Source organism: Ruegeria sp. H6 (assembly GCF_056532975.1).
Map to the genome: position 1 here is coordinate 1 of NZ_JBQFOA010000014.1, position 111,096 is coordinate 111,096.

At 57.5% G+C, this 111,096-nt stretch carries 117 protein-coding genes and 4 tRNA genes (1 of these 121 only partly in view); 59 read left to right on the forward strand and 62 right to left on the reverse strand.

Annotated features, from left to right (window positions below; translation table 11 throughout):
- Positions 1 to 129: 129 nt before the first annotated feature.
- On the reverse strand, positions 130 to 1,287 hold the full coding sequence (locus ACR0AG_RS18595) for an acyl-CoA dehydrogenase family protein (protein WP_480841701.1): 1,158 nt from the start codon (positions 1,285 to 1,287) through the stop codon (positions 130 to 132).
- Between the two features lie 218 nt (positions 1,288 to 1,505).
- Between ACR0AG_RS18595 and ACR0AG_RS18600 the strand changes: the two genes are divergently transcribed.
- The 5 genes from ACR0AG_RS18600 (at position 1,506) to ACR0AG_RS18620 (ending at position 9,126) form a co-directional block, all read left to right on the forward strand.
- Positions 1,506 to 2,138 carry a pyridoxamine 5'-phosphate oxidase family protein gene (locus ACR0AG_RS18600; protein ID WP_480841703.1) on the forward strand — a complete coding sequence of 211 codons (633 nt, stop codon included), beginning with the start codon at positions 1,506 to 1,508 and terminating at the stop codon, positions 2,136 to 2,138.
- Between the two features lie 78 nt (positions 2,139 to 2,216).
- Entirely contained in the window at positions 2,217 to 4,694 is a 2,478-nt protein-coding gene (locus tag ACR0AG_RS18605; RefSeq protein WP_480841705.1) for a heavy metal translocating P-type ATPase, read from the forward strand.
- Complete coding sequence (cueR, locus tag ACR0AG_RS18610) at positions 4,691 to 5,080, forward strand: Cu(I)-responsive transcriptional regulator (protein WP_480841707.1); 390 nt, start codon at positions 4,691 to 4,693, stop codon at positions 5,078 to 5,080. The genes ACR0AG_RS18605 and cueR overlap by 4 nt, the downstream gene beginning before the upstream one ends.
- A gap of 101 nt (positions 5,081 to 5,181) precedes the next feature.
- The gene (locus tag ACR0AG_RS18615) at positions 5,182 to 6,054 is read left to right on the forward strand and encodes an NAD(P)-dependent oxidoreductase (protein ID WP_480841710.1); all 873 of its coding nucleotides are present in this window, start codon (positions 5,182 to 5,184) and stop codon (positions 6,052 to 6,054) included.
- Positions 6,055 to 6,060: 6 nt separating this feature from the next.
- Positions 6,061 to 9,126, forward strand: coding sequence for an aminotransferase class III-fold pyridoxal phosphate-dependent enzyme (locus ACR0AG_RS18620; protein ID WP_480841712.1), 3,066 nt, complete (start codon positions 6,061 to 6,063; stop codon positions 9,124 to 9,126).
- Between the two features lie 52 nt (positions 9,127 to 9,178).
- Here the strand turns inward: ACR0AG_RS18620 and ACR0AG_RS18625 are convergent, their stop codons facing one another.
- Positions 9,179 to 9,643 carry a hypothetical protein gene (locus ACR0AG_RS18625; RefSeq protein ID WP_480841714.1) on the reverse strand — a complete coding sequence of 155 codons (465 nt, stop codon included), beginning with the start codon at positions 9,641 to 9,643 and terminating at the stop codon, positions 9,179 to 9,181.
- Between the two features lie 8 nt (positions 9,644 to 9,651).
- On the reverse strand, positions 9,652 to 9,819 hold the full coding sequence (gene hemP / locus ACR0AG_RS18630; protein ID WP_480841716.1) for a hemin uptake protein HemP: 168 nt from the start codon (positions 9,817 to 9,819) through the stop codon (positions 9,652 to 9,654).
- Positions 9,820 to 10,041: 222 nt separating this feature from the next.
- Here hemP and gph point away from each other — a divergent pair, with 222 nt between their 5' ends.
- Positions 10,042 to 10,701, forward strand: a complete 660-nt coding sequence (gph, locus tag ACR0AG_RS18635) for a phosphoglycolate phosphatase (protein WP_480841718.1) — start codon at positions 10,042 to 10,044, stop codon at positions 10,699 to 10,701.
- 157 nt (positions 10,702 to 10,858) lie between these two features.
- On the opposite strand, the gene ACR0AG_RS18640 is transcribed toward gph, so the two are convergent.
- From ACR0AG_RS18640 to ACR0AG_RS18650, 3 genes are all read right to left on the reverse strand, one after another.
- The gene (locus ACR0AG_RS18640; RefSeq protein ID WP_480841720.1) at positions 10,859 to 12,082 is read right to left on the reverse strand and encodes an acetate/propionate family kinase; all 1,224 of its coding nucleotides are present in this window, start codon (positions 12,080 to 12,082) and stop codon (positions 10,859 to 10,861) included.
- Between the two features lie 331 nt (positions 12,083 to 12,413).
- Positions 12,414 to 13,586 carry a diaminopropionate ammonia-lyase gene (locus tag ACR0AG_RS18645; RefSeq protein ID WP_480841722.1) on the reverse strand — a complete coding sequence of 391 codons (1,173 nt, stop codon included), beginning with the start codon at positions 13,584 to 13,586 and terminating at the stop codon, positions 12,414 to 12,416.
- Between the two features lie 5 nt (positions 13,587 to 13,591).
- On the reverse strand, positions 13,592 to 14,737 hold the full coding sequence (locus tag ACR0AG_RS18650) for an amidohydrolase (protein WP_480841724.1): 1,146 nt from the start codon (positions 14,735 to 14,737) through the stop codon (positions 13,592 to 13,594).
- 117 nt (positions 14,738 to 14,854) lie between these two features.
- On the opposite strand from ACR0AG_RS18650, the gene ACR0AG_RS18655 reads away from it, so the two are divergent.
- Positions 14,855 to 15,316, forward strand: a complete 462-nt coding sequence (locus ACR0AG_RS18655) for an Lrp/AsnC family transcriptional regulator (protein WP_480841726.1) — start codon at positions 14,855 to 14,857, stop codon at positions 15,314 to 15,316.
- 114 nt (positions 15,317 to 15,430) lie between these two features.
- On the opposite strand, the gene ACR0AG_RS18660 is transcribed toward ACR0AG_RS18655, so the two are convergent.
- Positions 15,431 to 15,751, reverse strand: a complete 321-nt coding sequence (locus ACR0AG_RS18660; RefSeq protein WP_480841728.1) for a hypothetical protein — start codon at positions 15,749 to 15,751, stop codon at positions 15,431 to 15,433.
- A 150-nt stretch (positions 15,752 to 15,901) separates the two neighbouring features.
- Between ACR0AG_RS18660 and pyrF the strand changes: the two genes are divergently transcribed.
- Positions 15,902 to 16,606, forward strand: a complete 705-nt coding sequence (pyrF, locus tag ACR0AG_RS18665; RefSeq protein ID WP_480841730.1) for an orotidine-5'-phosphate decarboxylase — start codon at positions 15,902 to 15,904, stop codon at positions 16,604 to 16,606.
- A gap of 352 nt (positions 16,607 to 16,958) precedes the next feature.
- Complete coding sequence (locus ACR0AG_RS18670; RefSeq protein WP_480841732.1) at positions 16,959 to 18,212, forward strand: DNA polymerase IV; 1,254 nt, start codon at positions 16,959 to 16,961, stop codon at positions 18,210 to 18,212.
- 5 nt (positions 18,213 to 18,217) lie between these two features.
- On the opposite strand, the gene ACR0AG_RS18675 is transcribed toward ACR0AG_RS18670, so the two are convergent.
- Positions 18,218 to 19,078, reverse strand: a complete 861-nt coding sequence (locus tag ACR0AG_RS18675; RefSeq protein WP_480841734.1) for an N-formylglutamate amidohydrolase — start codon at positions 19,076 to 19,078, stop codon at positions 18,218 to 18,220.
- Between the two features lie 148 nt (positions 19,079 to 19,226).
- Between ACR0AG_RS18675 and ACR0AG_RS18680 the strand changes: the two genes are divergently transcribed.
- The 5 genes from ACR0AG_RS18680 to ACR0AG_RS18700 all read left to right on the forward strand — a co-directional run bounded on the left by ACR0AG_RS18680 (position 19,227) and on the right by ACR0AG_RS18700 (position 21,948).
- A tRNA-Val gene (locus ACR0AG_RS18680) sits at positions 19,227 to 19,301 on the forward strand.
- Positions 19,302 to 19,393: 92 nt separating this feature from the next.
- Complete coding sequence (ykgO, locus tag ACR0AG_RS18685; RefSeq protein WP_005648635.1) at positions 19,394 to 19,519, forward strand: type B 50S ribosomal protein L36; 126 nt, start codon at positions 19,394 to 19,396, stop codon at positions 19,517 to 19,519.
- A gap of 202 nt (positions 19,520 to 19,721) precedes the next feature.
- Entirely contained in the window at positions 19,722 to 20,738 is a 1,017-nt protein-coding gene (locus ACR0AG_RS18690; protein WP_480841737.1) for a Fe(3+) ABC transporter substrate-binding protein, read from the forward strand.
- A 110-nt stretch (positions 20,739 to 20,848) separates the two neighbouring features.
- Positions 20,849 to 21,400, forward strand: a complete 552-nt coding sequence (locus ACR0AG_RS18695; RefSeq protein WP_480841739.1) for a helix-turn-helix domain-containing protein — start codon at positions 20,849 to 20,851, stop codon at positions 21,398 to 21,400.
- On the forward strand, positions 21,397 to 21,948 hold the full coding sequence (locus tag ACR0AG_RS18700) for an N-acetyltransferase family protein (protein ID WP_480841741.1): 552 nt from the start codon (positions 21,397 to 21,399) through the stop codon (positions 21,946 to 21,948). The genes ACR0AG_RS18695 and ACR0AG_RS18700 overlap by 4 nt, the downstream gene beginning before the upstream one ends.
- Here the strand turns inward: ACR0AG_RS18700 and ACR0AG_RS18705 are convergent.
- Complete coding sequence (locus ACR0AG_RS18705) at positions 21,918 to 22,172, reverse strand: BolA family protein (protein WP_480841743.1); 255 nt, start codon at positions 22,170 to 22,172, stop codon at positions 21,918 to 21,920. The genes ACR0AG_RS18700 and ACR0AG_RS18705 overlap by 31 nt on opposite strands.
- Before the next feature lie 107 nt (positions 22,173 to 22,279).
- On the opposite strand from ACR0AG_RS18705, the gene ACR0AG_RS18710 reads away from it, so the two are divergent.
- Positions 22,280 to 22,906, forward strand: coding sequence for a J domain-containing protein (locus tag ACR0AG_RS18710; protein WP_480841745.1), 627 nt, complete (start codon positions 22,280 to 22,282; stop codon positions 22,904 to 22,906).
- 214 nt (positions 22,907 to 23,120) lie between these two features.
- Here ACR0AG_RS18710 and ACR0AG_RS18715 read toward each other — a convergent pair whose 3' ends face one another.
- Positions 23,121 to 23,396 carry a hypothetical protein gene (locus ACR0AG_RS18715; protein WP_480841747.1) on the reverse strand — a complete coding sequence of 92 codons (276 nt, stop codon included), beginning with the start codon at positions 23,394 to 23,396 and terminating at the stop codon, positions 23,121 to 23,123.
- Between the two features lie 107 nt (positions 23,397 to 23,503).
- On the opposite strand from ACR0AG_RS18715, the gene ACR0AG_RS18720 reads away from it, so the two are divergent.
- The 7 genes from ACR0AG_RS18720 to ACR0AG_RS18750 all read left to right on the forward strand — a co-directional run bounded on the left by ACR0AG_RS18720 (position 23,504) and on the right by ACR0AG_RS18750 (position 31,663).
- Positions 23,504 to 24,427 carry a LysR substrate-binding domain-containing protein gene (locus ACR0AG_RS18720; RefSeq protein ID WP_480841750.1) on the forward strand — a complete coding sequence of 308 codons (924 nt, stop codon included), beginning with the start codon at positions 23,504 to 23,506 and terminating at the stop codon, positions 24,425 to 24,427.
- 265 nt (positions 24,428 to 24,692) lie between these two features.
- Positions 24,693 to 25,679 carry a cobaltochelatase subunit CobS gene (gene cobS, locus ACR0AG_RS18725; RefSeq protein ID WP_170575904.1) on the forward strand — a complete coding sequence of 329 codons (987 nt, stop codon included), beginning with the start codon at positions 24,693 to 24,695 and terminating at the stop codon, positions 25,677 to 25,679.
- Positions 25,679 to 26,065, forward strand: coding sequence for a hypothetical protein (locus tag ACR0AG_RS18730; protein ID WP_480841752.1), 387 nt, complete (start codon positions 25,679 to 25,681; stop codon positions 26,063 to 26,065). The genes cobS and ACR0AG_RS18730 overlap by 1 nt, the downstream gene beginning before the upstream one ends.
- Positions 26,062 to 27,939, forward strand: coding sequence for a cobaltochelatase subunit CobT (cobT, locus tag ACR0AG_RS18735; RefSeq protein WP_480841754.1), 1,878 nt, complete (start codon positions 26,062 to 26,064; stop codon positions 27,937 to 27,939). Before ACR0AG_RS18730 ends, cobT begins: the two co-directional genes overlap by 4 nt.
- A 295-nt stretch (positions 27,940 to 28,234) precedes the next feature.
- A complete protein-coding gene (locus ACR0AG_RS18740; RefSeq protein ID WP_480841756.1) occupies positions 28,235 to 29,401 on the forward strand; it encodes an alpha/beta hydrolase in 1,167 nt (388 codons plus the stop codon).
- 63 nt (positions 29,402 to 29,464) lie between these two features.
- Positions 29,465 to 31,255 (forward strand): aminopeptidase P family protein, encoded by a 1,791-nt coding sequence (locus ACR0AG_RS18745; protein WP_480841758.1) that lies wholly within the window; start codon positions 29,465 to 29,467, stop codon positions 31,253 to 31,255.
- A 63-nt stretch (positions 31,256 to 31,318) separates the two neighbouring features.
- Complete coding sequence (locus ACR0AG_RS18750; protein WP_480841760.1) at positions 31,319 to 31,663, forward strand: DUF427 domain-containing protein; 345 nt, start codon at positions 31,319 to 31,321, stop codon at positions 31,661 to 31,663.
- A gap of 57 nt (positions 31,664 to 31,720) precedes the next feature.
- On the opposite strand, the gene ACR0AG_RS18755 is transcribed toward ACR0AG_RS18750, so the two are convergent.
- From ACR0AG_RS18755 to pyk, 7 genes are all read right to left on the reverse strand, one after another.
- Entirely contained in the window at positions 31,721 to 32,374 is a 654-nt protein-coding gene (locus ACR0AG_RS18755; protein WP_480841762.1) for a DUF1826 domain-containing protein, read from the reverse strand.
- Entirely contained in the window at positions 32,371 to 33,582 is a 1,212-nt protein-coding gene (locus tag ACR0AG_RS18760) for a GTP-binding protein (RefSeq protein WP_480841763.1), read from the reverse strand. Before ACR0AG_RS18760 ends, ACR0AG_RS18755 begins: the two co-directional genes overlap by 4 nt.
- 193 nt (positions 33,583 to 33,775) lie before the next feature.
- Entirely contained in the window at positions 33,776 to 34,141 is a 366-nt protein-coding gene (gene rplT, locus ACR0AG_RS18765; protein WP_152457001.1) for a 50S ribosomal protein L20, read from the reverse strand.
- Positions 34,142 to 34,155: 14 nt separating this feature from the next.
- Entirely contained in the window at positions 34,156 to 34,356 is a 201-nt protein-coding gene (gene rpmI / locus ACR0AG_RS18770; RefSeq protein ID WP_010443552.1) for a 50S ribosomal protein L35, read from the reverse strand.
- Positions 34,357 to 34,540: 184 nt separating this feature from the next.
- Positions 34,541 to 36,094, reverse strand: coding sequence for an alanine/glycine:cation symporter family protein (locus tag ACR0AG_RS18775; RefSeq protein WP_480841766.1), 1,554 nt, complete (start codon positions 36,092 to 36,094; stop codon positions 34,541 to 34,543).
- Positions 36,095 to 36,106: 12 nt separating this feature from the next.
- The gene (locus ACR0AG_RS18780) at positions 36,107 to 36,544 is read right to left on the reverse strand and encodes a universal stress protein (RefSeq protein WP_480841768.1); all 438 of its coding nucleotides are present in this window, start codon (positions 36,542 to 36,544) and stop codon (positions 36,107 to 36,109) included.
- 242 nt (positions 36,545 to 36,786) lie between these two features.
- On the reverse strand, positions 36,787 to 38,232 hold the full coding sequence (gene pyk, locus ACR0AG_RS18785; protein ID WP_480841770.1) for a pyruvate kinase: 1,446 nt from the start codon (positions 38,230 to 38,232) through the stop codon (positions 36,787 to 36,789).
- A 117-nt stretch (positions 38,233 to 38,349) separates the two neighbouring features.
- Between pyk and ACR0AG_RS18790 the strand changes: the two genes are divergently transcribed.
- Both ACR0AG_RS18790 and ACR0AG_RS18795 read left to right on the forward strand, forming a co-directional pair.
- Positions 38,350 to 39,087 (forward strand): N-formylglutamate amidohydrolase, encoded by a 738-nt coding sequence (locus ACR0AG_RS18790; RefSeq protein WP_480841772.1) that lies wholly within the window; start codon positions 38,350 to 38,352, stop codon positions 39,085 to 39,087.
- A gap of 67 nt (positions 39,088 to 39,154) precedes the next feature.
- The gene (locus ACR0AG_RS18795; protein ID WP_480841774.1) at positions 39,155 to 39,469 is read left to right on the forward strand and encodes a DUF1244 domain-containing protein; all 315 of its coding nucleotides are present in this window, start codon (positions 39,155 to 39,157) and stop codon (positions 39,467 to 39,469) included.
- Between the two features lie 36 nt (positions 39,470 to 39,505).
- Here ACR0AG_RS18795 and ACR0AG_RS18800 read toward each other — a convergent pair whose 3' ends face one another.
- From ACR0AG_RS18800 to dgcN, 3 genes are all read right to left on the reverse strand, one after another.
- The gene (locus ACR0AG_RS18800) at positions 39,506 to 40,366 is read right to left on the reverse strand and encodes a D-amino-acid transaminase (RefSeq protein ID WP_480841776.1); all 861 of its coding nucleotides are present in this window, start codon (positions 40,364 to 40,366) and stop codon (positions 39,506 to 39,508) included.
- A gap of 11 nt (positions 40,367 to 40,377) precedes the next feature.
- On the reverse strand, positions 40,378 to 41,343 hold the full coding sequence (gene dgcA / locus ACR0AG_RS18805; RefSeq protein ID WP_480841778.1) for an N-acetyl-D-Glu racemase DgcA: 966 nt from the start codon (positions 41,341 to 41,343) through the stop codon (positions 40,378 to 40,380).
- Positions 41,344 to 41,407: 64 nt separating this feature from the next.
- On the reverse strand, positions 41,408 to 42,409 hold the full coding sequence (gene dgcN / locus ACR0AG_RS18810; RefSeq protein WP_480841780.1) for an N-acetyltransferase DgcN: 1,002 nt from the start codon (positions 42,407 to 42,409) through the stop codon (positions 41,408 to 41,410).
- A 295-nt stretch (positions 42,410 to 42,704) separates the two neighbouring features.
- Here dgcN and ACR0AG_RS18815 point away from each other — a divergent pair, with 295 nt between their 5' ends.
- A complete protein-coding gene (locus tag ACR0AG_RS18815) occupies positions 42,705 to 43,667 on the forward strand; it encodes an L-malyl-CoA/beta-methylmalyl-CoA lyase (protein ID WP_480841783.1) in 963 nt (320 codons plus the stop codon).
- Positions 43,668 to 43,704: 37 nt separating this feature from the next.
- On the opposite strand, the gene ACR0AG_RS18820 is transcribed toward ACR0AG_RS18815, so the two are convergent.
- Together ACR0AG_RS18820 and ACR0AG_RS18825 are read right to left on the reverse strand one after the other, a co-directional pair.
- Positions 43,705 to 44,283: a PA14 domain-containing protein gene (locus ACR0AG_RS18820; protein WP_480841785.1), complete on the reverse strand. Its 579-nt coding sequence runs from the start codon at positions 44,281 to 44,283 to the stop codon at positions 43,705 to 43,707.
- Positions 44,284 to 44,403: 120 nt separating this feature from the next.
- Positions 44,404 to 44,856: an Lrp/AsnC family transcriptional regulator gene (locus ACR0AG_RS18825; protein WP_480841787.1), complete on the reverse strand. Its 453-nt coding sequence runs from the start codon at positions 44,854 to 44,856 to the stop codon at positions 44,404 to 44,406.
- Positions 44,857 to 44,928: 72 nt separating this feature from the next.
- On the opposite strand from ACR0AG_RS18825, the gene ACR0AG_RS18830 reads away from it, so the two are divergent.
- Positions 44,929 to 45,525, forward strand: coding sequence for a LysE family translocator (locus tag ACR0AG_RS18830; protein WP_480841789.1), 597 nt, complete (start codon positions 44,929 to 44,931; stop codon positions 45,523 to 45,525).
- Position 45,526: 1 nt separating this feature from the next.
- On the opposite strand, the gene ACR0AG_RS18835 is transcribed toward ACR0AG_RS18830, so the two are convergent.
- The gene (locus ACR0AG_RS18835) at positions 45,527 to 46,360 is read right to left on the reverse strand and encodes an AraC family transcriptional regulator (protein WP_480841791.1); all 834 of its coding nucleotides are present in this window, start codon (positions 46,358 to 46,360) and stop codon (positions 45,527 to 45,529) included.
- A gap of 122 nt (positions 46,361 to 46,482) precedes the next feature.
- On the opposite strand from ACR0AG_RS18835, the gene ACR0AG_RS18840 reads away from it, so the two are divergent.
- The gene (locus ACR0AG_RS18840) at positions 46,483 to 47,445 is read left to right on the forward strand and encodes an acetyl-CoA carboxylase carboxyltransferase subunit alpha (protein WP_480841794.1); all 963 of its coding nucleotides are present in this window, start codon (positions 46,483 to 46,485) and stop codon (positions 47,443 to 47,445) included.
- Between the two features lie 4 nt (positions 47,446 to 47,449).
- Here the strand turns inward: ACR0AG_RS18840 and ACR0AG_RS18845 are convergent, their stop codons facing one another.
- From ACR0AG_RS18845 to ACR0AG_RS18855, 3 genes are all read right to left on the reverse strand, one after another.
- Positions 47,450 to 48,580, reverse strand: coding sequence for a lytic murein transglycosylase (locus tag ACR0AG_RS18845; protein WP_480841796.1), 1,131 nt, complete (start codon positions 48,578 to 48,580; stop codon positions 47,450 to 47,452).
- A 112-nt stretch (positions 48,581 to 48,692) separates the two neighbouring features.
- A complete protein-coding gene (locus ACR0AG_RS18850; protein ID WP_480841798.1) occupies positions 48,693 to 49,340 on the reverse strand; it encodes a GntR family transcriptional regulator in 648 nt (215 codons plus the stop codon).
- A 30-nt stretch (positions 49,341 to 49,370) separates the two neighbouring features.
- Positions 49,371 to 50,066, reverse strand: coding sequence for a M48 family metallopeptidase (locus tag ACR0AG_RS18855; protein ID WP_480841800.1), 696 nt, complete (start codon positions 50,064 to 50,066; stop codon positions 49,371 to 49,373).
- A 100-nt stretch (positions 50,067 to 50,166) separates the two neighbouring features.
- Between ACR0AG_RS18855 and ACR0AG_RS18860 the strand changes: the two genes are divergently transcribed.
- The 3 genes from ACR0AG_RS18860 to ACR0AG_RS18870 all read left to right on the forward strand — a co-directional run bounded on the left by ACR0AG_RS18860 (position 50,167) and on the right by ACR0AG_RS18870 (position 51,509).
- Positions 50,167 to 50,493, forward strand: a complete 327-nt coding sequence (locus ACR0AG_RS18860) for a TIGR02300 family protein (RefSeq protein ID WP_480841802.1) — start codon at positions 50,167 to 50,169, stop codon at positions 50,491 to 50,493.
- Positions 50,494 to 50,631: 138 nt separating this feature from the next.
- Positions 50,632 to 50,707, forward strand: a tRNA-Ala gene (locus tag ACR0AG_RS18865).
- Positions 50,708 to 50,741: 34 nt separating this feature from the next.
- On the forward strand, positions 50,742 to 51,509 hold the full coding sequence (locus ACR0AG_RS18870) for a DUF6538 domain-containing protein (protein WP_480841804.1): 768 nt from the start codon (positions 50,742 to 50,744) through the stop codon (positions 51,507 to 51,509).
- A gap of 209 nt (positions 51,510 to 51,718) precedes the next feature.
- On the opposite strand, the gene ACR0AG_RS18875 is transcribed toward ACR0AG_RS18870, so the two are convergent.
- Positions 51,719 to 52,222 (reverse strand): hypothetical protein, encoded by a 504-nt coding sequence (locus tag ACR0AG_RS18875; RefSeq protein WP_480841806.1) that lies wholly within the window; start codon positions 52,220 to 52,222, stop codon positions 51,719 to 51,721.
- A gap of 484 nt (positions 52,223 to 52,706) precedes the next feature.
- On the opposite strand from ACR0AG_RS18875, the gene ACR0AG_RS18880 reads away from it, so the two are divergent.
- Both ACR0AG_RS18880 and ACR0AG_RS18885 read left to right on the forward strand, forming a co-directional pair.
- Positions 52,707 to 53,462, forward strand: a complete 756-nt coding sequence (locus ACR0AG_RS18880) for a hypothetical protein (RefSeq protein ID WP_480841808.1) — start codon at positions 52,707 to 52,709, stop codon at positions 53,460 to 53,462.
- A gap of 61 nt (positions 53,463 to 53,523) precedes the next feature.
- Positions 53,524 to 54,201 carry a DUF2971 domain-containing protein gene (locus ACR0AG_RS18885; RefSeq protein ID WP_480841810.1) on the forward strand — a complete coding sequence of 226 codons (678 nt, stop codon included), beginning with the start codon at positions 53,524 to 53,526 and terminating at the stop codon, positions 54,199 to 54,201.
- Positions 54,202 to 55,064: 863 nt separating this feature from the next.
- On the opposite strand, the gene ACR0AG_RS18890 is transcribed toward ACR0AG_RS18885, so the two are convergent.
- The 4 genes from ACR0AG_RS18890 to ACR0AG_RS18905 form a co-directional block, all read right to left on the reverse strand.
- Positions 55,065 to 56,117 carry a TRAP transporter substrate-binding protein gene (locus ACR0AG_RS18890; protein ID WP_480841812.1) on the reverse strand — a complete coding sequence of 351 codons (1,053 nt, stop codon included), beginning with the start codon at positions 56,115 to 56,117 and terminating at the stop codon, positions 55,065 to 55,067.
- A gap of 377 nt (positions 56,118 to 56,494) precedes the next feature.
- Entirely contained in the window at positions 56,495 to 57,829 is a 1,335-nt protein-coding gene (locus ACR0AG_RS18895) for a sensor histidine kinase (protein ID WP_480841814.1), read from the reverse strand.
- The gene (locus ACR0AG_RS18900) at positions 57,829 to 58,488 is read right to left on the reverse strand and encodes a response regulator transcription factor (RefSeq protein ID WP_480841816.1); all 660 of its coding nucleotides are present in this window, start codon (positions 58,486 to 58,488) and stop codon (positions 57,829 to 57,831) included. Before ACR0AG_RS18900 ends, ACR0AG_RS18895 begins: the two co-directional genes overlap by 1 nt.
- Before the next feature lie 38 nt (positions 58,489 to 58,526).
- Positions 58,527 to 59,267, reverse strand: coding sequence for a PepSY domain-containing protein (locus ACR0AG_RS18905; protein WP_480841819.1), 741 nt, complete (start codon positions 59,265 to 59,267; stop codon positions 58,527 to 58,529).
- A gap of 114 nt (positions 59,268 to 59,381) precedes the next feature.
- Between ACR0AG_RS18905 and ACR0AG_RS18910 the strand changes: the two genes are divergently transcribed.
- Complete coding sequence (locus ACR0AG_RS18910; RefSeq protein ID WP_480841821.1) at positions 59,382 to 60,467, forward strand: hypothetical protein; 1,086 nt, start codon at positions 59,382 to 59,384, stop codon at positions 60,465 to 60,467.
- Between the two features lie 252 nt (positions 60,468 to 60,719).
- Here the strand turns inward: ACR0AG_RS18910 and ACR0AG_RS18915 are convergent, their stop codons facing one another.
- Entirely contained in the window at positions 60,720 to 60,908 is a 189-nt protein-coding gene (locus ACR0AG_RS18915; RefSeq protein ID WP_480841823.1) for a hypothetical protein, read from the reverse strand.
- A 303-nt stretch (positions 60,909 to 61,211) separates the two neighbouring features.
- On the opposite strand from ACR0AG_RS18915, the gene ACR0AG_RS18920 reads away from it, so the two are divergent.
- Positions 61,212 to 61,592, forward strand: a complete 381-nt coding sequence (locus ACR0AG_RS18920) for a hypothetical protein (RefSeq protein WP_480841825.1) — start codon at positions 61,212 to 61,214, stop codon at positions 61,590 to 61,592.
- A gap of 292 nt (positions 61,593 to 61,884) precedes the next feature.
- Here ACR0AG_RS18920 and ACR0AG_RS18925 read toward each other — a convergent pair whose 3' ends face one another.
- Entirely contained in the window at positions 61,885 to 62,541 is a 657-nt protein-coding gene (locus ACR0AG_RS18925) for an Arm DNA-binding domain-containing protein (RefSeq protein WP_480841827.1), read from the reverse strand.
- Entirely contained in the window at positions 62,517 to 62,813 is a 297-nt protein-coding gene (locus ACR0AG_RS18930) for a hypothetical protein (RefSeq protein WP_480841828.1), read from the reverse strand. The genes ACR0AG_RS18925 and ACR0AG_RS18930 overlap by 25 nt, the downstream gene beginning before the upstream one ends.
- A gap of 321 nt (positions 62,814 to 63,134) precedes the next feature.
- On the opposite strand from ACR0AG_RS18930, the gene ACR0AG_RS18935 reads away from it, so the two are divergent.
- Positions 63,135 to 64,013, forward strand: a complete 879-nt coding sequence (locus tag ACR0AG_RS18935) for a LysR substrate-binding domain-containing protein (RefSeq protein ID WP_480841831.1) — start codon at positions 63,135 to 63,137, stop codon at positions 64,011 to 64,013.
- A gap of 62 nt (positions 64,014 to 64,075) precedes the next feature.
- Here the strand turns inward: ACR0AG_RS18935 and ACR0AG_RS18940 are convergent, their stop codons facing one another.
- Positions 64,076 to 64,975 (reverse strand): LysR family transcriptional regulator, encoded by a 900-nt coding sequence (locus ACR0AG_RS18940; protein ID WP_480841833.1) that lies wholly within the window; start codon positions 64,973 to 64,975, stop codon positions 64,076 to 64,078.
- A gap of 111 nt (positions 64,976 to 65,086) precedes the next feature.
- Between ACR0AG_RS18940 and ACR0AG_RS18945 the strand changes: the two genes are divergently transcribed.
- From ACR0AG_RS18945 to ACR0AG_RS18970, 6 genes are all read left to right on the forward strand, one after another.
- Positions 65,087 to 65,710: a glutathione S-transferase family protein gene (locus ACR0AG_RS18945; protein ID WP_480841835.1), complete on the forward strand. Its 624-nt coding sequence runs from the start codon at positions 65,087 to 65,089 to the stop codon at positions 65,708 to 65,710.
- 14 nt (positions 65,711 to 65,724) lie between these two features.
- Positions 65,725 to 66,201: a nuclear transport factor 2 family protein gene (locus ACR0AG_RS18950; RefSeq protein ID WP_480841837.1), complete on the forward strand. Its 477-nt coding sequence runs from the start codon at positions 65,725 to 65,727 to the stop codon at positions 66,199 to 66,201.
- A gap of 73 nt (positions 66,202 to 66,274) precedes the next feature.
- Positions 66,275 to 68,245, forward strand: coding sequence for a pyridoxamine 5'-phosphate oxidase family protein (locus tag ACR0AG_RS18955; protein ID WP_480841839.1), 1,971 nt, complete (start codon positions 66,275 to 66,277; stop codon positions 68,243 to 68,245).
- Positions 68,246 to 68,401: 156 nt separating this feature from the next.
- Positions 68,402 to 69,976 (forward strand): lysine--tRNA ligase, encoded by a 1,575-nt coding sequence (locus tag ACR0AG_RS18960; protein ID WP_480841842.1) that lies wholly within the window; start codon positions 68,402 to 68,404, stop codon positions 69,974 to 69,976.
- 48 nt (positions 69,977 to 70,024) lie between these two features.
- Positions 70,025 to 70,426, forward strand: a complete 402-nt coding sequence (locus ACR0AG_RS18965) for a DUF4864 domain-containing protein (RefSeq protein WP_480841845.1) — start codon at positions 70,025 to 70,027, stop codon at positions 70,424 to 70,426.
- A gap of 136 nt (positions 70,427 to 70,562) precedes the next feature.
- Positions 70,563 to 72,848, forward strand: coding sequence for a glycosyl hydrolase family 28-related protein (locus tag ACR0AG_RS18970; RefSeq protein WP_480841847.1), 2,286 nt, complete (start codon positions 70,563 to 70,565; stop codon positions 72,846 to 72,848).
- Positions 72,849 to 72,890: 42 nt separating this feature from the next.
- On the opposite strand, the gene ACR0AG_RS18975 is transcribed toward ACR0AG_RS18970, so the two are convergent.
- Complete coding sequence (locus ACR0AG_RS18975) at positions 72,891 to 73,553, reverse strand: hypothetical protein (protein ID WP_480841849.1); 663 nt, start codon at positions 73,551 to 73,553, stop codon at positions 72,891 to 72,893.
- Positions 73,554 to 73,700: 147 nt separating this feature from the next.
- On the opposite strand from ACR0AG_RS18975, the gene ACR0AG_RS18980 reads away from it, so the two are divergent.
- Positions 73,701 to 74,018, forward strand: a complete 318-nt coding sequence (locus ACR0AG_RS18980) for an antibiotic biosynthesis monooxygenase family protein (protein WP_480841851.1) — start codon at positions 73,701 to 73,703, stop codon at positions 74,016 to 74,018.
- A gap of 71 nt (positions 74,019 to 74,089) precedes the next feature.
- A complete protein-coding gene (locus tag ACR0AG_RS18985) occupies positions 74,090 to 74,497 on the forward strand; it encodes a universal stress protein (RefSeq protein WP_480841853.1) in 408 nt (135 codons plus the stop codon).
- Positions 74,498 to 74,500: 3 nt separating this feature from the next.
- Here ACR0AG_RS18985 and ACR0AG_RS18990 read toward each other — a convergent pair whose 3' ends face one another.
- Positions 74,501 to 74,986: a HugZ family pyridoxamine 5'-phosphate oxidase gene (locus ACR0AG_RS18990; RefSeq protein WP_480841855.1), complete on the reverse strand. Its 486-nt coding sequence runs from the start codon at positions 74,984 to 74,986 to the stop codon at positions 74,501 to 74,503.
- Between the two features lie 126 nt (positions 74,987 to 75,112).
- Here ACR0AG_RS18990 and ACR0AG_RS18995 point away from each other — a divergent pair, with 126 nt between their 5' ends.
- Positions 75,113 to 75,550, forward strand: a complete 438-nt coding sequence (locus tag ACR0AG_RS18995) for an excalibur calcium-binding domain-containing protein (protein WP_480841857.1) — start codon at positions 75,113 to 75,115, stop codon at positions 75,548 to 75,550.
- A gap of 6 nt (positions 75,551 to 75,556) precedes the next feature.
- Here ACR0AG_RS18995 and ACR0AG_RS19000 read toward each other — a convergent pair whose 3' ends face one another.
- The 6 genes from ACR0AG_RS19000 to ACR0AG_RS19025 form a co-directional block, all read right to left on the reverse strand.
- Complete coding sequence (locus ACR0AG_RS19000; protein WP_480841859.1) at positions 75,557 to 76,258, reverse strand: ORF6N domain-containing protein; 702 nt, start codon at positions 76,256 to 76,258, stop codon at positions 75,557 to 75,559.
- Positions 76,259 to 76,496: 238 nt separating this feature from the next.
- Positions 76,497 to 76,832 (reverse strand): hypothetical protein, encoded by a 336-nt coding sequence (locus tag ACR0AG_RS19005; protein ID WP_480841861.1) that lies wholly within the window; start codon positions 76,830 to 76,832, stop codon positions 76,497 to 76,499.
- A gap of 211 nt (positions 76,833 to 77,043) precedes the next feature.
- Positions 77,044 to 77,562 carry a hypothetical protein gene (locus tag ACR0AG_RS19010; RefSeq protein WP_480841863.1) on the reverse strand — a complete coding sequence of 173 codons (519 nt, stop codon included), beginning with the start codon at positions 77,560 to 77,562 and terminating at the stop codon, positions 77,044 to 77,046.
- Positions 77,563 to 77,733: 171 nt separating this feature from the next.
- Entirely contained in the window at positions 77,734 to 78,396 is a 663-nt protein-coding gene (locus ACR0AG_RS19015; protein ID WP_480841865.1) for a hypothetical protein, read from the reverse strand.
- 4 nt (positions 78,397 to 78,400) lie between these two features.
- The gene (uvrB, locus tag ACR0AG_RS19020; protein ID WP_480841867.1) at positions 78,401 to 80,587 is read right to left on the reverse strand and encodes an excinuclease ABC subunit UvrB; all 2,187 of its coding nucleotides are present in this window, start codon (positions 80,585 to 80,587) and stop codon (positions 78,401 to 78,403) included.
- A gap of 81 nt (positions 80,588 to 80,668) precedes the next feature.
- Entirely contained in the window at positions 80,669 to 81,148 is a 480-nt protein-coding gene (locus tag ACR0AG_RS19025; protein ID WP_480841869.1) for an SRPBCC family protein, read from the reverse strand.
- Between the two features lie 157 nt (positions 81,149 to 81,305).
- Between ACR0AG_RS19025 and ACR0AG_RS19030 the strand changes: the two genes are divergently transcribed.
- The 4 genes from ACR0AG_RS19030 to ACR0AG_RS19045 all read left to right on the forward strand — a co-directional run bounded on the left by ACR0AG_RS19030 (position 81,306) and on the right by ACR0AG_RS19045 (position 83,520).
- Entirely contained in the window at positions 81,306 to 81,617 is a 312-nt protein-coding gene (locus tag ACR0AG_RS19030; RefSeq protein ID WP_480841871.1) for an ETC complex I subunit, read from the forward strand.
- Positions 81,618 to 82,094 carry a GNAT family N-acetyltransferase gene (locus tag ACR0AG_RS19035; RefSeq protein ID WP_480841873.1) on the forward strand — a complete coding sequence of 159 codons (477 nt, stop codon included), beginning with the start codon at positions 81,618 to 81,620 and terminating at the stop codon, positions 82,092 to 82,094.
- A 21-nt stretch (positions 82,095 to 82,115) separates the two neighbouring features.
- Positions 82,116 to 82,192: transfer RNA gene (locus ACR0AG_RS19040), tRNA-Arg, on the forward strand.
- A gap of 794 nt (positions 82,193 to 82,986) precedes the next feature.
- Entirely contained in the window at positions 82,987 to 83,520 is a 534-nt protein-coding gene (locus ACR0AG_RS19045; protein WP_480841875.1) for a hypothetical protein, read from the forward strand.
- A gap of 340 nt (positions 83,521 to 83,860) precedes the next feature.
- Here ACR0AG_RS19045 and ACR0AG_RS19050 read toward each other — a convergent pair.
- From ACR0AG_RS19050 to ACR0AG_RS19065, 4 genes are all read right to left on the reverse strand, one after another.
- Positions 83,861 to 83,937, reverse strand: a tRNA-Arg gene (locus ACR0AG_RS19050).
- A gap of 65 nt (positions 83,938 to 84,002) precedes the next feature.
- Positions 84,003 to 85,385 (reverse strand): ATP-binding protein, encoded by a 1,383-nt coding sequence (locus tag ACR0AG_RS19055; RefSeq protein ID WP_480841877.1) that lies wholly within the window; start codon positions 85,383 to 85,385, stop codon positions 84,003 to 84,005.
- Between the two features lie 19 nt (positions 85,386 to 85,404).
- Entirely contained in the window at positions 85,405 to 86,823 is a 1,419-nt protein-coding gene (locus ACR0AG_RS19060; protein ID WP_480841879.1) for a dihydrolipoyl dehydrogenase family protein, read from the reverse strand.
- A 3-nt stretch (positions 86,824 to 86,826) separates the two neighbouring features.
- Complete coding sequence (locus ACR0AG_RS19065) at positions 86,827 to 87,558, reverse strand: TVP38/TMEM64 family protein (RefSeq protein ID WP_480841881.1); 732 nt, start codon at positions 87,556 to 87,558, stop codon at positions 86,827 to 86,829.
- Positions 87,559 to 87,854: 296 nt separating this feature from the next.
- On the opposite strand from ACR0AG_RS19065, the gene rpmH reads away from it, so the two are divergent.
- The 11 genes from rpmH to ACR0AG_RS19120 all read left to right on the forward strand — a co-directional run bounded on the left by rpmH (position 87,855) and on the right by ACR0AG_RS19120 (position 96,681).
- Complete coding sequence (gene rpmH / locus ACR0AG_RS19070) at positions 87,855 to 87,989, forward strand: 50S ribosomal protein L34 (RefSeq protein ID WP_005980833.1); 135 nt, start codon at positions 87,855 to 87,857, stop codon at positions 87,987 to 87,989.
- Positions 87,990 to 88,016: 27 nt separating this feature from the next.
- The gene (gene rnpA / locus ACR0AG_RS19075) at positions 88,017 to 88,442 is read left to right on the forward strand and encodes a ribonuclease P protein component (protein ID WP_480841883.1); all 426 of its coding nucleotides are present in this window, start codon (positions 88,017 to 88,019) and stop codon (positions 88,440 to 88,442) included.
- The gene (gene yidD / locus ACR0AG_RS19080) at positions 88,439 to 88,663 is read left to right on the forward strand and encodes a membrane protein insertion efficiency factor YidD (protein WP_480841885.1); all 225 of its coding nucleotides are present in this window, start codon (positions 88,439 to 88,441) and stop codon (positions 88,661 to 88,663) included. Before rnpA ends, yidD begins: the two co-directional genes overlap by 4 nt.
- A 42-nt stretch (positions 88,664 to 88,705) precedes the next feature.
- On the forward strand, positions 88,706 to 89,599 hold the full coding sequence (ttcA, locus tag ACR0AG_RS19085) for a tRNA 2-thiocytidine(32) synthetase TtcA (RefSeq protein WP_480841887.1): 894 nt from the start codon (positions 88,706 to 88,708) through the stop codon (positions 89,597 to 89,599).
- A gap of 71 nt (positions 89,600 to 89,670) precedes the next feature.
- Positions 89,671 to 91,212 (forward strand): putative bifunctional diguanylate cyclase/phosphodiesterase, encoded by a 1,542-nt coding sequence (locus tag ACR0AG_RS19090; protein WP_480841889.1) that lies wholly within the window; start codon positions 89,671 to 89,673, stop codon positions 91,210 to 91,212.
- Positions 91,213 to 91,337: 125 nt separating this feature from the next.
- Complete coding sequence (gene yidC, locus ACR0AG_RS19095) at positions 91,338 to 93,167, forward strand: membrane protein insertase YidC (protein WP_480841891.1); 1,830 nt, start codon at positions 91,338 to 91,340, stop codon at positions 93,165 to 93,167.
- Positions 93,164 to 93,901: an MOSC domain-containing protein gene (locus ACR0AG_RS19100; RefSeq protein ID WP_480841893.1), complete on the forward strand. Its 738-nt coding sequence runs from the start codon at positions 93,164 to 93,166 to the stop codon at positions 93,899 to 93,901. Before yidC ends, ACR0AG_RS19100 begins: the two co-directional genes overlap by 4 nt.
- Positions 93,898 to 94,551, forward strand: coding sequence for a ribosome biogenesis GTP-binding protein YihA/YsxC (gene yihA / locus ACR0AG_RS19105; RefSeq protein WP_480841895.1), 654 nt, complete (start codon positions 93,898 to 93,900; stop codon positions 94,549 to 94,551). The genes ACR0AG_RS19100 and yihA overlap by 4 nt, the downstream gene beginning before the upstream one ends.
- Before the next feature lie 60 nt (positions 94,552 to 94,611).
- A complete protein-coding gene (gene argB, locus ACR0AG_RS19110; RefSeq protein ID WP_480841897.1) occupies positions 94,612 to 95,475 on the forward strand; it encodes an acetylglutamate kinase in 864 nt (287 codons plus the stop codon).
- Positions 95,476 to 95,500: 25 nt separating this feature from the next.
- Positions 95,501 to 96,187, forward strand: coding sequence for a ferredoxin (locus ACR0AG_RS19115; protein WP_480841899.1), 687 nt, complete (start codon positions 95,501 to 95,503; stop codon positions 96,185 to 96,187).
- Positions 96,184 to 96,681 (forward strand): SixA phosphatase family protein, encoded by a 498-nt coding sequence (locus ACR0AG_RS19120; protein ID WP_480841901.1) that lies wholly within the window; start codon positions 96,184 to 96,186, stop codon positions 96,679 to 96,681. The genes ACR0AG_RS19115 and ACR0AG_RS19120 overlap by 4 nt, the downstream gene beginning before the upstream one ends.
- 63 nt (positions 96,682 to 96,744) lie before the next feature.
- Here ACR0AG_RS19120 and ACR0AG_RS19125 read toward each other — a convergent pair whose 3' ends face one another.
- The 15 genes from ACR0AG_RS19125 to secY all read right to left on the reverse strand — a co-directional run.
- A complete protein-coding gene (locus tag ACR0AG_RS19125; RefSeq protein ID WP_480841903.1) occupies positions 96,745 to 97,536 on the reverse strand; it encodes an amino acid ABC transporter ATP-binding protein in 792 nt (263 codons plus the stop codon).
- A 12-nt stretch (positions 97,537 to 97,548) separates the two neighbouring features.
- A complete protein-coding gene (locus ACR0AG_RS19130; protein WP_480841905.1) occupies positions 97,549 to 98,847 on the reverse strand; it encodes an amino acid ABC transporter permease in 1,299 nt (432 codons plus the stop codon).
- Positions 98,848 to 98,850: 3 nt separating this feature from the next.
- A complete protein-coding gene (locus ACR0AG_RS19135; RefSeq protein ID WP_480841907.1) occupies positions 98,851 to 100,083 on the reverse strand; it encodes an amino acid ABC transporter permease in 1,233 nt (410 codons plus the stop codon).
- Between the two features lie 126 nt (positions 100,084 to 100,209).
- Positions 100,210 to 101,226: an amino acid ABC transporter substrate-binding protein gene (locus ACR0AG_RS19140; protein WP_480841909.1), complete on the reverse strand. Its 1,017-nt coding sequence runs from the start codon at positions 101,224 to 101,226 to the stop codon at positions 100,210 to 100,212.
- Between the two features lie 204 nt (positions 101,227 to 101,430).
- Positions 101,431 to 102,138, reverse strand: a complete 708-nt coding sequence (locus tag ACR0AG_RS19145; RefSeq protein ID WP_480841911.1) for an ATP12 family chaperone protein — start codon at positions 102,136 to 102,138, stop codon at positions 101,431 to 101,433.
- A gap of 4 nt (positions 102,139 to 102,142) precedes the next feature.
- Entirely contained in the window at positions 102,143 to 102,814 is a 672-nt protein-coding gene (locus ACR0AG_RS19150; RefSeq protein ID WP_480841913.1) for an HAD-IA family hydrolase, read from the reverse strand.
- Positions 102,811 to 103,854, reverse strand: coding sequence for an RluA family pseudouridine synthase (locus ACR0AG_RS19155; RefSeq protein ID WP_480841915.1), 1,044 nt, complete (start codon positions 103,852 to 103,854; stop codon positions 102,811 to 102,813). The genes ACR0AG_RS19150 and ACR0AG_RS19155 overlap by 4 nt, the downstream gene beginning before the upstream one ends.
- A 109-nt stretch (positions 103,855 to 103,963) precedes the next feature.
- Positions 103,964 to 105,277, reverse strand: coding sequence for a replication-associated recombination protein A (locus tag ACR0AG_RS19160; RefSeq protein ID WP_480841917.1), 1,314 nt, complete (start codon positions 105,275 to 105,277; stop codon positions 103,964 to 103,966).
- A 4-nt stretch (positions 105,278 to 105,281) separates the two neighbouring features.
- A complete protein-coding gene (locus ACR0AG_RS19165; protein WP_480841919.1) occupies positions 105,282 to 106,667 on the reverse strand; it encodes a trypsin-like peptidase domain-containing protein in 1,386 nt (461 codons plus the stop codon).
- 136 nt (positions 106,668 to 106,803) lie between these two features.
- Positions 106,804 to 107,226, reverse strand: coding sequence for a 50S ribosomal protein L17 (gene rplQ, locus ACR0AG_RS19170; protein WP_480841921.1), 423 nt, complete (start codon positions 107,224 to 107,226; stop codon positions 106,804 to 106,806).
- Positions 107,227 to 107,406: 180 nt separating this feature from the next.
- Positions 107,407 to 108,423, reverse strand: a complete 1,017-nt coding sequence (locus ACR0AG_RS19175) for a DNA-directed RNA polymerase subunit alpha (protein WP_480841923.1) — start codon at positions 108,421 to 108,423, stop codon at positions 107,407 to 107,409.
- 114 nt (positions 108,424 to 108,537) lie between these two features.
- Positions 108,538 to 108,927: a 30S ribosomal protein S11 gene (gene rpsK / locus ACR0AG_RS19180; protein ID WP_008757289.1), complete on the reverse strand. Its 390-nt coding sequence runs from the start codon at positions 108,925 to 108,927 to the stop codon at positions 108,538 to 108,540.
- Positions 108,928 to 108,943: 16 nt separating this feature from the next.
- Entirely contained in the window at positions 108,944 to 109,312 is a 369-nt protein-coding gene (rpsM, locus tag ACR0AG_RS19185) for a 30S ribosomal protein S13 (RefSeq protein ID WP_170613752.1), read from the reverse strand.
- A gap of 413 nt (positions 109,313 to 109,725) precedes the next feature.
- On the reverse strand, positions 109,726 to 110,370 hold the full coding sequence (locus tag ACR0AG_RS19190) for an adenylate kinase (protein ID WP_480841925.1): 645 nt from the start codon (positions 110,368 to 110,370) through the stop codon (positions 109,726 to 109,728).
- On the reverse strand, positions 110,367 to 111,096 hold the 3' portion of the coding sequence (secY, locus tag ACR0AG_RS19195) for a preprotein translocase subunit SecY (RefSeq protein WP_480841927.1). It continues 635 nt past the right edge of the window; only the last 730 of its 1,365 coding nucleotides appear in the window; the start codon falls outside the window, past its right edge; its stop codon occupies positions 110,367 to 110,369. The genes ACR0AG_RS19190 and secY overlap by 4 nt, the downstream gene beginning before the upstream one ends.

Consider the following 111,096-nt stretch of genomic DNA (forward strand, 5'->3'; position numbering starts at 1 on the left):
AGACGTGTGCCCTAGCGACCAGGGCAGGGGGGCCAGCCCGGCGCTGGCTTTGCCTGCCCCGGCCTGGCCCAACGGGAGGATACCTTCCGACAGGAAAGTTAACGACGGGCGGGAGCACATCTTTGCCGGTCAGACGTCCAGCGAGCGGGCGATAAGCTCTTTCATCACTTCGTTGGTGCCGCCGTAAATCATCTGAACGCGCGAATCCGCATAGAGCCGTGCGATCGGGTATTCCATCATGAACCCATAGCCGCCAAACAATTGCAGACACTCGTGCACGATTTCGTTCTGAACTTCCGAGCCCCAATACTTGACCATCGAAGCCGTTGCCGCATCCAGTTTCCCATCCGCCAGTTTTGCAATGCAATCGTTGACGAAGCTGCGCAGAACCTCGGCTTTGGTTTTGCATTCGGCCAGTTTGAACCGCGTGTTCTGAAAATCCATGACGCGCTGGCCAAAGGCCTTGCGCTCCTGCGTGTAGTTCACGGTCTCGGCGATGGCAAAATCGATGCAGCCCAGCGCCATGATGCCGATGGTCAGACGCTCCCACGGAAGTTGTTTCATCAATTGATAAAACCCCTGCCCCTCCTCGGGGCCCAGCAGGTTCGTCATCGGCACTTTGACATCTTCAAAGAACAGCTCGGCCGTATCGTTGCCCTTCATCCCCAGCTTCTTCAGGTTGCGCCCGCGCCGAAACCCCTCTGCCCCCTCCGTCTCAACCGCGATCAGCGAGACGCCTTTGGCCCCCTGCGAGGCATCGGTTTTGGCGGCCACGATGATCAGATCCGCAGATTGACCGTTGGTGATGAATATCTTTGATCCGTTCAGCTTGTAGGAATTGCCGTCCTTTTGCGCCGAAGTGCGCACCGCCTGCACGTCTGACCCGGTGCCGGGTTCGGTCATGGCCAACGCACCGATCATTTCTCCGCTGGCAAGCTTGGGCAACCATTTGTGCTTCTGATCTTCGCTGCCATAGGCCGTGATGTAGTGGGTGACGATGGACTGAATGCCATAGCCCCAGCCCGCATCCGCGCGCGCCGCCTGCTCGTACAGGGTGATGGCATCAAAGCCCATGTCACCCCCAACGCCGCCATATTCTTCGTCGATGGACCCGGCCATCAGGCCCGTCTGACCGGCCTTGAGCCAGAATTCCCGATCCACCACGCCGTTGTCGATCCACCGGTCCACGTTGGGAACCAGCTCATCATCCAGAAATCGTCCGGCCATGTCTGCAAACATCTTGTGTTCATCAGTGACCCAAGCGGCGGAACCGGAAAAAAGAGACATCGCGACCTCATTCAGTAAGACTGAGGCGATGCTATCTGCGCGCTTGATTCCTTCCAATCCGTGTGACGCAGCGTTTCGGGGCCTCACACGCAGTTTTTGGCCTTGGCCGGGTATCGGACACGTTGTGTTGAGCTTGCTCAGATCACTCTGGCCGAATGGCACAGGCGCGGGTCATAAAGACTGGCCGATTGCCCAAGGCCTTTGCGAAAGGACAGATCATGCCACGCGCCTTTTCCCAACTGATGTTCACCCCGGATGTTCTGGCCCATCAACGACGCTTGGGGTCCGAAGAAACATACAGGCCGTTCCTTGAAAGTGGGGACCAACAGGGGCACGAGATCGGTTCAGCTGAAAAGGCGTTTATCGAGGCGCGCGATGGCTTATACCAGTCGACGGTTTCGGCAACCGGCTGGCCTTATGTGCAATATCGCGGTGGACCTGTCGGGTTCTTGAAAGTGATCGATCCCAAAACCATCGGGTATGCGGATTATTCCGGGAACCGGCAGTATATTTCGCGCGGCAATCTGGACGGAAACGATCGCGTTGCCTTGATTTTGATGGATTATGCCAATCAAAGACGCCTGAAGGTTCTGGGCCGCGTGTCCTTCACCGAAGGGCCGGAGGCCGCCGCCCAATTGCGCGCGGACACCGATGCGACACCTGCGGAACGTGCAGCAATCATTACGGTCGAGGCATTGGACTGGAATTGCCCGCAACATATCACCCCACGCTTCACCGAGGCGGAATTGCGCCCGCATCTGAACAAGCTGGGGAAGGATCTGGCCCTGCTTCAGGCCGAAAACACGCGTCTGAAAGCTGAAATTGACGCGTTGAAAGACAATTCCGGCTAGAAAACGCCCGATCAGCCCTTGACCTTCCTGTAACTGGAAGCCCCATGTGAAGCGTGAACACTTATTCAGGCGACTCGGATGGCGGCGCGCAATCACATTCAGTTCAAGATCAGCGGACTTAGCTGCGCCTCCTGCGTCAGCAGGGCGGAAACAGCCATGCGCCAAGTACATGACGCGTCCGAAATCTCGGTGAACTTTGCGACCGAAACGGCCCGGTTGGACTATGGCGGCGCGTTCAGGGAAATCGTCGATGCGCTTGATGCAGCCGGGTATCCAGCAGTGCTGACCACGACGAACCTGGAGGTCGCAAACATGAGCTGCGCCTCGTGCGTGGCGAAGATTGAGCGCGCCTTGACCTCATCCCCGGGCGTGACGCAGGCAAGCGTCAACCTTGCCACCAAAATTGCAACGATCACTTATGCCGAAGGCAGCACCACCCCGTCAGAATTGGCCGGGCGTTTGACTGAACTGGGATATCCGGCACACCCCGCAGACGCACCGAGCGCCATGCAAGAGAGTGCAGACAATGCGGAATATACAGCACTTGCAAGACGCACATCGATGGCAGCCGCGCTGGCTCTGCCGGTCTTTGTTCTTGAGATGGGCGGCCACATTGTGCCCGCCTTTCATCACTGGCTGCACGCCACCATTGGGCTGCAAACCAGCTACCTGATCCAGTTTGCGCTGGCTACCGCGCTGCTGCTCGGGCCCGGGCGGGTGTTTTATGCCAAAGGCGTGCCGTCCCTGTTGCGCGGCGCACCTGATATGAACGCCTTGGTGGCGCTGGGAACCGGGGCGGCCTATCTGTTTTCCGTCGTCGCAACCTTTGCACCGCGCTGGCTGCCGCAGGGCACCGCGAATGTCTATTTTGAGGCCGCAGCCGTCATCGTCGTTCTGATCCTTCTGGGCCGCCTGATGGAAGCGCGCGCGAAAGGTCGAACCGGGGCGGCCATTCGCAAACTTGTGGGCCTGCAGCCCAGCACGGCACGTGTTTGGCGGGACGGTATCTGGCAGGAACGCCCGCTGACCGAGATCACCGCCGGTGACAAGCTGCACATTCGTCCGGGTGAGCGTATCCCGGTGGATGCCATGGTTCAGGACGGCATTACCTATGTCGATGAAAGCATGATCACCGGAGAGCCGATCCCTGTGGCCAAAACCAAAGGCGACCCGGTCATCGGTGGGACGGTAAACGGGACCGGCGCGCTCTACGCCACGGCTACACATGTCGGATCAGACACCGTGCTGGCGCAGGTGATCCGAATGGTCGAACAAGCACAAGGCGCCAAACTGCCGATCCAGAGCCTTGTCGATCAGATCACGCATCGCTTTGTGCCAGCGGTCATCGCGGTTGCTGTGGTGACTGTGCTGGCATGGCTGGTGTTCGGACCAGCCCCCGCCCTTCCGCTTGCTTTGGTTGCGGGCGTTTCGGTTCTGATCATCGCCTGCCCCTGCGCGATGGGGCTGGCAACGCCGACCTCAATCATGGTGGGCACGGGCCGCGCCGCAGAGCTGGGCGTTCTGTTCCGCAAAGGGGACGCCTTGCAACAGTTGCAGCAGGCGCGCGTCATTGCCTTGGACAAGACTGGGACCCTGACGCTTGGCCGCCCCGAGCTGTCGGATGTGATTCTGGCCGAGGGGTTTGACCGATCCACCGTCCTGCGCCTTGCAGCCGCCGTCGAAGCGCATTCGGAACATCCCATCGCACATGCGGTCTTGCGCGCCGCACCTTCTGCCCTGCCGGATGTGGCCGAATTCCAATCCGTCACCGGTCAAGGCGTTTGTGCGCGGGTCGAAGGGCAATTGGTTCGCGTCGGCTCGGACCGTTTTTTGACCGGCGAGGGCATCGACATCTCGGCCTTGTTGCCCAAAGCACGTGCGCAAGCGGATCGCGGCGCCACTCCGCTTTATGTGGCGATTGATGATCAGGCCGCCGCTGCCCTGACGGTCTCGGACCCCATCAAACCAGGTACGCGCGCGGCCCTGCAACAGCTGCGCGCCAATGGGTTGCGCCTTGCAATGGTGACGGGTGACAACGCCCGCACTGCACAAGCGCTGGCTGACACGCTGGGGATTGATCACGTCGCCGCCGAGCTTTTGCCCGATGGCAAACTGGCCGCAATCACGGCCTTGCAGCAGGAATACGGCACGCTCGCTTTTGTCGGCGATGGCATCAACGACGCGCCAGCGCTTGCGGCGGCGGATATCGGCATCGCCATCGGCACGGGCACGGACGTGGCCATCGAATCCGCTGATGTTGTTCTGATGTCCGGCGACTTGTGCGGCGTCGTAAACGCGCTGGAAATCAGCCGCCAGACCCTGCGCAACATTCGCCAGAACCTGGGCTGGGCCTTTGGCTATAACACCTTGCTGATCCCAGTTGCAGCCGGGGTGTTCTATCCCTTTGGCGGCCCTCTTCTTTCGCCTATTCTGGCGGCGGGCGCGATGGCCTTGTCCAGCGTCTTTGTCGTCTCGAACGCCCTGCGTCTGCGCCGTGTGCGGGCCAGCCTGTCGGAGGCAACCAAGAACACGCCCCAGCAGGAGGCACTTGCATGAATATCGGCGATGTATCCGATCGAACCGGCCTGCCCGCCAAGACCATCCGGTATTATGAGCAGATCAACCTGATCAAACCGCAACGCGACGCCAACGGCTATCGCAGGTTCCGAGATCAGGACATTCACAAGCTGAATTTTCTGGGCCGCGCGCGTGCCCTTGGGTTCACGATCGAAGACTGCCGCACCTTGCTGGCGCTTTATGAGGACGAAACCCGCGCGAGCGCCGATGTCAAACGCGTTGCGCGTCAGCATCTGGCCCAGATCGAGACCAAGATTACCGATCTCAACGCGATGCGCGACACGCTTGGTCACCTGATTGAAGCCTGCGCTGGTGACGACCGACCGGACTGTCCGATCCTGAAGGATTTGGGCGGTAAATCCTAAGCCGGGGTTGCCCTTTGCCCTAAGCTTTGCTTTGTCAGGCCCGATCATTCCGGCCAGCCACGACATCTGGGGTGAATTCGGACAGCAGAGAGGATTTCCAAATGGCAAAAATCGCATTTCTTGGGCTCGGGGTCATGGGGTATCCGATGGCCGGACATCTGCAAGCGGCAGGTCACGAGGTCACGGTGTACAACCGGACGTTCTCCAAAGCCGAAGCCTGGGTCGCACAACATGGTGGCGCCGCAGCGGCCACCCCGCGCGAGGCAGCCCAGGGTGCTGCCTTTGTGATGGCCTGCGTCGGCAATGACGATGATCTGCGCATGGTCTGCACCGGAGAGGATGGCGCGTTTCATGGCATGTCCGATGGCGCGATCTTTGTAGATCACACCACCGTATCCGCAAAGGTCACCACCGAGCTGTATGGCGCCGCCAACTCGCAAGGTATCTCTTTTGTGGATGCGCCGATTTCGGGGGGGCAGGCCGGGGCCGAGAACGGTGTCCTTTCGATCATGTGTGGCGGCGATCAAGCAGCCTTTGATGCGGCAGAGCCCGTCATGCAGAACTATTCCAAGATCTGCCGCCGGATCGGCGAAAGCGGCGCAGGTCAGATGACCAAGATGTGCAATCAGATTGCCATTGCCGGACTGGTTCAGGGCCTCAGCGAAGCGCTTCATTTTGCCGAAAAGGCCGGGCTGGACGGGCGTTCGGTGGTTGAGGTGATCAGCCAGGGGGCCGCTGGCAGCTGGCAGATGGCCAATCGTTATGAAACCATGCTGGATGATCATTTCGAGCACGGGTTTGCCGTCGACTGGATGCGCAAGGATCTGGGTATCTGTCTGGATACGGCCAACGACACCGGCGCCTCTCTGCCGGTGACTGCGCTGGTGGACCAGTTTTATAAGGACGTTCAGAAACTGGGCGGCGGGCGCTGGGATACGTCCTCGCTGATCAAACGTCTGCGCGCATTGGATTAAAGCGCCATGACAACCCTGGCGGATTTCTGGACAGGCGCGCTTCGCACCCGATGGGGGCTGGACGCGAAATTGACGCGGTTGGACGGCGAGTATGACCTGAACTTTCTGGTGCAAGCCAGGAATGGGCAGGATTATGTCCTGAAGGTCATGCGCGCAGGGTGCGAAACCGCGCTTGTCGATCTGCAGATCAAGGCTCTGGATCATATCGCCTCGGCCGCGCCCGGGCTGCCATTTCCCAAGGTCATCCCCGCCCTTGATGGCGCGTTGTTGCCGGAGATAGCGGATGAAAGTGGCGCGCAGCGACTGGCATGGCTGCTGGAATGCCTTCCTGGCCGCAGCTATGCCAAGGCCGCGCCCAAAACCGAAGACCTGATCATGAAACTGGGCCGCGTACTGGGCGCGACGGATCGCGCGCTGGAAGGGTTCAATCATGACAACCTGCACCGACCCGGTTTCAAATGGGATCTGACGCAGGCGGCCTGGATCAAGGACAACTTGAACGCGGTAGTCGACCCTTCCCGGCGAGAAAACCTGTTGGGTATCACGAACGACTTTGGTGCGATCACCGACAAGCTGGCCGCCCTGCCCCGTCAGGCCATCCACAACGATGCCAATGATTACAACATTCTGGTTGAAGGCGAGCTGAGCGAACGACGCAGTATCTCGGGGCTGATCGACCTGGGCGACATGTGTTCAGCCCCGCGCGCTTGCGAGTTGGCCATCGCCGGGGCTTATGTGGTTCTGGACCACCCAAAACCGGAACACGCGCTATCGGCGCTGGTGCGCGGATATCATGCCGCCAATCGCCTGCGCGCCGAGGAAGTCGATCTGATCTGGCCGCTGCTGCGGATGCGGCTGGCGGTGTCGGTGGTGAATTCGACGCTCATGGCCGCCGACAATCCGGACGATCCCTATGTGACCATCAGCCAGGCCCCGGCCTGGCGGTTTCTTGAAAATGCGTCGATCAATGGCGGCCTGATGCCCGCGCGGCTACGTGCGGCTTGCGGACTGCCCGTGACCGACGGTGCCGCACGCATTCACCGCTATCTGGACGAACATCGGGGTCATTTCGCGCAGATGTTCGGGCAGGACCTGAGCGATGCACCCATGGGCTCGCTCTCGGTCGAAAACGCGACCTGGCCGCAAAACCCGTTCCACATGCCACTGGATGAGGCCGCGCGTGTCGGTGAAGAATTCGGCAAAGGTCTGTGGCTGGGCTATTACAACGAACCACGGCTGATCTATGCCGAACCCGGGTTCCGCAAGGGGCCCTGGAAGGCCTCGGACCGGCGCACGGTGCATCTGGCGGTCGATGTCTTTGCGCCTGCAGGCACGGTCCTTCACGCCCCGATGAGCGGACGCGTCGAAGCGGTGGAAAACCGTGACCATCATCTCGACTATGGCGGCGTCGTGATCTTGCATCACGAGACGCCCGAGGGTGATCCCTTTTATACTCTTTATGGCCATCTGGACCCCGAGGTCTGCGACCGGCTGAAGCCCGGTGACCCGGTGGCGCAGGGGGCCGCATTTGTCCGGCTGGGCGATGCGTCACAAAACGGCGGCTGGTCCCCGCATGTTCATTTCCAATTGGCGATGACGACCCAGGGAATGCAGGCTGATTGGCCCGGTGTCGCCGACCCGGACGAGATGGAGCTGTGGCACGCCGTTTGTCCAAACCCGGCAGCCCTGTTGAACCTGCCCGACGAAAAGGTTTGCTATCAGCCAACCGATAAATTCGAAATCCTCCAAGGGCGGCAGGCGCATTTTGGCGGCAATCTAAGCCTGACCTACGACGATCCCGTCATGTTGGTTCGGGGGTGGAAACATCACCTGTTTGACGAATCGGGGCGGCCTTATCTGGACGCCTATAACAATGTCCCGCATGTAGGCCACGCCCATCCCCGCATTCAGGCCGTGGCCGCAGATCAATTGAAGCGGATGAACTCAAACACCCGCTACCTCCATCCTGCGCAAACCGCCTTTGCCGAGAAGGTGCTGTCAAAGCTGCCGGATCAGCTTGAGGTCTGTTTCTTTGTCAATTCCGGCACCGAGGCCAATGAACTGGCCCTTAGGCTGGCGCGCGCGCATACCGGCGCGAAGGGCATCGTCACGCCTGATCATGGCTATCACGGCAATACCAACGCCGCCGTTGCGATATCGGCCTACAAGTTCAACAAACCCGGCGGTGTGGGCCAGGCGGACTGGGTGGAGTTGGTCGAGGTCGCCGATGATTATCGCGGCAGTTTCCGCCGTGACGATCCAGAACGCGCCGGGAAATTCGCCGATCTTGTTGATCCTGCAATTGCGGCACTTGATGCACGAGGGCAGGGTCTGGCGGGCTTCATTGCCGAGACATTCCCTTCGGTTGGTGGACAGATCATTCCACCCAAGGGCTATTTGTCAGCGGTCTATGAAAAGATCCGTGCCGCTGGCGGCGTCTGCATTGCCGACGAAGTGCAGACCGGCCTGGGCCGGCTGGGCGCGCATTATTTCGGGTTCGAACATCAAGATGCGCTGCCCGATATCGTGGTGTTGGGCAAACCCATCGGCAACGGCCATCCGTTGGGCGTTGTCGTCACGACCAAGACCATCGCTGACAGCTTTGACAACGGGATCGAGTTCTTCTCGACCTTTGGCGGCTCGACCCTGTCTTGTCGGATTGGCAAAGAGGTTCTGGACATCGTTGATGATGAAGGCCTGCAGGAAAACGCCCGCATCATGGGGGACCGGTTGATGCAGGGTCTGCAACGCCTGCAAAGCGATTTCCACCACGTAGGCGACGTGCGCGGCATGGGGCTGTTTCTGGGGGTCGAGCTGATCAATCCTGACGGCTCGGAAGGGACAGAGATTTGCAGCTATGTCAAAAACAGGATGCGCGATCACCGGATTCTGATCGGCAGCGAAGGCCCCAAGGACAATATCCTCAAGATCCGGCCACCCCTGACGATTGAGGCCGAAGATGTCGACATGATCCTATGGGCGCTGCGTGATGTGCTGGCCGAAATCGGAGATTATGTCCCCGCCCCATCCTGCGGGCATGACCATCATCACGCCGGGTGCGGCTGCTGTTAAACCACCGCAAAAACAAAACCCCGGCGTAATTGCCGGGGTTTCGCCTGACCGATCAGTGGAACACAGCTGGGGGAGCATGGTGTCCGGTCGTCGGCATTGGGGGTCTTGTGGTCATGCGGCGCAGGGCCAGACCAAGCTCTTCTGACAAAGCGGCCAAAGCCGGGGCAAAATCTGGCCGCACCATCAGCGAGGCCATCATCATCGCATCTTCCCGCGCCCCTTCGGCTGCTGCGCCGACCATCTGGGCAAAGCAGTTTTCATCCGCGCCCAGACAACGACATTTCAAACCGTGCCGGATCAATGGTCTGCGACCGTGATCCACGCACAGCGCGCACAGCCGATCCAGTGTCAGCATTGCGGCTTGCCCGTGATCCGCGCCCAAGGCAAAGTCGAAATCACTGGCCGCATCTGCCCGGCCGCCTGCGCCCTCACCCCAAAGGCGAAAATACAGCACGGCTCCGGCTTCGACCGGTGACAGATCATCCAGTCGACCAACTGTGGCGCCGCCACGCGACATGGGTGCGCTCATTTCGTCAGGATCAGTTTTCCGGCGCGGGTGATGCGCAATGTGTATAGCTGCTCACCCAGTTCGATATGGGCCAGGTTTCCGCCATTCGTCAGCTCTTCTGCCTTATGGGACGGGAGCATCGAAACAGCGTAGCTTTGGGTGGGGGTCGGGTTTTGCGCGTTCATCGGGTATCTCCAGAGCGTGTCAGGCAATGTGCCGTTTCTGTTGAGCAATTCTTTGGACTGGCTCACCCCGACAGGGCTGGCTTTCTGATATTGATCCTTAATCTGATTATTTTAGTCAGAATTGTCAAGCGCAGTTTTTCCTCCAAAAAATACAGTCAGCGTTGCAGGTGCAATCGCTCTCACGTAGGGGTTCGAAACGGGTAGAAAAAGGCGAGCTTGCATATGACCGCGGTGGTAGTTTTTGATCTGGACGGGACGCTTATCGACAGCATTGCCGACATTGCATCGGCGGCCAACCGGATGCTGGCGGACGAGGGGCAAGACCCTCTGCCCCTGCCGACCGTTCTGCAATTCGTCGGGAATGGCCTACCCAAACTTGTGGAACGGGTTATTGACCATCGCGGCCTTGATCCCGCACGCCACGCCGAGTTGACGCAAAAGACACTTGGCATCTACGAAAGCGCCGCCAGCGCAAACACAACCGCCTTTCCCGGCGTTCCCGAGGCATTGACCGCGCTGCGCGAAATGGGATGCGTGATGGGGATATGCACCAACAAACCCGAAGGACCGGCCAGAAAAATCCTGAAAGACCTGGATCTGCTGCACTTTTTTGATTCGGTCATCGGAGGGGACACTCTGCCAACGCGCAAGCCGGATCCGGAACATCTGTTGGCCAGCTTTGACGATCTGCCACAGGTCGGGCCCCGTATCTTTGTCGGGGACAGCGAAGTGGACGCCGAAACCGCCCAGCGCGCCGAGATACCGTTTCTATTGTTTTCAGAAGGTTACAGCAAGACGCCCGTCGCCGATCTGCCGCACACAGCGCTTTATGACAACAGCTTGCTGCTACCCGATCTGGTGCGTCAAATTCAGAATATGTAGGGCCCAAAAAGTAAGAAGGGCCGGCCAAGGGGGTTTGAGCCAGCCCCTCTTCGGGGGAATTGGTGAAAGTGGTTGGGCCGTTTCAGCCCTGAGATTAATAAAAACTTAACCCAACCGTGCTTACGGCGTAATTGGGGGATTCCCGTAGTCCGCAATTTTATGCTCGCCCGAACGGCGGATTCTTGCCTGCCGTCGGGTCATTTTCGGCTTGAATCAGCTGTTTGGACGCAGCACGCGCGATCATCAGCTCTTCGTTTGTCGGAATAACAAGGACCCGCACCCTCGACTGCCTGGTCGAGATATGCTTGGCCCCTTGTGTGTTGGCTTGTTCATCCATCGCGACACCCAACCACTCCAACCCCAGACAAATCTGCCTACGGACCAAAGCCGAGTTCTCGCCGATGCCGCCGGTGAAAACCAAAGCATCGATCCCTTCAAGCACCGCCACCAGCGAAGCGATTTCGCGTCGGGCCCTGGAAGTAAAATAGTCGATCGCCTTGCGCGCATCCTCGGTGCCCGCCTGTTCAAGAACCCGCATGTCGTTGGACAAACCCGACAGCCCCAGCAAGCCGGATTCCTTATACAGCAAATCCGATATCTCGGCCGAATTCATGCCCCTCTGCTCCATCAGGTAAAGGATGACCCCCGGATCGATCTGTCCGCATCGCGTGCCCATGGCCAGGCCATCCAACGCAGAAAAGCCCATCGTCGTACCGACGGACTGTCCGGCATCAATGGCGCACAAGGATGCCCCATTGCCCAGATGGGCAACGACAACGCGCCCCTCGTGCAGGTCCGGGTATTTGTCCGCCAAGTGGCGCGAAATGTAATCGTAGCTCAACCCATGAAACCCATAGCGGCGCACCCCGGCCCGGTAATATTCGGTCGGCAACGCATAACTGTCGTTCACCCAGGCGTGGTGGCGATGAAAAGCGGTGTCAAAACACGCCACCTGCAGTGCCTTGGGAAACCGGCGCATGGCCACCTGCGCGCCCGCCAGACTGTAAGGCTGATGAAGCGGCGCGAAGGGCATCAGACTTTCCAGCATACGCAAACTGTCGAGTGTCAGGGGGATAGGTTGATCGTTGTCGGGGCCGCCATGCACGATCCGATGCCCGACGGCGGCAATCCGGGCGTCGGGGAACCGTTGTTCCAATGCCATCAAGGCCGTGTCCAATGCAGTCACATGATCCCGGATCGTGCTTGTCGTCTCATTCACAAGCTCAACCCCATCGGGCGTCGAAGCCGTAATTTGCGCAGTCTCTGTTCCGATCCGATCCACCAATCCCGTGCAGATGGCCAACGGATCGCCATCCCCCGCTTGGAACAGGCCGAATTTCAACGACGAGGACCCGACGTTCAAAGTAACGACATGCCGCATCACCGTCTCACCACCATCTGAGCGGCTTGCGTCGGGTGGTGCGAATTCTTGCCCTTCTGCATCGTTGTCCCCGGTCGGCTAGGAAACCTGCGTGGTGCAGGCATTCGTTTGAGGGTCGGTTTCTACCGTGACTATTCCAATACCTCCAACCGGTTCCAGTATTGTTTTGCACGCCACAGCACTCAGGGTCCTGGACCACGGTTATGCGGGCCAAAGACTACACATCGCAAACGGAGGCACGGGATGACGCGGTGCCCGTTACCCGGGCACCATATCATTCGGGTTTATGTCGGATGGCCGAATAGGATCAGACGTGGAGCGCGTCGCCTTTTCAGGCCTCGGCCATGATCTGCGCATAGATGTCAGGGTCCGTGACGCCTTCGGACCCGATCAGAAGAACGCGTGACTGCGCATCCAAACCCAAGGTTTTGCGCATCTCAGGCGACGCGCAGGCTTCGATCAGGGCCGCCAGACCTGCAACCCCGCTTTCGCCCGCTTCGATAACCGGGTCGGTCCCGTGTGGCCGCGCGAGACGGCGCACGGTTGGCGGGATCAGGCTGTCGGGAATGATGAGAAAATCCGCTGCCTCGTTGGACAGAATCTCCCACGCCATCGGCGAAGGCACCCCGCAGGAAAGGCCCGCCATGATCGTCTCATCGGCGATCTCAACCGAAGTGGCATGACCGCTCTTGGCGCTTTCGTACAAGCAGGCCGCCAGATCGGGCTCAACCACGCAGACGCGCGGGGCCTCTGCACCATAGATCTGGCGCAGACAGGCCGCGACCGAGGCCGCCATGCCACCAACACCGCCTTGCAGAATCACATGGGTCGGGGGCTGATCCAGTTCTTCGGCGACTTCATGCACCAACGTGCCATAGCCCGCCATCACGTTGCGCGGTGGTTCGGAATAGCCCGGCCAGGATGTGTCTGACACAACAAACCAGCCGTTTTCTTCGGCCTCAACACGACAGAGCTCTACCGAATCGTCATAGTCACCGTCTATTCGGATCACCTCGGCCCCGAAATCGCGCATGATCTGGGCCCGGCCCTCGCTGACCTCGGCATGGATATATATGCGGCAGGGTGCGCCAAACATCTGAGCCCCCCAGGCCAGCGAGCGGCCATGGTTCCCGTCCGTCGCCGAAACCAACGTGATCTGAGCAACCTCATCGTGGTATTTGCCACCTCGAATATCAGCCAAGGGCACGTCATGACCGCGGCGTTTGGCAATCTCGCTCTGCAGCACACGCAGACCGGCATACGCCCCACCCAGCGCCTTGAAACTGCCCAGCCCGAAACGCGGCCCTTCGTGTTTATAGAGCACTTCGCCCAACGACAGCTCGGATGCCATCGTGCTGAGGTGGCATAGGGGCGTCGGTGCATAGCCCTGCCAGTTGCTGATTTCGTCAATGGCCTGAGCGTACTGCGCACGCGACAGAACCGTTTGGCCCGCCGCTGCGGCTGGGTCGGGATTGCCGGGACAATGCTGGATGAGGTCACTCATGTCTTTTACCTTTGCTGGGTCTGGGGCAGACGTTGACGAACCAGCTCTGCCCAGAGGTTTGCACCGATGGGCAAAAGCGCATCGTTGAAGTCATAATCTGCGGAATGCAGTGGTCGCCCGTTCGCGCCTTCTGTTCCGTTGCCGATCAGGAAGAAACAGCCCGGCACCTCAGAGGCGAAATTGGCAAAATCCTCGGAAAAGGTCATGGGCTGCCGCGCCCCGTCCGTTTTCAATCCATTCGCCTGCGCGGCTGAGATGAGCGCCGTACTGGCATCGGCGTCGTTGATTGCTTCGATAAACTCGGTCCGATAGTCGACCGCGATCTCGACATCATGCGCCGCCGCAATGCCGGCTGCGATCTGTCGCATGAGCCGTTCGATGTTTTGACGGTCCTCGGGGCTTGCGGCCCGTGCATCCCCTTTGAGCACGGTATGCCCCGGCAGAACATTACGTTGCCCGTCGGTTTGAAATTCGGTGACCGAGACAACCGCCCCGGAAGAGGCGGGCAGTTTTCGCGCCACCAATGTTTGCAGCGCCAAAACCAATTCAGCCCCGGGCACCAGGGTCTCACGCCCGACATGGGGCATCGAGGCGTGACCGCCCTGCCCGCGGATATCGATCTGAAACAGGCTTTCGCTGGAACATATCAGCCCGGGTCTGGTCGAAACACGGCCAACAGGTTCGCCCGGCAGATTATGGGCGCCATAGACCTCATCAATGGGAAATTGCCGCAGGACGCCTTCGTCGATCATGGCACGCGCGCCCAGCCCATGCTCTTCATTGGGCTGAAACAGGAAAACAACCGTGCCGTCAAAGCCGGGATCTTTCGCCAGCAATTCCGCCGCACCCAACAACATGGCGGTGTGCCCGTCATGGCCGCAAGCGTGCATCACACCCGGATTTTGCGAAACATGGTCAAATGTATTTTGCTCGGCAATCGGCAGCGCATCAAAATCGGCCCGCAATCCGATCGCCCGATTGCCCGATCCTGCGCGCAACACACCGACCACACCGACCCCCGCATGGGTTTCGATACCGAGCCCCTGCAGATGGTCGGCAATGCGCGCTTTGGTCCGGTCCTCGCGAAACCCCAGTTCCGGATGCATATGAAAGTCGTGGCGCAAAGCCGTCAGCTTTGATGCGAACGTCAATTTTTTCTCCGCCCCTGAATTCGGTCATGCCGTGATAACCCGTCTGCTTGCAGGTTTATTACGCCATCAGCGAAATGTGTGCTTAAATTTATCGAAGTTTGTGCAATAATTTTTCACATGACACCGCTTGATGAATATGATCGCGCCATTTTACGCCTCCTGCAAAAGGACAACCGTCTGCCGCAACAAAAGATCGGCGAGGCGGTCAACCTGTCGGCCCCTTCTGTTCAAAGACGTATCCGCCGGATGGAGAAAGAGGGCGTTATCGCCGCCAACGTCGCCATGGTTTCACCCGCAGCAGTTGATCTGCAACTCACGATTTTTGTCGAGATCGAACTGGTCAGCGAACAACCGCATGAGATTGACGCGGTAAAGCGCATGATGTTGGACGCACCCGAAGTTCAGCAGTGCTTTTATGTGACCGGCGAGGTCGATTTTGTTCTGATCGTCGTGGTCGAAAACATGGCCATGTACGAAAGCTTCACGCGGCGCATGTTCTTTGAGAACAACAACATCCGAAAATTCCGCACCCTGGTTTCGATGGATGCCATCAAAACGGGCAGTGCCATCAAGATCTAACCTCAGCCCTTGGACACACCACGGGAGTACCCACAATGGCCCGGTGGCAGAAGATTGGATCGGCTAACAGGCGCAGATCATCCAAGTTCGGTATCGCTGACGTGACCTTGGCGGTTACCTCTGCGGAACGGTGAACACTGTATAGCCGCCTGTTTCAGCGACCTGGATGGCGCCATACATATCAACCAGCGACTGCGCCGCGCTGCTGCCCGTGGGGCAAGAAACCAAATCCGCCGCGTCATCCAGAAAGTTTCCGGTGAATGCCGTCTCTCCGGTCAATTGGCACCAGTCATCGTCCGAACGGTATCCGCGGACCAAAAACAGATCGTCATTTGTCGGTGCCGGTGCCGCTCCGGTATCTGAGCCCGCGCTCGGAGGCGCCTCGTCACATGCGGCCAGCGCTGCGATTATGCCAAAAACTATCCGTTTCTTCATTTTCACGCCCTCACAGTTGATTAAGTTACTGGCATCAGCATAGCACATTCGGTTTTGACCCCCGTCGCCCTATTCACGCGGTGGTTCGGATAGACAGAGCCGCCCGAACCCGTTAGGACGCAGACGTTTGCCAGAAAAATGGAGCACCCAATGTCCGATGACCGCCTGATCGTAGCCCTCGATGTCCCCAACGCCTTGCAGGGCCTCGCCATGGCAGACCGTCTGGGGGACAGTGTGTCGTTCTACAAAATCGGATTGGGCATGCTGACGGGCGGCGGTCTCGCCCTGGCCAACGAGTTGAAACAGGATCACGGCAAACGCATCTTTCTGGACATGAAGCTGTTCGACATCGGCAACACAGTGGAAAATGCCGTGCGCGGGCTGGCACAGTTTGATTTGGACTTTCTGACGGTGCATGGCGACCCGCATGTTGTGCGCGCGGCCAAGGAAGGCGCTGCAGGCAAAGACATGAAAATACTCGCGGTGACGATCCTGACCTCGCTGAACCGCGACGACCTGGATGCCAGCCTGCTGAAAGCCGGGGATGTGCAGGACCTGGTGGTCGAACGCGCTGCACGCGCGCTTGAGGCCGGGGCAGACGGTGTCATCGCCAGCCCGCAAGAGGCCGCGCTGATCCGCGCCCTGCCTCAGGCGCAGGGGCGTCTGATCGTCACCCCGGGGGTGCGCCCGACCGGGGCAGCATTGGGGGATCAAAAACGCGTCGCGACCCCTTCAAGTGCGATCGGGGACGGGGCGGATCATATCGTCGTCGGGCGCCCGATTTATCAGGCGGACAATCCGAAAGCCGCTGCAGAAGCCGTTCTTGATGAGTTAAAAAATTTGACACGGCACTAAATCTGCGCGCCGGAATCGAAGGATTTGATGCAGAAACGCGGCTCAAGCAGTTGACCTAACGTCAATTTTTGCCGCTCGTGCGCCAAATCGCCCCTGTGCCCGAAAACACACAGGGCAAATGCAAGTTATCCCCATTGCCGGCAGGTCCTAGGCGGAACGCTCAAATTGAGCGATTCTGAGGGTGAAATACTCCCCAACGAACCGTTTCTTCCTGCGGTTCGTTACTTCCCCCCGCCTGATTGCGGGGGGTCTTCTTTCAGAATGATCAGGCGACCCGGACGCTCTCTTTTCGCTGGAGGCTCAGGTGGTATAGTAAGCGCGCAGAACACGTGCCAACAGCAGGACATGCCGGATGCCCGGTCTTTGCCGAGATTGCCTGACAACTCTGAATGATGATAAACGCTGCCCATCCTGCGGCAGCCCGCGCGTCAAATCGCATCCTGAACTCTTTGACCTGACCATCGCGCATATGGACTGTGACGCGTTCTATGCCTCGGTCGAAAAGCGCGACAACCCGGATCTGGCGGACAAACCGGTGATCATCGGAGGGGGCAAACGGGGTGTGGTGTCCACCGCCTGCTATGTTGCGCGCATCCGTGGCGTGCGATCCGCGATGCCGATGTTCAAGGCGTTGCAATTGTGCCCCGAAGCCGTGGTGATCAAGCCCCGTATGTCAGCTTATGTCGAGGTGTCCCGCGAAATCCGTGCGATGATGGACGAGCTGACCCCAACTGTCGAACCCCTGTCACTGGACGAGGCGTTCATGGATCTGTCGGGCACGCAGCGGCTGCATGGGGCACCGCCAGCGGTCATGCTGGCGCGTCTTGTCAAACGAATGAAGGATGAGTTGGGGCTGACCGGATCGATCGGGCTGAGCCACAACAAATTTTTAGCCAAGGTGGCCTCGGATCTGGACAAGCCGCGCGGGTTTTCCGTGATCGGCCGCGCCGAAACAGCGGATTTTCTGCACAATCAACCCGTGCGCCTGATCTGGGGCATCGGACCCGCCGCGCAGGAATCGCTGGAGCGCGCCGGGATCCGCACATTCTCTGACCTGCTGCGGTGGGAGCAGGAGGCCCTGACCGCGCGGTTCGGATCGATGGGGTACCGCCTGTGGCATCTGGCCCGTGGTCAGGACAAACGCCGCGTATCGGCCCATGAGCCGATGAAATCGATCAGCAATGAAACCACGTTCTTTGAGGACACTGCCAGCACCGACATTCTGGACGGGCATATCTGGCGCATGTCCGAAAAAGTGGCGGACCGCGCAAAGGCAAAAGGTCTGGCGGGGCGCGTTGTGACGCTCAAACTGAAAAGAGCCAATCACAAGATCATCACACGGCGGGTTGCGTTGCGCGACGCCACCCAGATCGCCGACCGCATCTATCGAACCGCACGCGGGCTGTTTGATCAGGTTGGTGATCAGGGCCCTTATCGCTTGCTTGGATGTGGCCTCTCTGACCTGTGCCCCGAGGATCAGGCCGACACGTCAGGTGATCTGCTGGACCCCGGCGGCCAGCAAAGGTCGCAGGCAGAGCGTGCAACGGATGAGATAAGGCGCAGGTTCGGAACGGATGCCATCGTGAAAGGCCGGTCGCTGCGCTAGGCGTTCTATTCCGCCGCCAACCGCGAGGTTTCGGACCCGATAGCAGCGATGCGGGCTGTGACGCCACGCAGCAAATCCCGGAACGCCAGAAAGTTTGCATTTGGCTGCACAGTCGCTTCGTCCATGTAAAGCGCGCGGTCGATCTCGATCTGAACGGCGTGCTGATGGCGGGCCGGGCGGCCATAGGACTGGGTGACATAGGCACCGGCAAACGGGGTGTTGCGGGCCACGTTCAGACCGGCATTGACGAACGCCTCTTCGATCTGGTCCACGATCACGCCCGAGGCCGACGCGCCGAAGCGATCTCCCAGTACGATGTCGGGCTTATTGTCCCGTGCCGTGTTCGCCATGCTGACCGCTTCATGCGGCATCGAGTGGCAATCGATCAGTATCGCCTGCCCAAACAATTCATAAGATTCGCGCAGCAGTGACTTGAGACGCGCATGGTAGGGCCGCCAATAGGTGTCGATGCGCAACCGCGCCTCATCCATCGTCAGCTTGCCATTGTAGATCGCGCGCCCGTTGGCCACGACACGGGGAATGACGCCAAGCCCCGAGGCGACCCGGGGATTGTGCCCAACACGCCGGGCACCGGCCACCAAAGCCGGATCAAGCTCGTCCGCGCTGCGATTGAGGTCCAGATAAGCGCGTGGCATGGCCGCCGCGATCAAAGGCGCCCCATATGCCGAGGCCCCATCGAACAGCTGATCTACATACGCATCTTCCGAAGATCGAATCACGTTGCGGTTCAAAACCGACCGTTTCAACATGCTTGCAGGGTATTCCCGACCGCTATGCGGCGAGGAAAATATGACACACGAGTTGCGCTCGGTCGGCATATCCAGAATATACGCTGCGTTGGGCATGGGCTCTCCTTGTTCGCATTGAACATAGACTGGAAATTTGTTCTTCCAAACCCCTTGATCCCCCTAACGACTCCTTTTATAGAGCCCGCTACCGGCGCGGGGTTCCGCGCCCCATTTCGTTATGGGGCAGAACACGCAAAGGGAAAGTGGGCGGTTAGCTCAGCGGTAGAGCACTTCGTTGACATCGAAGGGGTCACAAGTTCGATCCTTGTACCGCCCACCATCGTTTCACTGTTTCGGGTCTGACCCGGGACACCCGCTAACCCAGGCGCTGGCCACGTCCTTGATGAAGGCGCCGCAAATAGGAGACAGACCATGAAGGTCAAGAACTCGCTCCGCTCGCTCAAGAATCGGCACCGTGATTGCCGGGTTGTGCGTCGCAAAGGCCGCGTCTACGTGATCAACAAGACGCAGCGCAAGTTCAAAGCTCGTCAGGGCTAAGAACAGCACTCAAGTTATTCAAAAAGCCGCGCCTCAGAGCGCGGCTTTTTTGATTCTTGGACCTTTTGATCCTGCGACAAACGCCTCTGCGATTATTTGACCAACTAAATTCATCAGATTTACTTGATTCCCTCTGAGAATCGTTTAATTGACTGTTTCAGTCGGGTTATAACCCGCCACATTTCCACAGTTGGGACATACCATGCTGAAAACTTCTACCGCCATCGCTGCCGCTTTGACCGCGATTGTTGCCACTTCGGCTGTCGCCGAAGGTGAGCTGAACCTCTATTCGTCGCGCCACTACGACACGGATGAGCGTTTGTACTCGGATTTCGAAGACGCCACCGGGATCAAGATCAACCGGATCGAAGGCAAGGCGGATGAATTGATTGCCCGCATGGAAGCCGAAGGTGCGAACTCACCCGCTGATATCCTGCTGACAGTTGATACCTCGCGCCTGGCACGGGCCAAGAACGCAGGCATCCTGCAATCCGTCGACAGCGCAGTTCTGGAAGAGCGTATTCCGTCGAACCTGCAGGACGCAGACAACGAATGGTTCGGCTTCTCGCAACGGGGCCGCATCATCTTTTACAACAAAGAAACAGTCGACACCCCGCCCGCGACCTACGCGGATCTGGCCAAGCCCGAATACGAAGGCAAGGTTTGCATCCGCTCGTCCAGCAACACGTATAACCAAACGCTGCTGGCTTCGATCATCACGCATGAAGGTGCCGACGCAGCCAAGGGCTGGGCACAAGGCATCGTCAACAACATGGCGCGCGACCCGCAGGGCGGCGACACCGACCAGCTGCGCGGCATCGTTTCGGGTGAATGCGATATCGCCGTATCCAACACCTATTACTTTGCCCGCGCGATCCGTAAGGACGTCAAAGGCGTATCCGCCGAGCGGGACGTTATCGGCTGGGTTTTCCCCAACCAGGACGGCTATGGCGCACATATGAACCTGTCTGGGGCCGGTGTGGCCGCCAACGCGCCGAACAAGGACAACGCGGTTCTGTTCCTCGAATATCTGGCAAGCGACAGCGCGCAAAAGTACTTCTCAGCCGGGAATGACGAATTTCCTGCGGTTCCCAGCGTTGAAGTAGCGGCTTCGGTCCAGGAACTGGGTGAGTTCAAGGCGGACGACATCAACCTGTCTGAGGTGGCCAAAAACCTGCCCGAAGCACAGAAGATCTTTAACGAAGTCGGCTGGAAATAATTCAAATCCAAACCCGAGCAGTTCAGGGCGCAGATTAATCTGCGCCCTTTTTTATTTTCAATTATTGTATATTATCTCAAATATGATGTTTCCTCTCATATTTGATCTTCATGGATAGCTTTTCGATCCGCCTTGCAACACACCTGAACGAGTTGCGCCTAACCGCAGGCTGGTCGCTGGATCAGCTGTCCGAACACTGCGGCATCAGCCGTGCCACCCTGTCCCGCATGGAAAAAGCCGAGGTCAGCCCATCAGCTGAAAACCTTGGGCGCTTGTGCGCCGCTTACGGCTTGCCGGTATCGCGCCTTTTGATGATGGCAGAAGACAGCTTTGACCCGCGCGTGCCCTTTGAACGCCAACCGGAATGGCGCGACCCCGATACTGGGTTCACGCGCCGGTCGGTCTCGCCCGCCGCGCCGGGGTTGAATGGTGAAGTGCTGGAATGTCATTTGCCACCCGATTCAACGATCTCGTATCAGACGCCACCCAAACCGGGACAGGAACATCACCTGATCCTGTTGGATGGAACTCTGACGCTGACCGTCGACGCAACCGCCCACCACCTGAACGGAGGGGATTGCCTGCGCTACCACCTCTCGGGTCCCACCCAATTCGAAACCGGTCCCAGGCGAGGGGCCCGCTATTTGCTGGTGTTGATATGATCCGACAGCTTACAACCGCAGAATTTGACGCAAGTTTGGATGATCTGAGCGATGTTTTGCACAATTGTGTGCATGGCGGGGCCAGCATCGGGTTTGTCCTGCCGTTCTCCATAGATCAAGCCCGCGCCTATTGGCAGACTCAGATCCGCCCCGGCGTGCAATCGGGCGCGATCCATTTGTTTGCGTCCTATCGCGCGGGGCGGATTGTCGGCACCGGGCAGCTTGTTCCCGCCCACATGCCCAACCAAAAACATCGGGCAGACGTATCCAAACTGCTGGTGCACCGGGACGCGCGACGACAGGGCATAGGGCAACAATTGATGGACGCGTTGCAGACCCGCGCTGCCGAGTTGAACAGAACCCTGTTGGTTCTGGATACGCGCAGCACTGAGCCGTCGTTGTTGCTCTACCAGAAAATGGGGTTCCAAATTGCCGGAGAAATACCGAATTACTGCCGCAACCCGTTCGACGAAGGGTTGGAGCCTACGACTTTCATGTACAAGGACCTGACAGCGACCTATACGTCGATATCCAGCGCAAGCGCATGAATGCGCGGCACAATATCGCCCAGCGCGGCGTGCACCGCACGATGACGTGCAACGCGGGACTGGCCCTCAAACGCCTGTGACCGGATGCGCACGTTGAAATGGCTCTCACCGCCCTCCTGAAACCCGGCATGGCCTCTGTGGCTTTCGCTGTCATCAACCACGTCCAGCTCGCGTGGGCTGAATGCCGCCTGCAGTCGGGTGTGAATGTCTTCGGTTACCGACATTTTATCGCTCGACGGCAAAATTTTTGCCGCTCCCCTCTTCTACTCTGTCGTCCTTACGTTAAACTGCTGCCTCCGAGTCGAAAAGACGTGTTCGCAGGAGCAGGCCCATGGAAAAATCAGACCCATTCGGATTCGATATGTCCGTTTCCAGCGCAAAGAAAAAGAAACCGCGCGGACGTCGGGGCATGTCGGGCGCGTCCGAGACCTCAACCCGCATTTGCGATCATCCCGGATGTGAAGAAGCCGGCAAGTTCCGCGCACCCAAAGCGCCGGACGTGCTGGATGATTTCTATTGGTTCTGCCAGCAGCACGTCCGCGAATATAACCAAAAGTGGAATTTCTTCGACGGCACGACCGAGGCCGAGCTGAACGCACAGCGCTCCAAGGACAAGGTTTGGGAACGTGAGACCAAACCCATGGGCGACCCCGAAGCCCGCGCCTGGGCACGGTTGGGCATCGAAGACCCGCATCAGGTGCTTGGCGCGAATGGCACTCAGAACAAAGGCCGCACCGCAGGCACTGGCGGCCGCCGCCTGCCCCCGACCGAACGGCGCGCGATCGAGATCCTCGAAGCCAATGACAGCTGGACCAAGGCCGAGATCCGCAAGGCTTACAAGAAGCTGATTAAGGTCCTGCACCCCGACATGAATGGCGGCGACCGGTCACAGGAAGAACAGCTGCAAGAAGTCGTCTGGGCCTGGGATCAGATCAAGGACAGCCGGAGTTTCAAATAGGGCTTCTGGCTCAACATCTAGTCACAGACAGCTGGAGCCATTGGTGCGATCCGTGTATCGCGGTCCCCATAAGAGACAAAGTGCGCCACGAGTGCAAACGACTGCTCTGAGCCCAACTTACCAATGTTGTACTCGGTCCGAACGTCTGGTTCTTGATGCCAGCCTAGAGACGGTATTGGCGCGATACGTTCCGTTCGTTTGCTGGAGCTAGATTTCAAACGAAGGCGGCGGCGTGTTTGGAGTTGAAGATGATCACGCAGTGTGTGCCCCGACGCCAAACGGTCTTTTCGCTGGAACACGCCTTAAGGTCGCGCTCAAACCCTATGTCCGCCAGCATGTGCGGGGCGCACAGGGCAAGACGCTCCAGTTCCTTTTTTAGCTGCGCATCAGGCGCTATATCCTCTGTGATTAGGATAAGTTTTTTGCACGCGGTCAATCCATTCGCGACTTTCCGGATCGACGGACCATTTTCCATCAGACCTGCCAACATAGAAATTTCCTCATGTTTTCTGACTTGACTGAAAGATACCGCGAGTGGAGGCTTTCAAGCAAACCAAGCTTTTGCATCCAAAGGATTAGAAAAAATGAGCCTGTCACATGACAAGACTACCACCACTTAACGCCCTCAGGGCCTTTGAAGCCGCAGCGCGTTACCGTGGTTTCGTGGGTGCAAGCGAAGAGCTCAATGTGACGCGAGGCGCGATCAGTCGGCACGTCAAGCTGTTGGAAGACCATTTGGGCGTCCAGCTTTTCGAGCGGCTGGCTCAGGGCGTTCGGTTGACGCCAGCGGGCACAGCGTTTCTACCCACTATTTCGGAAGCTTTTGGCATGATCGGGCGCGCAGCGGAAGAAGTTTCCGCGGATGCCAACGAGTTGCGCATCGTTTGCCCGCCGGGGACGTCAATCAGGTGGTTGCTGCCAAAGTTGGAAGGCTTCAGAGAAGCTCATCCAGAGTTCAATGTGAGTCTGACAACGGATTTTTACCCAGATGGCGGCTTCGACCCAATCAATGCAGATATAGGTTTCTCTATATCCAACTTGTCGAACCGCTCGCATGATCTTGAGGTGCAGACACTTTTTCCGATCATTCTCACCCCGGCCTGTACGCCGGACTATCGTCGCAATAAGTCGCTGAAATCTCCTGAGGCGCTTGCCGACTGTGAATTGCTGCACGAAACAAGAAGTCACTCCGACTGGAGGACATGGGTCGGTGCTTTCCCGGACGTAGGCGTAGACCCGGCTAAAGGTCAGGATTTTCCCAACATTGACATCGCAACCAAAGCGGCGGTCATGGGTGTTGGAGTTGTGATGGCCGACCTTGTGCTGTGTCGCGAAGAATTGCAATCGGGAACGTTGGTTGCCCCGTTTCCGGACATGGTGTGCAAATCGCCTGACGGCGGCGTCTGTCTTCTCGCCGGGCGTCACAAATGGCACTCCCCCAAGGTCGAGGCCTTTCGGTCATGGGCCTGGGAGATTGCGGAGGCGGACCGGTCTGCCGCTGAACAGATCCTGCATGGATAATATCCGTACAAATAGAAAGCAGTCGTTCAACCGATGGTCGACAATGTCGGTTATGTAAGCGGAGTCGCCGCAAGCCTGGCCACTGCGTCGACTGCGCCAAACGGCACTTGCGCCGATACCCAGCCCACCCGAATAAGGCCAGTTACAAAGAATCCTTCTTCCACCTGGCAGCACAAGTCTCTTCCCCTTGCTCTTGCCCGCAATATGTTGCACCACACACGAGGTTCAAACCCGGTGAGCGGGCCACAGGATAAGGACAAGGCATATGGCTGACGGATCGATCGACATAAACGCAAAACCAACCGAAGAGATTTCGGTTCGTGAAGTGTTTGGCATTGATAGTGACATGGCCGTGAAAGGCTTTGCCGAGCGCAGCGATCGCGTGCCGGTGATTGATCCGACCTACAAGTTCGACCCCGAAACCACGCTGGCCATCCTGGCAGGATTTAGCCATAACCGGCGTGTCATGATCCAGGGTTATCACGGCACCGGGAAATCGACCCATATCGAGCAGGTCGCCGCCCGCCTGAACTGGCCCGCAGTGCGCGTGAACCTCGACAGCCATATCAGCCGGATCGACCTGATCGGGAAGGACGCGATCAAGCTGCGTGACGGCAAACAGGTGACCGAATTCCACGAAGGCATTCTGCCCTGGGCCCTGCGCAACCCGGTTGCCATCGTTTTTGACGAATACGACGCGGGCCGCGCGGATGTGATGTTTGTGATCCAGCGCGTTTTGGAACATGACGGCAAGCTGACCCTGCTGGACCAGAACGAGATCATCACACCGAACCCGAACTTCCGCCTGTTTGCGACCGCGAATACGGTTGGTCTGGGCGACACCACCGGGCTGTATCACGGCACGCAGCAGATCAACCAGGCTCAGATGGACCGGTGGTCTCTGGTCTCGACGCTGAACTACCTCAGCCACGATGCCGAAACGATGATCGTTCTGTCCAAGGCGCCTCTGTACAATACGGCCGAGGGCCGCAAGACCGTCAGCCAGATGGTCACCGTCGCCGACCTGACCCGGACCGCATTCATGAACGGCGACCTCAGCACCGTGATGAGCCCGCGCACTGTGATCAACTGGGCCCAAAACGCCGAGATTTTCCGCGACGTCGGCTATGCCTTCCGCCTGTCCTTCCTGAACAAATGTGACGAGCTGGAACGCCAGACCGTCGCCGAGTTCTATCAGCGCTGCTTTGACGAAGAACTGCCGGAAAGCGCAGCGAGCGTGAGCTTGGGCTGATGCGCTTCGGCGCTTGCATCGCAATTTTCACCCTCATCTTGAGCGGAGCACAAACCGCTTTTGCGGATGTGAAATGGCCTTGCGTGAAACCTGGGCACATCGGGTTCATTGATACAACAAGTACCCTCGAGGCTGGTATATTCGCGGTTTGCAACGCCGGCCCTCCCGCCAGAATCGAATATCGAACGCTTGACGGTGATCGAAACCGGAATATGCATTATGAGATCTCTGTTATTATCTTTGCAGACAGCCTAGTCATGCTCGAGGGCGATCCTTGGCTGAAGATACGACCGCCATTGGATCAAACTTGCGATGGCAGCCATGTCTTGGGTCTGGTTAAAATGACGAATATGAACTGCGTGTTTGGGGATCAGAACCAGAAATGAGCAAACCCAACGACAACCCCGCCGATCCGTTCAAGAAAGCTTTGGCCGAGGCCACCAAGGTCATGGCGGATGATCCCGAGTTGAACGTCACCTATACGGTTGATCCCTCGGGCATGTCGGGCGAGTCGATGCGGTTACCGCAGGTTTCGCGTCGGATGACCCGCGAAGAGGTTCTGCTGGCGCGGGGGACGGCGGATGCTCTGGCCTTGCAGCGCAAGTATCATGACGATGCGACCCATGCGCGCTATGCGCCTCCGGGCGATATGGCGCGTGATCTCTATGAAGCGATGGAAACCGCGCGATGCGAGGCGATGGGCGCACGGGATATGCCGGGCACCGCGTCGAACATTGACGTCAAGATCGGGAACGAGGCAATCCGGCGTGGCTATGACCAGTGCAAGCAGCCTGCGGATGCGCCTTTGTCCGTTGCCGCAGGCTATCTGATCCGGCATCTGGCAACCGGGCGCGATCTGCCGCCTGCGGCGGAAAACGTCATGAATCTGTGGCGCGGATTTATCGAAGAGCAATCTGGCGGAACGCTGGAGAATCTAGATGAAATCCTGTCGGATCAGGCCGAATTTGCCCGGTTCGCCCGTCAGATGATCAAGGATCTAGGATACGGCGATCAGTTGGGTGATGACCCGGACGAGCTGGACGATGAGCAGGAAGATCAGGCCGAGGAAGACGCCGAAGAGCAGCCCGATCCCGACAGCACCGGACAGGATGATCAGGACGAACAGGACGCTGACGCCAATCCCGAACAGACGCAGGAAGAACAGCAGGATCAATCTCAGGCGCAGGTCTCGATGGACGAGATGGCCGAGGAAGAGATGGGCGAAGAGGCTGAGATGCCCGAGGGCGAGGCACCGCTGGAACCGCCCGCCCCGCAGCCCGCATCCGAGGCTGATCCAGATTACAAGGTCTATCTGAACACCCATGATGAAGAGATCGCCGCCGAAGATCTGGCAGAGCCGGCGGAGTTAGAACGGCTGCGTGCCTATCTGGATCAGCAGTTGGAGCCACTGAAAGGCGCGGTGAGCCGTCTGGCCAACAAGTTGCAGCGTCGCCTGCAGGCACAACAGAACCGGTCCTGGGAGTTCGACCGCGAGGAAGGCATTCTGGATGCCGGTCGTCTGGCGCGTGTTGTGGCGAACCCGACCACACCGCTGAGCTTTAAGGTCGAAAAGGATACCGAGTTTCGCGACACTGTCGTCACGCTGCTTTTGGACAATTCCGGTTCGATGCGCGGTCGTCCGATCTCGATCGCCGCGATTTGTGCCGATGTTCTGGCGCGAACGCTGGAACGGTGCAATGTGAAGGTCGAGATTCTGGGCTTTACCACCCGCGCCTGGAAAGGCGGCCAAGCGCGTGAGGCATGGCTGAATGATGGCCGCCCGCAACAGCCTGGTCGTCTGAACGATTTGCGCCACATCATCTACAAGGGTGCCGACGCGCCATGGCGGCGTGCGCGGCCCAACCTGGGCTTGATGATGAAAGAGGGTCTGCTGAAGGAAAACATCGACGGTGAGGCGTTGGAATGGGCGCATCGCCGCATGCTGGCGCGGCGCGAGGCCCGCAAGATCCTGATGGTGATCTCGGACGGTGCGCCGGTTGATGATTCAACGCTGAGCGTGAACCCGGCAAACTACCTTGAAAAACATCTACGCGACGTGATCGCGATGGTCGAAAAGCGCAAGATGGTCGAATTGCTGGCCATCGGGATCGGCCACGATGTGACCCGGTATTATGATCGCGCCGTGACAATCACGGATGTCGAACAATTGGCGGGCGCAATGACCGAGCAACTGGCGGCCCTGTTTGACAGCGATCCCCGGGCCCGTGCGCGCGTGATGGGGATGAAACGGGCCAGCTAGGCCCGTTGACGTCGCACCACCGGGCGGGATAGCATTCCTGACAACCAGCCCCATCTTGCTGATCCTGACCTTGTTTCGGTGTGGGGCTGACGTGGTCTGCACCGATGCCGAATGGCTGTGTGGTGCAGCAAGGCGATGTCGAAAGGTGGCAACATAGGGAACTCCGGTGTTGTTTCCTTTAATTTGGCGGCCCCACGGCCAATTCGCTTGAAGACAATCCTGAGAAACCCCCGAGAAACCTTTGGGAACGCTATTGAACCTTGTGGCCCCCATCGAAACGGAGTGTATTCGGCCCATGCGCTATGAGTTTGCAGATTGCATACTGGACATTGACCGCCACGAGCTGTTGCGCGAGGGGCAGGCAGTGCCTGTGGAGCCGCAGGTCTTTGATCTGCTTGAACTGCTGGCAGAAAGCCCAGGTCGACTGGTGACCCGGGACGAGATTATCGAGCGGGTGTGGAATGGCCGTTTTGTCTCGGACTCGACCATAAGCGCCCGGGTTGCGGCGGCCCGCAAGGCAGTGGGCGATGATGGCAAGGCGCAGCGGATTATTCGCACCATCGTGCGGCGCGGGTTGCAGATGGCCGCAGAGGTTCACCACGATGCCGTCACGACCCACTGCGAGAACACCCAAACCCAGCAATTGCGATATGCCCGGGGCCAAAGCGGGCGCATTATTCCCTACACATTGTCCGGCGAGGGTCTGCCCGTTCTGCGCATCGGTTCAGTCATTCACGATCTGGAGGCCGAATGGCGATTGGCATCCGAACGTAAGCGGCTTTCGGATATGTCAGAACGTTTTCGACTGCTGCGATACAACAAAGATCACGATGCCACTTCGAACGATAATCATCAGGCGGTCTACGATCTGAGGGTTTCCGAAATCCTGACCGTCACCGACGCGGCAAATTTTGATCGTTTTGCAATAATCAGCGAGTTTGGCGGAACCTTCCCTGCCCTGCATTTTGCGGCCGAACATCCTGATCGGGTGAGCAAACTGGTCATCGTCGGCGGATGGGCCGAAGGGCGTGATCATCGGGCCGATGCCACCCAACCCGATTCCATACGCAATTTGATCGCCGAAGGATGGCAGGTACCGGGCAGCGGATACGCTATGAGTTCGACCCTCAGTTACTTTCCGGATGGTCCCTTGGAAGATGTCCGCCAAATGGTCAACGAGATGCAATCGCTCTATTCTCAGGAACAAAAGCTGAAATACCGCGATATCGGCAATTGCACTTCGGCGTTGCATCTGTTGCCCAAGATCATGTGTCCAACTCTGGTTATGCATGGGCGAAACACAGCGGTTCACCCTTTGTCAGAGGCTCGCAAACTTGCCGCAGGTATTCCTAATGCGTCGCTGATGGTACTTGAAACGGCCAATCAAATCCCGTTGCCGGGAAACGATGCATATGCTGTCTATCTTCAAGCGATACAGACCTTTTTGGAAGCCGGAACCTGATCGCTGGACATTTGCCTCTTCAGGCCTCAGGTTTCAGCGCGTTACGCATATTAAGAGGCCGCTATGTTCCAGTCTTTTGAAGTTACCGCACGACCAGAGCAAGGCCCACCTCGGTTGGCCGCGTTACGGGCGGAACTGACGCGTGAAGGGCTGGATGGGTACCTCATCCCGCGCGCCGACGCGCATCAGGGGGAATATGTGGCGCCTCGGGATGAGCGGTTGGCTTGGCTGACCGGTTTTACCGGGTCCGCCGGGTTTTGTGCGGCGCTTGCGGATATTGCGGGCGTGTTTATTGACGGGCGGTATCGCACGCAGGTCAAGGATCAGGTGGCAGAGGATTTCACGCCGGTACCGTGGCCCGATGTCGATCTTGCGTCATGGTTGAAAGAACAACTGCCCGAAGGGGGGAAAGTTGGCTTTGACCCCTGGCTGCATTCGGTCGGCCAGATCGCCACGACGCAGAACGCATTGGCAGGCAGTGGCGTTGAACTGGTGCAATGCGATAACCTTGTGGATCGCATTTGGCTGGATCAACCTGCACCGCCGATGAGCCCTGTAAAAGAGCACCCCGTTGAATTCGCGGGTGAAACATCCGAAAGCAAAATAGAACGTCTGGCGCGCGATTTGCGTCAGGCAGGTCATTCGGCAGCGGTGATCACCTTGCCGGATTCAATTATGTGGCTGTTGAACATTCGCGGTTCGGACGTTGCCTATAACCCCGTCGCCCATGGGTTCGCCATCTTGCACGCCGAAGGGCGCGTGGACCTTTTCATGGCATCCGAGAAACTGAAAGATGTGGCAGAGCATCTAGGGGCGCAGGTGTCTCGGCACGAGCCCGAAGCGTTTCTGGATGCCGTTGCCGGTTTGACCGGCGATGTTCAGGGCGACGCAGGAACTCTGCCGCAGATCGTTGCAGACGCCTTGGGTGAGCGGTTGATTCAGGGTGAGGATCCCTGTGCGCTGCCCAAAGCCTGTAAGAACGCAGCCGAGATTGCCGGGTCAGCCGAGGCGCATCTGCGTGATGGTGCCGCTGTGGTCGAGCTGCTGTATTGGTTGGACAACCAGGCACCCGGCACGCTCACGGAAACGCAGGTCGTCACGCGGCTTGAGCAAAGCCGCCGCAAGGACAATGCGTTGCAGGACATCTCGTTCGACACGATTGCCGGAACAGGGCCGAACGGCGCCATCATGCATTACCGCGTCACCAACGAAACCGACAGCACGCTAGAAAACGGGCATCTGCTGGTTCTGGACAGCGGCGGGCAATATCTGGACGGTACGACCGATATCACCCGAACCATCGCCATTGGTGAAGTGGGCGACGAAGAAAAAGCCTGTTTCACCCGCGTACTCAAGGGCATGATCGCGCTGTCGATGCTGCGCTGGCCCGTGGGCCTTGCCGGGCGTGACATCGAATGCGTCGCGCGGACCCCACTTTGGTTGGCCGGTCAGGATTTCAATCACGGGGTGGGACATGGCGTGGGCGCTTATCTCAGCGTGCATGAGGGCCCTCAGCGCTTGTCCAGGGTCAGCCATGTCCCGCTGCATCCGGGCATGATCCTGTCAAACGAGCCCGGCTATTACCGCGAAGGTGCGTTTGGTATCCGGATCGAAAACCTGGTTGTGGTTCAGGACGCACCGGCGCTGGACGGCGGCGATGCGGAACGGGCGATGCTGTGCTGGCGCACTTTGACCTATGTGCCAATCGATCGTCGTTTGATCCTTGTCGATATGCTGAGCGGTGACGAGCGCAATTGGCTGAACGCCTATCACCGTGATGTTTCCGAAAAAATCCGCCCAAGGGTGGGCGAACAGGCGCAACTGTGGTTGGATGCCGCAACGGCGCCGATCTGACACCCGATTGTTACAAACACCGGGCAGAGGAAAGGCCCCCGATTGACGAAAGAAGAGATGGTAATGACTGATAAAATCACGATCCGCCCGGCGCCGGGCAAGTGGAGCGTCCGTTCGGGCGGTGCAATTCTGGGCGAAACCATGAATGCGCTGGAAGTTTCTGACGGCGATCATGACCCGGTGATCTATTTTCCCCGTGCCGATATCGCGATGGCGTTTCTGGATCAGACCGACAAGATTACCACATGCTCTTCCAAGGGGGATGCCACGCATTTCTCGATCGTCAACAAATCCTCGGTGACGGAAAATGCAGCCTGGAGCTATGAAGCCCCAAGCGCGGAATACGCGCAAATCCAGGGGTATCTGGCGTTTTACCCGCTGGAATCGGTCAAAGTCGAACAGCTATAAAGGCGCGTTGCGGGTGATCCGAAGACTACGCTTCGGATCAATCGACTGAGTTCGGTTTCAGTGCCCGAGCACCGGATCAAATTCGCTTTCCGGGTCAGCCACCGGATCAATGACCAGAACCAGCCGCGTTTCGCCAGTACCTTCGATCGGCGGAGAACGGTGTAACAGGCCGGACCGCGGATTTTCCGGCCAAAGTGTTCCACGCAATAGGATCGGGGCACCGGTTGGCACCGTGAAAACGCGCGACGGTTCGGCCCCGTCAGGTGAAACGCCATATTGTGTGCCCGTGCCGCGATAGGTGCAGACCAAACGCGCAGTCACTGCATCGATATGGAACCTGCGGCACGCATTTGTGGTCACGACATCCAGTCGCAGCCGCAGCCATTTGGTATCCATGACATCCGCAAAGATACCCGCCAGCGCCGCAATGTCGTCGATCAGCCGCTTGCGCTCGGGGCCTTTGGGAGTTCCGGTGGCCTCACACAGCTCGAACACCGCCTGACGAACGGCATCGGGACGCAGGATCAGCCGCGTCCGGGGCAGCTGTTCCGGCGGCAATGCATTCAACCAGGATTGAAATTGCTGCAAAGGGGTTCTACGCCAGATCGCCGCCGCACACCCCGGGTGATGAAGGGTCGAAAGCCCATCCGGTGTGTCGGCAACGCCAACGCCAATGGCGCCTTCTCTGATCGTTTCGCGCACAAAACTCATGCCGCAGCCTCAGCGCGCCGCCAAATTGGGAAAGGATCCGGCAGGTCCGGTAGCTCATCGGGACCGCTGGCCGCCTTTGCCGGAAGCAGCGCCGCATCCAATCGCGCGTGCAGGGCCGTCCAATCGACACCGCTGCCGATGAACACGATCTCTTGCCGACGGTCGCCCCAGGGCTCTTGCCAGTGGGCCTGAATATAGGCCTGCGCGCTTTCATGCGTCGGGCGACGCTCTTCCGGGACAGTGGCCCACCATGTTCCCAGCGGCTGAACCGAGGACAGCGCCCCGGCAAGTGAGAATTCGGCAACCCAATCAGGTCGCGTGGCGATCCAGAAATGCCCTTTTGCCCGGATTACACCGGGCAAATCGCCGTTCAGAATCGTCAGTATCTTTTCCGGAACAAACGGTTGCCGCGCCCGATATACAAAGCTGGTGACCCCGTATTCTTCGGTCTCTGGCACGTGATCGGCGAAGCCATAAAGCTCTTTGGCCCACATTGGGTGCTCATGAGCCTTTTCAAAGTCAAAAAGACCGGTATCCAGAATTGCATCAGCGGCCACGTCCGAATGGTTGGTCTCGATGATCTTGGCATCGGCATTCAGGCTGCGGATGATCTTGCGCGCGGCATCCACACGGTCCGGGCCCGCATCGGCCACTTTGTTCAGGATGACGACATCTGCGAACTCGATCTGATCGGTCAGCAGATGCACCAAAGTGCGCTCATCCTCTTCGCCCAGAGTCTCGCCCCGGTCACTCAGAAAATCGTGGCTGGAGTAATCCGCCAGCAGATTGACCGCGTCGACCACGGTGACCATCGTATCCAGGCGCGAGACATCCGACAGGCTTTGACCTTCTTCGTCGCGAAAATCAAAGGTCGCGGCAACGGGCAGAGGTTCAGAGATACCGGTCGATTCGATCAGCAAATAGTCAAACCGCCCCTCAGCCGCCAAACGCCGGACCTCGTCCAGCAGGTCGTCGCGCAGAGTACAGCAGATACATCCGTTCGACATCTCGACCAGGGTTTCGTCGGTGCGCGACAGTTCAGTATCCGCGCGCACCAGATCGGCGTCGATGTTCACTTCGGACATGTCGTTGACAATCACGGCGACCCGGCGACCGTCGCGGTTGTTCAGCACACGGTTCAACAGGGTGGTTTTACCTGCGCCCAGAAAGCCGGACAGAACGGTGACAGGAAGGCGGGTGTCGTTCATGCAGATGATCCTTTTTATGCAGCTTCGCGACCTGGCAATTCAGGCTGGGTTAAACCCCGGTCGTCACAGTTGGATCATTCTGTTATGTTATTACGTTTCTTTTGACAAGAGCATGCTTTGAACTTACCCGCCCCAACGAAAAAAGCCGCCCCAAACGGGACGGCCTTTCATTCACTGTCTCTGTAGCAGAGGATCAGGCTGTCAGAGCAGCCTGAGCTTTGGCGACGATCGCGCCGAACGCTTCCGGTTCGTGCACGGCCAGGTCGGCCAGAACTTTGCGGTCCACTTCGATACCGGCCAGGTTCAGGCCGTTGATGAAGCGGGAATATGTCAGAGCCTCGTCATGCGAACGGACAGCTGCGTTGATACGCTGGATCCACAGCGCGCGGAAGTTGCGCTTGCGGTTCTTGCGGTCGCGGGTTGCATACTGGTTGGCCTTGTCGACGGCCTGACGGGCAACCTTGAAGGTGCTCTTGCGGCGGCCATAGTAACCTTTGGCTGCCTTGATGACCTTCTTGTGACGGGCGTGAGTTACGGTTCCACCTTTAACGCGGGACATATCGGTATCTCCTCTTAGCGGTCGTAGGGCATGTAGCCCTTGACGATCTTGGCGTCGGGGGCGGACAGGGTGGTGTTGCCACGGGCGTCGCGGATGAACTTTTTGGTCCGCTTGATCATGCCGTGCCGTTTGCCGGCCTGGCCAGCAAGGACCTTACCGGTCGCAGTCACCTTAAAGCGCTTTTTCGCGCTCGACTTGGTCTTCATCTTAGGCATTTCCGTCTCCTGTTTTCGGGTTCGGTTTCAAACGCGACTCGGCATGCCATCTCGGCCGGTCACGCAACAGATGCGCCGTTTACGCAAGTTTGGTCATACTGGCAAGGGGGTCAGGGGCAGAATCTGCGCAATTCGCGATCCCCGCAGGCACCGGGGCGACATGGGGCCGCCCCGGTGAATTCTCTTAGTGCTCGAACTTGCGGATCTCACCGCTCTGCAGGCGTTCAGAGTACGAGGCCAATTCCTGACGCACGACTTTCATCAGGAAGTAGAGCGCGAAGACGTTCACAACCGCCATGGCAAAGATCGCCGCATCCGAGAAGTCGATGACCGGGCCAAGGTTGGCCGCCGCCCCGATAACCACGAAGACGCAGAAGATGATCTTGAATACCAGTTCCTTGGTCTCACCTTCGCCAAACAGGTAGGTCCAGGCCTTCAGGCCATAGTAGGACCAGCTGATCATGGTCGAGAAGGCAAACAAAACCACGGCAATCGCCAACACATATGGGAACCAGCCAAACGCGCTGCCGAAGGCTGCCGATGTCAGGCTGACGCCCGAGTTGCCATCAACTGTCGCGATACCGCTGCCATCTTCGGTCAGCATGTAAAGACCGGTCTGCGGATCGACGATCAGCTGCTGCGTGATGATGATAACCAAGGCTGTCATCGTGCAGATCACAACCGTATCGATGAACGGTTCCAGCAGCGAAACGAAGCCTTCGGTGATCGGTTCCTTGGTCCGCACGGCCGAGTGGGCGATGGCCGCAGAACCCACGCCCGCTTCGTTCGAGAACGCCGCGCGACGGAAGCCCTGGATCAGCGCGCCAACCATGCCGCCTGCGACACCAAGCCCGGTGAAAGCGCCTGCGAAGATCTGACCAAAGGCCCAGCCGATCTGATCCGCGTGCATGATGATGATGACCAGCGCAGCCAGCACATACAAGACACCCATGAACGGCACGACCTTTTCGGTCACCCGCGCGATCGATTTCAGGCCGCCCACGATCACCGCAAAGACGATGCCCGCAAAGACCAGACCGGTGATCCAACCGGGATAGTCTCCGGTGATGCCCGCAATCTGCTGGTGCGCCTGATTGGCCTGGAACATATTGCCCCCGCCCAGCGCGCCAAGGATACAAAAGATCGAGAACAGAACCGCCAGCACTTTACCGCCCGGCAGGCCAAGCTCGGCAAAGCCTTTGGACATGTAATACATCGGACCACCGGAAACCGTGCCGTCCTCGTATTCATTGCGGTACTTCACACCCAATGTACATTCGGTGAACTTGGACGCCATGCCCAAGAGCCCCGCAACGATCATCCAGAATGTGGCGCCAGGCCCACCGATGCCGACGGCAACCGCCACCCCGGCGATGTTGCCGAGACCGACTGTACCGGACAGCGCTGTGGCCAAAGCCTGAAAGTGGCTGACCTCACCCGCGTCGTTGGGATCGGAATAGTCGCCTTTGACCAGGCTGATCGAGTGCCCGAAGAACCTGAACTGCACAAAGGCGAAATAGAGCGAAAAGACGGTCGCCGCGATCACCAGCCAGCCTACGATCCAAGGGAACCCTGTTCCCGGGAATGGCGCGAAGATGAAACTGACGAACGGACCTGTAAAATCCGCGAAAGCCTGATTGATTTTCTCATCCAGGCCAACCGCTTCCTGGGCTGACGCCGCGCCGGCTGTCAAACTTGCTGCGAAGGCAGAAAGGCTTAGTGTTTGGAACGTTTTCATGTGTCCCCTCCCTTAATTCACAACAGTGACCGGAACGTCGGCATGCATGACCAAATTCTGGGTCGAGCTGCCAAACAGGCGCTTTTTGAAACCATCCGCCGACGACCGACCCACAACGATCTGGGTTCCGCCGTTTTCAACGGTGATTTCGTTCAGCGTCTCAGCCACATCGCCATGGCGGACAATGCCGCGCGCTTCGAAACCCGCGGATTTCAGCGCCTCAACAGCGGGGTTGATCACGCGTGAGGTCGCAAGCTCAAGCTCTTCTTCCCGCCGCTTGTGCCGCAGTGCGTTTTCTTCCGGTGTTTGGAAAGTGAATGGGGACCATTCAATGACGTACACAACCAGAAGTTCACAGCTGCCAATCCGTTCTGCCAAATCCTTGGCAAAGGCAATCGCGCGCTCTCCGGTTTCTGTCCCGTCCAGTCCTATGACAATTTTTGTTGTCATCTCGTTCCTCCATTTAGGTTTGTTTGGCCGGGGCCCGTGCCCCCGGCAGGGCAGCCGGAACCTGGAACTCAAACTTGGGACTGCCCTGAGGGAAGTATCTGAAAAAAACCGAGAAATATGGAGATTTATTTGCCTATTTCTTGGGCAAACGCAACTTCCCATTGAAAACAAAGGAATCTTTCTGCCCAAGAAGGCAAAAAATCAATCTGAGACTCAGCTTTTTGTGGCGCGCCGATCAAAAATCAGCCGGGATCGGTGTTGTAGATCAAACGTTCATCACATGGGGCGATGCGCAGAATATTGGTTGTGCCCGGCACGTTGAACGGGACCCCCGCTGTCACCACGATCTGGTCCGTTTCTGCGGCAAATCCGGCCGCCCGGGCCGCGCGTGCGGCATTGACGACCGCACCTTTGAAACGCTCAAGTTCCGGCGTCAGAACGCAATGGCAACCCCAGCTCAGGCATAGCCGGCGCGCTGTACCTCTCGTGGTTGTCATCGCAATGATTGACACGCCGGGCCGTTCCCGTGCGGTCAGCAGAGCGGTGGTGCCGCTTTGGGTGAAACAGCAGATCGCCTTGATATCTGTCTTTTCCGCAATCTCGCGCGCAGCAGCAACAATACCGTCCGCCACCGTTGTTCCCGTGGTTGTCCGCGAGGCGGAAATGATCTGGTCATAAGTGGGATCGGCCTCGACCTCGATCGCGACCTTGTTCATCGTTTGCACGGCCTCGATCGGATACGAGCCCGCTGCGGATTCCGCGCTGAGCATGATGGCATCCGTACCTTCGTAGATCGCAGTGGCCACATCCGATACTTCGGCGCGCGTCGGCATCGGGCTTTCGATCATGCTTTCCAGCATCTGGGTGGCCACGATCACCGGCTTTGCTGCCGCTCGGCACCGGCGCACAAGGCGTTTCTGGATCGGGGGCACGGCGGATACGGGCAATTCAACGCCCAGATCACCGCGCGCGACCATGATGCCATCCGATGCGTCGAGAATTTCGTCAAACGCCTCAACAGCGGCCGGTTTTTCGATCTTGGACAGGATCGACGCCCGGCCATCCGCCAACGCGCGCGCCTCAAAAACATCCTTGGCGCGCTGCACAAAACTGAGCGCCAGCCAGTCGACACCAAGTTGGCAGACGAATTCCAAATCATCCCGGTCCTTTTCCGACAGCGCAGCCAGCGGCAGGATCACATCCGGGACGTTGACACCTTTGCGGTTCGAGATGGTTCCACCCACCTCAACAGTGCAGTTGGCAAAGTCCGTGCCACAATCCGAAACGATCAGGCGAATTTTACCGTCATTCACAAGCAGACGCGCGCCGGGTTCCAACGCCGCAAAGATTTCAGGGTGCGGCAGACAAACGCGGTTTGCATCCCCTTCGGCCGGGTCCAGATCCAGGCGGAAGGCATCGCCTTCATTCAGCTCTTCAGCCCCATTGGCAAACACACCGACCCGCAGCTTGGGGCCCTGCAAATCCGCAAGAATCGCTATCGGGCTATCCAGATCCTTTTCAACCTGTCGGATGATCCGATGCCGTTCGCGGATTTCGTCATGGCTTCCGTGGCTCATGTTCAGGCGGAAAACGTCTGCACCGGCCTCGTGCAGGGCACGGATAGTATCATAGTCGTTGGACGCCGGACCAAGCGTCGCCACAATTTTCACTTTTCTCAGGCGTCGCATTGGTGTTGCTCTCCTCAACCCGTCGATGTTACCGCAAACAGCGTCAAGGCTGCTTATTGCGCAATTCCCTTTCTGAGGCAACTGCCCTAAACCTGCGACAAACAAGATGACAGGCTTATGACTTACACCCCCTTTTTTGTTCACGGCGCGGATCGACCCTCACGTTGGCTGATCACGTGCGATCATGCGACCAATGCGGTGCCACCGGATATTTGCGATGGCGATCTTGGCCTGTCGCGCGAGGATATGGAGCGTCACATCGCCTATGACGTTGGCGCCTATGAGGTCTCCAAGCATTTGGGCGAGGTGCTGAATGCGCCGGTCATTGCCGCAAATTTCTCGCGTCTCGTGATCGACCCCAACCGGGGAGAGGATGATCCGACCCTGCTGATGAAGCTCTATGATGGCTCAATCATACCCGGCAACCGTCACGCAGATACGGCCGAACGTGAGCGGCGGTTGAACATGTGTTACCGCCCGTATCACAACGCCCTGGCACAAATGGCGGCGTTGCCGCACGCGGTGATCATTTCGATGCATTCCTTCACCCGGCAATTGCGCGGACGCGAACCGCGCCCCTGGCATGTCGGTGTATTGCATACCCCGGACGATAGGTTTGCATGGCCCCTGATCCAACGGCTTGAGGCCGAAGGCGACCTGTGCGTCGGCGTCAACGAACCCTACACCGGAGTTCTGCCCGGTGACGCAATTGACAGGCACTGCACCCGTTTCGGCCGCCCCAACGCCTTGATCGAACTACGCAATGACCTGATCGCGGATCACGCGGGTCAACGGGCCTGGGCAGAACGGTTAGCGGTCATATTAGAGGATGCCCTGAACGCAAGCGGTCTCTGACCAAGTTGAAAACTGCCCAAAGGGACGCTAGGTCGAAGCCAAAGCCGCACATATTCGGAGCTCTGCCATGGACCAACAAACCGAAATCGAACTTCAGGCCGCCGCATTTCGCCGTCTGCAAAAGCATCTGATGCAGGATCGCACGGACGTCCAGAACATCGACATGATGAACCTGGCCGGGTTCTGCCGTAACTGCCTGTCGCGATGGTATCAGGAAGCGGCCAATGAAAAAGGCATCGAGATGGGCAAGGATGAGGCCCGTCAGCTATTCTACGGCATGACCATGGATGAGTGGAAAGCCAATTATCAAACCGAGGCCAGCGCCGAAAAACAGGCCGCGTTTCAAACGGCTTTTGAAGAAAACGTGGTCAAGAAAAGCTGACGCATAAAAAAGCCCGCCGGTCTGGCGGGCTTTGGTTCAGATGGCGGCCTTGCGGCTTTCGTCCAGGTAAATCTCGCGCAACCGTTTGGCGATAGGGCCCGGCGTGCCATCGCCCAGCGCCACGCCGTCAATCTCGACCACAGGCATGACAAATGCACTGGCCGAGGTGGTGAACGCCTCGTCCGCCTCTTTGGCTTCGTCGATGGTGAACAGGCGCTCTTCCACTTCCATCTGCGCCTCTGCCGCCATCCGCAAAACCGCCTTGCGGGTGATTCCGTGCAGAATGTCGTTGGACAGCGGGCGGGTGACGATCTTGCCGCCTTTCACAAAATAGGCGTTGTTGCTGGTGCCTTCGGTGACAAAGCCATCTTCGATCATCCAGGCATCATCGCACCCGGCGGCTTTGGCCATCATCTTGCCCATCGACGGATACAGCAACTGCACCGTCTTGATGTCGCGACGGCCCCAGCGAATATCGTCGATCGAGATGATCTTGGCGCCTTTTCTGGCGGCCGGGCTGTCAGCCAGTCCAGGCTTGTTCTGCGTGAACAGAACCAGCGTCGGTTTGGTATCCGCAGATGGGAACGCAAAATCCCGGTCCCCATCGCTGCCGCGCGAAACCTGCAGGTAAACGAGACCCTCAACGATCTCGTTCAACTCAACCAGCTTGCGATGAATCTCAAGCAGCTCATCCTTGCTGCACGGTTCGGCCATCTGCAATTCGTCCAGCGACCGCTTGAGGCGCACTGCGTGACCTTCAAAGTCGATCAGCTTGCCGTCCAGAACGCTGGTCACCTCGTATACGGCATCCGCCATCAGGAACCCGCGGTCGAAGATCGACACCTTGGCCTCGGTTTCGGGCAGGTATTCGCCATTTACATATACGGTTCGGGTCATGTTGTGCCTCCTCAGCCCCAAAGCGCTGCCGCGGGCGCGTGCACTCCGGCGTCGTCAAAAATCAGCGGGGTATCGCGGTCTTCGGCCAACAGAAGCGGGCCGTCAAGGTCCGTTACCATCGCACCCTGCGCCAAAAGGGTCGCAGGCGCCATCGCGAGTGAACTGCCGACCATGCAGCCCACCATGATCCTGTACCCTTCGGCCAGCGCCTGTTCGCGCAGGGCCAGCGCCTCTGTCAGACCGCCGGTCTTGTCCAGCTTGATGTTAACAACATCATATTTGCCTTTCAGTTTGGGCAGGCTGGCGCGGTCATGACAGGATTCGTCGGCACAGACGGGCACAGGCCGCTCTAACCCGATCAGCGCTTCATCGCCGCTGGCGGGCAGAGGTTGTTCCACCAAAGCCACGCCCAGCCTGACCAGATGCGGTGCCAGATCGGCATATACCTCAGCCGACCAGCCTTCGTTCGCGTCGACGATAATCTTCGCTTTTGGTGCACCGGCACGCACCGCCTCAAGCCGCGGCATGTCATCCGGTGTTCCCAACTTGATCTTCAACAGCGGTCGATGCGCATTGGCCGCTGCCTGAGCCTGCATCGCCTCAGGCGTGTCGAGCGACAAGGTATAGGCGGTGATCTCAGGTTCAGGTGCTGGAAGCCCTGCCAAATCCCAGGCGCGTTGCCCGGCCCGCTTGGCCCCCAGATCCCACAAGGCGCAATCCACGGCATTGCGCGCTGCACCTGCGGGCAGCAGCTCCATCAGCGATGTACGGGTGAATTCAGCGGGCAGCCCGGTGATTTCAGCCTCAACCGAGTCGAGCGTCTCGTCATAGCGCGCGTAAGGAACGCATTCGCCCCAACCCTGATGCACCCCGTCTGATACCCGTACGGTCAGCACCTTCGCCTCGGTCCGCGACCCGCGCGAAATCGTAAAGATCTGAGCCAGCCGGAATACATCACGAGAGACGTCGATCTGCACGTGCCCACTCCTTCATCTTTTCTAAAATACTCCCGCCGGAGGCATACCCGGCAGGAACCTTTGATCACATCGCGGCCAATGCGTCGACCAGTTTACCGGCCCCAAAACGATACGGGTCAGTGGCAGGAATTCCCATCTCGGCTTCGACTTTGGCAATGTAGGCTAGCGCCTCTTCCTCGCCCAGATGCTGCGTATTGATCGACACGCCCGCAACCTGGCAGTCCGGGTTCGCGACACGTGCCATCGGCAGCGCGGTGTCGCGCAGTTGCTGCAAGGTTGGCAGAGAATATTCGGGCAATCCGCGCATATGGGTTCGGGTGGGTTCATGACACAGGATCAGCGCATCCGGCTGGCCGCCATGGATCAAGGCCATGGTGACGCCGGAATAAGAGACGTGAAACAGCGATCCCTGGCCTTCGATGTGGTCCCAGTGGTCCGGATCATTATCCGGCGTCAGATACTCAACCGATCCGGCCATGAAATCCGCGATGACCGCGTCCAGTGGAACGCCCTGCCCTGTGATCAGGATGCCGGTCTGGCCGGTGGCCCGAAAGGAAGACTTCATGCCGCGCTGGCGCATTTCGGCATCCATAGACATCGCGGTGTACATCTTGCCTGCCGAACAGTCGGTCCCAACGGCAAGGCAGCGTTTGCCTGTGCGTTTCTTGCCATTGGCAATCGGGTAGCCAACCGTCGGCACGCGTACATCGTGCAAGGTGCACCCATGGGTCTGTGCCGCTGCAACCAGATCGCCTTCGTCACGCAGCAGATTATGCAGGCCCGAAGCCAGATCATAACCCATTTCCAGCGCGGCGATCAAAACCGCTTTCCAGGACTCGCTGATGACGCCGCCCCGGTTTGCAACGCCGATCACAAGCGTCTTTGCACCCGCGGCCTTGCCCTCGGCCAATGTCATTTCTGTCAGACCCAGATCCGCCTTGCAGCCGGTCAGGCTGATTTGCCCCACGGCGTTTTCAGGACGCCAATCCCGGATGCCAATTGCCACTTTGGCTGCCAGCAGGTCGGACGCGTCGCCCAAAAACAGCAGATACGGTGTTTCGATCATCGCGCTACTCCCTTTGATTCTGACTAAAATTAGTGAACAGGTCTGACGAGTGTCTTGCTTTTTTCGGGCACAACTGGGGATTCAGAAGAAAATCTTGCGCGATTCTCTTAAACCTCGCAAAATTCTTCGAAGTTTTTAAATTGATTAATCTTTAATCACCACAAGCCCGGTCGGACCATTGCACCTCGCTGCACCTGCAATGCTGCGATTGCACAAAGGCGCTTGCCTAGGCCTGCGCAATTTAATATCCAACAACAAACGAAAATCGCAACTTCATTACCAAACCGAGGGCTTCATGAGTTTCCGTATCCAACCTGCCGCGCCGGCGCGCCCCAATCGCTGCCAATTGTTCGGCCCGGGATCCAATACCAAACTGTTCCCGAAAATGGCCGCCTCGGATGCGGATGTCATCAACCTCGACCTTGAAGATTCGGTCGCGCCGTCAGACAAGGACGTGGCCCGCGCCCATGTGATCCAAGCGCTGAACACGGTCGATTGGGGGACCAAATACATGTCGGTTCGCATCAACGGGCTGGATACATCCTATTGGTATCGCGACGTTGTGGATGTCCTGGAACAGGCTGGTGATCGCCTGGACCAGATCATGATCCCCAAGGTCGGATGTGCAGCGGATGTCTACGCTGTTGACGCGCTGGTAACTGCGATTGAACGCGCCAAGGGCCGGACCAAGCCGATCTCGTTCGAGGTGATTATCGAATCTGCCGCAGGACTGGCCCATGTAGAAGAGATCGCAGCCTCGTCGCCTCGCCTGCAAGCCATGAGCCTCGGGGCCGCGGATTTTGCAGCCTCGATGGGCATGCAGACCACGGGCATCGGCGGGACGCAGGAAAACTACTACATGCTGCGCGAAGGCGAAAAGCACTGGTCCGACCCCTGGCACTGGGCACAGGCCGCGATTGTCGCAGCCTGTCGAACCCATGGTGTGCTGCCGGTTGATGGCCCGTTCGGCGATTTCTCGGACGACGAGGGTTACATCGCGCAAGCCAAGCGTTCTGCCACGCTGGGCATGGTCGGCAAATGGGCCATTCACCCCAAGCAGATTGCCCTGGCCAATCAGGTATTCACCCCCTCGGATGAGGCCGTATCCGAGGCGCGTGAGATTCTGGCTGCGATGGAGCAAGCCAAAGCGAATGGCGAGGGCGCAACGGTTTACAAAGGCCGATTGGTCGACATCGCGTCGATCAAACAGGCCGAAGTTGTGGTCGCGCAGGCGGAATTGATCGCCGCGAACAGTTGATCAATCAGGGCCCCTGCACGGGGCCCGATCGAACCGTTCAGCGACCAAACACGTTGTTTGGTGTCCAGGTGATGCGATCACCCTTTTTGCCAGATTTCATCATCAGACAAGACGTGCCGTATTTCTGGAAATAGGTGATCTTGACCGGATACCATCCCGCCTGGGGCACCTCGACCTCGGTCCGTTGATTGGCCTCACATCCCTGTCGGCCATTCACATATCCGATCTGTTGGCCCCCGACCCACGCATCGATGCCATCATTCGACCAGGTCTCAAGCTCATAAACACCGGGCGAGTCGAACTTCATATACCCGGTGATTTCCGCGGCCACGTTGAAGGCTTCGTTAAAGGTCAGAACCGGGTCGCCTTCGTTCGTGTCGCGATAGTCCAAACCACGCAAGGGCGCGCCCGGCTTGGCCTTCTTGATCAGGTAACCCACTTTCGAAAGGTTCTGGATTTTGCGCGGCGGGTTCCCTTCCCACGCATATTTTACGTTCAACCCCGCCTTCGGAGAAGGTTGCGGGCTGGCAGGCTGTAACTTGAGCGGAGCGCTGATCGCGGCCCCCGCAACAAAGGCCAAGGCGGTTGCGAATGCGCCGATCCGGGCAAATTTCATGGTCGTCTCCCTGTGTCTGCGTCTGTCTGGGCGGTTCATGCCGCCTCTTCGACTGCTAGGTGGTAAGACTAGGCCGTGAAAATTAACCCTGCAAGACAGTTAAAGATCACAATTTACACCTCACGCCCTGAGATCCTTGGGCGACCCCATCACCACATATGAGGTAATCGAGGTGACATGCGGCAGTGTTCCCAGCACTTCGGTGTGGAAGGTTTTGTAAGACGGCAGGTCCGCGCATTCCACGCGCAGCAGGTATTCGATCGTCCCGGTAATGTTGTGACATTCAACAACCTCGGGCGACTCCTGCAGTGCACGTTCAAAGCCTTCCTGTGCGGCTTTCGTGTGCTCTCCGAGCCCGACGCCGATATAGGCCACAAAGCCAACCCCCATCGCCGCAGGGTTCAGAACCGCGCGATAGCCCGTGATGACCCCGCTGCGTTCCAGCTCTTGCACCCGCCGCAGGCAGGCAGAGGGCGACAGGCCGACACGGTCCGCAAGGTCGAGGTTGCTGATCCGACCATCACGAGACAACTCACGCAATATATCTTGGTTTTTCTGATCGAAGATCGTCATAAGTTGCGAGATTAATCGTAACTCGCACAAAAACGCAATTTCATTTGCCCGTTTTCAAGAGATTGTTCGGTCATGACTTATGAAATTCTGTTCGCCCTTGTCACGTTCGCCTTCGTGTCCTCGATCACGCCGGGGCCGAACAATCTTATGCTAATGGCGTCCGGTGCGAACTTTGGCTTTCGCAGGACAATCCCCCATATGCTGGGAATCGGCCTGGGCTTTACTTTCATGGTGCTGCTGGTTGGTGCCGGGTTGGTTCAGGTGTTTGACCAGTTTCCCCTCAGCTACACAGTGCTTAAGGGCGCGTCCATTTTGTATCTACTGTATCTGGCCTGGAAGGTTGCACATGCAGCCCCGGCACATGGGCAAGAGGCGACAGGGCGTCCGATGACCTTTCTGCAGGCCGCCGCTTTTCAGTGGGTGAACCCAAAGGCCTGGGCGATGGCGCTGACGGCCAACACCGCATATGCGCCGGAACACACACTCAACACCATCGTTATCGTCGCAGTCATATTTGGCGCGATCAATCTGCCCTCGGTCAGCACGTGGACCATTCTGGGACAGCAAATGGCGCGGTTTCTGACAAATCCGCGCCGGTTGGTCATATTCAACTGGACAATGGCCGCATTGCTCGTGGCGTCCCTCTATCCTGTGCTTTGGCCGACCTGAGTTACCGAAGCGGCAGGCAGATCTCGGTCAGCAGGTCTTCGGGCGCTGTGTTGCGCGGATCATTCAGATAGATCTCATAGCAGGGCTGGTCTGCCGGTTCCTCGCCGGATTCGGGCAACCAATTGCCGAACAGGCTGTGATAGGCGGCATGGATACCCGAATATGGCCCTTTGTAGGTCAAAACCGCAGTTTTGCCGCCGGGAATACTGAGGTCTTCCAGATCCTCCGGCACAGCTTCGCCGCAAAACTCAGCACCGGCATAGCTGCGCAACTCATCTTCGGGCACGTCTTCGGGACTGTCGAGATAAATGCCGATGACTGGTCCCATTTGCGGCCGCAGCTGGCGCGATTCGACCAAAGCACTAAAGACCTCAAAGCTTTTGCCTATTTCGGAATAACTGCCCTTGTGAGGTACGGCGACGATACGGCGCTTGGGCTCGGTGCGGGTTGTCACGGGATGCATGGGATATCCTCCGGTTCTAAAATGTGGGGTGGCCGGTAGAAACTGCCCGGCCGCACGAAACGCGGTGGGGCTCAGGCCGTAGGCCTCGGAAAAGGCCCGCGCAAAGGAATTCTGGTTGGGATAACCGATGCCTTCCGCAATCTTCGACAGCGGCTGTTCTGTTTGCACCAGCCAGCTTGCAGCGCGGTGCAATCTGATCCGGCGCACGGCTTGCGCGCAGGTCTCGCCTGTTATGGCGCGAAACACCCGATGCCAGTGAAACCGCGACATGGCCGCGACATCTGCCAAAGCGTCCAGCGACAGATCCCCGGCGGGGTTGTCATGGATATAAGACAGGACACGCAACACGCGATCTTCGTAATGGGTTGCCATCGGCATGCTTCCTTCTTCCTTGCCTTCTCGGGGTCGCACATTTCCCATCCACAAATCTTGCTGAGTTGCATCCCGGGCGACCTTTGGTCATATAGCAGAGAACTTCTGCATTAAGAGGCGTCATGACCCAGTATCTGGATTTCGAAAAACCGCTGGCCGAGATCGAAGGCAAGGCCGAAGAATTGCGTGCCCTGGCCCGTGCCAACGAAGAGATGGACGTGGCCGAGGAAGCCGCGGCGCTGGATGCCAAGGCGTCAAAACTGTTGGATGAGCTGTATGCCGATCTGACCCCGTGGCGGAAATGCCAGGTGGCCCGCCATCCGGAACGCCCCCATTGCAATGACTATGTGGATGCCCTGTTCACCGAATTCACGCCGCTGGCCGGGGATCGCAACTTTGCGGATGATCTTGCGGTGATTGGTGGCCTGGCCCGGTTCGACGACCAGCCTGTGATGGTGATCGGTCATGAAAAGGGATCAGACACCAAATCGCGGATCGAGCGTAACTTTGGCATGGCCCGCCCCGAAGGCTATCGCAAAGCCGTGCGCCTGATGGAAATGGCGGGTCGATTTGGCCTGCCTGTGATCACTCTGATCGACACGGCCGGTGCGTATCCGGGCAAAGGCGCCGAAGAACGCGGCCAGTCCGAGGCTATCGCGCGTTCGACTGAGATGTGCCTGAAAATCGGTGTGCCGCTGGTGTCGGTCATTATCGGCGAAGGTGGTTCCGGTGGAGCGGTTGCCTTTGCCACGGCCAACCGCGTGGCGATGTTGGAACACTCGGTCTACTCGGTGATCTCACCCGAAGGCTGCGCCTCGATCCTTTGGAAGGATGCCGAGAAGATGCGCGAAGCGGCCGAAGCGCTGCGCCTGACCGCACAGGACCTATACAAGCTGGGCGTTTGCGATCGTATCATCACCGAACCCAAAGGCGGCGCGCACCGCGATCGCCCGGCCGCCGTGGAATCGGTACGGGCAGCCATCGCCGCGATGCTGAAAGAGCTGGACGGAAAGGACGGGGCGGCCCTGATCAAGGACCGCCGCCAGAAATTCCTGGATCTTGGCACCAAAGGGTTGGCTGCCTGATCGGTCAGCCCCCCAGGGCACGTAACAATGCAACCGATGGTGTGCCGGTCACCGGCATACCATTTGCCCGCTGGTAAGACGTAATCGCCGCCTGGGAATTCTTACCGATCACACCATCCGCGCCTTGCGTATCGTAACCGGCAGACGTCAGGCGGCGCTGCAATTCTTTGCGGTCTTCAAGCGTCAGGCCGTTTTCATCCGGCCCGAATGAGGCCTGGAACGGCCCGCCTCCGGCGATCCGATCCGACAGGTGCCCGACGCCAATCGCGTAACTGTCCGAGTTGTTGTAGCGCTTGATGACCTGAAAGTTGCGGAACACCGCGATCTTCGGGCCCGGCACTTGCGGCTGCAAAACGGCGACGGGGGTGCCCGAAACGGTCCCGGCTTCGCCGCCCCACGGCTGACCCCGCACCCACCCCGCGCGCGACAGGTACGCGGCGGTTGAGGCCAGCGAATCCGTGGGATCCTCGGACCAGATATCGCGGCGCCCGTCCCCGGTGAAATCCACCGCATAGGCTAGGTAAGAGGTCGGGATGAATTGCGTATGCCCCATGGCCCCGGCCCAGCTGCCGGTCATGTTATCGGGGCTCGTGTCGCCATTCTGGATGATCTTCATCGCCGCAATCAGTTGGCTTTCAAAGAACTGACCGCGCCGCCCGTCATAGGCCAGCGTCGACAGGGCGGACACCACCGGCACATCCCCCCGGCGCGCGCCATAGCGGCTTTCAAGCCCCCAGACGGCAACCACAACTTCTTTGTCGACACCGTATTGGGATTCTATCTGCGTCAGCACCGCGCCGTGCTTTTGCAGCATCTGCCGGCCTGTACTGATACGCTCGTCCGAGGCAGCGATGGCCAGATAGTCTTCCAGCGAGCGCTTGAATTCGACCTGATTGCGATCGCGTTCGATAACACCGGGCAAATAGCCCGCACCCCTGAACGCGCGATCAATCGTGGGCTGGGAAATGCCTTGCGACGCCGCGCGCCCTTTGAAACTGGCAACCCATGCGTCCCATCCCGCGTTAGGTACCGACCGCATCCGTGAGGCAGGCGCATTTGTCGGCGCGCTTCCCCCGGAACAGGCGGCAAGCACCGAGGCCCCAAGCCCCATTGAAAAGGTTCTTCTGCTTATCATGGCTGAAATCTGCTCTTGTTGTGATTTGCAACAAGACTACCGCATGCCGCAGGTTCAAACCAGTGTCCGCGCAGCCGCTGTACCGCTGAATTCCGTGTTGGCAGGATGTCGCCTACGAAACCAGCAGCCGTAACCCCTGGGTCACGTCGGACCGCACCGCAAGCCGTAGCCCGGGCTCGTCCCCGGCCTTGAGCGCGGCGATGATCAGCTTGTGATAATGCGGCGGTTCAGTCCGACGCAGACGGCCATAAAGCGTGCGCATCGTGGGCCCAAGCTGCAACCAAACCGTCTCGGCAATGGCCAGCATCGCCGGGGCCTGCGCGCGCAGATACAGAGTGCGGTGGAACTCAAGATTGGCGCGGATATATCCCACCGCATCTCGCTTCGTGACCATTTCCGCCACGGCCATATTGATGCTTTGCAATCGGTCGATCAGGGCAATATGCGCCCGCGGCAAGGCACGGCTGGCCAATTCGACCTCGATCAATGCCCGCAAGGCGGCAAGTTCTTCGATCCGGTCGTTGCTGAGTTCCGGTGTCGAGACACGTCCCGACGAGGACAGCGTCAGCGCACCTTCGGCTGCCAGCCGGCGAACCGCCTCGCGCGCCGGTGTCATTGACACCCCGAACTCCTTCCCGATGCCGCGCAGGGTCAGCGCATGGCCCGGGGCGATTTCTCCATGCAGAATTCGCGACCGTAACGCACGGTAGACCTTGTCATGTGTGGCGGTCTGAGAGTCGGTTGAACGTGTGGCCTGCATCCGCCCATGTGATCACAAAATCCCGCGCCGTCAACCGGGCGAGGCCTCGAACCGATACCGGTGCAGCTCGGCGCCGTTGTCGCGCAACCAGCGGCGGGGCTCTTTGTAGGGGCCAAAGACCTCCTCTACCTTTGCCCAGAACGCGGCCGAGTGGTTCATCTCGATCAGATGCGCAACCTCATGCGCGGCCACGTAATGCAAAACCTCGGGCGGCGCCAGAATAAGCCGCCACGAGAACATCAACCCGCCCGCCGAACTGCATGATCCCCAGCGTGATCGTGTATCGCGCATCGTGAGCGTCGCGTATTCGCGCCCCAGCATTGCGGCATAATCATCGCAGGCCTCGGTCAGCCGGTCGCGGGCCAGTTCTTTCAGAAACCGCGCCAGACGCCGCGCCTCGGACCCTGCCGGAACGCCAACCTCGTCGGTGCGCAAAACCACTCGTCGCCCGGTTTGCGAAACGATTCGCCGCATCCTACCTTCGACGGGAATGCTTTGCCCGATCTGGACCACTGCCGTCTCTGGGCGCACGTCCAAATGCCCCCTGATCCAATCCTCTTTCTGACGGGCAAAATCCAGGGCATCCCGCTCGGCCACTCCGTTGGGATAGGTCAGCGTAACTCGCCCGTCCAATTGGGAAATCCGCAGGCTGATGCGCCGGGCCCGGGTAGATTTGCGCAATGTCAGCGGCACCGGAGGTGTTCCTGGCAATGCGTGTCGCCCCATACCGTGTTCTCCTGTGCGCAAAGGCTTTGACAGTACCCGCCGCATATGGCAGGTGACCTGAATCATTGATGAGATTCACCTGATATCAAGGGGATTTGATATGCCCAAGGAAGAATGGGGCGTAAAGCGCGTTTGCCCGACAACAGGCAAGCGGTTTTATGACCTGAACAAGGACCCGATCGTCAGCCCCTATACCGGCGAGATCGTAGAGCTGGATACCGGCAAAAGCCGCATGATCGCAGCGGATGCGGAGGATGCGGCATCGGTCAAGGCACGCGAAGCGTCGTCGGATGAGGATATCGTTCTGGACGACGATGACGACAACGTTGATGTTGAGCTGGACGATGATCTGCTGGACGATGATGACGACAACGACAACGTGTCGCTGGACGATATCAAGGACATGTCGTCCGAAGACGAGAACTGATCGGTCAGAGGCGGCCCTGCCCGCCTCACCCATCCGTCCCGACCGGGTCGGGAAACTTTTGCCGGATTGCGTTTTAGGACTTGCGTTAACCTGCGCCGTCTCATAAACGTCCGTCCACCGCCAAGGCGGTACCTGCATGGGGCCTTAGCTCAGTTGGGAGAGCGCTTGCATGGCATGCAAGAGGTCAGGGGTTCGACTCCCCTAGGCTCCACCATCCTTCCAATATAGCCATAGAAACAAGTAACTTCATGGTTTTAAAGGAGTTTTCCAAGGGACTGTTACAGCGAGGTGTTACAGTGAGGACTCTTGAGAAGATGCCTGGACACCCCCGTCTGTACCGCCGTGGATCAACCTATTATCACCGTGCAGCCGTCCCGAAGGACATTGCTGACTCTTACGGTAAGGTCGAAGAAACCTTCTCTCTACGCACCAAAAACAGGGCTGAGGCTCTCGTTAGGGTCCGTATCGAAGCAGCCCGCATTGACCGCCTATTTGAGGAACACCGGAGAGCGCTGAGCAGGCAACAGGAGAAGGGTGCAGAGGCTCCTCTGGAAGAACTCACCCCAATCCAGATTGCGCGGGCGAAACAAGCGTATCTGCATCACCTCTTGGATGAGGACGAAGAGGTTCGGTTAGAAGGCTTCGAGGACCCGGACGATCCAGACGAACCTATTGTCTATGAACCGCGTCCAGCCTTCGAGGAATGGCAACAGGTCAACGAAGATATGGATGAGGTTAACCGCGCCAACCTCGCTCGAGGTAAACGCGATGAGTTCTTCCGGTCGGAGGCCGAAGAGGTTCTCACCTGGGAAGGCGTTGACCTGAAACTCGCCGATGGTTCCCCAAGTTGGCCAAGGTTGATCAGGGCGCTCCAAGAGGCGTCTGTGGAAGCACATGAGGCGACCAAGGAAAGAGACCTTGGCAACCCGGTTGCCACCCCACCCTACCCTGAGGCTAAGCTAAGTGAAACAGATGCATCATGGGGAGACGGCCAGAGCCGTTCAACCTTAACCTAGAGGGAACCACATAGGTTCCCTCATTTCTTGTATTAGGGCCGCACAACTCATTGCTTCGCTCTTTCGAAGGCGGCAACTACATGTCCGCTTTGAGCCCAAACTTCCAGATGCTGAGTTCCGCACGAAGGTCCGTATCCAAGCGAGGGACAAAAAAGAGCCAAAATCAAACTGTTCTTTTAGGGCTTCGGGTCTCGAGCACTTTGGTCCCCTTATTCAAGAAGAAGAACCCAAGGAAAAATCGCGCTCGCTACTCCAATGCCAAAAAACAACCAACCAGCAGCAGTTATGAAACCGCTTGAGGGGTGGTTTTCGTGATTTGAAATAAAATTTGACCCCGCGCCGCAAAAGGCAAGGGGCGAAACTGCAAAGATTGCGGAAATCAAAATGGCGACTGTCTGGAAAATGATGCTTCGTTCATATCCTAGTGGGGTTTCCGGAAATGTCGGACTCATAGATAGCATAAGAAAAGCTGCCCCGGTTCCTCCAAGTATTCCTAGCCCCCAATGCATGAAATTCGACTTATGTTCAGTTTTGCCCCGAAAATCCAGAAGCTGAGAATGGAACTCAGGAATGCACAATAGTATGAGCGCAGCCGCACCCGCGAAAAGTGCTATCACGTTCCACAAAAAAATTTCAGCTGAATATCCGATCAAAGCGCTCGAGACCGTGACCTGGACAAGCCCAGGGATCAAATACTCAATGATCTTTTTCATATAAGCACTTCTATGGAGCAGAATCCCAATGCAGAGAATTGCTGCTTGGTTTGGGAAAATCAAGACAGCTAACAGGGCTCTTTCCGGACAGGTTCCGCATCGCATAGGGATGCCAACCCCATACGTTTTTGTCACCCGCGCCAAACTAGCTCTTAAAAGCACAAGTCAGGCGTAACCGTGAGTTGTTCCCGGTGAATGCTGGTGGTGCAACTGTACGAGTGAAGCGCAGGACGTTCGAGGATTTGCTTGAAGACGGTCGTTGAGTGGACGCTGAGGGGGGGCAAGACGGCTCCTCCCTTTTTCAGCCAATCACCAAAGCAGCTAAGAAACCTGAATGCGAATGGAAGATGTTTATGTGAACGGCTTTTTTGTATAAATTGACTCAGCGGAATTCCATGCGCAAATTTAACATTACGAACGCTGATTTCAGCTCAAGTTTTTTTAGGGTCATACAGCGAAGCGTTGCAGAGGATTGGAACAAGAGATGTCTTGGGTCGAAAGTGTTTCTAGCTGGAAACCAGACGAACTTGTTGGGCTTGGTAGTTTTGTTCTGGCAATAGTTGTTGCTATTGGTAGTACTGCTGGTTGGATTATCGACAGGGTCAGAAAGAACTCAGCGCTAGCGGATGTAACAGGACGGCTCGAGGCAATCCTGAACAACAAACTTGGCGTTGCAACCCAAGAGATAGAACGTTTCATTCAGCGGTGCAAAGATGATATCGCGCTGATAGAGAAAGAAATATCTGATCTTGAGTACCGCTTGATGAGGCTGTTGGATAGAATACAGCATCTGAGCGAACGTGACGGGATTCCACCTGTTTACCTCTCAACTTTGGAAGGTGACAAACACACCATTGAAGTTGAGCTATCTAAACTTCGTGCCAAACTCGCAGAGATTGATGCGCGTAAATCACTTGCTGAAAAAACAGTATCGTCTTTGGGTGAAGTCAAATTGAGTGAAGCTTCTCAACAAGACGAAGTCGAAGCAATCCTTTATGAAGTTCAAGAAAACACCGCAGAAGCTGAGAAATTTACAGCGCTAGGTCGAGTTGAGGTCAATTCTCATGAGCACGCTCGTATCTTGCGACTAGAACGCGAAATTGACGACAATTACTACGAACGTTCAATTGGGAAGGATGAAAGGAGTGAACGTTCTGTGGAGAGAGCAGACAGATCGACGCGTCGATCTGCAACCAAAACAACAAAGAGCGGCAAAAAGGTGATGTACCGCTCTATGTGAGATGCAAATTGACGAGCTAGCTTTAAGTACGGAATTGCTCTGATGACTGGTTTGGAATCACATGAACGTGTACGGAAACACTCGCGCTGAAAGACCTGGGTTGACCAAGCAAACATCGATTTGGCGCTACCGTCCGATAGAGCGATTCATTGAGGAGATCACCAGTGGCGATACATATCTTCGCAGGTCAGACAAGCTCGACGATCAGGTCGAAGGAGCGCTGATGCCCGTTGAGGCAAGGGGTCTTTCTGCGTTGACAAGAGGTGCATCAAGCAACGAGTTGTTTGGACAGGATCGGAAACGTACTTACATTCAATGTTGGCAGATCGCTGATTTTGAAGATGTCGCCATGTGGGAGCGCTATACCGGCAAATCCGGTGGCGTGGCCATAACCACCAGCGTCCAGAAACTGCGCGATCACTACTACGTTCACCTCAAGAGTAGCGACGTCTTTGACTCATATATTCGCGCTACCTTTGTTGACTACATTGACGCCGAGAACCATTTCGATTTGTTTGAATCCCTAAGCATGGAGAAGTTCCTCAGAAAACGCCGTGAGTATCAAGCTGAAAGGGAATTTCGAGTCATTTACCAATTGACTCCTAAGATTCCGAACGGAGATGGAACTTCCGAATACGATCATGATTTCCACTTTGAGAGCGGGGTTTTTTTGAAGATCGACCACGCATCTATGATCGATAGATTTGTTTTGTCACCCGGCTTGCCTGCATCCGCCTAATTGATGGTTCAAAAGGCACTCTCGGAAAGAGGTCTTGAGCATCGACTATCTAGTTCTTCCCTCGAAAACAGTCCTGAAAGATGACGCCTCCAATCTAAAGAAACAATTAGCTCTATACTGTGAACATCAAAAACTCGAGATGCGCGGCAGGTGAGTGTTACAGTCGGTTGTTACAACGCAAGAATTCAAGTATCCTTAAGCTACTGATTTTATTGAAACCTATCACCTCAGGATCGCATCCCCTAGGCTCCACCAAAATACCTTGATTTTGTTAAAAGAATTCAAGCACTCAAAATCCTGCCCCCCAATTGCCCCCCGGAATTTCGCCGCTGTAAGCAGTTTCTCCTATCACCTGCGCGATACCAAACCGAGTCGGATTGTCGCACCCCACCGGCCACCCGGACGCAGCGCAATTTTGTTTATACCCCACGCAAACCGAGCTCGGGGTATCTGGACTTATTGTCGATCACGTCAGACGGGGCGAGAGCGAAAATCTTGTGGGATGCTTATGAAGAGCACAAAATCAGACAACAAAGAGTCAATACTTCTTACTTTCTGCAATCCACCGAATGTCTGCTGCGTTAGTACATCGAGGGTCAATGTATTCAGACAGTCGTAAGCTTGCGTTCGCCACTGAGGCGTTTTCGAGGATTTCCTGAAAGTGTGACGTTGAGAGGACTTGTAAGGAGCCGACTTTGTTCCTTCATACTTTGGCTTTCATTACCGCCCACCTTTGTGCTCCGTCCTCCCGGAGCATGTAGTTTAATGACCGCTTTGAGCCCTTTGTGTCCGGCTCATGTGGTGCGGAGGCTCATCTCAAACCCCCGGGCGCAGAAGCCCGGGGATCGCGTCGGGGCGGCCGATCATGGACGCAGCATTGGTTTTTCGGTTAACGCATCCCAGCCGTCTTCTTGTGTTCGCGCGGCCTGTAGGCTGTCCCAAACCTCTGCCACAAAGGGGTCAACCGCAGCCATTTCGGAGACAAGCGCGTCCCAGGCTACGCGGAGGCTGTCCAGAGTCTCGGGGCTGTAAAGGCGGACCTCCACGCCCTGTTCTGCCATTTGCGCGACGGCGGCGGCTTGTGAGTATTCCATCCGCAGGACCGAACGCATCGCGTTGGTTCTGGCCGCCATGTCGATAATCGTGCGCTGGCTGTCTGTCAGGCCGTCCCAAACGTCGCGGTTGATGATCAGCTCAATCATCGTCGAGGGTTGGTGCCAGCCGGGGAAGTAGTAGAAAGAAGCCACGTCCGGAAAATTCAGCGCAAGATCCACCTGGGGAAAGCTGAACTCGGTCCCGTCGATGGTGCCACTTTCAAGCGATGGAAAGATCTCTCCGCCTGCTATCAGCACGGTATCCGCACCGAGGCTTGCCAGCACTTCCGAGGCCAGCCCCGTCCAACGCAACTTGAGCCCTGCAAAATCTTCGGCCCCTTCGATGGGTGTGTTGAACCAACCGCCCGATTCCATGCCGGTGAATGTTACTGGCATAGTCACGAGGTCAAAGCCCGCATCGTCATACATGCGCTGATTGAGCTCGAGCCCGCCGCCTTCGTAGAACCAAGCCATATAATCGAGCACCTGCGGCCCGAACGGCATCGACGTGAAAAACGACGCAACGGGCAAGGACCCATGAAGGTAGGCTGCAGCGGTATAGCCCGCTTCGATCTTGCCGTCAGAGACCGCCTTTTGAATGTCGAACGGCGAGACAATCGTGCCAGGTTCCACCAGCTCGATCTGGATCGTCCCGCCGGAGGCTGCCTCGACGTCTGCTTCGAACTGCCGGATCGTGTTGACGATCGGAAGGCTGGTCGGGAAAGCCGATTGCAGGGCGATTGTGACATCCTGCGCAAGGCTCGGCCCAGTCATGGCCACAAAGGATAAGGCAGCTAGGGCCAGTTTGGTCATCATTATCATGGTTTCCTCCCGGGCTGTTGCGTTGGTGTTTTAGATCGCGCTTTTTTTTGTGCGCCAGATGGTTTCGAAATGTGGATCGAAGCTGCCCCCACTATCCGTGAACTTACACGTATTCGTTCGAGATCAAACTGAAGCTTTGTCCGCAATTGATACGTTCAAACAAATTGCATCGAACGTCTGCTATGAGGCGCACAGCTTCAATTTACCGGCGAAAATAGTCCCGACCGTAGAACACTAGCAATTGGGAAAACCTGCTGATGGCTTAAGACTAAACTAATGCTCCAATTAACTTTGATGTCGGAGAGTCTTTGTCGTTGGTCTTGACGATGCCACTGCCGTTGCCGTACGCGATCGAAATGCCAATTTGAGCAGAACGGCTACGTGTGTCCTGGTATGAACACCTGACATGCCAGCCCTCCAAGGTCTGCTGAAACCCCCAAGTTCAGCTCCGCCCCGTAGGCGTTCAGCAGGTCGACTGAGATGGCTAGCCCCAACCCGGTGCCGCTGACCGAGGTGTCTAACCGCTCTCCTGACCGAAGAACGGCTTGTTGCGCATCGGTTGGTATTCCGGGGCCGTCATCCTCGACACATAATTCAATTCCGTCTTGGACGCGGCGGGCTGAGATTTGGATTGTTCTTCGGCACCATTTGAGCGCGTTGTCGAGGAGGTTTCCGATCACTTCTTCGATGTCTTGGGGGTCCATTCTGACGCTTAGACCTGCCTCGCAGCTGGTGATCAGCGTTTTCCCTCCACGCTCGGCCATGACGGAAAACAACCTTGAAAGCCTGTCGACGGAGTTTGATAGGTCCGTTCTCGAATGGGTCAGCTCTGCCGTGTTCGAGGCCCGCATCCTTGCAAGTGACCTCTGCAACTGGGCGTCGATCCTGTTCAGGGCATCATCCGCAGGCGCCGTGTCTGCCCCCGCCTCGGACAGGCTCGTCAATTCGTTCCGGAGGATCGCCGTGGGCGTTTTGAGCGCGTGCGCGAGGTCGGCGGCCTGCCTGCGAGAGCCTGCAACGATCTCGCGATTTCGGTGCAAGAGCTTGTTGAGGTCTTCAACAAGCGGTGAAACTTCGCCGGGATAATCGCCCGGTTTCAGGTCATCCCCTTTGTCCCAGCGATGCGCCACATCTGCGCGCAGCTTTCTCAACGGACCCGCAATGGCCGACATCAGGAGAAGTGAACCCGCAACGCCGATCAATCCCACCAGAGCAAACACCGGTAGTAGGTTGCTTTGGGCTGACCTACGTTCGCTGATCAGCTCAAGCCTGCTTTCGGCGACGGACACACCCCATTCGGTGCCGTCTTCGAATGTGATCTTCTGATAAACGCTGCGCACGGCCTCATTGTCCGGGCCGGACGTGTTCCAAACCGTTGCCTCTTCGCCAGCCCACGCAGGTTCGGCAATCGTTTCGTCAAAGAGCGAGGCTGAGGTGAACGTGGCACCACCGCTATCGGTCACCTGCCAGTACCTGCCGGAATACGGCGTGCCGTAAGCCGGGTCGAACATGAGATCGCGCAAGGCTTCGGGATCATTGGTTGCCGCGCTGAGCCCAACGATCAGCTGAGTGTGGCGATCCCGCAAATTTTCGTCAAATTGTTCAAGAACGCGAGTGTTGATGTATGAAAATACCACCAGTGTGCCAACGCCAACGGACAGAGCGCCCGTTGCAACGCCGCCCAGCAAAGCACGTTGGCGAAGGGATAACATCAGGCCGTATCGATCATGTAGCCGCGCCCTCTGACCGTTGTGATAAGGTCCGATCCCAGTTTCTTGCGCAGCCTGGTGATGAAAACGGCAATGGTGTTCGAGTCGCGATCCCCGTCATATTCATAGATATGCTCCGACAGCTCGGTTCGGGACACCATGCGCCCGATATTATGCGCCAGATATGTCAAGACGGCGATCTCTTGCGCGGTCAGATCGACTGGAATGCCGTTCGCTGTGACCCGCCCGAACCGCGTATCCAGTGAGACGTCGCCCATCTCAATGACCGGGTTCAACTGGCCACTTTGCCTGCGAAGGATTGCCCGCACACGCGCTGCAAGTTCCGGCATGTGAAAGGGTTTGGTCATGTAATCGTCAGCACCGGCATCAAGACCGTCAACGCGTTCGCTCCACCCATCCCGGGCTGTCAGGATCAGGACCGGAGTTTTGACGCCAGCACTGCGCCACTCGCGCAGAACGGAAATCCCATCGCGTTCGGGCAGCCCGACATCCAGAATGATCATGTCGTAAGGTTCGGTCGCGCCCAGGTGCAGGGCATCGGTCCCATTGTTGGCCACATCTACGACGCGACCTTCGGCGCCCAGCAGTTTCTTGATCTGCGCGCAAAGTTGCGGCTCATCTTCGGCCAGAAGTACTCTCATAATACGAAACTACAGCGACAACAGGCGTGGTTTAAGCTTTATTTTTTGCCTTTCCCGCCAGAGTTGCCGCCACTATTACCGCCGCCGTTTCCACCAGCATTCCCGCCGCCGTTACCGCCGCTATTACCACCGCCATTTCCGCCACTGTTGCCTCCTCCTTTGCCACCGCTGTTCCCACCGCCGTTGCCATTTCCGCCAGCGTTACCGTTACCGCCAGCGTTTCCATTGCCGTTGCCGCCGCTGTTCCCGCCAGCGTTGCCATTGCCGCCGCCGTTGCCGTTATTGCCATCACTGCCCCGGCTCGAAGAATTTCCACGGCTGTTGTTTCGATTGCTATTCTGGCTGGAACTATCGGGCTTTGAGCGCGCGGCTTCGGATATCTGGCGCCCGACTCTGGACCTGTTTGAAACCACCGACCCTGTTTTGGCATTCACGATGACGCTGACGAGTTTCCCGTCCGGCCGCTTGACCAAAATACGATAGTATATGCCATCAGCTTCAAAGGCACGCGCATCAACAGGGGTACCCCCGTATGCCTTTTCGACGCCCTTGATCACCCGTTTCAATCGGATCGTGTCACCCGAAAGTGTCGCCTTGCGCAGTTCACCCTGCCGGAGCTCGCGCGCGTCGGCCGACGCTTTGTCCGGGGACAAAACGGGGATCATGCTTGCCAAGATGAAGGTCGCTAAGACACGCATCGGTTTCCTCGAATTTTCGCAGGCAAGACTAGTCGGCCCGACGTGAACCGACGATGAACAAGCAGTTAGTCCTGCGTTCAAGCGCCCTCAAGTTAAATGGTCCCAACGACAAAAGATTCGTTTGCGGATCATGACAATAGGACACAGCGTTGCCACCACCTGGGCAACGACCCACATTCAATCGAAGGGATTGACATGAAAATCAACGCCTTGGAACTTCTAAGAGCCTCCGGTTTGGCCGTAGCCTTATTGGGATCCACGGCGATTGTTGCCACAGTTGCAACTCCCGATGCCGCTTTTGCAAAGGAAGGCAAGGGCAATGGCGGAGGGAACGGCAACGGAAACGGTGGTGGCAACGGAAACGGGAACGCTGGCGGAAATGGCAATTCTGGCAAAGGGGCTGGTGGCGACCAAAGCTCAGCCAGTGGCAAAGGCGCCAAAAGCGAAGTTGGCAAAAGCCGCAATGACAAGAAGGCCGATAAATCCGGCCGTGGCGGCTCAAAGTCCAAATCCGCTCGTGCGAGCACCGAGAAAGGTAACGGCCGGACGTTAAAGGATTTCCTGACCGGAAAAGGTAAGGTCAAAAAACCCGCCGCCACCCAAGCTGCAGCAACACCCAAAAGCGGCGCGCAAAAACCCAAGGCGTATAAAAAGCCGTCCAAACCCGCGGCTGTTATAACATCTATTCGTCCGGTGGTTCGGACCAAGGGCAACGCGATGGCGGCACTTCTGGGTGCGCATCCCTCCGAATTGGGAGCCCTCAACGCAGCCAACGCAAGTGAAACAGCTCTGGCCAATGCCTCGCCCAATTCACGAGTCGGACGAATCGCAACCTACCGCGACACCGTCCTGGCCGGTGAACCCCTGCGCGAAGAACTTGCGGAGCAATTGGAAGAGCTGACGGGTCTGGAGCCGCCTGAGCGCACGGTCGAAGAGATCGAGGAAGATTTGGCAACCTCTTTGAATGAGGTTCAGGCGAACCAGCAACGGGTCGAAGAGCTGAGGCAAGACTTGATAGAGGCTGGCGGCATGGATGAAGATATCGAAGCCCAGCTTGAGCAAGCCGAAGCGGAACTGGCTGAATCGATTCAGGACGCTCAGACGCTTGGTGATGAAAGACAGGCTGCCCTCGATTACGAAGACGCGACCGAGGATGTTCAGGACCTCGCTGATCAGCTGGAAGAACAGGAACTGGCCGAGCGCGAGGCGTTGGAAGCCGCCGCAAACAAACCTGTGACAGATGCGGTTGAAGAAGAGGTCAAATCGCTTCTTGGACTATGACGCAAAGCCAATCGGGCTTTGCACGACTTTGGTACAGTGCTTACTACTCACGGAAGTACTGAAAACTGGGCCAGCCATTTGCTTTACTTAGGGCAATTTGGCTGGCCCTTTTTTTGTGCCGGTGACATTCGGACATTACGAATATGGGTGCCAAAACGAGGAACCCCGCCCTTTGATGGGGCGGGGTTCAGTGTGCAATTCCAGTATTTGGACGAATATCAGGAACTGTATCGGGGTCAGCCGATTTCGTCTTCAGGCGTTGTTCAACGCCTGGGTAAACCGCTTGTTCTTCACGATCTGAGTTAGTGCATTTTCGACAGGAGGGAAGCGGCCACCCCTTGAACGAGCTGTGGACAACGAACGATCATCGATATTCTTGCCGGAAGGTTCGATCACAGCTGGTGGGCTGGGTTTTTTGGTTACCAAGGCAGACTTAATCATGCTTTTCCCCATGTTTACGATCAAGGGACAAACCGCCCGTTTGATCCAACTTGTTCACTATGACTCACAATGGTTGAACGCTCCGAGAATACATTGTTCACGTTCGGTTAATGTTGTTTGCGAAATAAGGACAACGAACCTAACGGCCAGATGAATGCGTCAAACGCAGAACCCTGCGTTGTTTTGGAAAAGCAGAATTAGGGGCGTTTAAGTGCTGCATGGACAGGCGGATATTTGCCCGGTCATTCGTAGTTATCCGTTCAAGATCATATCTGAAGCTTAAAGCTGAAAAAGGCGTGAAACATGATAAACATCGTTGGCGGTTTGGCAGTGACGTTGACCTTATCCGGCGCGTCAGCGGCCAGTGCAAAAAGCAGTTTGTGGATTCCGACACCTGGACAAAGCCCAGCCCTGACCGCACCGATACCAATAAAATCCAAAGCCGGGCACTGCCCTCCAGGCTTGGCTAAAAAGGCCGTACCTTGCGTCCCACCAGGTCAAGCAAAACGCTACCGCGTCGGCGATCACATTTATGGTGGGTATAAACCAATCAACAATCCAAGCCGTTGGGGGCTAAGGCGCAACGGGTATTATGTCCAAGCTGGGGACTACGTCTACGAAATCAATCGAGAGACTCACGAAGTCCTGAATCTCATCGGAGCCATCGCCGACATTTTGAACTGAACTCACTTACGTTTTGGCGGCAAGCAATGGACGCACCTGAATGCCTCGAGTAGCACGCCGACCTCCGCATAGTTAAGCCATCGGCCCGAAGCTGATCCCAATTGATGTGTCTATGAACTTCAATAACCAAAATATGCCTCGTTGCACGTGTTGTTTCGCGATTGGTAATGTCTGCTAATCGTAGACTACCGAAACGAAGCGCTGCATCAGCCAAGAAGGACGGATAGCAGTCATTTCCTTGCATTTTCCAAATGGCAGCTTTGTTTGCTATGTGGACCCTGGACCTAAAAGACTAACGTTCGAAATTCAAGTGATGGCCAGTATTCGGGTGTACTACGACGTTTGAAAGGGGCTCGTTGCAAGCTTCCCACCACTGGTCGATTTTGGTAAATCCAATCGTTGTTCGCGAAGTTTGCAAGAAATAGAATTGTGCCAAACGCGGCGACGTCCGCCAGTGGCGCGAAAGAACTAACAGTTGGCAAATTTCCCGGCTCTTTTTCAAGGGACCTCTGACAGCAGCAAAGCGGCAAATGCCCCTTTGTCTGAGGCGTTTGTTCCAGCCCTCATGCCGGCGGCTCCTGCGAATTCGCCGCAAATCATGAGCGAACCAAAGGCCGGCAACAACTTCGGCGCGGAACAACCCTACTTTAACCGAGAGCGCTGCTGCCAAGAGCAATCCATTCGATGTGTTCGATACGGTGACCGCAACCGATTCTTTCGACGTTTTTGACACGCAGCCTTTCTGACGTGCCTGCGCGAGGGTTGTGCCAGGAAAGCCACCAAGGCCCATTTCCCGCTGCTTTTGCCCTTTGAGCGTGAAGCAAAAAACCCATCGCTTTGTACCGTTGGCAGTGCAACGCATAGACAAACCGCCCCCATCATTGAGGGCGGTGCCGGGCGTGGCGTTTTCAACTTGTTTGACTGTCAGTCGGTGCATTCCCCGCGCCATGTCGTTTCTCCTAAAGCTTGGATGGTCAAGCGGCAGCGTGGTGCAACGTAGCACGGTATATCCGCAATATTGGCAACCTCTAGATCGCTCAATTTCTCATCCGCCAATAGGGTAAACATGAGAGACGCCAGATTGCGGACAGTCTCAGGGCGCTTGAAGTATTCTTCGTCTGAGACGTTGTACAATTCGGCAACCTCCTTGGCTAAACGTTCGCTATCGGTCCCGATCATGGCCCGAGTTTTGTGGAGCTTTGTTCGATTGGTGGATTTCATTTAAGCTCTTTCTACTAATCCGGGGCAATGTGCGCGGCCCCAATTCGCACCCCTTGTGTGCCCCTAAATTTTAGGGACAATCAAAGATTTTGAGTGGACAAGTTTAGACACTGTTTGGGTGGCTCTAAACTCCACCAAATCCTAACAAAACAATTCAAAAGCAAACACCTGAGCGGTGCGGCACAAAATGAAACGCCCTGCGTCCCTCTTGCTGTCCAGACCTTGTTCGGGCGCGTATTCGAACAAGTTTTGATCAACTCAGCCATTCGTCACCGAGAACTTCTGTCGAACTCCTGCGGCAACACTGTTAGGTTTTCTCACATGGCAGACAACCTCAGACATCTTCGCGCCCTTCAGGCCTTTGACGAAACCGCAACGCATTCCAGCCTGACCAAAGCAGCGGCCGTGCTGAATGTCACTCACGGAGCCATCAGTCGGCAGATCAAGCTACTGGAAGCGCATCTTGGATTGACGCTTTTTCATCGTCGCTCCGGCGGCGTTGAACTGACCAAAGCCGGAGAGCGTTTGCATCAGTCGACACGGGGCGCGTTTTCCGCCCTGCAGTTGGGCGTCGCTGAGGTGAGGCGACTGCATCATCGTCAGTCGATCACGGTTTCGCTGTCCACGTCTCTGGCGCTCAAATGGTTTGTGCCATTGCTGACTTCGTTTCAGAAAAAGCACCCGGATATTGCGTTGTTGCTGGACACAAATGATGCCTTCACAGAATTCGACACATCCGATGTCGACGTGGCCCTGCGGTTTGGAGAGCCCGGTTGGGACGGGCTTTATCATAAGAAAATCAGACAAGAGGAACTGGTTGTTGTCGCTGCGCCCTCCCTTGTTGAAAACCGGCAGGTGCCGATGCGCCCTGAAGATGTGGCAGGCTTTCCGTTGCTTCACGATACCTTCAACGCGGGTTGGGACAGCTGGGCCGCGCAAGTTGGGCTGAACACGGAGCGGGTCAAATCGCGCAACACCAAGTTTGTCGACAGCGCCGTTCTTTTGGAAGCGGCCATTGATGGCCAGGGCGTGGCATTGGCGAGACATCTCTTGGCTGAGAGAGATCTGGAACTTGGTCGGCTCATCCGTCTGGACGAAAGCCGAATCCGATTGAATCGCGGCCTCTACTTTGTCTGCCGTCCTGGCGATCAGGATCGTGTTGCCGTCAGAGCATTCAAGAAATGGCTCATGTCGGTTTAAAGCACTGTACATGCACGCATTCTATTGCGGAATATCGATGGTCTGAAACGTCTCGGATATGTTCATTTGCCGTCAGGACACAAGGACGCATCGCTTGCCAGGTGATCGATCAGCGCTCGCACGCGGGTCGTCAATCGGCGGTTTTGCGGGAAAAGGGCGGCAACCACATAGGGCGTCACGCGGTTTTCAGCGAAAAGCTCAACCAATTCACCTGATTTCAACGCTTCAGAAACGGTGTAGGCCGGACAGCGTGCGATTGCCGCCCCTGTGGCCGCCAGCCGCGCTGAAGCAGCGGGGGCATTGGCACGAAGGCGCCCGTTGACCTGCACCGCGAATTCCTGACCCTCCATGTCAAAGCGCCAGAGTGTCGGTTCTGCCATATTGCCGTCCAGGATGCACTCATGCGTCTCCAACGCTTGCGGATGCCTCGGCACGCCAGTGCGTTTCAAATAGTCCGGAGAGGCGCAGACAACCAAGGGCATCGGACCCAACTGCCGGATTTTGAGAGAGCTGTCGCGCATCGGTCCGATCCGCACCGCAAGATCGAGGCCTTCATCAATGATTGAAACCTTTCTGTCTGAAAGGCGCAGGTCAATCTCGACCTCGGGATGTTGATCTACAAATTTTGCCAAAGACGGGGCGAGCCGGACGGATCCGAACCCTGTTGGAGCCGAGATATGGATCACACCGCGCAGGGCCGCCTGTTGGTTCCGTACCGTCTCTTCCATCTCGTCGAACCCATCAAGAAGCGGTTCGCACATCGCAAGGTAGGTTGCACCAGCGTCCGTCAGCGAGACGCTGCGTGTCGTTCGGTTCAGAAGTTGCACGCCAAGAGACTCCTCAAGATCAGCAACATATTTGCTGACCAATCGCGCAGAGCGACCCATACGTTGGGCGGCAACGGTAAAAGACGCATTCTTTGCGACAAGGGCGAAGGCGCGCATGCGGTCAATTTTGTCCATAGGCTATTGCGCCTTCTGAGGGCTTAAACATCCGCTGAAATTGACGATTATCGTCGCAAAGCACAAGTCGTATCTGTTCCGCCAGAAATCCAACCTAGCAGGAGCCGATATATGTCAAGCGCCGTTCGCATTCATCATTTCCCAAAATCAGGCCACGCCCATCGCGCCTTGGTCTTTGCCAAGCTCGCAGGGATTGCCCATGACGCTGTCTTTGTCGATCTGGCGGCAGGTGCGCATAAGTCGCCGGAATTTCTTGCCATGAACCCGAACGGCCAGGTGCCGGTGCTGGAAGATGGCGATACGGTGGTTTCCGATTCAAACGCCATTTTGGTCTATCTCGCGCGGAAATACGCCCCCGACTGGATGCCAAGCGATGCATTGGGCGAAGCCAAGGTTCAACAATGGTTGACGCTCGCCGCAGGTGAAATTGCGTTTGGGTCCTGCGCTGCACGCCTGATCACCGTTTTTGACGCGCCGCTGAACCCCGAATTTGCCGCAGCGACGGCGGCCAAGGCCATGCAGAAACTGGAACAGGGTCTGGAAGGCCGTGAATGGCTGGTCGGAGATCGGCCAACGATCGCGGACGTTGCAACCTATTCCTACACAGCCCACGCGCCCGAAGGGAATGTGTCGCTTGACCCTTACCCGAATGTTCGCGCCTGGATCGCGCGTTTTGAAGCGCTGCCCGGTTTCGAAGCCATGCCATCGACCGCCGCAGGCCTTGTTGCCGAATGAAAGGATGATCGAAAATGACCGCTGAAGCCCCACGGCATCCCTTGCCGCCTTTCACCAAAGATACGGCGATTGAAAAAGTGCGCCTTGCGGAAGACGGCTGGAATGGCCGTAATCCCGCCAAAGTTGCGCTGGCCTATACGCCTGACAGCAAATGGCGCAATCGGGCCGAGTTCCCGGAAGGTCGCGGGCAGATCGAAGAGTTTCTGACCCGGAAATGGGACAAGGAACTCGATTATCGCCTGATCAAGGAACTATGGGCGCATGACGGCAATCGCATCGCCGTGCGCTATGCTTATGAGTATCACGACGACAGCGGGAACTGGTTCCGTGCCTATGGCAATGAGAACTGGCAATTCGATGCCAACGGATACATGGAACGTCGTTTTGCCAGCATCAATGAGCATCCGATCAGTGAAGACGAGCGGAAATTTCGCTGGCCTCTGGGGCGACGTCCCGATGACCACCCGGGTCTGAGCGACCTGGGTCTTTGAACAGTGGCCGTGGTTTCGAGCAGCTCGTCTCGAATCCGCGGCTACACGCAAGATTGCAGATAAGGATAGGGCAATGTCGCCGATACACGAATCGCACAAGGGTGAGTTGCTGCTGCAAGAGCGCCGGAACACGCCACAAGACCTGCGCGACGCGATCCCCGGTTACATCAAAAGCGACATGCCGCAACAGCACGCTGAGTTCTTTGCGGACCTTCCATATCTGCCCATCGGCACGCTCGATCACCAGGGGCGCCCCTGGGTGAGTCTTCTGGTGACAAAGTCGAGCAGCGACCCATCCATCGGTATTGCGGTGTTGGGTCGGAACAAGATGAAGATCACGGCCGAAACCAACCCGTTCGACCCGTTTGCCCACGCCCTGGGTCAGGGCTCGCCGGTCGACGACAAAAGGTATTTTGCGGCCGTGGGTGTGGATTTCACCAATCGTCGGCGCAACAAGATTGCAGGGTTCATCGATGCAGCATCCGTTGACGAAAATGGACAGATCAGTCTTGCGTTGACATCGGATCAGCATCTGGGGAATTGCCCCAAATACATCACCGTTCGAAGCCTGGAGCATGACGCACGCACCGGTGAGCTTGCCTATGATGGTTTCGCTGTCGTTACCTCTGCCTTGCCAGAAAACGCGAAGGCCGTAATTGACCGCGCAAGCACGGTTTTCCTGGCGACAAAACATATCACCGAAGGCCCGGCAGCGGGCAGCCAAACGGATATGGGATTGAATCATCGCGGGGGTGCACCGGGCTTCGTGCGCATTCAAGAAGAAGGCGATAGCGAAAGTCCTGCAACCTATCTGGTGTTACCGGATCACTCGGGAAATCGGTTTTATCAATCGCTGGGCAATATCGAAACCGATCCGCAGGTCGGGTTGGTCTTTCCCGATTTCACAACCGGCGACGTTCTCTACGTCACGGGAGAGGCGGAAAACCTTCACGACGCTGAGGCCGAAGCCATCATGCCGCGCGTCGGTTTGCTGACCCGCATCAAAGTGACCGGTGCCGTGTTCGTCCAAAGCGGTCTGAACCTGCGCTTGGTGTCAGAAGAACAGTTCTCTCCGTACAATCCCCCTGTGAAGTACTTGCGGCAAGAACTTGAGCAGATGGGACATGCAACCGTTGCGCCCAAGGGTGCCGACGCAATCAAGGCCACGCTGGTTTCACAGCGGGCCCTTTCGGACAGCATCAGCACGTTCACATTTGAACTTTCATCACCGATTGATGCGCCATTGCCTGGCGGTTTCGGAGTTTTTGATTTCTCGGATGCTCTGGATGTCAGGTACAGACATATGAACGATGCCTACCCCCAATTGGTCAACGAAGATTATGTGCGGACCTGGACCCTTTCGAGCGCACCTGAATTTGATCCAGAGACCAAAGCCTTCCGCGCCGTCGCCCGGGTCAATGTGACTGTTAAACGCAAAACCGGCGGGTTGATGTCCAACTTCCTGCACGACAACGCGGACAAACTGATCGAACATGGACTACCCATTGAGTTCAAAGGCACCGGCGCGGGCTTCACCTGTTTTGAGCCGGATGCTCAAGGCGAAAACCCAACCATCCCGTCAAAAATGCTGTGGATCGCTGGTGGCGTCGGCATCACGCCCTTCATGACGATGTGGGAGGGCGTCACGCAGGTTGCGCGCACCTTGTCCGAACACATCACCACAGACATTGTTTTGTTGTTCGCCGGCCGTGTTGACGACGTCAACGTGTTGAACCACTTTCTGGCACAATGTGGGTCGCTGCCCAAAAATCTGAGCTTGGAGATCCGGGCGTTTCAGAGCGTCGGAAGTGACCCGGCAAAAGCCACCGCCGCTTTGGATAAACTGCTTAAAAACCGCTTGGACGGCATGCTGACACTTGAACAACGGCGTATCCAGCGGGACGATATTGGATCGGTCAGAGATCTACACGATCGCGAAGTGTACATGTGCGGACCTGATGCCTTGATGGACTGGAGCGATGCGATGCTCACTGAGCTAAAGGTTAAAAAGACCCGGCGCCATCGCGAGTCATTTGTTTTCTGATCATGCCCGGACCCATTCGGACGACACCCGCGACCAAGCGGGCGTGCGGAGACATGAAATTCGTCCCCCTTTATTGACTCATACTGCACCTGCACAATAACAGGGGCCGGTCCGGGTGCATGAGGCGCCTAGCACGTTTCCCGATGGAGTATCTTGATGTCTGAACTGCGCGAAACCGCGATGTCGTCCAAGGCCTGGCCTTTCGAAGAGGCGCGGCGGTTGCTCAAACGGTACAAGCAGGGTGCTCCGGAGAAGGGCTATGTGCTGTTCGAGACCGGCTATGGCCCCTCGGGCCTGCCCCATATCGGCACGTTTGGAGAGGTCGCGCGGACCACGATGGTCAAGCGCGCGTTCGAGGCGCTGTCGGATATCCCGACCAAGCTGATCTGTTTCTCGGACGATCTGGATGGGATGCGCAAAGTGCCGACCAATGTACCAAACCCCGAGATCCTTGAGCAGCATTTGCAGCGCCCGTTGACCTCGGTCCCTGATCCGTTCGGCGAGTACGACAGCTTTGGTGAACACAACAACGCCATGCTGCGCCGGTTCCTGGATACGTTCGGGTTCGAATATGAGTTCTATTCGGCAAAAGAGTTTTACCAATCCGGCCAGTTTGACGAGGTGCTCAAGCGTGCGGTCGACCGCTATGACGAGATCATGGCGATCATGCTGAAAAGCCTGCGCGAAGAACGCCAGCAGACCTATTCGATCTTCCTGCCGCTGCACCCTGAAAGCGGGCGGGTGATGTATGTGCCGATGAAAAAGGTCTGTGCCGAGACATACACCGTCACTTTCGATGACGAGACCGGCAAGGAATGGACGGTTCCTGTTACTGGCGGTCACGTCAAGCTGCAGTGGAAGCCGGATTTCGGCGCGCGCTGGGCCGCGCTGGGTGTGGACTTCGAGATGTATGGCAAAGAGCACGCCACTAACGAGAAAATCTATGACGCGATCTGCCGGGCGCTTGGCGGTCGTGCACCGGAACATTTCAGCTATGAGTTGTTTCTGGATGAGAACGGGCAGAAGATCTCAAAGTCGTCCGGCAATGGTGTGTCGATTGACGAATGGCTGACCTATGCCCCGACCGAGTCTCTGGCCTATTTCATGTATCAAAAGCCAAAGACGGCCAAGCGGATGCATTTTGATGTGATCCCGAAAGCGTATGATGAATATCACCAGCAGTTGCGGGCTTACCCGGGGCAGGACCTGAAAGCGCAATTGAACAATCCGGTGTGGCATATCCACGGTGGAGACGTGCCCGCATCCACGTTGATGGTGCCCTTTGCGATGTTGTTGAATCTGGCATCGGTTTCGGGGGCCGAGGACAAAGAGGCGCTGTGGGGCTTTATCCGCCGTTACGCGCCAGATACCACAGCTGAAACGCACCCCGACCTGGATCAGGCAGCGGGTTTTGCGGTACGTTACTTCAACGATTTCGTCAAACCGACACGCAAGCACCGTGCCCCGACCGAGCAGGAACGCGAAGCGCTGGAAGCGTTGAAAGCGGCGTTGGAAGCCTACGATGGCCCGATCGAAGATGAAGCGCTGCAATCGGTGGTCTATTCCATCGGGCGTGAGCGGTTTGATCCCATGCGCGGATGGTTCACAGCACTGTACGAAGTGCTGCTGGGCGCATCCCAAGGCCCGCGTTTCGGTGGCTTCATCGCACTCTACGGTGTACCTGAAACTATCGCATTGATCGACAAGGCACTGGCTGGAGATCTGGCCTGATTTGACCTGTTCCCCTGTGGGGCTACCCTTCTTTCAGGAGGTGGCCTCATGCGTCGTTTTTTGCTTACCATTTTGTTGAGTGTTGGATTGGCAACCTCTGCCCACGCGCAGAATGCCGAGATCGAGGCCAATATCGCGGCCCAGATACAGGCATTCAAGGCAGATGATTTTGCCACCGCATTCACCTTTGCCAGCCCAAATATTCAGCGCCTCTTTGGCGACCCGGACAATTTCGGGGCGATGGTGCGAAACGGCTATCCAATGGTCTGGCGCCCTGCGGATGTACGGTTTCTTGAACTGCGCGAAGTTGCAGGCAACTTGTGGCAGAAGGTCATGATCACCGATGCCAATGGTCGTGTGCATTTGCTGGACTACCAGATGATTCAGCAGGGCGGCGGTTGGAAAATCAACGGCGTGCAATTGCTTGGCAATGCCGACCCGGCGGCTTGACGCAACATCACCGTCACGGTGATATGAGCCGGGGTTAATCCTTTCTCTTTACTCAGATGTCCGCGCTTGGGGGCTTCTCCGGGCATGGGTTTCGCGTGCGGCACATCGCCGGTGCGCCGTTGAGAAAGGAATTTCAATGAACAAGACAGTCACCGAAGGCATCGTGTTTATGCCACCTGCATTTGCCGATGGTCTGGGGGTTTGGTCCAGCGGCGACGGGACGCCGGGGTCGCCGACTTACGCGGGGTCGGGTACGGGTGCGTTTGTGCCCTCGGACCCGGATTTTGCGGGATGTCTTGAGATATTCAAGACCAACGCCACCCAGCAGCTACGCTATATGGGGCAAACACCGCTGATCCCGGGCTGTTATCTTCAGGTCAAGGCGCGCGTGAAGGCAATCAGCGGCCCCCTGCCCGAGGTGCGGATTGCCGGATGGGCCGGTGGCGCGGGCGACGTGCATCTGACGGGACTGACCGAACAGGGGCCGGCCACACAGCTAAGCAGTTATGGCCGCGTGCATGAGATCACAGCAATTGTCGGAACCGGGCGCCGGGACGGGGTGGACATGCCCTGGGGGTCGTCTGTCATCTATGGCCACTTCGGCATCAACATCGACGGTACAAACGGAGCCGTGGTACGGGTTGATGATATCGAGATTACCGACATCACCGAGGTCTTTCTGCGCGACATGATCGGTGTGGTCGATGTGCGTGACTTCGGCGCCGCGGGTGACGGGGTCACCGACGATTCGGTTGCTTTTGAAGCGGCGGATCAGGCCGCAAACGGTCGCCGCATCTATGTGCCACCGGGAACTTTTTTTCTGGGCGAAAACACCAGCCTGTCCACCGAAGTCGAATTCGCCGGTACGGTCACAATGCCGGACGACAAGATGCTGTTGCTGACCGAAAGTTACAATTTGCCAGTGTATATCGAGGCGTTTGGCGAAGAGGATCTGGCCTTCAAAAAGGCATTTCAGGCGCTTTTGAACAACTCTGACCATGAATCGCTGGATCTGGGTGGCCGAAAAGTCGCCGTGAGCAGCCCCATCGACCTGAGCGCAGCCGTTCCAAACCGAACGGGATACTCCACGCGCCGGGTTATCCGGAACGGGCAGTTCGACATCAAAAGCAGTTCAGACTGGGATACGGATACTTACACATCGGTCGCGACCTATTCGACCTCGAACCCTTTGAAGCTGACAAATGTGGCCAATGTCGCGAATATCCCGATCGGCGCACTGGTTCAGGGCAGCGGCGTGGGGCGCGAGATTTATGTGCGCGACAAAGAGGTCGGAGCGGGTGAAATCACTCTGAACGCGCCGATCTATGATGCGGCAGGCACACAGACTTTCACCTTTTCGGACTTCAAATATGTTCTGGATTTCAGCGGCTTCAGCCAGATGCAGAAATTCGGTCTGGAGGGGATTGAAATCCAGTGCAACAGCCGGTGCAGCGCCATACGATTGGCCCCGGCGGGCAATACCTTTGTCGTCAAGGATTGCTTCATCAGCCGTCCCAAAGACCGAGGGATTACGTCTATCGGGGTCGGCTGCCAGGGGATGCTGATCGACGGCTGCCAGTTCCTGTCCAGCGAAGAAGGGCTGGACGTCGCACAGCGAAAATCTATTGCCGTGAACTCCAACGCAAACGACGTAAAACTGCGCCACAACCGTGCCTCGCGGTTCCATCATTTTGCGGTTCTCGGCGGCGTCAATAACCTGGTCCTGGGCAATCACTTCTTTCAGGGCGACAACGTCTCGGACGGTGTCCGAAACGCTGGGCTGGTGATGATCGGGACCTATAACGGTTCGACCATCGCACAAAACTATGTGGACAACTGCTTTATCGAATGGACGAATGAAAGGGACCAACGTCCGGCCTATACATCCGGGTTTTCTTTCAGTTCGATGAGCATCACTGACAACACCTTTTTTGCCAGTGACGCAGCCAGATGGTTCAGTTTCATCGTGGTAAAGCCCTACGGCTCGGGCCATTTCCTGAACGGGTTTACTGTGACCGGCAATAATTTCCGCGCAACATCGGGGAATATCGACCGGGCCGAACGGGTGAACGCGTCATTTGCAGGCCTCAATCCGGATCGGTACACCAACGTTCATTTTTCTCAGAACGTGTTTCACGGGATCACGACCCAATGCGCCAATCCGTTGCGGCTGAACTATTCACGCAGTTCAACCTCCAGTTCCTGGACCATCAGTTCCTCGGGTAAACTACCCTTCGGAGGTAAGGCGCGTGGATGCGATTCAGTCATAGCCCGGGGCGCGTTGCGAGATTCCCTGGGTTCGCGAACGTTTAACTATCCCTATGTGGAACTCAAAAAGGGGACCAACGAAAACCAGATCGGCCTGCGATGGCCGGATCCTACCAGAGGCGCCGTTACCGTCGTCATGCGGGTTGAAAGCTAGGCACTGCAAAGGCTGGCCTTCCGAATGCGGAAGGCCAGCATCTTAGCGGCTGAGCCAAAGCCCGAATTTTAGGCCTACATCGTCTTGGATAGCGTTGCGTTCGACACCAAAGATCCAGGTGGTTTTGCCAGATTTGGTCCGATACATCAGCGAGGGTCGCGCGCTCCAATAAAAAGGACGACCCGGGACATACGACGTCTCAATCTGCATCAGCGGGTTCAGGCGTCTTTCGGCGGAAAGACCTGTGGTCAGGTCCAGCTTGCGGATCAGAGCCTCATCCTTGCGATATTCCAACGCGGTATCGATCGCCAGCCACCCGTAGCCCCAGCGCGAGTCGAAGCCTTTTCCATAGGCGAGTGTCGTTTTGAACAGCGGCCATGTCTGCGTGTCACGATGGTGCGCGCCGACGCCAAGTTCAGCGGCAAACAGCCCGGCCTGGCCGTTATCCGTAATGGGAATGCGCGCAAAAACAAGGGCGTGGCCATAGAGGTCCCGATTGCCTTCGACATCCAGACCCAGTGTCAATTTCTCTCTCGCGCCCCATTCCGAATAAAGCGACGTCTTATAATCGTAGTCAGGGCCATCCTTGAAAACGCTGACCGACGTCGCCGTGAACGTCTTTCCTTTTTCGCGCAACCACGCACCAGACCAAGCCGGGTTGCACAAAAGAAAAAGCACGGAAGAAAGCAAAGCCAAACGGTACATGCACGCAGCATCCGTGCACTTCGTTAATGTATGGTTAGTCCTTTGAACGTTTTCGCAAAAGAAAGCACGGGTGTTCAAAATCAGCCAGGAAATCAGTGGCTTTTTGGAAAGCTGTGCTAGGCTTGGATCAGCCAAAGGAGGAGCCACATGCCGACGATCTCAAAAAACGCCAGCACGCAGACGGTCATAACCACATTCGAAATGACGCCTGGAACATGCCAGGATTTGCTTGAAGCTCTGACCGAGGCATATTCCGAGTTTATTTCGAAACAACCCGGATTCGTTGCCGCCGGTCTGCACGTCAACGATGCTCAGACCCGCATTGCCAACTACTCGCAATGGGAGCGGCGTGAGGATTTTCTGTCGATGCTGCGCACGGCAGAAATGCGCGAACGCAACCGGCGGATTAATGAACTGTGCAGAAGCTTTGAACCGGTGATGTATGAGGTCGCGGAAACCTTCTGAAATTCTGACCTGGATCAAGGCCAAAACCGGGTCGGGCATGCAAAGTAGAGGCAGCTAATAGGAGATGCCCCATGTACCATAACATCCTGGTTCCCATATCCTTTGATGCCGAACGCGATACCTCCGGGCCCCTCAAGCTGGCGCAAATTCTGGCCACACCCGATGCCAAAGTCACGTTGCTTCATGTGGTCGAACATATTCCCGACTATGCGATTTCGTACATGCCGGTTGAGTATCTGACCGAAGCCCGTAAGGCCCTTCAGGTCGAGCTGGACACACTTGCCGCCAGCGTGCCCAATGCAAAAGGCGTGGTGATCGAAGGGCATTCCGGCCGCACGATCCTGGATTGGGCCGAAGCGAACAAGCCGGATCTGATCATCATGGCGTCGCACCGGCCGGGGATGCAGGATCTACTGCTGGGCTCAACCGCGACCCATGTGGTGCGCCACTCGCGCTGTGCCGTGCATGTGGTGCGCTGAGGGCTAGCGCAGATCCTTTGCGGTCAGTCGCCAGGCCTTGCCGAAACCACCGTTCAGCATTCCGTCCTGTACCTCGAACCTGACAAAGTCGAAATCGGCAAAGTCGATGTATAGCTTTGTCTTGGGGCGCAGTGACAGGTAGCGGCTGCGTAGCCGTGCGTGTTCCGGGGCGTCGCGCGACACGAACCGGGCCGCGCAATGCAATGTCAGACGTGGATGGGTAAGGGGGTCACCACGATCTGTAGGTGTGCCGATCAACAGGGCGCAGGCCGGTTCGGCCAGCAGGGCTTTTGTGTGATCCGCCAAGGTTGAGATCAGCGTGACCGGTGCCCCATGTTCATCCGTTGCCAATCCGATACGCGTGACAGATGGCAACCCCGACCCCGGTCGCAAAACCGCCAGTGCGGCGTGATCAGCATTCACCAGCAAGTCTTGCGCCATCGCACAAGCGGTGTCGTCAACGGGGCGAAAGGGATCGGATTGCGTCACGAGACCTCCGGTCAATGGCTTATCGTCACAACGGAATTTTTCAGCATAAGCATCCTGCGCCACTGGATGGAATTTTTACCCGATTTGGCCTCGGGTTTGCCACAAATCTGCGCTACGCGTCACCTCATGACAAGACCGGAACAAACCACCCAGACTGTGGAGATTGACCGCCGCACGGCCAGACGGGCCGCGCGCGCGGCGGAGACACGCAGGCGGGCCCTGTCGCCGATGCGGATTTTTCTGATGGTAATGGCCCTGCCCCTGACCATCGCTGCAATCTCAATCTCGGGCTATCTGCGCGTGTCGGATTTCGACCGCACCGGAAGCGTTGTGCATCTGGTCGCGATGGCAGGGTGTGAGGTTACCGATAAGCTGGGCTTTGGTGCGTTTCGCGAAGGCACCCCTGGCTATCACACGCGCAACGACCCGGATGGCGACGGTGTTGCCTGCGAAGCAGATGTGGTTGCGCCCGTACAATCGACCAGCGCGGAATCACAACAGGCGCAACAGACCGAACAGCCGTCAGAACGCAAGGTTGGTAACGCCAAGTTCCTTCGGCCCTAGGCCAAGTCATCCCTTCATCGCGTTCAGCAAATCCAGCAGGCGCACCCTGTCATCGTCATCCGTGTAATCACCACTGGCCAGGCGTTGCGCGATCTGCAGACGCAGTTGATCGTGCTGGGTGCGCACCTCCTGACCGGCGGTTTCGGCCAGGGTCTTCATGATCGCGGCCACTGCCTGCTGGCGCTTGGTTGTGGGGTTGGCGATATAATCAACAAGGCTCTGCTGGCCTGAATCCAATATGTTCTCGGCCAGGCTGCGCAGCTGTTCACCATTGGGCAACAGCGGGGCTGACGCGCCTTCGGGTGGCAGAATTTGCAGATCGTTGCGCGGCACCTCGGCCAGAGCATTTGCGCCATCCACAAAGGCTTCGGTAATCATGCGGGTTATCCTGATCGCGCGCGGATCCTTGAACAGGGCCGAGGCGATGGCCACGCCGTAATCCGTATAAACCCAAGGGTTAACCCGCCGCCCGCCGCGGCCTTTGGGTTTTGAAATCACATTCTGTGATTGCAAATCGGCAACCTCGGCATCTGTCAACTGAAAGCGATAGCCTTCGAACAAATCCTTGTTGCGCGAGACGGCCTGATTGAAGGCACTGACGGATTTTCCGTAAAACTGAGCCAGATCTTCGGCCATCACAACACGAGCCCCCCGCACCCTGTGAATGGCCCTTTGGACTTCCTGAGTGCTGGGTAATGTGTTCGTCATGGCAACCGTTTGGAATCACAATCTGTGATTTCAAACGTGAAGCAGGCCGCGCTGGGCTGCAAGTTTGAACTGCAGCGATGACGTGCATGGCCCGCAAAGTCAGCCCACCAACCGAACGCGTCTGATTTTCCGGAATGAAGTGGGTCAGAACAGTTTTTTGACCGCATCCCGACCGGGCGCAATCTGCGTAGAAGATGGGCGCAAGCACCCATCCACCGCGTTTGGGAACAAGAGGGTGCTACTGACCGGTAACCTCGGTGCAGTTGCCTTTACCCCAACCGGACTTGCTGCCCGAAGCAGTGTAGTCGAATGTGCCTTTGTCCGGGTGCACGTTGTAATGCAGCGTATAGCTCTCGCCGATATACAGATAGGTCAACGTATCCAGACCGGGGTAAACATCCACATCCTTGTCGATATCCCCAATCGTTATATGACCCTTCTGCTGACCATCATATTTGACAAGCCGCGCCGCCATTTCCGGGTGCTGCGCATCTGGCGCGTCACATTCAAAAACCCGTTCCTCGGCAAAAACGACCGTGGGCAGGAAAGTGAGGAAGAGAGCTATTTTCTTCATTGGATCCCATTCTGAATTAGATCTGTAGCAGAGCGCGGCTAAAGGCCATTCAGGGCGGAATTTTGTCCAAAGTCGGGTCGTTATACGGTTGCTCTATGTGCTGAAATCAAAGTGATGCATCTGGTCAAAACCGCATTGGGGATTCAGAATAAACCCCAAGCTTTTCTCGACCGGCTTTTGACGCTGTCGAGACGTCGATGATGACGCTGTTCTACCTCACGCGCAGGGCAACTTTCGCATCTTCGATCGCCGAAATCTGCAATCGCGAGAGCTGGTCACCCGCGAGCGGCATCAGAACGTCCTGTAACCGTTCCCAAGCCCGCCCGGTATCGATTTTGCGCAACCGCCGCCCGAGGCGAGGAACAGCATCCGACGGGCCATTGCATTGCGTCATCAACCAACGTCCAAGAACCTCCATTTCCCGGGCTTCTTCTTCCGAACAGCGCAGTTTCGTGCGCAAAAGAACATGCAACTGTTGGCGCTGCTCAGCGGTCGGCAGGTCATCCAATTCGATAAAGGCCTGAGCAATGGCACAGATGGCAATACGTTCATCGTCAATCCCTTCGACGGGATGGGCGTTGGCAACGCTGCGAAAGGCCAATCGCCGTGGTGCGTTCTTGAGCGTTGTGGCCACATCCTGTGCGGTATTGAGCGCTTCGCGCGGGTTGTTGCGAACCCACCACCAGATCGCACCGCCAATGGCTGTCAGGATCAGAATAACAATCGGCAAATCAATACTCTCCGGCAAAATTTCCGTAGATGATCATTCAACGCTTTATCTCGGATTGCAACTCATGGTCGAACGATCGGAGTAGGATGGGGTAATACCCCATCAATTGTTCGAGCGGCCCTTTAGCGATGGGTTGGAAACCCATCCTACGTTTGCCTCAAATTGCGAATGCTAGCTATAAGCGCAGACGGCCATGACCCTTTCTGGGCTGTCTCCGCCAAATCGAGTCGTAATGGGCAAGGCCATCCATGCCCTTTGCCGATAGCTCCACAAATATGGCCAATCTCTCTGATCACAGGCTATCCCATGAGGAGCTTGATAAGCATCCGACTGTTCTCGCACCGATTGTATCAGAGAATGGCGGTGAACGATCCGCAGGTCTTGTTGCGCAGCGTATTTAGTCATCTGCGTCTGTACCAGAACGTTCTGCAGAGTCGCGGGCCCAAAAACAGCCAGGAATGATCCAATTGTGACCGTTGCGAGCCGCGCCCGACCTCGCGCAATTAAGGAAACCGCAGCGACCGCGATTAGCAACATCATAGAGGTGAACAAGAAAAAGAACAGTTTTGCAGTTAACGCTGCTTCGATGATGAAAAGTACGGTGATCGGCCAAGCGAATAGAACTAAAAGAGTTTGCCCATGAGCGGCATCAACACCAAAATACAAGATTGCGATTGTCACATAAATGAACGGCAAAAGAAAAAGCGTCCGAAGCGGAGTCGCATCTCTTTTGCCGCATAGAACGGAAAGCAGCATTCCAACAAAAAAAGAATTTATTGCCAAAAGCACCAACCCGCCGCCGATTAGAAGTGGTGCAGGTAGAAGAAACCACATCGGCTTACCTCTTCCGCCGCTTCACATTCCCACCCCGCTGCCCCGGCCTGCCAGCCGTTGACCGCCCGCGCGATTTCACGGCGTCTTCCGAGGCTTTCTCGACCGCCCATTGGCGCGCCATGGGGTCGTCGGCCACAGCCAGATCGACCGCTTCCAGACGTTTGATCTCATCCCGGATATTCGCGGCCTCTTCGAACTCAAGGTTCTCGGCAGCTTTGCGCATTTGCTCGCGCAGCCCGTCCAAGTGCGCTTCCAAATTCGCGCCGTGCATCGGTTTGTCGATGGTAGCGGTGACGCGGTTCATGTCGACGTCGCCTTCGTAGAGACCGGCCAGAACATCCTCGACATTCTTCTTCACCGTCTCGGGGGTGATGCCGTGTTCCTGATTATAGGCCAGCTGTTTGGCGCGGCGGCGGTTGGTTTCGTTCAGCGCGCGTTCCATCGAACCGGTGATCTTGTCGGCATACATGATCACCCGGCCATCGGCATTCCTTGCGGCACGGCCGATGGTTTGGACCAGAGAGGTTTCGGACCGCAGAAAGCCCTCTTTATCCGCGTCCAGAATGGCGACCAGCCCGCATTCGGGGATGTCGAGGCCCTCGCGCAGCAGGTTGATGCCGACCAGTACGTCGAAGGCCCCCAGACGCAGGTCGCGCAGAATCTCGATGCGTTCCAGCGTGTCGATATCCGAGTGCATGTAGCGCACCTTGATGCCCTGTTCGTGCAGGTATTCGGTCAGATCCTCAGCCATGCGTTTGGTCAGCGTCGTGACCAACGTGCGAAAGCCGTTGGCGGCAACCTTGCGCACCTCGTCCAGCAGGTCGTCCACCTGCATGGAGACCGGGCGGATTTCCACCTCTGGGTCCAAGAGGCCGGTGGGACGGATCACCTGTTCGGTGAAGACGCCGCCGGTCTGTTCGACCTCCCACGCGGCGGGGGTTGCCGAGACAAAGACGGATTGCGGGCGCATGGCGTCCCATTCCTCGAACTTCAGGGGTCGGTTGTCCATGCAGGACGGCAGGCGGAACCCGTGTTCGGCCAGCGTGAATTTGCGCCGATAGTCGCCCCGGTACATGCCGCCGATCTGTGGCACGCTGACGTGGCTTTCATCGGCGAAAACGATGGCATTGTCGGGGATGAATTCGAACAGGGTCGGGGGCGGTTCGCCCGGTGCGCGACCGGTCAGATAGCGCGAGTAGTTTTCGATTCCGTTGCAGACACCTGTGGCCTCAAGCATTTCCAGATCGAAGTTGGTGCGCTGTTCAAGGCGTTGCGCCTCAAGCAACTTACCCTCACCCACCAATTGATCCAGCCGGATGCGGAGTTCCTTTTTGATCCCGATGATCGCCTGCTGCATCGTCGGTTTCGGCGTCACGTAGTGGGAATTCGCGTAGACCCTGATATGGTCCATTGTGTCGGTTTTTTCACCGGTTAGCGGGTCGAATTCTGTGATCTGCTCCAATTCCTCGCCGAAGAAGGACAATTTCCAGGCGCGGTCTTCTAGGTGCGCAGGCCAGATCTCAAGCGAGTCGCCGCGCACCCGGAAGGACCCGCGCTGGAACGCCTGATCGTTGCGGCGGTATTGCTGGGCGACCAGATCGGCCATCACCTGCCGCTGGTTGTATTCGCTGCCTGCCTTCAGATCCTGCGTCATCGCGCCATAGGTCTCGACCGAACCGATACCGTAGATGCACGAGACCGAGGCGACGATGATCACATCGTCCCGCTCCAGCAAAGCCCGCGTGGCCGAGTGGCGCATGCGGTCGATCTGTTCGTTGATCTGGGATTCTTTTTCTATGTAGGTATCGCTGCGCGGCACATAGGCCTCGGGCTGGTAATAGTCATAGTACGACACGAAATATTCGACCGAGTTTTCGGGAAAGAAGCCCTTGAATTCACCATAAAGCTGCGCCGCCAATGTCTTGTTGGGCGCAAGGATGATCGCGGGACGCTGCGTTTCCTCAATCACCTTGGCCATTGTGAAGGTTTTACCCGTCCCGGTCGCGCCCAGCAGAACCTGATCACGCTCCCCGTCCAGCACACCGCCCGCAAGTTCCTTGATCGCCGTGGGTTGGTCGCCCGCCGGGGCAAATTCCGTATGCATCACGAACTGCTTGCCGCCCTCAAGCTTCAGACGGGCGCGAACATCGTCGGCGGTCAATTGGGTCTTGTCGGAATGGGAGTAAGGCATGGGCAGGCTCCGGGTCAGGCCCCTACATTTGTTCTTATTTTGTCCAACTGCAAGGGTTGATCCGGCGCGAAATCCACAGAATCAGGAATAGGCAGGCTGGGCATCCGGTACGCGACCCGAACTGACCTTATCGGCCAGCGCTTTCAAGTTGCCGTCCAGTACCCTTGTCATCATCAATTTCATCAACGTGTGCCCCAGAACCCAGCCGAGAAGGCCGTGTTTCACAGTGTAATCCATGCTCCAGACCACATTAGCGCAGGCCTTACCCAGCGGTTCGATCAGAATCGCAGCGCTGGCCTCGGTCAAAGGCATGGCCGACATCTCGAACAGGCGAACTGTGTAACCTCTGTTGATGTTCCATTCGGTCACCTCTTCGATCAGAGAGGCCCCGTTTTCGAAGTAGCACCGCCGCTTTGACCCGACACCGCTGGCGCCGTGGGTCAGGGCCTCAACCTGCGCGATCCTGGGTGAGATCTCGTCTATCTGCATAAACTGGCTAATGATGGCCCAGATGACCTCCCGAGGTGCGTCAATCTCCAGGCTCCGTTTTAGATGGATCATCTGTTCGTCCTTTGGCTGATCTTTCGACGACACTAGTCCCAACCAATGACAATTTCTGTCATCAGTCTGCTGACGCATCCCGCGACAATTGCAATCTTGTCCCCGCGCGCTCTGTGGCGCATAAACGGACGCAGCCAATTGAGCACGGAGTGGCGAAATGCGCGCACGGATCTATCAGCCTTCGCGAAACGCAATGACCTCGGGGATGGCCAAGACCCGCAAATGGGTCCTGGAATACGCACCCGCGTCGGCGCGTGAGGTTGATCCGCTGATGGGGTGGACGTCATCATCCGATACGCAAACCCAGGTGCGACTGAAATTCGACACCAAGGAAGAGGCTTTGGATTACGCCAAGGATCACGGGATCGACGCGCAGGTGACCGAGCCGCACAAGCGCAAGCCCAATTTGCGTGCAGGCGGCTATGGTGAGAACTTCGCCACCAACCGCCGCGGCCCCTGGACGCATTAAGTGATCGAAATCCGTCAGGCCGATCCGGGCAGCGATAGCATACGCCCGATCATCGAGGCACATCTCGCCCATAGCTGGGATGCGACACCGCAAACCTCGAACCACACAATGGGTGTGGAGTCGCTGCGTGAACCCGGTATGCGGTTCTGGGCCTTGTTCGAAGACGATGAGCCCTTGGGCTGCGGTGCGCTCAAGGCGCTGCCGGACGGCACGGCCGAAGTGAAATCGGTGCATGTCATCGCCGCGGCCCGCGGGCGCGGATTGGCGCGTCAGATGATGACCTATCTTGCCGAACTGGCGCGGGCCGAGGGTATCTCGGCGCTTGTTCTTGAAACCGGCGCGGATCATCTGCACGAATATGACGCCGCCCGAAAACTCTATGAAGCGCTGGGATATTCCTATTGCGGCCCAATCCACGGCTACGCGGAAGATTTCAACAGCGCCTTCATGCGCTTGGCCCTTGAACCCCACGCCTAAAAGCCGCAAGAAGGGCGCAGCGGTCCCGTAGCTCAACTGGATAGAGCAGCTGACTTCTAATCAGCAGGTTGAGGGTTCGAGTCCTTCCGGGATCGCCAATAAAAACAGGAAGTTAAGTTGAGTCTCCGCCACTTCGCTAGCGTGAGGTGTTGGCATAGGGGCAGACAGTGCTTAGATCATCTGCCGAATTTTACGCTTTAGTTGTGCTTGGCAAGGGTTCACCCTGCTCCACTCACGTTCACGAAAACTGAAACGAACGAGCTGGTCATCGCAACAGACGACTGAGCGATACACCAAAGAAGCAAAAAACCATGCTGTCCGAAGACGTTTCGGGGACACAATAGTGTTCAGACCGCGGATATCCGCTCAGAATTTTTGCTTACGTATTTGATCTGGAAGGGATTTTACCAAGTGGCGGACCGAGGAGGATTGACACCGTTTTCTAAGCACTCATTATTATCTTTTACTTTCAATAATTTACACAACAAAATGCCTTCACAGTAAATGAAAAATGTTGCGGGATTTGTTGCGGGATCAATGCCGATTGCTTGAGAACTCGTTGCGAAATCTTGTCTTCGCAACAGAACGACAGGTTCCTTATCATGCTATGTTGATTGCGCCCGAATCGCCATTGGAATTGGAAAGCGATTCGAGCGGGGAAATCGAGTATTCCACAACATCTAGAGAAGTTTTTCTTTTTCAATCTCGAAAAGTTCGATATCGGCTCACTACCAATATATACTCCGATAAATCGGAGTATATATTGGTAGTGTTTTTCGTCAAGTATTTTTATCATATTGTTTTTTAACGATTAAATTTCATGATCTTTCTCCCTTGGAGGCACAAACAGCCCTATTGCCAAATATTCGTCAATGCTTGATGCTATATGCAGATGACGCAACAGACTGACATATTCGCAGAACGGCTTGCTGAGATTGCCAAAGAAAGAGAGCGCCTCGACCTGGAAGCGTTATTACTTCACAGGTTGAGAGCCAAACTCAAATCTTGGCCTCAGTTATTGAAAGAAGGAGACAAGTTTTCGAGTCGAAACGCAGCCAAATTCGAGCTGCTTGCATTTGTCGCAGAATACCTGAGCGAACCCGACCCCCTTCTGTTTGGAGGGGCAGGTACCCATGAAATTTACTCAGCCGTTTTAAAGAGAGCTGCGAAAGAAAAAGAATGGACAGAGGTTTATAACCGCGATCCGGAGCGCCTGGAGAAAGGTAATGAAAAGGAAAGAGACCCAGGAACTCCAATTCTCAATAGAGAGACTCCGATCAACTACAACACCTTCCGAAGTTACCTAACTCGCTTCAAAGACGAAGGGCGGCTGCACTACAACGCAGAAACAAAAATGTGGCGGGTTTCAGAACAGGATTACGGGCGCGCTTCCAGCCCAGAAGACAAGGAAGGAGCAGAAGAATGAACCCGATATAACATCCACCCTGACCTAGCGAGGTCCCTACACCTCGCTAGGTGAGCAGTCGCCGGAAGGGCGATACGGGGCCGAGGCAATTGCCTCGGCTCCACCCTAAGATCCAATAGTAGCGGGACCTCATCACCTGTTCATCCTGAATTACAATTCCCGAAACGACAACACCCCACGCGATTCCAAAAGGGCAAGGACGTGGCACTTAACCGTCCAAACGGACTTAGCCTCACCCAAATGTTGCGGGATTTGTTGCGGGATGGTTTGAATCCCCCCTATGAATTTCGAGTCCAAAAATAAAAAAGTTGTTTATTTTCAGTATGTTAGGGGAAACCAGTGGCGGACCGAGGAGGATTCGAACCCCCGACCCCTTGATTCGTAGTCAAGTACTCTATCCAGCTGAGCTATCGGTCCGCGTTGGTGAGGCGCTGTTTAGACCTGCTGCCAGGTACGTGCAAGCGGATTCTGCAAAAAATCCGTCAAAAAGTCCCATCCCCGCGCGGGAGCTTTATTTCAAAGGTTGTTCCGTGTGCGCCGGTGTCTTTGAGGAACAAATCTCCGCCATGGCCACGCACCAGTTCCTGCGAAATCGCAAGGCCAAGACCCGAGCCTCCTTTGCGCACGCCGCCCTGGAACGGCGTAAACAGATTCTCCCGGGCTTTGGGTGGCAGGCCCGGGCCGGTGTCGCGAACTTCGATGCACCAATCGCTCTCGGTTTCCGCGGCCAGAACCGTGACGCGACCTGGCTTGCCGGACGCTACCAACGCCTGGCGGGCATTGCGCACGAGGTTGAGGATGACCCTGTATATCTGCTCGGGGTCAGCGCGCACTGTCAGGTCGGCGGGCACATCGTTCACGATCTCGACGCAGGCGTCGGCGATGGCCAGTTTTTCACTGGCAACCACATCGGCAGCTACGTCGTGCAGCTTTACCATTGTCAGCGTCGGCGCCGGTTCCTCGGCCCGACCAAAGGCCAGAGTGCTTTCGCAAAGCGAAACCGCCCGTGTGATCGAGTTCACCAGCTTGGGCGCCAGACGAGCCACCAAGGGGTCATCGCTGGCTTCGATCCGGTCGGTGAAAAGCTGTGCCGAGGTCAGGATGTTGCGCAGATCGTGGCTGACCTTGGCCACAGCACCGCCCAGTTGCGCAAGGCGTTCGCGTTGTTTCAGGGCCTGCGTCAGATCGGTCTGCAGCATTTGCAGCGCTTCTTCTGCCTCGCGCAGCTCGGTCACTTTGGAATTGGGTGAGATAATCCCGCGCGCATCCTCGGGCGCGCTGGCATATCGCTGCATATATCCGACCACACCTTTGATCGGACGCACCAGAACGATGCGCACGGCCAGAAAGAGGAACGAGGCCGTGATAATCGAAATCACAAAGGAGAGGCCCAGAATGCGTAGGCCATAGTCCGTCATCGCCATGCGCAGCGGATCGCTGTCGATTGTGACTTCGATCAACAGCCCTGCATCCTTGACCGGGGCGCCAATGACCCGGATCACCTCGTTGCCGGGTGTAAACAGTCGCGCCGTTGCATCACGGATCAACACCCAGGCGCCGGCATCGCGCAAATCAAAGGTTTTGATGACCCGATCGGGGATGGGTGAGGACAGCATCAGCTGCCGCACCTCATCCCGGCGCAGGACCACGTTATAGACGCCCGCGTTTTCCAGCAATTCGGCCTCAAGATCATCGGCCAGCATGTCGTCCGCCAGCAGGGCCAGCGATGCGATCTGAGCCCTTTCCAGACGGTTGAGCAAAAAGTCTTCGCGAAAGCGCGCAATCGAGGGCACAAAGATCAACACTTCGGCCAGCATGACGAACACGGTCGTCAAAATCAGGAATCGGCCTGATAGCGAGTTCAATTGGCGCTCCTCTCTTTGGTCAGGGGATCCATTTCTGAACGAACCTGACCACGCGTTTAACCGTCTGATTCTCAAACAGCCTTGGCGAGAAATAGGCGCCCGCGACCCGTTTGTTAAGCTCTCCGATCGTTGGATAGGGTGAAACCATCGCGGCGACCTGACCCATCTTAAGATTATTGGCCAAAGCCAGGGACCACAAATTGATCAACTCACCCGCCTGATGCCCAACGATTGTCACCCCGACAGGGCGACCTTTGACGACCATGACCTTGATGAAACCCTTGGTGTGACGGGATGCGATTGCACGGTCATTGTGATGATAATCGAACCGCGCGATTTCCATCGCGTTGCCGTGCTGTTCGCGAGCCTGCGCCTCGGTCAGGCCAACCTGCGCCAGCTCGGGGTCCGAATAGGTGGCCCAGGGGATATGAGCTGATTTCGCTTTCGACGGCAAACCAAACAGGGCCGAGCGGATGATGACCCCGGCATGATACCCGGCCACATGGGTGAATTGCAGCCCACCTGCCACATCTCCGATGGCATAGACCTTGCGGTTGGTGGTGCGCAGGGAGTCATCCACCTTGATACCTGTTCGCGTCGTTTCGATCCCGGCGGCGTCCAGATTCAGGCGGTCGGTGTTCGAGGTTCTGCCCATCGCCAGCAACAGGTGAGATCCGGCATAGATGGCGCCGTTTTCCGTTACGACCTCGACCGCGCCCGTCGTTCCGCGAATTTGGGCCACCATCTGGTTTTCGTGGATATCGACCCCTTCGGCCTTGAGGCTGTCCAGCACGATGGCCGCCGCTTCGGGGTCATCCTTGCCCAGCGCGGTCATGCCTTCGATCACGGTCACCTTGCAGCCCAGCCGGACATGGGCCTGCGCCATCTCCATCCCGATCGGGCCCCCGCCGATGATCAACAGGTGCTCGGGCTTGTCACGCAGATCAAAGATCGTCTCATTCGTGCAATACGGAACCTGTTCCAGGCCCGGCAGAGGCGGAACCAGCGGAGAGGACCCGGTGGCGATGACAATCCGCCGCGCTGTGATCTGCGTGTTGCCGGCCTTGACCGTTGTTGGCGAGGTAAACTCGCCAAATTCCCGGATCACCTTGACGCCCAACCCTTCGAACCTTTCCTGGCTGTCCATGGGTTCGATTTGCGAGATAACGTCGCGGACATGGGCCTTGACCGCAGCGTAATCGACCTGCGGTGCCACATCCGCCACACCAAAGGCCGAGGCATGCGTTTGGTCGTGGGCAACCTTGGCGCTTGCAATCATCGCTTTGGACGGGACGCAGCCGAAATTCAGGCAATCGCCGCCCATCTTGTGCCCTTCCAGCAGCACAACGTCGGCGCCCATCTGACTGGCCCCGGCCGCAACCGACAGGCCGCCCGACCCAGCGCCAATCACCAGGATATCGGTCGTAATCTCTTGCATGCTTCAGGTATCCTTTCGGCCACGAATGGATTTGATGACGATTGGCAAAGCGGCAAGCACACACAGGCCCAGGATGGGACCGATCACAAAGGGCTCCCACAACAGCGACACATCCGGGGTCTCTCCGCGGTCAAAGACGCCACCCAATCCAACGCCGATCCAGGTATAGACGATCCCGCCGGGAATGATGCCCAGCGCGGTGGTCAGCAAAAAGTTGCGGAATTTCACGCCAACCAGCGCAGGAACAAGATTGGCCACAAAGAACGGCACCACCGGCACCAGGCGCAACAGAAACAGAACCGAAATCTCATTTTCGCGCAGCCCGTCCTTGAGCTTGCGAACCGCGCCCTCGGACGCTTCTAGCTTGGCGGTCAACGACGCGCCAAGCCCCCAACGCGCGGCCAGAAAGATGGCAGAGGCCCCGATGGTTGCTGCAAAGACATTGAACGCTGTTCCCGCGAACAGACCAAACAGAAACCCGCCGGTCATCGAGGCAACGGCCGCACCCGGCAAGGAAAAGGCCACGATGACGATATAAATGGCCACAAAGGCTGCCGCCATCGCCCAATAGTTCGAATCGCGCCATGCCAACAGGGCCTCGCGATTGTCACGCAGGGTTTCAAATGTCAGATAATCCCCAAGGGTAAAGAACCCCACCGCAGCGACGGCGAGAATCACCAGTAAGGGGATGTGGCGGCTTAGCCCGCTTTTTTGCGGCTGAGAAGTTTCACTCATATTGCTGCCCGGCTGTTTGTGCTTCATCTTGCGTCCAACATGAGGCACATGCCGGCTTCGCAACAGGGGCCTCACGGGGCCTTGATGTTTGCATCGCCGAATGTGAGGGTTTTTCACCTCAAACCGGGTTTTTGAAACCTTTCGCGAGGTCGCAGCATAGAATTGTTGCAAAACCTGTGAAAACCCGGCCCATAGGGTTTGACTTAGCCTGAACATAGCAGTAGAGGACGGGCTTCGAACACTAGGGCCAGGCGAATCCGCGCCGCACCCCACCGCTATAGATTGGAGACGGAGCGATGAAACGCACCTATCAGCCTTCGAACCTGGTTCGCAAACGCCGCCACGGTTTCCGCGCGCGCATGGCTACTAAAGCCGGCCGCAAGATCCTGAACGCGCGCCGCGCTCGTGGCCGTAAGTCGCTGAGCGCGTAAGACCGCTCGACCTTTCAGGTTATGAACATGACGCCGCCGGAGGCCCCTGAGGATGGTAAGAACCACCCCGGGGAAATGCCCCCGGCGGTTTCTCTTTGCGCGGTCGCACCTTTGACTGTCCTCAAGAAACGATCCGATTTTCTGAAAGCGGCCCGGGCCCGGCGTCAGGGCACCTCGGCCATGATGCTGCAGGCGCGCCGCCGTTCCGAGGACGAGGGGTCGGGTGTTCGCGTTGGATTTACCTGTTCCAAAAAGGTTGGCAACGCCGTTGCGCGCAACCGTGCCAAACGCCGCCTGCGCGAGGTTGCGCGCGCCGTATTGCCCGCACATGGCCGCGACGGGTGGGACTATGTTCTGATCGGACGGGCCGAAGTTACGGAATCGCGTCCATTCGACGATCTGAAAAGTGATCTGATCTACGCCCTGCGCAAGGTTCACGGAGGGCGGACATGACGCCGCTTGCCAAACTGTTCGCCCTTCCGGTACGTGCCTATCGCCTGGTTTTCAGCCCCTGGGTGGGTTTCAATTGCCGCTATCAGCCCACATGCTCGGCCTATGCGCTGGAAGCGTTGGAAAAACACGGTGCCATCAAAGGCGCGTGGCTGGCTGCCCGCAGGATTGGGCGGTGCCACCCCTGGGGCGGCACGGGCTATGACCCTGTTCCAGATGAATGACAGAACCGCTTGTCCGGTCAACCCATGATAAAGGCTCAGCCGATGTTCGATGAAGCAGACGATATCCACCCTTTGTTCGCCGGTGCGCCTTCGACCACCGAGTTCAAGAAGCTACGCAAACGCATAGTGCGGCAAACCCGCGAGGCGATCGAGCAGTACGGAATGGTCGATCAAAGCGCCCATGACAAGGATGCCAAGCCACCACGCTGGCTGGTGTGCCTTTCGGGCGGCAAGGACAGTTACACCTTGCTGGCGGTTCTTTATGAGTTGAAATGGCGTGGCTTGCTGCCTGTCGATCTGCTTGCCTGCAATCTGGATCAGGGACAGCCCGGGTTTCCTGCAACCGTCCTGCCCGAGTTTCTCAGTAAGATGGAGGTCCCGCACCGGATCGAATACCAGGACACGTATTCCGTTGTGATGGACAAAGTACCGCAAGGCAGAACCTATTGCGCGCTGTGTTCGCGTCTGCGCCGCGGAAATCTGTACCGTATCGCGCGGGAAGAGGGGTGCTCGGCAGTTGTGCTGGGACATCACCGGGATGACATCCTTGAAACATTCTTCATGAATCTCTTTCACGGCGGTCGACTGGCGACCATGCCGCCCAAACTGGTCAATGAAGAAGGTGATTTGTTTGTCTTTCGCCCCCTCGCCCATGTGGCCGAGGTTGATTGCGAGAAATTCGCCAAGGCGATGAACTATCCCATCATCCCCTGTGACCTGTGCGGCAGTCAGGACGGATTGCAACGGCAACAGGTCAAGCAGATTCTGGACCAGTGGGAAAAGAACGCGCCCGGGCGCAGGCAGGTGATGTTTCGTGCCCTGACGAATGCACGGCCCTCGCACCTGTTGGACCCAAAACTGTTCGATTTCGCGAATCTTGCGTTGAATAACGACAAAATCGACGAAAATTCACAAGAAATACCGCTACTGCGTTAACGTCTGACTCAGATTGGTCCCCTAACGTCCAAGGCGTGCGATCCCCGCCCAAGACGAAGGCCGTGACCCTCATGCGGAAAAATCTGTCTGTCAGGACGTTTCTTGACCCACTTCGCAGTGCTTTAACCGGTCCATCAGCGCTGGCTTTTGTCCCGGCTGCCTGCCTTTCGGCGTTCTGGTTGGGGGGCGAAGTCGCCTTGGTCAGCACAGCCTTGGGCCTGCCACTGCTATTTGCCCTTCTTGGGATGCCCATGGGGCAGTCGATGACGGCACTGGCCGCGGGATCACGACCTTGCGGGCTGGTCCCGATGAATACCTTCACCGAAGAGCTGGAGCTTATCCAGGCTACCGCCGCTGAAAATGGTGAAAAGGCGGCCTGTTTTGCGATCTCGCTGGATAATTTCACGGACCTTCTCGACCTGCACGGCGATACCGCAGCCAGTGACATCACTCTGCAATTCGGTGATCGCGTTCTTGCCGTCATACGAGGCCGCGATCTGTTTGCACAGGTAGGCAAAAACCGGTTCCTGATTGGTTTGAAACCCTCGTCCCGACTGGATCTGGAAGCCTGCATTGAGATGTCCGGTCGAATCCAATCCGCAATAGAAGAACCCTTTGCGTTGAATGGGGCCAATGTCTACCTGTCTTGCTCAATCGGGTTTTGCACATTGTCGAACCTGCCCGAGACCCAGGCAGAGCATTGGATCGAAGCCGCCACAGCCGCATTGGCCGAGGCGCAGCGCAATGGCCCTTCCACGATCCGGGCCTATTCGTCAGATACCCGCCGTCGCAGCCTGATCCGCGCCAATCTGCGCCGCGAATTTGTGACGGCACTTGAAAACGGTGGAATTCGCCCTTGGTTTCAGCCCCAGATTTCCACCAACACCGGAGAGATCACAGGGTTTGAGGCCCTGGCCCGCTGGGAACATCCGCAAAAGGGCATCATGGGGCCACAGATCTTTCTGCCCTTTGCCGAACAAGCTGAGTTGATGGAACGGCTTGGTGAGGTTGTACGCCACCATGCTTTTGACGCCATGCGCAAGTGGGATCAGCAAGGTTTTGCCGTCCCGCGCATCGGCATCAACTTTTCTTCGGATGAGCTGCGCAACCCTGCCCTTGTAGACCGCCTGAAATGGGAGCTGGATCAGTTCGACATCACTCCGGACAGGCTTGCAGTGGAAATTCTGGAAACCGTATTCTCTCGCCGTCCGGACGATGTCATCACGCGCAATGTGACGGCCCTTGCTGCCTTGGGGTGCTGCATCGATCTGGATGATTTTGGAACCGGTCACGCCTCAATTGCTTCGATCAAGCGCTTTGCCGTGTCGCGGATCAAGATCGATCGGACCTTTGTCGCCAAAGCGGATCGCGATGCCGGGCAACAGCAGCTTGTGGGTGCGATTTTGACCCTGGCAGAACGGTTGAAGGTTGAAACGTTGGCCGAAGGTGTGGAAACCGCCGGAGAGCACGCATTGATGGCACAACTTGGTGCCGATCACGTTCAAGGCTTTGGCATTGGCAAGCCCATGCCTTTTGAAAAGACCCAAGCCTGGATGACCTCGCACAAGTCAAAAATGAAGGGAACACCCGTCATCGGGCGGAAATTGGGTTAAAAGCGCATTTCAACGGATAGGATCGCAGCGTGTGACCGAAAATAAGGGCGATTCCGCTTGACCTTTTGGGCTGCACTCTGTTGAACCCACCGGGTGTCTTTCATTGCGCAAGGTGGCTGTCCCCGATGGACGATCAGAACAAGAATCTAATCCTCGCAACCGCACTCAGCTTTATGGTGATCCTCGTGTGGTTCGTGTTGTTTCCGCCGCCCGAGCAAACCACGACACCCGAAACAGCCGAGGTTGCTGCGGTTGAAGGCAACGAGGTTCAGACACCCAGCGCAGCCGGCACCGGCACCGTGGGCGAAGCCACCACCGCGGCAGAGGAAACTCTGCCCGAAGCACAGGCCCCCCGCGTGCAGATCGACACTCCACGGCTTTCAGGCAGCCTTTCGCTGTCCGGTGGCCGCATCGACGAGCTGTTTCTGAAAGATTACAAAGTCTCGATAGAAGGAGACGCCCCGATTGTGGAATTGCTGGCCCCGGTCGGTTCGGAATCCGCCTATTACGCCCTTTATGGATGGGCCCCGGGTGCGGGCCTTGCGGGTAACGACGTTCCCGGCCCCAACACCATCTGGGATATCGAGCAAGGTGAGACATTGGGCGTCGACAGCCCGATCACCCTGATCTGGAACAACGGAAACGGGCTCACATTCCGTCGAGTCATTTCGGTCGACGAAGATTATATGTTCACCGTCACCCAGTCGGTGGAAAACGCGACCGAGGCCGAGGTTGGCATGGCGCCTTACGGCATCCTCGCGCGTCACGGAATTGGTGAAGACGGCGATCTGCCGGGGCTCAAGAACTTCTTTATCCTGCACGAGGGCGTCATCGGTATGGCGGATGGCACGCTGGCCGAAATCGATTATGGCGACGTGCGCGATTTCGACATCGACCCGAATGAACGGGCGCAGGCCGAGGTTTATCAGGTCAAGGAAGACGGCTGGATCGGCTTTACCGATCACTATTGGATGACCACCCTGATCCCCGAACCGGGTTCGGCCTTCAAAGCCGCTGCAAAATACGATGCGCGCCGCAAAATCTACCAAACGGAAACCGTTCTGCCGACGCTGACCGTTGCCCCGGGCGAGACCGCCGAAGTGACCACACGCCTCTTTGCCGGTGCGAAGGAGTGGGAGGCGATCCGCGAATATCAGGCCGAAGGTGTACAGAAGTTCATCGACAGCATCGACTGGGGTTGGTTCTTCTTCCTGACCAAGCCAATTTTCTGGCTGCTGCACAACATTAACGTGCTGATCGGCAACATGGGCTGGTCGATCATCGGCCTGACGCTGATCATCAAGGCGATCCTGTTCCCTCTTGCTTTCAAATCCTACGTCTCAATGGCGAAGATGAAGGAATTGCAGCCACAGATGGAAGCCCTGAAAGAGGCCGCTGGAGACGACCGTCAGAAGATGCAGCAAGGCATGATGGAGCTGTACAAGAAGGAAAAGGTGAACCCCGCCGCAGGCTGTCTGCCGATCCTGATGCAGATCCCGATCTTCTTCTCGCTCTATAAGGTGATCTTCGTCACCATCGAACTGCGCCAGGCACCGTGGTTTGGCCCGTTCCAGGACCTCAGCGCACCTGATCCAACTTCGATCATGAACCTGTTCGGTCTGCTGCCATGGGCGGGACCGCAACCCGAGACGTTCATGGCACTGATCTTCCTCGGCATCCTGCCGATCCTGCTGGGTATTTCCATGTGGCTACAGCAGAAACTGAACCCGGCACCAACCGATCCGACACAGGCGATGATCTTTGCCTGGATGCCGTGGGTGTTCATGTTCATGCTGGGCAGCTTTGCCAGCGGTCTGGTCGTCTACTGGATTGCGAACAACACAATCACATTCACACAGCAGTACCTGATCATGCGCAGTCAGGGATATACGCCTGATGTATTCGGAAATATCAAATCCGGGTTCAAGAAAACGCCGAAGACGGATGACAAATGACGGGCGAGGTGATCAGCCTCTGGCGGCATCCTATCAAAGCCCACGGGCGTGAGGCTGTACAGACCGTCACGTTGAGCCCGGGGCAGACCATGCCCTGGGATCGCGTTTGGGCCGTCGCGCATGAGGCGTCCAAGGCAGATGGGTCTGAATGGGCACCCTGCCCGAATTTCAGCCGGGCGGCGAAGGCCCCTCAGTTGATGGCGATCTCTGCCCGCATGGACGGGGACCGGATGACGCTGCAGCACCCAGATCGGCCGGATTTGACTTTTGACCCGGATACCGAACAGGACATGTTTCTGAACTGGGTTAAACCGCTGATGCCCGCGGATCGCGCGGCCTCGGCCCGGATTGTTCGGGTGGCTGGCCAGGGCATGACCGACAGCGATTTCCCCTCGGTCAGCCTGTTCAACATGGCGTCTCACCGCGCGGTCGCGCAGAGGCTGGGGCACGATCTGTCCATCCATCGCTGGCGCGGAAACATCTGGTTTGATGGCCTGCCCTTGTGGGAAGAATTCGAATGGATCGGGCGTGAGGTTCAGATTGGTGAGGCTGTGTTCAGCATTCGCGAACGCATCCAACGCTGCCTTGCGACCACTGCAAATCCCGAAACCGGCCACCGCGATGCGGATACGTTGGGCGCGCTCGACAGCTGGGGTCATCAGGATTTCGGCGTCAATGCCGAGGTGATCCGCGGCGGAGAGGTCAAGCCCGGCGACAAGGTGCATCTGCTGTGACCACGCTGCCCTTTCCCCTGGCCGACGCACCCGATGAATTCGCGCTGGAAACCGGGCGCAAACTGTTTGCGGGCCCGTCTGAGTTCGTCAAAGGTGTCGTCGCAATGGACGGATTGCCCGCCCCCGATCGGCTGGAGGTCTGCTTTGCAGGCCGTTCCAACGTTGGCAAATCCAGTCTAATCAACGCGCTGACCGGCACCAAAGGGCTGGCGCGGGCCTCAAACACCCCGGGCCGCACGCAAGAGATCAACTTTTTCACGCAAGGGCCCGATCTCTATCTGGTTGACCTGCCCGGCTATGGGTACGCCAATGCGCCGGTCAAGGTGGTCGAGAAGTGGCAACGCCTGCTCAAGCAATACCTCAGTGGCCGTCAGACCCTGCGGCGCGCCTTTGTCCTGATCGACTCGCGGCACGGTGTGAAGCCGGTCGATGATGAGATCATGAAGCTTTTGGACACCAGCGCCGTGACCTTTCAATGCGTTCTGACCAAGACTGACAAGGTCAAGGCAAAGGATCGCGAAAAGGTCTTGGACCAGGTGCGCGGTGCCCTGACCAAACACCCTGCCGCCTACCCCGAGATCGTTCTGACCTCGTCCGAAAAAAGTGACGGCATCCCCACCCTGCGTTCGATCATCGCGCATCTGGAATAGGTTCGCCCTTGGCACGGCTGAGCAAAGGCCCTAACACGGAACGCCAGAGGGACCTAAGCCATGAAGACAAGAGACATGAACCGGGATTGGATCGCCACCGCCGCCACGCTCAACAGCGCACTGCCCTATCTGCAGCGTTATGACGGCGCCATCGTCGTTATCAAGCTGGGCGGGCACGCCATGGGCAGTGACGAAGCGATGGAAAGCTTTGCCCGCGATGTCGTGCTGATGCGCCAGGTCGGCGTAAACCCGGTGATCGTGCATGGCGGTGGGCCTATGATCAACGCGATGCTGGATAAACTGGACATTCAGTCCGAATTTGTCGGCGGCAAACGTGTGACCGACAAACCCACAGTCGAAGTGGTCGAGATGGTGCTGTCCGGCCTTGTTAACAAGCGCATCGTGCAGGCCATCAATTCGCAGGGTGGATCGGCTGTGGGCCTGTCGGGCAAGGATGCAAACCTGATGATCTGCGATCAGACCGATCCTTCGCTGGGCTTTGTTGGTTCGCCATCCGAAATGGACCCCAAGGTGCTGCACGATCTGTTCTCGCATGACGTAATCCCGGTGATCGCGCCCCTGGGTGCAGGTCGGGATGGTGAAACCTTCAACGTAAACGGCGACACCGCAGCGGGGGCCATTGCGTCGGCGCTTAAGGCTGACCGGCTGCTGCTGCTGACCGATGTCTCGGGCGTCAAGAACGCGGCCGGAGAGGTCATGACAGAGCTCAAAGCCGGGCAGATCCGCGAGATGACGCTGGAAGGGACCATTGCGGGCGGCATGATCCCCAAAACCGAAACCGCGCTGGATGCGCTGCACAGCGGCGTGCGCGCGGTGGTGATACTGGACGGGCGCGCGCCCAACGCGGTACTGCTGGAACTGTTTACAGAACACGGTGCCGGGTCTCTGATCCGACCGGACTGAACCCCGATCACGGGGCGGAGGTGGAATGGCGGAACCGAACCAAGGTGCCCCGGACGCAATTTCCTATGTCCGTCTTGATGACGCGGCACAGGCAGAAGGTCTGATCGTGATGGGCGTGCTGCACCCAAGGCTAAGCGGCGCCAAGCAGTTGGACAGCGGCACCCTTGTCCTGCTTGGTGCTGGGCACGCGTTTTGGCCGGTCCTGAAAGCCTCAGCCGAATGGCAAGACGGTCAAGGCGACCCGGTGGACAGATGGTCGACACGCGTTGTCGGACAATTGGCGAAGGCGCTTGGTGCGCAGCCCTATTTTCCATTTGGCGGCCCGCCCTATGCGCCTTTCATTGACTGGGCGCTGAAATCTGGGCGAACGTTCAGCAGCCCTGTTGGTGCGTTGGTGCATGACACGGTTGGCATGATGATCTCGTTCCGAGGCGCATTGCACTTTTCCGATGAGTTTCCCATCCCACAGGCGTCGGACGTGTCGCCCTGCACCACATGCGCCGCACCCTGCGCCACGGCCTGCCCGGTCGGTGCCTTGAACACGGTCGAGTTTTACAACGTGGAGGCCTGCCACGCGCATCTGTCAACGACCGAAGGTCAGACCTGCATGACCGGAGGATGCCTCGCCCGGCGCGCCTGCCCGGTCAGCGCCGGTTCGGGCCGCACAGCCGAGCAATCCGCTCATCACATGCGGGCCTTTCACCCCTCATGACGCGTACCCTGATCCTGACACGTCACGCCAAATCCAGCTGGGATGACCTGACCCTTTCCGATCACGACCGCCCGCTGAACAAACGGGGGCGAAAATCTGCGCCCGCCATTGGTGACTGGCTGTCGGAAAACGGCTGGAAACCTGACGAGGTTCTAAGCTCGTCCGCGCAACGCACGCGCGAGACGTGGCAAAGAATGGATCTAACGACAGAGCGGGTGAGGTTCATTCCGGCCCTGTATCACGCCGAGGCCGAGACGATGCTGGATGTGTTGTCCGAGGCGACCGGCGCATCCGTTCTGGTGCTGGGCCACAATCCCGGTATCGCGGATATTGCTGAGCGGATCGTAACACACCCTCCTGAGCATCCCAGATTCTTCGACTATCCGACTTGCGCCACCACAGTCGTAGAGTTTGACATAGCCGATTGGTCCGACATTCGATGGCACAGCGGCAGGGTGCTAGGCTTTGCCATTCCGCGCGAATTGCTGAAATAGAAAAAGGCGAGGGGTGCCCCTCGCCTTGATCTTGCACAGATGGGGTGACACCCCATCCTACTATTAGTGGCCCAGAATCTGGCTCAGGAACAGCTTTGTCCGCTCGCTTTGCGGGTTGTTGAAGAACTCTTCCGGTTCGTTCTGTTCCACGATCTGGCCAGCATCCATAAAGATCACGCGGTTGGCGACCTGACGGGCAAAGCCCATCTCATGCGTCACACACAGCATGGTCATGCCTTCCTCGGCCAGTTCGATCATGGTGTCGAGCACTTCTTTGATCATCTCGGGGTCCAGCGCCGATGTCGGTTCATCGAACAACATGATCCGCGGCATCATGCACAAGCTTCGCGCAATCGCCACACGCTGCTGCTGACCACCGGACAACTGGCCGGGGTACTTCAGCGCCTGATCCGGGATTTTCACCTTTTCCAGGAAATGCATCGCGCGCTCTTCGGCCTCTTTCTTGGGCGTTTTGCGCACCCAGATCGGAGCCAGCGTGCAGTTTTCCAGAATGGTCAGATGCGGGAACAGGTTGAAGTGCTGAAACACCATGCCAACCTCGGACCGGATCTTGTCGATGTTTTTCAGGTCATTCGACAATTCGGTACCGTCCACGACAATCGTGCCCTGCTGGTGTTCTTCCAGCGCGTTCAGACAGCGGATCAGCGTGGATTTGCCCGAGCCCGACGGGCCAGCAATCACGATCCGCTCGCCCTGATTGACGGTCAGATTGATGTCGCGCAGTACGTGGAACGAGCCGTACCACTTGTTCATGCCGTTGATGTCGATGGCGACCTCGTCGCTCACCTGCATCTTCGAGCGGTCGATTTCGCGTTCTATTGCAAGTTCAGACATGTGTTGAACTCCTTAACGATGGTCCGTGGCAAGGCGACGCTCGAGCCACTGGGAATATTGAGAGATGCCGTAACAGACGACGAAGAACAGAAGCGCGGCAAAGCCCAGAAGCTCCCAATAGACGCCATTCCATTCGGTTGACGCCAGGATGGGGCCCCGGATCATGCCCACCAGATCGAACATCGAGATGACCGAAACCAGTGTGGTGTCCTTGAAGAGGCCCACGGCCACGTTCACGATACCAGGGATCGAGATCTTCAGAGCCTGAGGCAGGATGATCAGACGCATCGCCTGAGGGTAATCCAGACCCAGACTATCTGCTGCCTCATACTGTCCGCGCGGAAGCGCTGCCAAACCGCCGCGGATCACCTCGGCAATATAGGCCGCTGAGAACATGGTGATCATGATCACGACGCGCAGGAACAGGTCGACCGTGCTGTCAGGCGGGAAGAAATAGGACAGCATCACCGAAGCCACGAACAGCAGCGTGATCAAAGGCACGCCTCGGATGAATTCGATGAATATGACACAGACCCACTTGATCAACGGCATGTCGGACTGACGACCTAGTGCAAGTGCAATACCCAACGGCACAGACAATGACACGCAGGCAAGGCCAAGCATCATGTTGAGCATAAAGCCCCCCAGATCGCGGCTGGGAACAGCTGAAAGCAATGCTCCTTCGGACGCATCTTCCGGGATTAGTGCTCCACCGAGATTCCAGACAACCAAAGCGACGATGATTGCCCCAAAAAAACCAGCGGCGAAGCTGTTCTTCCCGAACTTTTGAAAGACAGCGCCCGCAGCAACACAGCCAAGCAGAGCGACGATGGGTACAAGAATCGAGCCACCCCAAATCAGCCAGAATGCGATAAAGGGATAAAGGGCTGTGAAGATCAGCAATTTGCGCGGCAGGTCAAAGAACAAGACCGGTGCAATTGCCACAAGCATCAGGACAAATGCCAGATTCGGCCGCCAGTAAGCCTCGGCAGGGTATTTGAACCCGTAGATCAGCTGTGGCCAGCGTTCGGTCAGAACCGCGAAACAGGCCCCGGTTTTTCCTGCCAGAATCTCACGGCACTCGGCCAGAGAGTTGGCATTCCATACCCCATTCAGAATCCACGGCAGTGTGTTCTTCAAAATGAGGTAGATCAGGATCAACGAGAGGACCGTCAGGATCGTGTTGGTGACGCCCGAGAACAGGTTCTCGCGCATCCACTTGGCCACACCGACTTCGTTTGCCGGGGGCGGTGAGGGAGGGATCGTACCTTCTGCCACAAAGGCGATCGAGTTTGTCGTTTGATCACTCATGGCTCAGCGCTCCTTCAACTTGACGGATGCGTTGTAGATGTTCATCACCATCGAAATCAGCAGCGAAGCTGTCAGGTAGAACAGCATCAGCAACAGAACACATTCGATCGCACGACCGGTTTGGTTCAGCGTGATGCCACCCAAGGTCGCGGTGATATCCGCATAGCCCACTGCAATCGCCAAAGATGAGTTCTTGGTAATGTTCAGGTACTGCGAGATCAGCGGTGGAATAATCACCCGCAAGGCCTGGGGCAGAATTACCAGGTTCATGACCCGGCCCGGGCGCAAGCCCAGCGCCGATGCAGCCTCGGTCTGACCTTTTGAGATCGCCTGAATACCCGCGCGGACGTTTTCCGCGATAAAGGCGCCAGTGTAGATCGACAAGGCAAACCACAGAGCAATCAGGGGACCGCCGACTTTGATGCCGCCACTGAAGTTAAATCCCTTCAGTTCGGGAACATTCCAGGTCAGGCCCATCAGGAACATCAGGATTACGAACGGAACCAGCCAGACTGCCAGCTTTGGCAGCAAGGTCTTGGGGCGCTCACCCGTTTCCTCTTGTTTGATGGTCGCGCGTTTCTCGATTTCCTTGGAAACGAACCAGGACCCGACGAGAACGGCAAGAACCAGAACCCAGTTCAGGAACGTCGAACTGAAGAACCCGTTCGCGAAATCCGGACGCGGAACATAAACACCGCGATTGGTGAAGGCAAAGAGGTCCAGAACCATGCTCGATGTGGGGTTCTCGCCCCGGAACTCACGCGGTCCAGGCAAAACAGCCGTCATGATGGTGAAGATGATGATGATCCAGATCAGAACCGGAATATTCCGGAAGATCTCGACATACACCGCCATCAGCTTCGAAACGAGCCAGTTGTTCGACAAGCGCAGAACACCAGCGACGACACCAAACACGGTTGCCGTGATACAGGCCAGGAACGCCACCAGCAGAGTGTTCAGAATGCCGACAACCGCTGCACGCCCGTGCGAGGACTGGCTGTCATACTCGATCAGGCGTTGGTTGATATCGTAACCGGACGGATCGCCTAGGAAAGAGTAAGAGATGTTGAGGCCAGCGGCCCTAAGGTTCTGGATCAGGTTGTTGCCAAGATACCAGATGCTCAGTGCAATAACGATTGCCGCAATCACCTGAAATGTCAGTGAGCGATAGCGGGTGTCGTTTATGAGCATAGACAACCGAAAGTCAGCTTTCGGTGGGTCAGTCATAGTTGACATATTTTGGAATCCCCGTGCTTTTCGGACGCTTCGTTAACGGCAGGGTTTTCCCCGCTCATGAGCAGCCCGCAGCATTTTGATGAGAAAGAGGGCGCGGGTTGCCCCGCGCCCTCCTCTGTTCAGTTCTTAGCGGAACGGCGGCGAGTACAGCAGGCCGCCTTCGGTCCACTGTGCGTTCAGGCCGCGTGCCAGACCGATCGGCGTTTCTTCACCGATGTTCTTGGCAAAGACTTCGCCATAGTTACCACCGGCTTTGATCGCGCGAGCGGCCCAGTCAGCATCCAGACCCAGCATCTCGCCCAGCGTACCTTCGGTACCCAGCAGGCGGTTGACTTCCGGGTTGTCTGTGCCAGCCGACATTTCGTCGATATTGGCCGAGGTCACGCCCAGCTCTTCTGCCGATACCAGCGCGTTCAGGGTCCAGCGGACAACGTCGCCCCACTCGTGATCGCCGTGACGGACCAGCGGGCCCAGCGGCTCTTTCGAGATGATTTCGGGCAGCAGAACGTGGTCACCGGGGTTCTCGAACGTGGCGCGGGTTGCGGCCAGTCCCGATGCGTCGGTGGTGTAAACGTCGCATGCACCAGCCAGGTACTGCTGTTGCGCTTCGGCGTTGGTTTCGATCGGAACCGGCTCATAGCTGATGTTGTTCGAGCGGAAGAAATCCGCCAGGTTCAGCTCGGTGGTGGTGCCGGTTTGGATACAAACGGTCGCGCCGTCCAGTTCCTTGGCCGAGCTTACGCCCAGTGCCTTGGGAACCATGAAGCCCTGACCATCATAGTAGTTCACGCCAACAAATTCGAACTTGAGGTCGACATCGCGGCTGAAGGTCCAGGTGGTGTTACGGGCCAGCATGTCGATCTCGCCGGATGCCAGCGCGGTAAAGCGTGTCTTACCGGTGGTCGGAACGAATTCAACAGCGCTCGCGTCACCCAGGACGGCCGCAGCAACAGCACGGCACAGCGAAACGTCAAAGCCCTGCCATTCGCCATTCGCGTCGGGTGCAGCAAAGCCGACCAGACCGGTGGTTACACCGCAGTTCAGCTTGCCGCGTGCTTTGACGTCGTCAACGGTCGCTGCCGCTGCAGCACCAGCTGCAAGACCGGCTATTGTTGCCGCGCCCAAGATTACGGATTTTTTCATTTTTACCTCTTCCTGATTATCCATCCCCGGGAGGAACGGTTCGATCCGACAGTGAGTGTCGGAAAGGTTACCCAAAGGTCTCTCCCCTTTAGTGGGCCAAGTTTGGGCGTATTCATAAACAAACGTCAAGGGCCGGATCAGCGAAAAGAATGGATCAGGTGGGTTGGGGTGCGGGAAATCGACCGGAAAACTGCGCAGCGAGGATCAAGATGAGAGATCGAAGAAGCGTTTGGCATGCAAAAACGCTGCCTTTTTGACTTCGGTGGCGGCGGACGCCTCGTCGTCATGGCCCCATTGTTCGATTTGCCAATTCTCATCAAGCTGCGAGATGTTCCAGATTTCGTCGGGGTTGCGCCAATTTTTTGCAGCAGCAAATCCCAGAATCAACGAACCCGACAGGCTGACAAGGTCATGGAACGCCGCAAGTTGAAACGCGTTGAGCGCATGGACCTGGCGCCGCAGCGTATTCAATGCCGGTTTGGATTGTGGTTCGTGAACGACGCCAACAACCGGTGTCAGACGCGCGTTCAGCTCATCCGAAGCCCAGTCCAGCGCAGGATCCCATGCCGCCGCCTGGCGCTCCTGCAACGTTTCGGGGTGGCTGGCGCGATAACACAACAGGTCCGAATCGCCGTAATCCGCCAACATGTCCGCAACCTCGCCGTGCTGCACCCGGACCTTGTCGATGGCCGCGTTGGCCGAGCGGGTGAAGGGCATCGTCGCCGGATCAACCTCTTTGTCTTGCGCGTCCCATTCGGCGGCTACGGCATCGGCCATATCCCATGTCGGCAATACCAGCGTCGCCTTGGCCGGTGTCTTGACGCGCCGACCGTCCAATTCGACGGTGTGGCCGCCTTCGGCCTCGACAACCGTACTTTCTTTCCAAAAACGTTTCGGCTTCCAATCGCTCATCGTCTTATTCCCGAAATCCGGCCAGAACGCCGGGCAATTGATCAAAGCGGTCGATCACACAGGCCGCCGCATGCAGTGCGGATCGCCGGTGATACCCCCAGCTTACGCCGACACCGGTTACCCCGGCGGCCCGCGCCATTTCCATGTCATAGCTGGTGTCGCCAACCATGATCGCATCCGCCGCGGCAACTCCGGTATCTGCCAGAGCCGTTTCAATCATGGACGGGTGCGGTTTGGACGGATGGTGATCCGCCACCTGACAGGTCACGAAATACTTCTGCAGATCATGCGCCTCAAGCAAAGCATCCAGGCCACGTTTGGATTTACCCGTCGCCACCCCCAACAGGGTTTCGGGCTGTGCATGCAATGCCTCAACCACCTGGCGCGCGCCGGGATAAAGCGGAGAACTGGCCGCGCCCTGCTCTAGCCTGTGTGCGTGATAGGCGTGCTTGTATCCTTCGACCAACTGATCACGAACGGTTGCCGATTGTTCGGGTGCCAAATGCGCCATGGCTTGCGGCAGGGACAGACCGACGATCGAGAGGGTCGCCTCTCGGGCCGGAACCGGCAGCGACGCGGCCTCGAAACTGGCGGTCATCGCCGCAACGATGCTGCCTTGGCTGTCAACCAGCGTGCCATCGACGTCGAACAGCACAAGCCGCAGCGGTGCGCTCATCTCAGTTCCTCAAATGGATCGTCCGAAGCCAAATCCTCGGTCCAACCCAAGGTATCCCAACTGTTTTTCATGTGATCCGGCAACGGGGCGGTCACCGTCACCGGCTTGCGGGTCATGGGGTGCTCAAAGGATAGGCTGCGCGCGTGCAAATGCAGCTTTTTGCTTATGATCCCGCCCAATTGCGCGCCCCAGCCGTCGCCGAGGTTTTCCTGCCCCGAGCCGCCATATTTACCGTCGCCTATGATCGGATGGCCAATCGCTGCCATATGCGCGCGCAATTGATGCGTGCGCCCGGTGACGGGCTCCATCGCTACCCAGGCGGCGCGCCCGGCAACCCGGTAGAGCGTCGCATAAAGCGTATGCGCCCGTTTTGCGCCGGGCGTGTCGTCAACCTCATTCAGGTGCAGGGCGATCATCTTTTCACCTTCACCCTGCTTGCCATGGCCGGGTGCCTTGACCAGACCGGTTTTGATTTCGCCCAGATAGGGTGTGGGCACACCTGCGACCAGCGCCCAATAGATTTTGCGTGTGTTGCGGTGCCGGAACGCAGCGGTCAGCCCCTTGGCGGCCTCGCGCGTGCGCGCCATCAGCAACACGCCCGAGGTATCCTTGTCCAACCGGTGTACCAAACGGGGATTTTCATCATAGCCAAAGCGCAGCGCCTCGGACAGGCCGTCGACATGCCGCGTCTGGCCGCTGCCGCCCTGAACCGGCAAGCCGTGCGGCTTGTTCAGCGCCAGCACCTGGTCATCGCGATAGATCACGCAGGACTGGATCATCTTGGTATCCGCATCCGACAGCCGTCGCCGGACCTCGGCAGGCTTGTGTTCGGCATCCGGCAAGGGCGGCACACGGACGGTTTGCCCGGCCTCTAACCGGGTCGAGGCCTTGACCCGGCCACCTTCGACCCGCAGCTCCCCTTTGCGGCACATCTTTTCGATCCGGCCCTGGCTGACATGGGGAAACAAACGGCGCAGCCAACGGTCAACGCGTTGGTCGCCGTCGCCTTCGGCCACTGTGATCATCTGCACACCGCTCATGCCATTACCCCTTGCGCCGCACGGTTGAACCGCCCGGTTATCGCCTGGTCCCGTTCTTTTGAAAACTCGCGCGTCTGTCGCCTGCCTTGCACAAAGAGTCAAGCCAGCCTTAGCTGTTCGACCGCTGGGCGCGGAGTTTTTCGAAGTATTCCAATCGTTTTTTCAACTCGCGTTCGAACCCGCGTTCCACGGGCTGATAGAGTTCTGGCCGCTTCATGTCTTCGGGAAAGTAGTTCTGCCCGGAAAACCCATCCTCGGCGTCATGATCATAGGCATAGCCCGCACCATATCCCTGATCCTTCATCAGCGATGTGGGCGCATTCAGGATATGTTTGGGCGGCGGCGCGCTGCCGGATTGTTTGGCAAGCCGCATGGCAGCTTTATAGCCCACATAAGCCCCATTCGATTTTGGTGCCAGCGCCAGATAGACAACCGCCTGCGCCAGCGCCAATTCACCTTCGGGCGAGCCGAGCCGTTCATAGGTTTCCCAACCCTGCAGGCAAATCGATTGGGCCTGCGGGTCGGCCAGCCCGACATCCTCAACGGCCATCCGCGTTAGCCGCCGCGCCAGAAAGTGGGGATCCTCGCCGCCGGTCAGCATTCGCGCGAACCAGTAAAGCGCGGCATCCGGGTCTGATCCGCGAACCGATTTGTGCAGAGCCGAGATCAGGTTGTAGTGCTCATCGCCGGATTTGTCGTATTTCGCCGCCCGACGCATCAGCCGTTTCGACAGGCCGTCCGGATCCAGCGGCGCATCGACCGTCCAGGCCCCGACCTGTTCGATCAGGTTCAACAACGCGCGGCCATCACCATCGGCCATCTCTTGCAACGCGTCCCGGGCCGCAGGCGTCAGTGGCAATGCCTGACCCAGTTCCTTTTCCGCCCGTTGCGTCAGTTTTTCCAGATCGGAAAGGCCAAGCCGTTCCAACACCAGAACCTGCGCCCGGCTGAGCACAGCGGCGTTCAGCTCGAATGACGGGTTTTCGGTGGTGGCACCGACCAACAGGATCGTTCCATCTTCCATATGAGGAAGAAACCCATCCTGCTGCGCCTTGTTGAAGCGATGGATCTCATCGACAAACAGCAGCGTCCCTTGCCCGTTCTGACGACGGATCCTGGCCGCTTCGAAAACCTTTTTCAGATCGGGCACACCGGTGAAGATCGCACTGATCTGGACAAAATGCAGATCGGTTTCCTGCGCCAGCAACCGCGCAATCGTGGTCTTGCCAACACCGGGCGGGCCCCAGAACACCAGGCTGGATAGCGATCCTGCGGCCAGCATGACACCCAAGGGTGCTTCCGGGCCCAAAACCTGTTCCTGACCAATCACCTCGGCCAGGGTCTGCGGGCGCAGCCTGTCTGCCAACGGGCGATGCGCATTGCTGGCAGGTTCGGTTGCACCGGTGTCGAACAGATCGCTCATGCGATTACAATCTGAACCGAAGGGACAGGGATTGCCCGCCGCGTACAATATCCATCTGGACCCGTCGCCCGGGATCGGTCAGGGCGTTGGCAACATCGCGGGGTCGTTCGACGCCTTCGCCGTTGATCGCGCTTACCACATCCCCGGGACGCAACCCGGCGCGACCGCCAAAGCGGCCGGGGTTAACGACAACCACGCCTTCCTGCGACAACAGCAACCCCAACCGGATGATCAGCGCCGGATTGACCCTGGCCACTGTAAGGCCGGGTAGAACCGTGCCATCCCCCAAGGTGGTTTCCTCGGCCGCCGGGATTTCCGGCGCGGGGATCAGGTTGACCACGACTTCTGAACGGACCTCTCCGCGCAGGTGGGTCAACACTGACGTTCCACCAACCCCGGAAACAGACATGCGGAACTTCATTTCAGCGGGTGAGTTCACCTCTTTCCCGTCCACGTGGGTGACCACATCACCCACCTTCAGACCGGCCTCGGCCAAAGGGCTGAGGCGATGCAGATCGGAAATCACCACGCCTTCGGGAAATGTCAGCCCCAGAGAATCCGCGATATCCGCGCTCATATGCTGACCCGCCATGCCCGCCCAGGGGCTGACGAATTGTGTATTCCCGGCACGGGCTTGTTCCAGATATTCAGCAACCAGATTTGCCGGGATCGCAAACCCGATACCGTTCGACCCGCCCGAACGTGTCAGGATCGAGGTGTTGATCCCGATCAGATCACCGTTCACATCAATCAGCGCCCCGCCCGAATTGCCCGGGTTGATGGGCGCATCCGTCTGAATGAAATACCCAAGCGCGTTGCCCGTGGCCGTTCCCGACCGCGCAAGGCCAGAAATAATGCCCGACGACACGGTCTGACCAACGCCGAACGGATTGCCGATGGCCAGCGCAAGCTCTCCGACCTCGACCTGATCAGAATCTCGCATCGGCAGATAGGGCAGGTCTTTGGCGTCCTCCAACCGCAAAATGGCGATGTCGCTTTCGCGATCCCCCAACACGACCTGCGCCGAATATTCCCGGCGGTCCGTGGTCACCACACGAATTTCTGTGGCGGTTCCGACGACGTGGTAGTTTGACACCACGTACCCGTCCTTGCTGAGGATCACGCCCGAGCCGAGCGAGTTTTGAACCCGCGGCTGCGGCGTGCCAAATCCGCCGCCGAAAAAGTCCTGAAAAAACGGGTCCGAAAATAAGGTATTGGACCGCCCCTGGCGCACGATCTTGGCGTAGATGTTCACAACCGCAGGAGCCGATTGCTTGACCACCGGAGCAAAGCCCAAACTGATTTCGGCCTGCGACTGCGGCACACGGGTCTCTGCCAGACCGCTGACAGGCCACAACAGCGCGGTGCAAAGTAAGAAGGCTCGGATCATATCCCCTCCGGTCACTACCCGCTGAACATATGCTGAGAACAAGGCCGCTTTGCAAGTCAGGCGCAACCTGCAGGCGGCAACAAAAAAACCCGCCCAAAACTGGGCGGGTTTTCAAGATGACCAAAGCGGTCGGATCTTATTCGTCGTCAGCAGCCTCTTCGGCAGCAACGCGGGCTTTGTCAGCTGCGCCCTTGGCGTCGACGTCACGATCCACGAATTCGATGATCGCCATCGGTGCCATGTCGCCATAGCGGAAGCCGGCTTTCAGGATGCGGACATAACCGCCCTGACGCTCCGCATAGCGGGGGCCCAGAACTTCGAACAGCTTTGAGACGTCTTTGTCTTCTTTCAGCTGCGATGCGGCCTGACGACGGGCGTGCAGGTCGCCGCGCTTACCCAGAGTGACCAGCTTTTCGATGATCGGGCGCAGTTCTTTTGCCTTGGGCAGAGTTGTCTTGATCTGCTCATGTTCGATGAGCGAGCCAGCCATGTTCGCAAACAGAGCCTTACGGTGCTCATGAGTACGGTTCAGGCGGCGGTAACCACGTGCGTGACGCATTGTTCAATTCCTATCTTGCGTTTTTGCTTTGTCTGGCCGGCGATGCGTGTCACCGGCTCTCCTTGGGGCGGAAGTGCCCATTTTGTCCCCGGCAATCCGGGCATTTGTTTTGCGTGTGGCGGGCTGAAGCCCGCCCTACGATTTGGTTCGAAGTAGGCCGGGCTTCAGCCCGGCATTGCCTTAAAAGGCGTCTTCGAATTTCTTCGCCAGATCTTCGATGTTGTCGGGCGGCCAGTCCTCGACATCCATGCCGAGGTGCAGACCCATGCCGGACAGCACTTCTTTGATCTCGTTCAGCGACTTGCGGCCGAAGTTCGGGGTGCGCAGCATCTCGGCTTCGGTCTTCTGGATCAGGTCGCCAATGTAAACGATATTGTCGTTCTTCAGGCAGTTTGCCGAACGGACCGACAGTTCCAGCTCGTCCACTTTCTTCAGCAGCAGCGGGTTGAACTCCAGACCATCGTCTTCGTCCTGGCGGCCAGCCGATTCCGGCTCGTCGAAGTTGACGAAGATCGACAGCTGATCCTGCAGAATACGCGCGGCATAGGCCAGTGCGTCCTCAGGCGTGATCGAGCCATCGGTTTCGATCTTGAGCGTCAGCTTGTCATAGTCCAGAACCTGACCTTCACGGGTCGGCTGAACGTCATAGGCAACCTTTTTGACCGGCGAATAGATTGCATCGATCGGGATCAGGCCGATGGGCGCGTCTTCGGGCTTGTTCTTCTCAGCCGAGACGTAACCCTTGCCGGTGTTGACCGTCAGTTCCATAAACAGGTCGGCGCCATCATCCAAGTGACAGATGACGTGATCGCGGTTCAGAACCTCGATACCGGCGCTTTCGCTGATGTCACCCGCGGTGACAACTGCGGGACCTTTGGCATTGATCGACAGGCGCTTGGGGCCTTCGACTTCCATGCGCAGCGACACGCCTTTGAGGTTCAGGATGATGTCGGTGACATCCTCACGCACACCCGCCACGGACGAGAACTCGTGCAGGACGTTGTCGATCTGAACGCTGGTGATGGCCGCGCCTTGCAGGCTGCTCATCAGGACGCGGCGCAGCGCGTTGCCCAGGGTCAGACCAAAACCACGTTCCAGCGGCTCGGCAACCAAGGTTGCCTGACGCGCGGGATCGTTGCCCGGCTTGCTGTCCAACTGGGTCGGCTTGATCAATTCTGCCCAATTCTTATGGATCATGTAATCCCTCCATTCCTGTCCGCGCCCCATGACCAACAAGGTGCAGACGCCCGAGGTTCAAAATGACGTGCTGGGGCCGTGCAAAAACACAGCCCCAGCCAAATTCAAAGTCGCTTAGACGCGGCGGCGCTTCGGCGGGCGGCAACCGTTATGCGCGATCGGCGTCACGTCGCGGATCGACGTGATGTTAAAGCCAACAGCAGCCAGCGCACGCAGGGCCGATTCACGACCCGAACCCGGGCCCTGAACTTCGACTTCCAGCGTCTTGACGCCATGTTCCTGAGCCTTCTTGCCCGCGTCTTCTGCAGCCATCTGAGCCGCATAAGGCGTCGATTTCCGCGATCCCTTGAAGCCCATGGTACCGGCAGACGACCACGAGATGGCGTTGCCCTGTACGTCCGAGATCAGGATCTTGGTGTTGTTGAAGGTCGAGTTCACATGGGCAACGCCCGATGCGATGTTCTTGCGCTCTTTGCGCTTAACGCGAGTCTTGTCACGTGCCATCGGTCAGACCCCCCTCTTATTTCTTCTTACCGGCAATGGCCTTTGCGGGGCCTTTGCGGGTACGAGCGTTGGTGTGGGTGCGCTGACCGCGAACCGGCAGGTTGCGGCGGTGACGCAGACCGCGATAGCAGCCCAGGTCCATCAGGCGCTTGACGTTCATCTGAACTTCACGACGCAGGTCACCTTCGACGGTGTAGTTGGCGTCAATATGTTCGCGGATGGCCAGAACTTCGGCGTCGGACAGCTCGTTGACGCGACGGTGCGCTTCGATGCCCACGGCTTCGCAGATCGCTTGTGCCGAGGTGTTTCCGATACCGGTGATATATGTGAGGGCGATTGGTACCCGCTTTGCAGTCGGGATGTTTACGCCGGCAATACGTGCCACGTGTCACTTTCCTTTTCGTTGCGGTTCCGTAGCTCCAGAACCTTTTTTCACAACGCTTGACCGTGGCAGTGTCGCCAGAGGGTCCAGCATTATTCGAGGTGGTCGGGGCGTTCGGGACGAATCCCTCACGCGATCTTGATTCCCTTTAGGGATGGGGGTCGATATGGGCTTTTGCTGGTGCCGTCAAGCCCTTATCAGTCAGGCCAGCAAACCTTCCTTCTGACATACTCGTCAAAGATGAAATGTTTGCTGGTTTGGTCGTTGCAGAAATCGATATGCGTGTTTATTCCGCCCAAGCTGACCGTGCTAATCGCGCCTAGTAGAGCACCCCCGATAAACCCGACAATTAAGCCGAACAAGAAAGTTGCGGAAGCTTTGTTGTAGGCGTTCCGAAACACAGGCCAGAAAAGCGCTTAATCCAGCACGCCTGCAATTGCGCCCTGAACCTCATCAATCTCGCCCAAACCGTCGACCCAGGACAGGTTGCCCTTGGCGTGGTAGTAACCGATCAGCATCGAGGTTTTCTTGTAATACTCCATCAGACGGGTCTTGAGGCTTTCCTCATTGTCGTCAGCACGGCGTTTGAAATCATTCTCTTTGCCGCAATTGGTGCATTTGCCATCTGCCGGAATCGGTTTGGTGATGTCGTTATAGACCTCACCGCAACCACCACAGGTCGACCGGGCAGTGATCCGTGCAACCAGGGCTTCATCGTCAACTTCCATTGCGATGACAGCATCCAGCGCCTCACCGGTGCTTTCGAGCAATTCACCCAGAGCATCGGCCTGCGCCAGCGTGCGGGGGAAGCCGTCAAAGATGAAGCCACCCTTGGCACCTTGTTCCAGCTTTTCACGGATCAGGCCGATGACGATCTCATCAGTGACCAACTCACCCTTTGCCATCACCTCGGCCACGCGGTTGCCCATTTCGGTGCCGCTGTCCTTGGCCTCGCGCAACATGTCACCGGTACTCAGTTGCACCATGCCGCGGGTCTCAACCAGGTGACGCGCTTGCGTTCCCTTGCCTGCCCCCGGGGGGCCGAGAAGAATGATGTTCATCGACGAGCAGCTCCCTTTCTGCCGCGTTTCTTGCTTTTGCCGCGCAGCTGAGACTTTTCGATAAGCCCTTCATATTGATGCGCCAGCAAATGGCTTTGGACCTGCTGGATCGTGTCCATGGTCACCGAAACGATAATCAGAACGGACGTGCCGCCGAAATAGAACGGAATGGCAAATTGACCGCGCAGGATTTCCGGCAACAGGCAGACCGCCGCCAGATAGGCCGAACCCAGAACCAGCACGCGGTTGACCACGTATTCCAGATACTCGGCGGTTTTCTTGCCCGGACGGATACCCGGAACAAAACCGTTCTGTTTTTTCAGGTTGTCTGCCACGTCGTCCGGCTTGAACGACACGTTGAACGTGTAGAAATAGGCGAAGAACACGATCATCGACGCAAAGAACAGCAGGTACAGCGGCTGTCCGGGGCCGAAGTTGGCCAGCAGCCAGGACATGACCGGCCCGTTCGTGGCACCCGACGAGAAGGTCGAGATCGTCACCGGCAGCAGCAGCAATGAGCTGGCAAAGATCGCCGGGATTACGCCCGCCGGGTTCACTTTGACCGGCAGGTGGCTGGAGCCGCCTTCATAGACTTTCATACCAGCCTGACGGCGCGGGTACTGGATGTGGATCTTGCGCAAGGCACGCTCCATGAACACCACAAAAGTGATCACAGCGATGACCATAACGATGACACCCACAATCACAGCAGGGCTGATCGCACCC

Bases quoted from the DNA above. Each gene is read 5' to 3' on its own strand.
- ACR0AG_RS18595 (WP_480841701.1), bottom strand. From the start codon at position 1,287: ATGTCTCTTTTTTCCGGTTCCGCCGCTTGGGTCACTGATGAACACAAG.
- ACR0AG_RS18600 (WP_480841703.1), top strand. From the start codon at position 1,506: ATGCCACGCGCCTTTTCCCAACTGATGTTCACCCCGGATGTTCTGGCC.
- ACR0AG_RS18605 (WP_480841705.1), top strand. From the start codon at position 2,217: ATGGCGGCGCGCAATCACATTCAGTTCAAGATCAGCGGACTTAGCTGC.
- cueR (WP_480841707.1), top strand. From the start codon at position 4,691: ATGAATATCGGCGATGTATCCGATCGAACCGGCCTGCCCGCCAAGACC.
- ACR0AG_RS18615 (WP_480841710.1), top strand. From the start codon at position 5,182: ATGGCAAAAATCGCATTTCTTGGGCTCGGGGTCATGGGGTATCCGATG.
- ACR0AG_RS18620 (WP_480841712.1), top strand. From the start codon at position 6,061: ATGACAACCCTGGCGGATTTCTGGACAGGCGCGCTTCGCACCCGATGG.
- ACR0AG_RS18625 (WP_480841714.1), bottom strand. From the start codon at position 9,643: ATGTCGCGTGGCGGCGCCACAGTTGGTCGACTGGATGATCTGTCACCG.
- hemP (WP_480841716.1), bottom strand. From the start codon at position 9,819: ATGAACGCGCAAAACCCGACCCCCACCCAAAGCTACGCTGTTTCGATG.
- gph (WP_480841718.1), top strand. From the start codon at position 10,042: ATGACCGCGGTGGTAGTTTTTGATCTGGACGGGACGCTTATCGACAGC.
- ACR0AG_RS18640 (WP_480841720.1), bottom strand. From the start codon at position 12,082: ATGCGGCATGTCGTTACTTTGAACGTCGGGTCCTCGTCGTTGAAATTC.
- ACR0AG_RS18645 (WP_480841722.1), bottom strand. From the start codon at position 13,586: ATGAGTGACCTCATCCAGCATTGTCCCGGCAATCCCGACCCAGCCGCA.
- ACR0AG_RS18655 (WP_480841726.1), top strand. From the start codon at position 14,855: ATGACACCGCTTGATGAATATGATCGCGCCATTTTACGCCTCCTGCAA.
- ACR0AG_RS18660 (WP_480841728.1), bottom strand. From the start codon at position 15,751: ATGAAGAAACGGATAGTTTTTGGCATAATCGCAGCGCTGGCCGCATGT.
- pyrF (WP_480841730.1), top strand. From the start codon at position 15,902: ATGTCCGATGACCGCCTGATCGTAGCCCTCGATGTCCCCAACGCCTTG.
- ACR0AG_RS18670 (WP_480841732.1), top strand. From the start codon at position 16,959: ATGCCCGGTCTTTGCCGAGATTGCCTGACAACTCTGAATGATGATAAA.
- ACR0AG_RS18675 (WP_480841734.1), bottom strand. From the start codon at position 19,078: ATGCCCAACGCAGCGTATATTCTGGATATGCCGACCGAGCGCAACTCG.
- ykgO (WP_005648635.1), top strand. From the start codon at position 19,394: ATGAAGGTCAAGAACTCGCTCCGCTCGCTCAAGAATCGGCACCGTGAT.
- ACR0AG_RS18690 (WP_480841737.1), top strand. From the start codon at position 19,722: ATGCTGAAAACTTCTACCGCCATCGCTGCCGCTTTGACCGCGATTGTT.
- ACR0AG_RS18695 (WP_480841739.1), top strand. From the start codon at position 20,849: ATGGATAGCTTTTCGATCCGCCTTGCAACACACCTGAACGAGTTGCGC.
- ACR0AG_RS18700 (WP_480841741.1), top strand. From the start codon at position 21,397: ATGATCCGACAGCTTACAACCGCAGAATTTGACGCAAGTTTGGATGAT.
- ACR0AG_RS18705 (WP_480841743.1), bottom strand. From the start codon at position 22,172: ATGTCGGTAACCGAAGACATTCACACCCGACTGCAGGCGGCATTCAGC.
- ACR0AG_RS18710 (WP_480841745.1), top strand. From the start codon at position 22,280: ATGGAAAAATCAGACCCATTCGGATTCGATATGTCCGTTTCCAGCGCA.
- ACR0AG_RS18715 (WP_480841747.1), bottom strand. From the start codon at position 23,396: ATGTTGGCAGGTCTGATGGAAAATGGTCCGTCGATCCGGAAAGTCGCG.
- ACR0AG_RS18720 (WP_480841750.1), top strand. From the start codon at position 23,504: ATGACAAGACTACCACCACTTAACGCCCTCAGGGCCTTTGAAGCCGCA.
- cobS (WP_170575904.1), top strand. From the start codon at position 24,693: ATGGCTGACGGATCGATCGACATAAACGCAAAACCAACCGAAGAGATT.
- ACR0AG_RS18730 (WP_480841752.1), top strand. From the start codon at position 25,679: ATGCGCTTCGGCGCTTGCATCGCAATTTTCACCCTCATCTTGAGCGGA.
- cobT (WP_480841754.1), top strand. From the start codon at position 26,062: ATGAGCAAACCCAACGACAACCCCGCCGATCCGTTCAAGAAAGCTTTG.
- ACR0AG_RS18740 (WP_480841756.1), top strand. From the start codon at position 28,235: ATGCGCTATGAGTTTGCAGATTGCATACTGGACATTGACCGCCACGAG.
- ACR0AG_RS18745 (WP_480841758.1), top strand. From the start codon at position 29,465: ATGTTCCAGTCTTTTGAAGTTACCGCACGACCAGAGCAAGGCCCACCT.
- ACR0AG_RS18750 (WP_480841760.1), top strand. From the start codon at position 31,319: ATGACTGATAAAATCACGATCCGCCCGGCGCCGGGCAAGTGGAGCGTC.
- ACR0AG_RS18755 (WP_480841762.1), bottom strand. From the start codon at position 32,374: ATGAGTTTTGTGCGCGAAACGATCAGAGAAGGCGCCATTGGCGTTGGC.
- ACR0AG_RS18760 (WP_480841763.1), bottom strand. From the start codon at position 33,582: ATGAACGACACCCGCCTTCCTGTCACCGTTCTGTCCGGCTTTCTGGGC.
- rplT (WP_152457001.1), bottom strand. From the start codon at position 34,141: ATGTCCCGCGTTAAAGGTGGAACCGTAACTCACGCCCGTCACAAGAAG.
- rpmI (WP_010443552.1), bottom strand. From the start codon at position 34,356: ATGCCTAAGATGAAGACCAAGTCGAGCGCGAAAAAGCGCTTTAAGGTG.
- ACR0AG_RS18775 (WP_480841766.1), bottom strand. From the start codon at position 36,094: ATGAAAACGTTCCAAACACTAAGCCTTTCTGCCTTCGCAGCAAGTTTG.
- ACR0AG_RS18780 (WP_480841768.1), bottom strand. From the start codon at position 36,544: ATGACAACAAAAATTGTCATAGGACTGGACGGGACAGAAACCGGAGAG.
- pyk (WP_480841770.1), bottom strand. From the start codon at position 38,232: ATGCGACGCCTGAGAAAAGTGAAAATTGTGGCGACGCTTGGTCCGGCG.
- ACR0AG_RS18790 (WP_480841772.1), top strand. From the start codon at position 38,350: ATGACTTACACCCCCTTTTTTGTTCACGGCGCGGATCGACCCTCACGT.
- ACR0AG_RS18795 (WP_480841774.1), top strand. From the start codon at position 39,155: ATGGACCAACAAACCGAAATCGAACTTCAGGCCGCCGCATTTCGCCGT.
- ACR0AG_RS18800 (WP_480841776.1), bottom strand. From the start codon at position 40,366: ATGACCCGAACCGTATATGTAAATGGCGAATACCTGCCCGAAACCGAG.
- dgcN (WP_480841780.1), bottom strand. From the start codon at position 42,409: ATGATCGAAACACCGTATCTGCTGTTTTTGGGCGACGCGTCCGACCTG.
- ACR0AG_RS18815 (WP_480841783.1), top strand. From the start codon at position 42,705: ATGAGTTTCCGTATCCAACCTGCCGCGCCGGCGCGCCCCAATCGCTGC.
- ACR0AG_RS18820 (WP_480841785.1), bottom strand. From the start codon at position 44,283: ATGAAATTTGCCCGGATCGGCGCATTCGCAACCGCCTTGGCCTTTGTT.
- ACR0AG_RS18825 (WP_480841787.1), bottom strand. From the start codon at position 44,856: ATGACGATCTTCGATCAGAAAAACCAAGATATATTGCGTGAGTTGTCT.
- ACR0AG_RS18830 (WP_480841789.1), top strand. From the start codon at position 44,929: ATGACTTATGAAATTCTGTTCGCCCTTGTCACGTTCGCCTTCGTGTCC.
- ACR0AG_RS18835 (WP_480841791.1), bottom strand. From the start codon at position 46,360: ATGGCAACCCATTACGAAGATCGCGTGTTGCGTGTCCTGTCTTATATC.
- ACR0AG_RS18840 (WP_480841794.1), top strand. From the start codon at position 46,483: ATGACCCAGTATCTGGATTTCGAAAAACCGCTGGCCGAGATCGAAGGC.
- ACR0AG_RS18845 (WP_480841796.1), bottom strand. From the start codon at position 48,580: ATGATAAGCAGAAGAACCTTTTCAATGGGGCTTGGGGCCTCGGTGCTT.
- ACR0AG_RS18850 (WP_480841798.1), bottom strand. From the start codon at position 49,340: ATGCAGGCCACACGTTCAACCGACTCTCAGACCGCCACACATGACAAG.
- ACR0AG_RS18855 (WP_480841800.1), bottom strand. From the start codon at position 50,066: ATGGGGCGACACGCATTGCCAGGAACACCTCCGGTGCCGCTGACATTG.
- ACR0AG_RS18860 (WP_480841802.1), top strand. From the start codon at position 50,167: ATGCCCAAGGAAGAATGGGGCGTAAAGCGCGTTTGCCCGACAACAGGC.
- ACR0AG_RS18870 (WP_480841804.1), top strand. From the start codon at position 50,742: ATGGTTTTAAAGGAGTTTTCCAAGGGACTGTTACAGCGAGGTGTTACA.
- ACR0AG_RS18875 (WP_480841806.1), bottom strand. From the start codon at position 52,222: ATGAAAAAGATCATTGAGTATTTGATCCCTGGGCTTGTCCAGGTCACG.
- ACR0AG_RS18880 (WP_480841808.1), top strand. From the start codon at position 52,707: ATGTCTTGGGTCGAAAGTGTTTCTAGCTGGAAACCAGACGAACTTGTT.
- ACR0AG_RS18885 (WP_480841810.1), top strand. From the start codon at position 53,524: ATGAACGTGTACGGAAACACTCGCGCTGAAAGACCTGGGTTGACCAAG.
- ACR0AG_RS18890 (WP_480841812.1), bottom strand. From the start codon at position 56,117: ATGATAATGATGACCAAACTGGCCCTAGCTGCCTTATCCTTTGTGGCC.
- ACR0AG_RS18895 (WP_480841814.1), bottom strand. From the start codon at position 57,829: ATGTTATCCCTTCGCCAACGTGCTTTGCTGGGCGGCGTTGCAACGGGC.
- ACR0AG_RS18900 (WP_480841816.1), bottom strand. From the start codon at position 58,488: ATGAGAGTACTTCTGGCCGAAGATGAGCCGCAACTTTGCGCGCAGATC.
- ACR0AG_RS18910 (WP_480841821.1), top strand. From the start codon at position 59,382: ATGAAAATCAACGCCTTGGAACTTCTAAGAGCCTCCGGTTTGGCCGTA.
- ACR0AG_RS18915 (WP_480841823.1), bottom strand. From the start codon at position 60,908: ATGATTAAGTCTGCCTTGGTAACCAAAAAACCCAGCCCACCAGCTGTG.
- ACR0AG_RS18920 (WP_480841825.1), top strand. From the start codon at position 61,212: ATGATAAACATCGTTGGCGGTTTGGCAGTGACGTTGACCTTATCCGGC.
- ACR0AG_RS18925 (WP_480841827.1), bottom strand. From the start codon at position 62,541: ATGGCGCGGGGAATGCACCGACTGACAGTCAAACAAGTTGAAAACGCC.
- ACR0AG_RS18930 (WP_480841828.1), bottom strand. From the start codon at position 62,813: ATGAAATCCACCAATCGAACAAAGCTCCACAAAACTCGGGCCATGATC.
- ACR0AG_RS18935 (WP_480841831.1), top strand. From the start codon at position 63,135: ATGGCAGACAACCTCAGACATCTTCGCGCCCTTCAGGCCTTTGACGAA.
- ACR0AG_RS18940 (WP_480841833.1), bottom strand. From the start codon at position 64,975: ATGGACAAAATTGACCGCATGCGCGCCTTCGCCCTTGTCGCAAAGAAT.
- ACR0AG_RS18945 (WP_480841835.1), top strand. From the start codon at position 65,087: ATGTCAAGCGCCGTTCGCATTCATCATTTCCCAAAATCAGGCCACGCC.
- ACR0AG_RS18950 (WP_480841837.1), top strand. From the start codon at position 65,725: ATGACCGCTGAAGCCCCACGGCATCCCTTGCCGCCTTTCACCAAAGAT.
- ACR0AG_RS18955 (WP_480841839.1), top strand. From the start codon at position 66,275: ATGTCGCCGATACACGAATCGCACAAGGGTGAGTTGCTGCTGCAAGAG.
- ACR0AG_RS18960 (WP_480841842.1), top strand. From the start codon at position 68,402: ATGTCTGAACTGCGCGAAACCGCGATGTCGTCCAAGGCCTGGCCTTTC.
- ACR0AG_RS18965 (WP_480841845.1), top strand. From the start codon at position 70,025: ATGCGTCGTTTTTTGCTTACCATTTTGTTGAGTGTTGGATTGGCAACC.
- ACR0AG_RS18970 (WP_480841847.1), top strand. From the start codon at position 70,563: ATGAACAAGACAGTCACCGAAGGCATCGTGTTTATGCCACCTGCATTT.
- ACR0AG_RS18975 (WP_480841849.1), bottom strand. From the start codon at position 73,553: ATGTACCGTTTGGCTTTGCTTTCTTCCGTGCTTTTTCTTTTGTGCAAC.
- ACR0AG_RS18980 (WP_480841851.1), top strand. From the start codon at position 73,701: ATGCCGACGATCTCAAAAAACGCCAGCACGCAGACGGTCATAACCACA.
- ACR0AG_RS18985 (WP_480841853.1), top strand. From the start codon at position 74,090: ATGTACCATAACATCCTGGTTCCCATATCCTTTGATGCCGAACGCGAT.
- ACR0AG_RS18995 (WP_480841857.1), top strand. From the start codon at position 75,113: ATGACAAGACCGGAACAAACCACCCAGACTGTGGAGATTGACCGCCGC.
- ACR0AG_RS19000 (WP_480841859.1), bottom strand. From the start codon at position 76,258: ATGACGAACACATTACCCAGCACTCAGGAAGTCCAAAGGGCCATTCAC.
- ACR0AG_RS19005 (WP_480841861.1), bottom strand. From the start codon at position 76,832: ATGAAGAAAATAGCTCTCTTCCTCACTTTCCTGCCCACGGTCGTTTTT.
- ACR0AG_RS19015 (WP_480841865.1), bottom strand. From the start codon at position 78,396: ATGTGGTTTCTTCTACCTGCACCACTTCTAATCGGCGGCGGGTTGGTG.
- uvrB (WP_480841867.1), bottom strand. From the start codon at position 80,587: ATGCCTTACTCCCATTCCGACAAGACCCAATTGACCGCCGACGATGTT.
- ACR0AG_RS19025 (WP_480841869.1), bottom strand. From the start codon at position 81,148: ATGATCCATCTAAAACGGAGCCTGGAGATTGACGCACCTCGGGAGGTC.
- ACR0AG_RS19030 (WP_480841871.1), top strand. From the start codon at position 81,306: ATGCGCGCACGGATCTATCAGCCTTCGCGAAACGCAATGACCTCGGGG.
- ACR0AG_RS19045 (WP_480841875.1), top strand. From the start codon at position 82,987: ATGACGCAACAGACTGACATATTCGCAGAACGGCTTGCTGAGATTGCC.
- ACR0AG_RS19060 (WP_480841879.1), bottom strand. From the start codon at position 86,823: ATGCAAGAGATTACGACCGATATCCTGGTGATTGGCGCTGGGTCGGGC.
- ACR0AG_RS19065 (WP_480841881.1), bottom strand. From the start codon at position 87,558: ATGAGTGAAACTTCTCAGCCGCAAAAAAGCGGGCTAAGCCGCCACATC.
- rpmH (WP_005980833.1), top strand. From the start codon at position 87,855: ATGAAACGCACCTATCAGCCTTCGAACCTGGTTCGCAAACGCCGCCAC.
- rnpA (WP_480841883.1), top strand. From the start codon at position 88,017: ATGACGCCGCCGGAGGCCCCTGAGGATGGTAAGAACCACCCCGGGGAA.
- yidD (WP_480841885.1), top strand. From the start codon at position 88,439: ATGACGCCGCTTGCCAAACTGTTCGCCCTTCCGGTACGTGCCTATCGC.
- ttcA (WP_480841887.1), top strand. From the start codon at position 88,706: ATGTTCGATGAAGCAGACGATATCCACCCTTTGTTCGCCGGTGCGCCT.
- ACR0AG_RS19090 (WP_480841889.1), top strand. From the start codon at position 89,671: ATGCGGAAAAATCTGTCTGTCAGGACGTTTCTTGACCCACTTCGCAGT.
- yidC (WP_480841891.1), top strand. From the start codon at position 91,338: ATGGACGATCAGAACAAGAATCTAATCCTCGCAACCGCACTCAGCTTT.
- ACR0AG_RS19100 (WP_480841893.1), top strand. From the start codon at position 93,164: ATGACGGGCGAGGTGATCAGCCTCTGGCGGCATCCTATCAAAGCCCAC.
- argB (WP_480841897.1), top strand. From the start codon at position 94,612: ATGAAGACAAGAGACATGAACCGGGATTGGATCGCCACCGCCGCCACG.
- ACR0AG_RS19115 (WP_480841899.1), top strand. From the start codon at position 95,501: ATGGCGGAACCGAACCAAGGTGCCCCGGACGCAATTTCCTATGTCCGT.
- ACR0AG_RS19120 (WP_480841901.1), top strand. From the start codon at position 96,184: ATGACGCGTACCCTGATCCTGACACGTCACGCCAAATCCAGCTGGGAT.
- ACR0AG_RS19125 (WP_480841903.1), bottom strand. From the start codon at position 97,536: ATGTCTGAACTTGCAATAGAACGCGAAATCGACCGCTCGAAGATGCAG.
- ACR0AG_RS19130 (WP_480841905.1), bottom strand. From the start codon at position 98,847: ATGAGTGATCAAACGACAAACTCGATCGCCTTTGTGGCAGAAGGTACG.
- ACR0AG_RS19135 (WP_480841907.1), bottom strand. From the start codon at position 100,083: ATGTCAACTATGACTGACCCACCGAAAGCTGACTTTCGGTTGTCTATG.
- ACR0AG_RS19140 (WP_480841909.1), bottom strand. From the start codon at position 101,226: ATGAAAAAATCCGTAATCTTGGGCGCGGCAACAATAGCCGGTCTTGCA.
- ACR0AG_RS19145 (WP_480841911.1), bottom strand. From the start codon at position 102,138: ATGAGCGATTGGAAGCCGAAACGTTTTTGGAAAGAAAGTACGGTTGTC.
- ACR0AG_RS19150 (WP_480841913.1), bottom strand. From the start codon at position 102,814: ATGAGCGCACCGCTGCGGCTTGTGCTGTTCGACGTCGATGGCACGCTG.
- ACR0AG_RS19155 (WP_480841915.1), bottom strand. From the start codon at position 103,854: ATGAGCGGTGTGCAGATGATCACAGTGGCCGAAGGCGACGGCGACCAA.
- ACR0AG_RS19160 (WP_480841917.1), bottom strand. From the start codon at position 105,277: ATGAGCGATCTGTTCGACACCGGTGCAACCGAACCTGCCAGCAATGCG.
- ACR0AG_RS19165 (WP_480841919.1), bottom strand. From the start codon at position 106,667: ATGATCCGAGCCTTCTTACTTTGCACCGCGCTGTTGTGGCCTGTCAGC.
- rplQ (WP_480841921.1), bottom strand. From the start codon at position 107,226: ATGCGTCACGCACGTGGTTACCGCCGCCTGAACCGTACTCATGAGCAC.
- ACR0AG_RS19175 (WP_480841923.1), bottom strand. From the start codon at position 108,423: ATGATCCATAAGAATTGGGCAGAATTGATCAAGCCGACCCAGTTGGAC.
- rpsK (WP_008757289.1), bottom strand. From the start codon at position 108,927: ATGGCACGTGACAAGACTCGCGTTAAGCGCAAAGAGCGCAAGAACATC.
- ACR0AG_RS19190 (WP_480841925.1), bottom strand. From the start codon at position 110,370: ATGAACATCATTCTTCTCGGCCCCCCGGGGGCAGGCAAGGGAACGCAA.